Below are 95635 nucleotides of genomic sequence, written 5' to 3'. Positions count from 1 at the left end.
TCTATAGTCATTAGTTAGGCCGCTTGGCGTGCAACTTTTTCGGGATCGCGTTGTTCAAGTATCAACATGAAAAAATACATATCACTGATTATTCTCGCGTCATTCGCGATAGTATTAGCCGGCTGTTCCAAGCATTCACCGACGGCGTCAGCACCCCGAGCGATTGACCTCGTCCAAGCAGGTAAGGACATCCAGTTTTCCGGGGGTTACGTTTTGCATGTTGCAAAGCGCGAAGGCAACTCTCTTGAAGGTATCCATGTTCTCGTCACGCCATCAGATGGGCAAACGAAGGAGATCACCGCCGATACCGGCACCATTAAATCAGGTGTAGATATTAAATCAGGTGTTGTAGATGGGAACAATTTCGAAAATCAAATAACGATTACACTTCACAACGCAAAAATCCTGAGTGGCATCACAAACTCCACAAGCGCTTTGGTGGAAATTGTGTTGCACAATTGAATATGGGACCGCCTAACCATGCGCTGGGCGCAGAAAATGTAAACCCACCCGGCCTCCACCTCGCGCACGCGGCCCAAAACTCAACCCCTCGCGCCAGCAATCAATTAAAGGTGGAATGAGGCTTCGACCGAATTCAAACCTCGTCGGTGACATTACCCGGCCCATCGAGCCAATCTGCGGACGCAGTCCACGACCTAACCACCAACCACGATTCCCGGAGCGCCGATTTCTACATCGGCTTACGAACTGATCTTTCTTCGAAAACGTGGATTGGGCTTCCGAGTGATTTCTTGTTTTCAAGTTAACTGAATTGGTTTTCAAATTCCACAGGTGATTGGTAACCCAAGGCGCTGTGGAGCCGCTTTGAATTATAGAACGTTTCGAGGTAATCGAAGATCATGAGTTTGGCCTCGCCGTGTGTGTTCGGGGGCTTGTCAAAACATTCGGTTTTGAGCGTGGCCATGAAGGATTCGGCCAGTGCGTTGTCGTAGGGATTGGCCGCCCGGCTCATGCTGGGGGTGATTTGATAATCGGCCAGTAGCGCGCGGTAGGCGCTGCTGGCATATTGTACTCCGCGATCGGAATGGTGCAGGAGCCCGGGCTGTGGAAGTCGCTCTTTTTGCGCGCGGGCCAGGGCTTCTGTCACCAAAAAGGTTTCCAGGGAGCTGGCCATGGACCAACCGACGACCTTGCGCGAACAGGCATCCAGGACGACCGCCAGATAAGTCCAGCCTTCGGCAGTGGCGATGTAAGTGATATCCACCACCCAGACCCGATTGGGCCGGTCCGGCGTCGGGACTTTGGCCAGCCAGTTGGGCGCGATGGGAAGATCATGATCGCTCTGGGTGGTGCGCGGGACAAAACGTCGTTTCTGCCGTGCCCGCAGGTGGTTTTGACGCATGAGGCGGGCCACGCGGTTTTTGCTGCAAGGCTCGCCCTGTCGTTTCAAGGCAGCATGAATGCGCGGGCTGCCGTAGGTGCTTCTGCTTTCCTTGAAGATCGGCTGGATTCGTTTTAGGAGCTTTTGATCCTGTTGGCGACGCGCCCCCTCGGGCTTGTGCTGGTGCGCGTAAAACCCGCTGCTGGTGACTTCCAATGCGTGGGCCAGTTCCTCGACCTGATAATCGGCTTTGAGAGTATTCATGAGTTGGAAGCGCCGGGCAGGTTCCCATCCGAGACAATGGCCAAGGCTTTTTTTAGAATGTCCCTTTGCCGGCGGAGGTAATCAAGTTCCTGTTTAAGCCGGCGATTTTCCCTTTGTTCGGGAGTTTCGGCAGCCAGCGTTTTGGGTTCGGAGAAGCTGCCACCTTGATTGACGCGAGCCACCCACTGCCCCAATGACCAACTGGAACAGCCCAGATCACCCGCCACTTCCCTGATGCTGCGACCAGACCGCACCAGTGCCACCGCGTTCTGTTTGAACTCAGCGTCGTAGCGCCGAGAAGACTTACCTTTCATTTCCATACCTTCCTTTCTACACCCGAAAGCCCTCTCAACAAAATCGAAGAAACCTCAAACCCAGCAAACCCAGGACGCCTAGCCCATGAATTGGTTCTCCAATTCCTCGCGCCAGCATAGTAGGTAGGGCCGCGTCACTCCGTGCGCGCCGCACTGACATGGCCAGCGATACGGGTGCCTTCCATTAGGATTACCTGCGGACGCAGTCCAAGACTCAACCATCACCCGGAGTTCCCCGCAGCGCCGATTTCCCAATCGGCTTACCTTCCAAACAATCACCATCATTCCATTAGGTCCCCAATGCCCAACGTGCTGCTCCAAACCAGCCCAGGCCGGAGGTCCGACCGGAGGCCTGGGAAAATCCCCAAAAACAATCCCCGCTTCGGCCTGCGATCTTAAACAATTCAACCCACGTAACCCGAAGCGGAATTCACGTGCGCAATCCAACGCGCCCGGATTATTCCTGCCAATATTCACTCACCTCACCTGGTTCTTGAAATATCTATATTCCTCGCCACAAAATTTTGGCGGAGGTCGAAATATTCGATGCTGCATTCAAAAAGCAGTGCCGCGATCTCCGCCTCGAGGGAGTTTCTTCTACACCCCGTTGCATGAGCTAACACAGACAAAAGTGTCTCACCTCCTGCATAGGAGTCGGAAAGATAGCTTTTAAACTCACAACTTATTCGCTTTGAGTTTACTCCACGACGGTAATCGCCCGAAAATCTCCAAATAATCCGAGCACTCCAGCCGTACGACTCTCTCCTCGGGGAGAGAATAAAAGTGAGGGGGATGGAGATGTAAACCACCACTGCCCCTCGCGCCAAGCTCCCACGCAGCTAAATTATTTTTCCAGCACAAGAAAACCTCCGACAGGCAACCGAGCACCGCATGGGAAAAAGAGAGGCCGGACTCGCATCCGACCCTGAGACCAAAATTCACAGTGTCACCAACGATCGCTCTTACGACTTCACGCGTTTGAGCGTCGCCGGGTGTTCGGGCATTTCATTGCCGTCCATGAGGGCCTTGCAATTCATCGTGACGGTATCTGCATCGTCGAACCGGATTGACAGCGCGTGCATGTGCGATTCCTTCGCGGGGTTGATGCCGCACGTGGCGTCGAAATCGAAACTGATGGACTTCTCATCCGAGGACTTGAGCTTCATGGCCGGGCGATTGCCCATCATGCAGTAATGGGTCATGGCCAGCTTACCGTTCTGGTCGTAATACATCGTGACCATCTCTTGCGGCGTGCCGGGGAAAACCCGCTCTTCGAGCACCGTGCCGCCGGAGATGAGGCGGTATTCCGAAGTCATGTCGACGGGACCGCTGCCAATGTCCACCTTGCCCTTCCAGGTGCCGACCATTTTCTTCATCTGCTCGAATTCTTTCGACGTGGCATCAGGCTTCTTTTTCGTAGGTTCATCTGCTCGCACAATCGTCGCAGCAGCCACCAGTATCAACGCCGCCCAAACAGTCATAATTCTTGTTTTCATAGTGTTCCTTTTGATTTCTGTTGTTGTATCAAGTTTGAGTTATTTATTCGACTTTCATCGATACAACGAACGAGCCGGTGGGTTCAGGACATTGGTTAGATTATTTTTTATGACAAATAGGAACTATTTAAAGCTTTTGTAATTGGCTGGTGATTAGTGCATTACATTCTGAAAATTAATTTTGGCATTCGGTATGGGACAAACAAAAAACAGATGGCTCCATGGAGGGTATCACTGCTTCAATGCCTATGTGGTCCGCGCACCCATATTGAAGGGACCTCAAAGAAATTTCTGAACCCCATGGTCCGGGGCCGCTAATGCGTGCGAAAACCTCCCAGCCCAGGCTTGGGCGTCCGCTCTATACATTCATTGAGGAAGACTGCTGAATTGATCAGACCCAGATGACTGAATGCCTGCGGGAAATTGCCAAGCTGCTCGCCCGTCAGTCCAATCTCCTCGCCATACAGCCCAATGGGGTTTGCATAGGTGAACATTTTTTCGAAGGCCAGCCGGGCTTCATCCACTCGACGAGAGACTGCCAGCGCGTCTACGTACCAAAAGGTGCACATGGAAAAGGTGCCCTCACTCCCGCGCAGACCATCGGGTGAGGCGGCCGGATCGTAACGGTAAACCAGGCTGTCGGATACGATCACGCGTTCCATTGCCTCAAGGGTTGAAACCCACTTTGGATCCCGTGCCGAGATAAAATCAACCATTGGCATGCGCAGCAACGCTGCATCCAGGACTGAGCTTCCGTTGTATTGAGTGAATGCACGCATTTTTGGATTCCATCCCGATGCCATGATCTGCTCGTAAATCTTGTCGCGCTCCGCAGTCCAGCGGGCCACCGGAGCCGGGCGGCCATGTCGCTGCACTATCCGAATCATTCGATCGAACGCCACCCAACACATCAACCGGCCATAAACAAATGGCTGCCGTCCGCCACGCGTCTCCCAAATTCCTTCATCAGGTTGGTCCCAATGGTCGCACAGCCAGTTCATGAGTGAAATCACATCACGCATGGTCTGGTCGGTCATTACGAATCCTTTCTCGTCCATCTGGTAGACTGCCAGCATCGCCTCGCCATAAATGTCCAATTGAAGTTGTTCTCCCGCCGCATTCCCAATCCGCACTGGCTTGGATCCGCGATAACCCTCGAAATGATCCAATGTGAATTCCTCAAGATCGGAACTGCCGTCAATCCGGTACATGATCGGCAACTGCCCACCTCCCGACTCAATATGTTCGTGCAGACGATCCCGCAGCCAATATCCAAAGGCCTCCTCTTCCTCGATGAAACCCAGGCTGGACAAGGCGTGAACCGAGAACGAAGCGTCCCGAATCCACGTGAAGCGATAGTCCCAATTGCGCTCCCCGCCGATCTGCTCAGGCAGCCCCGCCGTCGGCGCGGCGACCAATGCGCCCGAAGGTGCGTAAGTCATCAACTTTATGGCCATGGCCGAACGGTTGACCATCTCACGCCAGCGACCGGTATAGTTCGAGCGCGCCAGCCATGTTCGCCAGTAATTGACAGTGCCATTTAAGAGCTCTGTGAGTTCATCCTGGGGAATGCGCCGGGGACCTCCCTCGGCCGCCGATTCCAGCACAACTCCCGAAATCTCGCCCTCTCGCAAGGTCACAGTGAGTCGAACTCCACCCTCCTGTCCGGTAAAGGTATCCACATCTTCAAGCACCTTATGGCCAGGTTTGCCAACCACATGCAAGGTAAGATCACCCAACTCGCTTTCAAAAACTGCGCCTGCATCGGTGAGCTTAACTTTGTGCTTGCCCCGCCCGTAGTCAAACGCTGGATTGCACTGAATCACGAAGCTCATTTGTCCCCGGACCGCGCGGATGATCCGGACAATGCGATGGCGTTCACTGGGCGAGCGCGGGTGGTCTATGATAGGCATCAAATCTATTACTGAGCCAACCCCCGCCTCAGACATGAACCGCGTCACCAGAACTGCGGTATCCGGGAAGTAACTTTGGTGCGTGATATGATCTTCGGTTGTGGGCGAAATCTTGAAACTCCCTCCATTAGACCGGCTGAGTAAAGACGCGAAGACACTGGGCGAGTCAAACCGCGGACAGCAAAACCAGTCGATCTCTCCCTGCGTGCTGACCAGCGCGGCAGTCTGTAGATCGCCGATGAGTCCGTGATCACTGATCGCTGGGTAGGTGCTCGATGCCTCTGCCGGTTTCACAACTCTCTCGTCCCCAACGAGTCCGGCTCCTCTACCGGTGGGACGACCCGCAGTTTTATGCCTGGCGATTGCCATAAATGCCTCCAGAAGTTCGCATTGTTTATTCCACTAAATATAGCGGAACACCATTGTTCCTCGAAGTCAAATGTGGGAGCTGCAATAGGTTAATAATAATTAATCAAAATCGCTCCCTCGTTCAGGAGGAAAAGAATCAAGAAACTCTTGAGCGTGTTTCGACCCGCGGCACAGGCGCGAATTCTGGACGTGGGAGGGATGCCAAAGTTCTAACAGGAAGCGCCCACCAACAGATCACGTTGCTCAATCCTTATGAGTTGGATCGCGTTTTCCTGGCCAAGCCACTACGGCTGGCTCACCCGATAAAATCGAGTCGGATAATTTCCCGCCTGCACATCATTGAATTGAAACACTCCATTCGAGCTCTGGCTCGCTTGTCCCAACAATGTCCAGCCGCCAAATGGCAGAGCAGGGTTGGTGCTCCCAAAAACCCGATACGTGTTCGCAGGATTTCCACTAAAGCTGAATCCATACTGACCGTTGCCCAGGAATTGGCCTCCAAACAACGTCGGCACCTGCAATTCCACCGCACCCAAATCGACCTTCAAACCGGAAACGCGCAGTCCACCCAATTGGTCCAAGAACGGAGCCAAGGCACTGTCACCTGCATCCAACGCCGGACTGCCCTGCAAGAGCTTCATGGTAGAAGTTCCTCCTCCATTGTTCGCAAGCGGACCGAGCAGGGGATTGGCGAGAATCACACCCGAGTTGGTAAAACTTCCGCCGCTGTTCGTGAACGATTGCACCAGGTTCGGTTCAGTTGCGATCACCACAGCCGCCCCCCGGTTGGTCGCCGCAGTCGTATAATTAGGTCTGGCGATGACTAAATCCACACCGCCGCTACTGCCGGCCAATATGCTATTCACCATCGTTATAGTTGCGGTTCGGTTTGTGGCACTGTCATAAACGAGATTATAAACGGCGCCGCCTGCCGCCTGCCCGGCCGTCCCCCCAGCACCCGGAACTCCGGCAATTACCACATTGCTTGCCAGTGTGCTGCTGGTCAGAGTGATGGTTCCGTTAAGATTGAAAATCGCCCCGCCCAATCCACTTCCGCTGCCACCGCCTATATACATAGTGCCGGGCGGCCCCACCGCTACGAGATTCCCTCCGTTTCCTCCAGCCACTCCATTCAGGGCCAGCGTGCAATTGGTCATGCTCAAAACTCCATTATGATTGAAAATGGCTCCGCCCATCCCGGCTCCTCCTCCGCTGCCGGCAGCTATGCTGAATCCCGAGTCTCCGCCGCCATAACCACCTGCGAACGGGCCATCTATGCCGCCGCCCCCGCCGCCCCCACCTCCGCCAAATCCTCCATGTCCACCGGCACCATCTACTCCGATTGCACCTCCGACACCACCTCCGCCGCCAAAACCTCCGCCGCCCCCGCCGCCGCCTGAATAGCTTCCTATGCCCCCTCCGCCTCCTCCACCACCAATTCCGCCCCCTCCGCCTCCTCCGCCTGAACCGTCTGTACCCATGGTGTCGCCAATCCCGGTGCCTCCAGTTCCACCAAGTCCAAAGTTTCCACCCACACCTGAATTAGTGGAGTTATTCAGACAGTTTCCGCTCCCATTTCCACCAGAACTTGACGAAATGCCGACTCCTCCTCCCAAGCCATTGCTCGGGCCACCCCCTTGGATGGCTATCGCATTGTCATTGGTGCCGAAACCTCCGCCGCCACCATGCACAGCTCCTTGGCTGCCAGCAGGGATTACGGCGCCTCCGAAACCTCCGCCCCTTTGCCCCCATCCGCCTCCATCCTGTCCCATGCCCCCGCCAGCATGTCCGCCATAACTCGTTTGACTTTCGGTTCCACCATTTCCGCCCTGCGCCACGTTCCTGCTCAAAGTGACTGCATCCAAAATTAAAGTTCCCTGGCTGAAAATGGCTCCGCCCATTCCAGCGCCACCTCCGCCGCCGTTGCCTCCCAAAGCCAGGCCATTCGTCAGAGTGAGATGTCGCAGCGTTAATTTCCCTGCGCCCGGCGAATTGTAACCGACCGTGGCCGGATTGCCTGGATCAGCCCCTACGTAAAAGAAGCGCAACCGGCTCGTGGTCGTGCGTTGAATGATGGAACCGTTCCCTTCAATTGTGATGTCGCTCGCAATCGGCGGCAGCGCATTGGGACCATACCAGTAATTGTCCGGCGTGTTAAATCCATATGTCGCATTCGTGCTGAGCACAATGGTATGCGCCCCGCCGCTGGAATTTGCCTGCGTGATCGCCGCCTGCAGAGACGGACCATCCGCAGCAAAAATCACCGGACCATCCGTCTGCGCCATGACCGCGCACGGACTGCAAACCAAACCGGAAACGCAAAGTAAGGACAAAAGAAACGGAGAATGCATACACATAAACAATCAATAGTACATAGAGTTGTTAACCTTCTTCCGCGAAAACACTTCACCCGAGCGTGATTAATGCAGCCTTGCTGCCTGCAGCAAATTCACGACGGTAAAACCATTGCAATCTAGCCGCCTACAAATGTAAATCAGATTCTCAGGCCTAAGTTTTTAACTGATGAAGCACCTCTCATGCCGCACCCGAACCTCCCGCAAGTGGGGAAAAAACATACCAGACCTTTCTCCAAATCCGTCCGATATTCCCCGATGAATTGGATGAACCATCAGCTCAGAAGTAAACGAAGGGATTTGTAAATGTCACTCCAGCGCTCCAACCTTGCCCAACTCTCGGAACCGGAAACCTTCCACTGGATGGTCGGCATCGAAGACACCTTCATTGTCGAACCCTGGCCCAAAACCAACCGCATCCTGGATGAATACGAACTCACCGGTCACTACGAACACTTTCGCGAAGACATCGGCCTGATGGCTCACCTCGGAGTAAAAATGGTGCGCTACGGTCTGCCCTGGTATCGCATCAATCCTTCGGCCAATCAATGGAATTGGGAGTGGGCGGATGGGCCTATGGAGTTTTTGCTGTACCATCACATCGACCCCGTCGTCGACCTCGTGCACTACGGTCTGCCGTCCTGGATCAAGGACGCTTACGAAAACCCTGATTATCCCAAATACGTTGCCGAATATGCCTTCCGCATTGCTGAACGTTACAAAGGCCTTGTTCATTGCTACACGCCATTGAATGAACCGCGTATCACCGCATGGTATTGTGGGAAATTGGGATGGTGGCCACCACATCGCAAAGGATGGAAGGGATTCGTAAACGTCATGATCGGGGCTTGTCGCGGCATGATCCACACAGTCGAAGCGCTTCAATCCGTCGATCCCGAAATCGTCCCGGTTCACGTCGATGCCACCGATCTCTACGAATCTGCTGATCCCTCGCTTCAAGACGAAGTGCACCATCGTCAGGAAATCGTGTTCCTCGCACTCGACCTCATCAGCGGAAAGATTGTCCCCGGCCATTCTCTCTACGAATGGCTGCTAAAGTTCGGTGCCAGGGAATCCGACCTTGAATGGTTTCAGGAACGCGCAATTGATCTGGCCGTCGTGGGCATCAATCTCTATCCCATGTTTTCGCGCAAAATTCTCCACCGCTCACCGCGCCACGGATTAAGGATTCGCATGCCCTACAGCACTGAAGGAATAGTCGAGCGTCTCAGCGAGCTCTATTGGGAACGCTATCATAGTCCGCTGTTCATCACCGAAACTGCCTCGGTTGGTTCCGTGAAGCGTCGTGAACAGTGGCTGCGAACTTCCGTGGAACAAGTCAAACGTGTTCGTTCCAAAGGCATCCCGCTGGCCGGCTATACCTGGTGGCCGCTCTTTGCGCTGGTTACGTGGGCCTATCGTCAGGGCACGCATCCTCCGGCTTATTACTTAAAACAAATGGGACTCTGGGATCTCCATCCCGACATCAATGACGACCTGTGCCGGGTCAAAACCCCCCTGGTGCAAATCTACCGCGATCTCGTTGCGGGCGGATGCGACGCTGTGGGGCAATTGCAACTCCTCGAACAGAAGGTGTGATCATGTTTCAAAGTTTTTTTCTTGCCGGTTTCGAATGTGCCACAGGTTACAATGTGCATCGCGAATGGTTTGATCAAATCGCCATCACTCAACACGACAAACATGTTGATGAAGATTATCGCCGATTGCAGGAGGCTGGACTCTTTGCAACGCGCGAAGGCATCCGCTGGCCATGTGTTGATGTTCGTGGTCGCTACAATTTCGATTCCATTTTACCCTTCCTCGAAGCGGGCTGGAAACATGGCATCGAAATCATTTGGGATCTTTTCCATTATGGCTATCCGAATGATATTGATATTTTTTCAGAAGCATTTCCACGCCGCTTCGCCGAGTATTGCCACGCTACGGCCGAATTCCTTCGCCATCACCAGGAAGGTCCCTTCTTTTTTACGCCGGTGAATGAACCCTCATTTTTTGCGTGGTCAGCTGGTGACGTGGCCCGTTTCGCACCTCATTGCACCGGGCGGGCAACGGATCTGAAAATCGCCCTCGCGCGCGCCGGCATCCAGGGCATCAACGCGATTCGCAGCGTCATTCCGCAGGCTCGTATTGTGAATGTCGATCCGATCTGCAACGTGGTTGCGCCCGCCGATCGACCCGATCTTGCGGCCCAGGTTGACCACTTCAACCACGAGGCGGTCTTTGAATCATTGGATATGTTGAGCGGTCGCATGCTGCCCGAACTCGGAGGCAGTCGCGAACACCTGGACATTGCCGGCATCAATTACTATTGGACGAACCAATGGGAATTCGGCAGGGACGAACATCCGCTCAGCGACAATGATGCGCGCCGCATTTCTCTCGGTGACCTCGTGCGTCGTGTCTTCAACCGCTACGGCGGCGACCTCATGATTACCGAAACCGCCCACGTCGACGGCATGCGCCCGGCCTGGTTGAGCTATGTTGCTGACGAAACGAAAGCCTTGCTCCTCGAAGGTGTTCCATTGCGCGGAGTCTGCCTCTATCCGATCCTGGCCATGCCGGAATGGCATCTGCCCGGACAATGGACTCATATGGGCTTGTGGGACTTGGATTACGGAGAACCACACCTCCCGCGAAAAATCTACACTCCGATGCTGAAGGCGTTGAAAAATGCTCAAAAATTACATCGAGATAAACTGCGATGCGAACTGAGAAAATCGCCTGACGTCTGGATATTTGACGCTTTGGTTGGAGTTCCGGCTCATTTCTAAAAACAAAAAGGGGAGCGTTTCCGCTCCCCTTTGAAATCTGTGTGAAGTTGATTACCTGCTGCGCAGCTTGCGGAGCAAGTTCAGGATTTCCAGATACAACCAGACCAGTGTCACCAGCAGGCTGAAGCCACCATACCATTCCATGTACTTCGGTGCGCCATACTCAATGCCTTCTTCAATGAAGCCGAAATCGAGCACAAGGTTCATCGCAGCCACGGCTACAATTACCACACTGATGCCAATGCCAATTGGCGAGGAATCATGCAGATAGGGCATCCGGATGTGGAAGAAGCTCAAAATAATGGTTGCCAGATAGAGCAGGGCAATGCCGGCAGTCGCGGAAATGACCATCAACTTGACCTTCTCCGTTGCGCGAATCAGACCTGTCTTATACGCCATCAACATTCCAACCAGCGTTCCAAAAGTCAGGAACATCGCCTGAAAGGCGATGCCAGGATATGCCTTCGCAGACATTGCTGAAATGGTGCCAAGGATCAACCCTTCGCATACAGCATAAATGGGTGCGGTGTAGGGCGAAACTTGCGGGCGGAAAATGGTAACCAACGCCAGAACCAGCCCACCAACCAAGCCAAGCAAGGCCCAAGGCATTGCCTCACCACCACTGCGGAACAGACTCCAGGTAAACGAGCCAGAAGCAATGGCAAGCAATATAAGAATACCCGCCTTGTTCACTGTTCCCTGCAACGTCATGGACTCGCCGTACACCCCTGACGATGATCTGAATGCTTTCAGAGTTGGATTCGTTGTTCTCATATAATTTATTTTCTATTCCGATAAATTCTCCGCTGGCTATAACCAGCCTGTTCGCCTGGAACTGTATAGTGTTTCCTGCCCCTTGTATAGACGCATGTAAACGTATTTTTCAGGTCATCCTGTCCGGCTAAATGTTAAAAAACGTGACAAACCGGTGAAACTTCTAACACTTACTTACCTTCTTCTTTTAGAAAATGGCGTGTGAACCTCAGTGCCTGGATTGGCACATGGAAGTTGTTCGTGACTCGATTATGTCCAGGAATTTTGAATGAATCAGCCGGCTCCGGCCCGAAGCACGTCACCGATTTAGTTTTTGAGACCGAGCTTCTTCAACTTGGGGGCGATTACCATCTGACAATATGGGTTTCGGTTCTTGTTCAACCGATAATAATCCTGATGGTAATCCTCTGCGGAATAAAACTCCTGCGCCTTGGTGATTTCCGTCACAATCGGCTTCGTAAATTCTTTACCCGCTTCGGCCTTGGATTTTTCCGCAACTTGCTTCTGCGCGTCCGTGTTGTAAAAAATCGCGGAACGATATTGGGTTCCGATGTCTCCGCCCTGACGATTCAATGAGGTCGGATCGTGAGCATTCCAGAACACTTGAAGGATCTTCTCCAGGCTCGTCTTCTTGGGATCGAAAACCACGCGCGATACTTCTGCATGGCCCGTTTTGCCAGTGCAGATTTGCTCGTAAGTGGGGTTTTTTGTCTCTCCGCCCATGTAACCCGAGGTTACGGAGATAACCCCTGGTATTTGTTGAAAAACAGCTTCGGTGCACCAGAAACAACCAGCGCCAAGCGTGATCGATTCAGCGCCTTCCGGGATTTTGGGAGTAGTGGCAGACATATTGGTTTTGGTTTGCGCAGACTTCGGTTCATCCGCAGCACAATTGATGACTAGAAAACTGAAGGCCGTTAAAAGTAAAATAAAGTATTTCATTTTCTCTGTTCCAAATGCGCACGCAGCTCATCTATTACTACCTCCTATATAGCCTCTTTGGAGCGTTGAGACAAGGCCTTCCAATCTTGGCCAACTCAGCCTTGAATGTTTTTGCAATTTTCACACGTATATTCCAAGCTGTCACCATGACGCAACCGCTCGCGCTTGTATTATACGAAAAATTGCTGCCCGGCACCCAATTGGTGAACCGCCTGCACGATTCCGGCTATCGCGTCGTCACTGTTCCAGGCGTCGAAGCCCTGGTCTCCTCCGCCGAGAAGGAAAGGCCCATGCTTGTCTTTGCCGATCTCGTTTCCTCCCGCGCGAAGGTTTCTGAGGCCATTGCCAAATTGAAGCAGAATCCAACCACCACCCACCTGCCGGTGGTTGCCTTTGTGGATGAAAAGGATGTGGCTTCGCAAAACGAGGCTCGTAGTGCCGGTGCGAACCTTGTGGTTAACGAAAGCGCCTTATTGCCTCATCTCCAACATTTCCTGGACCAGGCCTTGCACATAGACTAAGAAGCAAAGCCGATAAAGTCGGTCTATGAAGGCGGCAGTTCAACCTGAGAATTTACTTAAAACTTTAACTTATTTTATCTATGTCACTTCCCACAGTTAAACTTACCCAGGGCATCCACGTGATGCATTTGTTCTATCGAATTGACCGGGCGCGCTGGGCGCAATTGGGGGCGGAAGCATCCGCTCAAAGCAGAAATAAACTGGAGGCTCTCTGTGCTGCAAACGCAAACGCCAGTCATCCACGCCTGGTCTCCTATGCCAACGTCAGTGGCAAAGCGGATTTTGCTTTCATGATTTATGCCGCTGAACTGGGTCAGGTTGCGCAGATCCATCGCGACCTCGAAGCCTGCTTTGCTCCCGGAGTGTTGCAAACAGTTTACACTTATTTAAGCATCACTGAATTGACTGAATACATGCCCACCGAGGAGGACAGCCGTCAGATGCTCATCAATCAGGAGAAGCTCACACCTGATAGTGACGCCTTTAAAGCACGCATGGCCGAGTCTGCAAAGAAGCGTGCTGAGTACGAGCAGTATCGTCTCTATCCGGAAATGCCGGATTGGGAAGTCATGGGTTTTTATCCCATGAATAAGCGTCGCAGTGGTGGCGATAATTGGTACAGCCTGGACTTCGCAGCACGCAAACGCCTTATGGGTGGTCATGCTCGTGTCGGTCGAAAATACGCTGGTCGCATCTCTCAATTAATCACCGGCTCCACCGGCATTGATGATTGGGAATGGGGAGTGACGTTGATGGCGCACCAGGTGGATGCTTTGAAAGAAATCGTTTACGAAATGCGGTTCGACGAAGTATCCGCACGTTTCGGTGAGTTCGGAACATTCTACGTAAACATACGATTGAAGCCTGCCGACTTGTGGAATCATTTGCATCTCGTGTAGGACTTTTTTACCTGTGCAAAGGAAACTTTTCTGTTAAACTGGAAGTTTTGCAAACTAATACTTGACCTTCGCAAAATAAGTTTTAGTATCCACTCTAGTTCGAGTCGTATGTTAACGATCGGCAGCGAAATTTAGGGCACTAGCTAACGTTTAGCTTGTGTCCTTTTTTGTTTAAGGCGTTTACGATTCAACATCTCAGGAGAAATACTATGGCAAGTGGTAAAGTAAAATGGTTCGATAACAAGAAGGGCTTCGGCTTCATTGCACAAGATTCTGGACAGGATGTGTTTGTCCATCACACCTCCATTCTGGGAAGTGGCTTCAAAACCCTCAACGAAGGTGAAGAAGTTAACTTTGAAGTTGTAAGCAGCGACAAAGGTCCGAAGGCACAAAACGTTCAGCGCGTTCAAGTCTAGGAATCCTCAACAGCTAAAAAAGCCTCCCGCCGAAAGGTTGGAGGCTTTTTTGTTCGCGAAATTCTCATTTTTTGTTTAGTTTTCCTCATGGTCAGTCCGCTGTTCGATCAATCTGTTCAGAGTCTTTACGTGCACGTACCTTTTTGCGCGCATAAATGTTCCTATTGTGCTTTCTATTCCGAAGCCTCGAATGGCGAGATTATCAATCGATACGTATGCGCATTAATACGTGAGCTCGAAATGGTGGCTTCAGACCTCAAACCTCGCACCATCTTTTTCGGCGGCGGCACGCCTTCGCTGCTAAATCTCCGCCAATGGGAACAGATTCTCCAAACCATGCAACGCCTGGGTTTGACCGGTGCCGCCGAGTGGACCGTTGAATGCAATCCTGCGACCGTCTCCCTGGAAAAAGCCAAATTGCTGCGCAGTTTTGGCGTTAACCGTATCTCCATGGGGGTGCAGTCGCTCGACGAAAATCTGCTCGACCGACTCGGTCGCATTCATAGTCGTGAAATGGTTTTTAAATCCTTCGACACTCTTCGGGCTGCGGGCTTCGACAACGTGAACATCGATCTCATGTTTGCCATCCCCGGGCAGACAATGAAAATCTGGCGAGATACTCTGGCGGAAGCAACTGCTCTGGGAAGTGAACACCTGTCCAGCTACGAAGTAATTTACGAGGACGACACGCCGCTCTACGCACAGTTGAAAGCCGGTGAATTCGATGTGGACGAGGCACTTGCCTGCGCCATGTACGAGGAACTGGTGACCGTCGCCTCTGCCTCAGGTTTTCATCAGTACGAAATTGCCAACTTTGCAAAACATTCCGCTGCCACTCCCAGTGATATTCCAGACCATGCCTGTCAGCACAACGTGAATTATTGGCGCGGCGGTTGTTATTATGGCCTTGGTCCAAGCGCAACCGGGAACGTGCGCGGCATTCGTAACAAGAATTGGTCTAATACGCAGATGTACTGCGAACAATTGGAGCAGGGGAAACGAGCCATTGAATCGAAGGAAGAACTGGCGCCGCTCTCACGCGCCGGTGAAATTGCCGCCTTTGGACTGCGCATGAATGCCGGCTGGCCTTTTGAAAAATTCAAGCAAGTTACCGGTTGCGACCTCCGGCACGATTGGTCCCGCGAGATGGATCAGTTGGTGCAGCAGGGATGGGGCCGGCTTGATCAATATCGTTTCCAACTTACTTCCCGGGGGCTTCGATTTGCCGACTCTGCGGCGGAGCTCTTTCTGCGTTGATTCATCCGGAATTCAACAGCTTTCCTCAAATGGAAACTTGTCGTTTCGGTTTATAGATGCAAAGTTTTCAAAGGCATGAATTCCCAATTGCTTTCTGAAATAGCCAGTCGCCTGATGCGTTGTCCGGCGGCCCCACACCACGAAGATATGGTGCGTGCCGAGGTGGAAAAAATTTGCACTGAATACCGGCTCAATTTCGCGCGCGATGCTTATGGCAACCTGCTGGTGCGATTACAAACGAACAGAGCGGTGCGTCCCTTTGTATTGGCAGCGCATCTCGACCATCCTGGATTCGAAATCATACGCCCGCTTTCAGAAAACAAATGGCACGCTCGATTTCTCGGTGGAGTAGGGGATGAATACTTCAAGCGGGGAATTCCGTTGCGACTCATGCCTGGAGGCTTTCCTGCCAAACTGGGCAGAAAACTCGGCAAGGAAAAGGAATTTGAGATTCATTCTGAAAAATTCTTCGAGACGGCTCCGCAATATGCCGTTTGGGAACTGGAAGATTTTGCTGTCCGCAAACAGCACATTCACGGACGGGCTTGCGATGATTTGGTTGGAGTTGCTTCCATTCTTGCCACGCTTATTAATCTCAAAAAATCCCGCGCCCGCGTGAACGTCATCGGCGTCATTTCGCTCGCGGAAGAAATAGGCTTCCACGGCGCACTCGTAGTCGCCAATTCAAAGGTGTTGCCGAAAAATTCTCTGGTTGTCTCTCTGGAGACAAGTCGTGAACTGCCTCCCGCAAAAATGGGTAAAGGGGTCATCATCCGGGTTGGTGATCGCACCTCTCTCTTCGACTCCGCAGCCACGCGCTTCCTAATGGAAGTGGCTGGCGAATTCAAACAAAAGCAGGCCGATTTCCAGTTCCAGCGTGCCCTGATGTATGGTGGCACGTGTGAGGCTACTGCGTACCAGGAATATGGCTTCCAAACCACCGCTGTTTGTGTCGCGCTTGGCAACTATCACAATTGTGGCGTCAAAACGAAAATTGCCCCGGAGTTCGTCAGCTTGCACGATGCCTGGAGCATGGTGGAGTTGCTCAGCTCCGCAGCCCGGCAGATGCCCAACTACCCGCAACTGGTTGGACGTCTCCGCAAACGCCTGAACAACCTTTTACACGAAGCCAGGCAACGAGTGGTTCGCAGATCCCGCAAGCAGCCTCCAAAGCGGCCTCGCGGGATTGCCGAGGTGGAAAAGTACCCGCCTACTTCAAGTTAGCCAGGTACTCCACCAGGTTGCGCAGATCCTGTTTGGAAAGCATTTTATTCAGCCCTTCAGGCATGGCGGACACTTCCTGTTGGCGTGATTGGATTTCACCCTTCTGCACAGTAATGATGCCGTCTTCGGGCGAATTCAATACGAGTTCCTTTTCACTCTCGGTTTTCACCACGCCAGCCAACGTGCTGCCATTCTTCATCAGCAGCGTTATGTTTTCGAAGCCAGGTGCGATGAGCTTGTTCGGGAAGAGGATTGATTCCAATAATAACTCCCGTGTCTGCCGCTTGCCAATGCCGGCAAGATCCGGGCCCACGACTCCGCCTTTGCTTTGGACGGCATGACAACGCATGCACGCCACTCCAGCCCGCTCGGTAAAGATTTTTTTACCCTCCTCCAGATCTCCCCCCGCCAGCACGGCGCGGTAACCTTTAATCTCGTCGTTTGCGGGCAGGCTTTCCTCGTATTTGGTCAGAGCAACATGAACATTCGTGCTGGAACGCTTCGCCGCCGCCTCCAATAAATCCAGTTGCAGTTCAGGCCGTAACTTGCCGGAGCACAATTCATCCAAACCATGAATGATTATGTTATCCGCTGCTTCGCCCTTGATTTGCGCCAATGTTGCATAAGCCGTCTGGCACAACTTCACATCCTTTTCTGTGGCGATCAGCTTTTCCAGCAGCTCTGGAGCGTTGGGCAGGTTCAGTTTTGTCAGTACCTTAACCCCCTCACGGCGCACATTATTATTTGGGTCCGCCAATGCGGAAGCCACGGCTCTGTCCAGGCGATTGTCTTTGAGATCGGCCAAGGCTTGAAGAAGTTCAATTCGAGTGGCGGGCGAGAATTGGCCTTTATGATAAAGCTCCGAAAGAATGATGCTGGCTTCATCAAGCTTCAGATTCGCTGCACAATGCGCCACGGCAACAAGTACCTTTTCGTTCTTTGTCTGGAGCAGATTGAAGAGGTAGGGACGTACCGCATTTTGGGCCACCGATTTTTCGCGGGCTGGTAGCGGTCGCCAAAGTCCCATGACTCTATCCAGGGACTGCGGAGCGGCCCAATCTGACAGGGCTTCCAAAGCCGCAACTCGCATGGAATCAGGTGAGTCGTTTCGATCCGCAAAATCCGCCAAAATTTTGGCGTGCTCGGGCTGTCCGAGCCGGAAGTTCGCATTGATTGCCCGCAACAGCAGTTGTTCGCTGGGCAAGGTGTGTCTCCAATCGCTTGTTGCGTTAACGGATTTACCCACCTTGGTGTCCGCGTCATATTGCTGCTGGATCGAAGCATGGCTCCACAAATTGCTGTGTTTCGATCCCAGTATCGCGGCTAATTCCGGCATCCCCCCGTTGATTGGCACGTCGTTGATGGCACGCGCGGCTTCCACGACCAATCTCTTTTCAGAGTCCTGTAAAAACATGCTGATCTCAGGGTTCTCCAGGCGACGCATGCAGAGCAGTGCTACGCGTCTGACGGCCGCTGACTTGTCGTGGCCTGAGGCCAAAATAGCATCCACATCACCGATGCTTAACAAAGCCATCATCCCTGCGTGTGTCAGGTACGCATCATGGTCTTCGTTTCGTCTCAGAAAATCTTTGATCGCCCCAATTGCTTGCTTGTTCTTCATCTTGCCAAGACCGTTGGCGGCAAAAAATTGCACTCTCGGGCTGGCATCCTTCAAAAGCTTAACCAGGCCGGAATAAGCTCCGCTCAAGCAAAATTCTCCCAGCTGCTTCGCTGTCTGCGCGCGCACTTCGGCATCCGCATCACCCAGCAATGGCAGCAGCGGGTTTAGTTGAGTTTCGACCAACTGCCTGCCAAACTCTTCCCCATGAGATTCCTGCCTCAGCCTGCCAGCCACAATTTGGCCAATTCCCCAGAGGGCATGCAGTCGCGCGGGTTGGGCATTTGTTTTGTTCAATGCCACGTCGCGTAACGCGCTGCTTGCACTCAGTCCTTTATCCGCCAGTGCGTATTGGGCTTCCAAACGCACCCGCATATCGGCATGGCTTAACAGGTTTGTTAACTCCTTGATCGTGAGCTTTTCCGTACCCTGGCTCAGGAGCGTCCTCACTTCCTCGGCCGCAGCGTTATTTGTCTGGGCCGGGTTATTAATGCGATAAATCCGACCCTTGTTCGGCATCTGCCATCCTTCCACCCAATCAGAAATATAAACATGGCTGTCCGGTCCGAAATCAACATCCGTTGGCCATAAGTTCCAAATAAACTTTTCGTTCTCAATGGTCTCGTACGAAGCACCTCTTGGCTTCACCGCAAACGATCGGACACCACCCGGAAAATCACACACCAGGAAATGGTTTTTGTATTTGTCAGGCAATCCGGTTCCGGGATAATAAGCCAGTCCGGAAGGCCCTTGTGAAACATAACCACTCCAGGGCAGGGCATCATCGATGTTGCCCATCCACACTTTCTCCTTGTTCCAGGGACCAAATCCGCTCATGTGTTGGTAGGAGCACCGCCAACCATAGTCCGCTCCTTCGACTACATGAATCACCCGGGAACGATCTTCTCCCGCAGTATCGTTATCATCCGTGAAAAGATTTCCATATTGGTCGAAAGCCAGTTCCTGGGGATTCCTCAAACCGATGGCAAATACCTCCATGTCGGAGCCATCAGGATTACAGCGCAAAACAGTTCCGGTATCCGGGTAGTTCAGTAATTTCCCTTCCTTGGTTTTCACCACCAACCCACGATCGCCGCTGCTCATGTAAAGCTTTCCATCCGGCCCGAGACGCAGGCCATGCAGATCGTGGCCCGTTACTCCGATGTGTACTCCAAAGCCTGTGTGCAACTTCTCGCGCCCCTGTTCTTTCTCGGAATCCAGAGGAGCCTCCAGTCGCCATAGATCAGGAATACATGCAAGCCAGACTTGCCCCTTGCGCGCCAGAATTCCCGCCGCCACTCCCGACGGCACCTGGTTGAATCCCTCGGCGAAAACGCTGGAGCTGTCGGCTTTACCAGTTCCCGACTTGTCCTGTATCACACGCACAAGCTCGGAATCCCTGGTGAGAATGCTCTGATTGGTTGCGAACGTCTTCTGTAGGAAGTCACTGCGATCTTCCACCTTGCGGAAGGATAAATCATTCAACAACCAGGGCAGGTTCTGCGTGATGTCCAAAATGGAAATGCCGTAGCGATGTGTCTCGGCGACAAAAAATCTGCCATGCTCATCAATGCTGAAGCTGACTGGATTTTGAAGCATCGGCTCGGCCGCGAAGAGTTCGGTCTTTAACCCGGATGCAATCTGGAACTTCTTCATCCCCAGTTCAGCCTGACTGGGAGGATTATTGGTCGAATGCTGGGCAGGAAGTGTCACTGGAAACACCGCGCATGCGAGGAAAACGAGCCACCTTGTGGGTAAACTCAAAAGTTGATTTGGACAATACATTGTCGCTACTATAGGGATTGATCGCGCTAATTCAAGGATAGCCAGTCACCAGTAAACTGTTCGAGAGCGATACGCTTCTATGCCTGATGCAGGGGGAGGGTGACCATAACCGTAGTAATCGCCTTGGGTGCGGAGATCATTTCTATCCTGCCTCCATGCGCCGTAACAATCCATTGAGCTATACTGAGCCCAAGTCCGCATCCTTCCACCGCGCTATTATGCGCTGCATCACAGCGAAAAAAGCGGTCGAATACCCGCGGCAACATCTCCGGAAAAATGCCCGGGCCGGTGTTGGATATTTTCAACCGGGCTTCGCCCGCCTCGGCTCGTAGTTCGATGGCCACGCTGCCATTCTCCTGATTATATTTGATGGCGTTGTCTGTGAGGTTGAGTAACAACTGGCGGAGCCGATGTCGATCTCCCAATACCAGTGCCTCATCACAGCTTTTTAACTCAATTTGTACTTTTGTGGATTGCGCCAGAATTTGTGCGTCTTCGTAACAATCCTTCACGAGATCGCTTAAACGGACCTTCTCTCGTTTCAGGGTGATCAACCCGGCATCCGCCTTGGTAAGCAGAGATAACCCGTCTACAATTTTCGTAAGTCGCTGAATTTCATCCAACTGGCTGACAATACGCTCCTTGTTCCCTGCATCGGTTCCCTCCCGAAGTGCAGTTTCCAGTTCGCCATGCATCACCGTCAGCGGCGTTTTTAATTCGTGCGAGGCATGGAGGGTAAATTCGCGTATGCGATTGAACGACTGGTCCAATCTGGCCGTCATGGCATTGAATACTTCGGTCAGTTTGTCCAGTTCATCGCCGTTTCCGGATCGGGCGATTTTTTCATGCAGGTTGCTTTCGTGAACCTTGGAGGCTGCTTCCGTGAGTTTTACAACGGGATTCATTGCCTTTCGCATCAACCACCAACCACCAGCCAAGCCTACAACGGCCGCCGGGATTCCGCACCAAAGCGCGATGCTTACGACATCCTCCGGACCGTCTTCCTCAGCAGCTTCTCTGTTGGATCCTCCTCTGGATTCAGCGCGTTCTGCCGACAACTCACGATAAGCCAGGGCAGTGATCAGGAAAGTGGAGGCAAAAAGGATGCTGGCGTACCACAGCGTGAGCCGGTTGCGAATGGTCATGACTGCTCCTTCATGACATATCCAACGTTACGGACAGTGTGCAGCAACTTGGGTTCGAATCCTTCGTCAACTTTTTCTCGAAGTCGCTTGATATACACGTCCACCAGGTTTGTGCCCGGATCAAAGTCGTAATCCCAAACTTTTTCCAAAATAGCCATTCTTCCGCAAATGCGACCCGGCGTGCGCATGAGAAACTCAAGCAGTCGATATTCCCGGGTCGTTAGTTCAAAGCTGGTTCCCCCGCGTTGCGCCTGGCGCGTGATCGTATCCAGCGTCAGATCAGCAACCTGGAGTAGAACCGACTTTGGCTCATTCGACCGGCGCCCGATAGAGCGTACGCGAGCGATAAGCTCGGCCAGGGCAAATGGTTTGGGCAGGTAATCATCAGCGCCGGCATTCAATCCCTCGACCCTTTCGTTCACTTCACCACGAGCTGAGAGCAACAGCACCGGGGTCTGATTCTTTTGCTGACGCAACTGACGCAATACGCTTAGTCCATCACGACCCGGCAGCATGATGTCGAGGACGATGGCATCGAAGGGGGTGTTGGAAGCGAGTAAGAGGGCTTCTGTGCCGTCATGAGAGACATCAACGGCGAAACTCTCCGCCTGGAGCGCCTTGCGAATAAACGAGGCGGTCTTCTTCTCATCTTCAACAACCAGTATGCGCATCAGCGTAGTTGTAACATATTAATGGCCTTTGCCAACAACTGGTCTGAAGAGCTCGTCAAGATTCTCGACCGGATTCATCGTTACTTTTTAACGAAGCCGTGGCTCACCAGTTTCAAGGTGTCGTCCTGAACAATGCCAATGTCGGGCGCGTAAATCTTTTGCTCAACGGTATCTTTCTCCAAAGGCGATGTCTCCCTCACTTTTAGACAACCCTTGAAGTCGCCTGCCGGAGTCTTGACGGTTGTATCCATGCTCAGGTTTTCTCCGCGATCCATTGCTTTTCCAGGAGCATTTTCCTGATAATACTTGTCTCCAGACTTGGCGGTTCCGGGAATCATTATGCCATACTTCGCGCCATCAATTCCCGAAAGCCACGAGCCTTCGTGGTTGGCCAGTTTCCCATTCTTATACATGTCAACATCTTCGCCGAAGTAATAAAGAGTGTGTGTTTGATTGCCTAGGGCAAAGTAGTTACGGGCCACTTCCACGAGTTGGCCGTTTTCGGTTTCGCGTTCTTCGACGACTCGTGTTTCTACATTGTCCACCTTCTTGGTTTCCTCCAATACTGTAATGGTCAGATGAACCGACTTTTTATCTTCCTTTCCATCCAACACGAGTTGGTAGCCCGGCTCCAGAACCCAAAATGGATTCCGTCCGGTGGAAGAGAATGAAGTGTCTTCAGCTTTTAGATTTTCCTTCCACTCCGCTGCGTGAAGTGAAGGGTTTGCAATCGCACCCACGATCAGCAACGAAAACAAACTTAATGCCTTGGTTCCAGATTTCATATTAAAGGTTTGTTTGTATGTGGAACGGTGCCTGCCGTCGAACAACAGGCACCGGTTCGAAAATGTGGGAGATGATTTACTTCTTCTCTTCCTTCTTATCGTCATCATCATCCTTCTCGGCCTTCTTGCCTTTCTTTTCCTTGGCCTCTTCCTTGGCTTCTTTTGCTTCGTCCTTTGGTGTTTCCACGTCGACTGCGATAACGGCACCAGTCATGGCGTCCACATTCACTTCAGTGATGTTCTTGGTGCCTTCCTTGGAAATGTCAAAAGACCAGATCAGCTTGCCTTTTTCTTCCTCGAGTTCGCCTTCCTTGATGGTGCCGCCGGGGACCTTTTCCAAAGCTGTCTTTTCAGCCTGTTCCTTGGTGATCTTGGCCTTGGCGAGCAACTTGGCATCATCAGCGGCCAGGGCGCGGTTTAGTCCAGTGCCGAGGAGGGCGGTAATGATAAGTGTGGAGCAAATAATCTGTTTTGATTTCATAGTTTTAATTTTTTTGGTTTCAGGACCTTCATCATCTCACCAGAATCTCGTGAACCTTGCATGAATCACAAATGAAAAGATTGTCATTTAGCGGTATTTACCCAAGAATGTTCGACTCGGAAACCGAGTTAGCTTACTCTAGTCACTGATGAATCTATCGACCGTGCCCGTTAATTTTACTGACCCGATTAACGCCAGGATTCTGGCCGTGTCGGAAGACCGAATTCAAGGCTTTCAGCGGAATCCTTTGGGCGAAATCTCCCGGCTCTCCGGCGTCGAACTCCCCATTGTGATCGAACGGATTCAAGCCATGGTCGCCGCCGGCACGATTAGGCGCGTGCGTCAAACCTTGCTCGCCACCAATCTTGCGCAAGGCTCCCTTATTGCCTGGCAGGTTCCCCAAGGCAAATTGGACGCTGCTTTTGATTACATGTTCCAGCAGGATCCATTTTCGGGCCATGTCGTCACTCGTTCCACCGATGCCGCCACACCCGGATCGAATTACAAGCTCTGGACCACCCTGAAAGTTCCGCAGGGATATTCGATGACGAAACATTGCGAATTTTTGGCAAAGCAAACTGGCGCGGAACACTTTCGTCTGATGCCGGCCAAACGCCTGTTTGCGCTTGGGGTGGGGCATACCCGTCGTCGCGGCATGGAGCCGGGCAGCAAAAGCGAAGAATTGGCGGAGGTGACAGAAGTGCAGGTCGTCAATCTCAACGATGAGGAGTGGAAGATTTTGACCGCTTTGAAGCGGGAGTTCCGGCCTGAAGAGATTCGGGAAAACATTTGGGATGCGAGGGCTGAAGAAGCCGACGTCTCACTGGAAAAGTTCCACGCGATTGCCGAAGACCTGAACAAGAGGAAGATCATTGGCCGGTTCTCTACTTTCCTCGAACACGTGAAACCCTTGCAGGACGGGGAACGGGTGACTCGCTTTAATGCCTTGTTCCATTGGGCCGTTCCAGCTGGCAGGGAAATAGAAACCGGTCGCCAGGTGGGCCGACATCACATCATGACCCACGCTTATTGGCGGGAGGGCGGGCCGGAATTCCGCAATGTCAATATCATGGGCGTGGCTCATGGAACGGATAAGGATCTGGTGCTGGCGCACAAAGCGGCCATTGATAAGCATCTGAAAGAAGTGGGTATTCCTGTAAGCTACACAAACGTCTTCTGGGGTGGTCGGAGTGAGATTAAACCTTCGGAAATTTCTCCTTTTGCTTATTGTGATTGGTGTAAAAGTGTGGGACTTGATCCGGACAGTATGAAGACTTGAGGGTGCAGTTCAAAAGCACGTCCTTTTCGAGAGAGTCAACAACGTCATTTCAGCCCGGCTAACTCTTGCTTATAACCGGAGTCAGTTTCGAGTTGTGCTTTTTCGCTACTGTAAATCTGCGTTTTAATTTCAAGCAGGGTAATTCCACCAAATAGTATAAGGCCAGGGTTATGGCGAGGACTATGGGAATCGAAACATACTGCCATCCGGCTACGCTATGATCTTTGAGCAGAAGAAATACAGGGTAGTGGCATAAATACAACCCATAGGAGATTCTGCCTGCAAATACCAATGCCGGTATTTGCAATATCCACCGGAACAAACCTGTCGTGGAGGTGACAAGTTCCAGAATGAAGTGATTTAAAAACCGCTGAGGACGAAAACAGGTCGACGCCTATGAAACCGGTATAATCACCGGTTAATTCAGCAAGGAAGGCCAGCACAAGAAGGATGGCAACACCCCGAACACCATCGAAAGCCTTTATATACCCGAGATGAAAAGCTTCTGACGGGATATTCTTTTCTGCCGGATCACTTCCCTTCGCTCCCAAAAGGAAGTCTGAGTTCAAATAATTGACCAGAAGCTAGGAATAAAATGCCATCCGGTCAATCGTTACACTCTTGCGAACAAACGAATTTTACACTTGCCAGGTCGGCTTCTCTGGAAGGCTGGCATCAAACTCTTTTACAAGTTTGGCCTCGTAATCACCAGCATAAGTTCCTGCGAAGAAACGGTCCAAAGCTTCATCCTGAAAGCGTTTCCATGACTGCTCCTCGCGTCCTGGAGTAATCGGATAAAATAATGCGTGATTCGCTTTGGCAGCCTTGTAATCGCCGGGTGCATCACCAATCATCAGGATTTTGGTGGGCACGTATTTATCATCGGCAGCAAACTTCAGATGTTCCGTCTTCGTTCCCATTTCCTGGCCGGCAATAATTTTCACAAAGTTTCGAAGCCCGTGCTCAGCCCATTCCCGTTCGAGTGCTGGAGTCGGAGTTTGTGAGATTACCATGGAATCGGCCTTTTGGCTGATCTTCTCCAAACTTTCACGAACGCATGGAAAAGGGGGGACACCATGAACAATATCATCAATGCAGGCATTCACCGCATCGGACCATGCCTTGACCTGGGCCAGCCCGGTATTGCCATTTTTCACCTCGGCAGCCAGCGTGGCATTGCCCAATTTGGACTCGCGCGCAATCCATTCATCCAGCGCTTTCGTATCGGGAATCTTAACTCCACGGGCAATGACTTCCGGGCGCTCCCTTAAAAGATTCAAGGCACGGGAGAGGGCAGGGAAACGATTTGCCCCACGGGTTTTGGAATACAGATTTACAAACTCCCAGGTCTCGCGCGCATACTTGCTCACCGCCTGCAGGTTGAAATGTTTGATAAACATCGGCACGAAACATTCCTTATGCTTGATTTCCATCGAGTCGAAGATGCACCCATCAGAGTCAATGCCGATGAAAAATTCTTTGGTTGGTTTGAAATCTTTTAAAACCTGTGCCGGGTCGCTCATACTTTAAATTTTGGTTGATTCTGACGTGAACAGAAAAGCGGGCGGAAGAGGTTCAAATCCCTTCCACCCGCCACATGATTCAATTCTTACGCGTTGTAACTGCCGGAGGCAACATCTCCGCCATGACCTGTCCAATTGGTATGAAAGAATTCGCCACGGGGTTTGTCGATGCGCTCATAGGTGTGCGCGCCGAAGTAATCGCGTTGGGCTTGCAACAGGTTTGCCGGCAACCGGGCCGATCTGTAGGCATCGTAAAAGTTAAGCGCAGTTGAGAACGCCGGCGTCGGGATGCCCTTCTTGGCTGCGATGGCGACAACATTACGCCAGGAGCGTTGCGATTCCTTGATGGCGCCCTTGAAGAATTTGTCGAGCAGGAGGTTCGTAAGCTTTGGATTCGCGTCGTAAGCTTCCTTGATTTTGCCCAGGAACCGGCTGCGGATGATGCACCCACCGCGCCACATCAGGGCAATGCCGCCATAGTTGAGATTCCACTTGTACTCCTTCGCCGCTGCGCGCATCAACATGTAGCCTTGGGTGTACGAAATGATTTTTGAGGCATACAACGCGCGACGGATGTCCTCAATGAATTTTGCGCGGTCTGTGCTGATCTTGGGCCGCGGTCCCTTCAATTTCTTGGCGGCGGCCACTCGTTCCTCCTTCAATGCCGAAACACTGCGGGAATAAACCGCCTCAGCGATCAACGTGATGGGTATGCCCATATCCATCGAAGAAATCACGGTCCATTTGCCCGTTCCCTTCTGGCCGGCAGTATCCTGGATATTATCCACCAACGGCTGGCCATCAGTGTCTTTAAAGGCCAGGATTTTGGCGGTGATGTCGATCAGGTACGAGTCCAGTTCTCCTTTATTCCATTCGGCAAAAACCTGGCTCATTTCATCAGCGGTCATCCCGAGGCCATCCTTCATCAGCTGATAAGCCTCGCAAATTAATTCCATGTCACCGTATTCGATGCCATTATGCACCATTTTTACATAGTGACCTGCGCCATTTTCGCCAACCCAATCGCAGCATGGGACGCCGTCATCCACCTTGGCAGCGATGCTCTGGAAAATTTCCTTCACGTGTGGCCAGGCAGCCGGTGAACCGCCAGGCATAATGGAAGGACCATTGCGTGCCCCTTCTTCACCACCGGAAACACCGGTGCCAATATAAAGCAGACCTTTGGATTCGACATACTTGGTCCGGCGTATTGTATCCTGGAACAGGGAATTGCCGCCATCGATGATGATGTCGCCCGGTTCGAGATGAGGGATCAATTGTTCAATGAACTCATCAACCGGAGGGCCTGCCTTTACCATGAGCATCACGCGACGCGGACGCTTGAGTAGCGAAACCATCTCCGGGATGGAATGCGCGCCGATGACCTTGGTTCCCTTGGCTTCCTTGTTCAAGAACTCATCCACCTTGGAAACGGTGCGATTAAAAGCGACCACTGTATAACCGTGGTCATTCATGTTTAGGATGAGGTTTTGCCCCATCACTGCGAGCCCGATTAGTGCAATATCCGCTTGAGGTTCCATTTTGTGTTTTCCTTCGATAAATACGTTACTAACTAGTTACTCTGCGCCAGTGGTTTTTACAACCGCTGCCTAATTCTTACCTGAGTCGGTAAACCTGCCTAAGCTTGTGCTCCTAGCTGAAGACGTGGATCAGTTTCAAGCATGGCCTTCAAATTTGGCCAGTTGGCTTCATTCATTTCGTTAAAGGCGAGCAGGTAAACTGCCACCTCTTCATGAGGAAATTTGGATAACAATCCCTCAACTGCAGCCTTGAGCTTTTCATCGTCCATGGCAGGGGGGAGATCATCCACCACACCTTCCTTGTGCGGAATCCCGAGCGCATCCAGGTATTGCACGAGCATGGGATTTTGTTTTTTTACCAGCCAGGTCCGAATGAGATTTCCGGCAGCGGGTTCCATGGCGGGACGGGTCAGCGTGGAAAGCATGGTGGTGTGACGTTGAGCCCGGGGTTGACGCTCCAGGAAGACTGGGCGCACCTTGCGCGCTTCTGCTACAGCGCCCAGCATGGCCCGATACAGCGGCTTGTCGGTTTCATAAGCATAGGAGAGGATCTCCGCTGCGAGAGTGGGTGACATAAACCCAAGTAATTCGTGAGACGATAACATAGCAATTTTGTTAAATTCAGATTCTATTTCCCGACATAATCTCAAATTTTCGTTTCAGAGACGGTAGTAAGCGTAATTTTATGCTTTCTGGCAAGCTGTTCGCAAACTTCCGGTTCCAGGAGCAGTGTTCTTCCCGCCTCCAAAGCCAGCACAGAAACTCGTGCCGCTACGCAGGTTTCCAATGTCTGTGGGCCAATGCAAGGAATATCAAATCGCAGATCATGCTTCTCCTTGGCTACTTTGACTGCGATGGCACCGCCGTCCTTACCCGCCAGTTCACCGCCGCGCGCCAGACATTTATCCGTCCCTTCAAAGCCTTCCACCGCCAACACCGTTCCATTCTTCACCACCACAATCTGCCCAACTTCCAGACGTGAAATCTCCTTCGCAATCTTGTAGCCGAACGCAAGGTCTGCTTGTTGATCGGAAGACAACTTCGGACCGAGTCGAAACTCACCGGCCGGCATTAATGGCTCAAGCCAGGGAATCGCTTCAATCAACTCCACCCCATCCTTCTTCAACTCGTTTGCGATTGCACCAAATATCGTGTGCGCATTCTTCTCTTTCAATTTGAAGAGCAGCGTCATCGCCCGCAAGTCGGGTCGCAAGTCGAAAAGGTTTTTGGGTGAAATCTGCCCAACCATCACACATTGCGTAACACCCCGATCAGTAAAGGCAGAAATCATTTTTGAGAGCTGACCAACCCTAAGCCAGATCAACTCATCCACCAGTTCAGCTAGTTTTGGATCGGTCTCATTCTCAAATCCGACAGCAACCAGCTTCTTAATGCCCATGCTCCGGGCCTGGCGGGCAAAAATGAGCGGAAGCGACCTGTTCCCCGCAATTATTCCTAAAGTATGAGAGTGGACCATCCTTATCCTTCTCTGGAACGACGAGACTTTCTTATATTTGCAAAAACGCAGGCCGTATGGCTTCCTAAAGCCCCGGCCAAAAAAGCTTTCACCGAATATGTCGCGAAATGCATCACCACTGTCCAATTTAAGTACAAAAAGTGTATCTTGTAAACCCGTAGGTTGACTAAAGGAGGTAAAGAAAGTCCCGCGCCAAAGTTTCAAAATCGTGATGCTTCTGGCCTGTAATCTGCTCCTGTCTAAGGAGCTTCGCATGATTACAGGGCGGAGTAACGGCTTTTGTCAGGTTTTGCGGAAGCCAATGGTTGAGAAAACTCAATGAGAACTCATTATTTGCGATGAATACCGCTGCAGTATGGGCCGATGAGGCAACCGACAATAAAGGCCTGAAGGGTCTTTCTGACACTAAACGGGTTCTTATCCCGGCAGTGTTCCTATTGATGCTTGCCATGGCTGGCAGCGCCTACCTGTACGTGTCTGGCATCCAAAGCATGCACTCCATCTCCGCCCAGGGAGGAGACATCGAGGACATATCGCGTGTTACCACCCGTGCCAAAGTTTGGGCTCTTCAATTGGGGTTGACGACCGCAGTAACTGGCGGTGGACTGTTATTACTCACGGGGTTCGGCCTGCGTAGGATGGAACGCAAGGGAAAAAACCGCACGGAAAAACTCGGCCAGGAACTTCAAAAGCGTATTCAGAAACTTCAAGACCAATTGGCAGACGCGAGAATTTCTGAGGAAGAGACGTGTAAAGTCCGGGATGAGATGGAAAAGAAGTATTCAACTCTTTCTGAAACCCACGTTAATTTGCAGGAGGAACTCAACCGCCGCAAATTGGCCGAAAAAAGTCTTACCCAGCAAACGCAAAAACTCGAACGTTCCAAGGACGTGCTGGAACTTCATGTCCAGGCTCGTACTCAGGAATTGCAGAAACTGCAACGAAGAAACGAACTCATTCTGGACTCCGCTGGCGATGGCATTTGCGGGTTCGATCTTCAGGGAAAAGCGACCTTCGTCAACCCGGCCGCTGCGCGCATTTCTGGTTGGAAACTGGAAGAAATGATTGGCAAGACCGAGGAGGAAATATTTTTCTCCGCGAAATCCAAAATACCGGACGAACAACTCAACTGGGTCAAAGCTGAGAGTGGTGACCGGCTTCCAGAACAATGCTTTTTGCGAAAGGATGGTGTCAAATTTCCTGCTGAATACATCCGTACGCACATCAAGGAAAAGGACAAGGTGGTGGGCGCGGTGGTGATGTTTAAAGACATTACTGAGCGCAAACTCGCGGAAGACCGGCTTGCCCACAAGGCGGAGGAGTTGGCCAGTTCGAACGCCGAGCTGGAGCAGTTTGCCTTCGTGGCCTCACATGATCTACAGGAACCGCTCCGCAAGATTCAAGCTTTCGGTGACCGGCTGAAGGTCAAGTGTGATTTAGTCCAGCTGGGGGAAGGGCGCGATTATCTGGATCGCATGCAAAACGCAGCCGCCCGGATGCAAAGGCTGATTAACGACCTGCTGGCATTCTCAAGAGTGATCCGGTCCTCTGATCCGTTTGTTCCAGTCGATTTGATGGCAGTTGGAAGGGAAGTGTTGGGGGATCTGGAAACCAGCATCGAAAAGAGCAAGGCCCAGGTGACTCTAGGAACGCTCCCCACGATTGATGCTGATCCAACTCAAATGCGGCAGTTGCTGCAGAATGTAATCAGCAATGCTTTGAAATTTCACCAGCCGAACGCAGCTCCGATGGTAAAAGTTGAATGCAAGGTCGTTACTCGCGATGAGGTCAAGGATGATGTCGGCATGCCGAAGCCTCCACCAACGGCCAAGGCCGATGATAAATTCTGCATCTTAACCATCAAAGACAACGGTATCGGCTTTGAAGAACAGTATTTGGAGAAGATATTTGCGGTGTTTCAGCGTCTCCACGGACGCTGCGAATACGAGGGGACAGGAGTTGGGCTTGCTGTTTGCCGTCGCATTACCGACCGTCATGGTGGCTTGATTACAGCGCAAAGCAAACTTGGTGAAGGGGCCACCTTTGTCATAATCCTTCCAATGCACCAGCCGAAGCTCGAGGAGCAAAAGTGAGTGTGCAAGGCAAACTGCCTTTAATATTAATGGCGGAAGACGATTCTGATGATCGACTTCTGGCCAAAGATGCGGCCACGGAATGCGGTCTTGGCGTTGACGTACGCTTCGTTGAGGACGGCGCGGAATTAATGGACTATCTTAAACGCCGAGGGAAATATATCGACCCTGCGGCAGCTGCCCGCCCGGATCTGGTTATTATCGATTTGAACATGCCCCGGAAGGACGGACGCGAGGCGCTGAAGGAAATCAAATTGGATGCCGAACTCAAAAAGATTCCGGTGGTCATTTTCACCACCTCCCGCGCGGATACCGATATAAGCCTTGCCTATCAGCTTGGAGCCAATTCTTTCATTACCAAACCGGTGGCATTCGATGCGCTTGTGAACGTGATGAAAGCCATTAAAGCTTATTGGTTTGATGCCGTTATCCTGCCGATAAACAAATGAAATTAATGACTGAAGCTGAGGTGATCAGGGTGCTCGTGGTGGAAGATGACGAGGACGATTATATTATTACCAGGGGATTTTTTTCCGAAATTCATGGAAATTCCTATCGATTGGAATGGTTCAAATCCTACGAATTGGGCCTGCAGGCAATGATTTGCAATCAGCATGATATTTGCCTGGTTGATTACCGTTTGGGAGCGAAGAACGGCATTGAATTGCTTAAGGAGGCGCTCGAAAAAGGCTGCCATGCTCCCATCATCATGTTGACCGGACTTGGCGAGCATCAAATCGATCTCGAAGCGATGAGGGCTGGAGCCGCCGATTATCTCGTGAAAGCCAGTCTCCAGCCTGATTCGTTGGGCCGGTCTGTGCGCTACGCAATAGAGAGGAGTCGAGCTGCGGCGAAAGCCGATTTCGAACAGGCCAGCATCGCTGCCCTGGGTGCGGATGTCGGGTTGGCACTTACACAACGCGAGTCTCTCGGCACCATACTTTACCGCTGTGCCGCGGCAATGGCGCGCTACTTGAATGTTCATCTCGCACGCATCTGGACCCTGGAAGCCGATGGCGAGACCCTCCAACTGATGGCCAGTGCCGGGGCTATCAATGAAATTGGCACCCGGGAAAACCTGCTGCCCGGAATAAGTGGTGATCAGCAACTACTCGGGAATGGAAAACCCATCCTGGTACAAAGAGCACTGGGTGATTCCAGGGTTCCATGTCAGGATTGTGTGCAGGCAGAGAAAATTGCCGCCTATGCTGGTTATCCGTTGTTGTTGGAGAACCGGCGAATTGGTCTGATTTCCATTTTCTCGGTCGCGGCACTTCCGCCGTCAGTGATCCAGCAACTTGGCTCCATCGCAAATGGCATATCTCTTTGCATCGATCTAAAACGTTCCGAAGAGGCCCTTGACGCAAGTGAGTCCAAGTATCGGGCAGCGGTCGAGAACATCAAGGAAGTGGTGTTCCAGTTGGATGAGTTTGGTCATTGGACCTCGCTCAACCCGGCGTGGACTGATATTACCGGGTTCGAAGTCAAGGATACGCTTGGCAGCTTGTTTCTGGAATATCTCCATCACGATGATCGTCAGCGCAACAGTTTCATCTTCCTTCAACTGATTGAGCGAAAACTCGACTTCACGCGCCATGAAACACGAATTCTTACCAAGGATGGCAAGACACGGTGGGTCGACATTTATGCACAGCTTACCTTGAATGCGGATGGCAGCATTTTGGGAAGTTCTGGAGGTTTCACCGACATCACTGAACGTAAACAGGCGGAAACGCAAATTCAAAAGCTCGCCGCATTTCCAAAGGTTAATCCGAATCCAGTGCTGGAATTCGATGCGGAAGGCTTGCTCACCTACTTCAATGATGCGGCCCTGGCGTTGGCGAAGTCCGTCGGGTTTGCCCATCCCATGGCTATTTTGCCACCTTCAGCGTCGGATGTATCCAGGCAATGCCTGGTATCGAACCAAAACCGGTTGCGTGAAGACGTCACGATTTCAGGAAGAACTATTTCATGGTCTTTCTTTCCGATAGTTGCGAGCCAGGTGGTTCATTGCTATGGAGCGGACATTACCGATGTTTTGCATCTGGAAGCCCAATTTCGACATGCACAAAAGCTTGAGTCTGTCGGGCAACTGGCGGCTGGCGTCGCTCACGATTTCAATAACATCTTAACGGTGATCCAGGGCTATTCAGATAATCTGCTTGCACGTTGTGACGGGGATGCGGCATTGACCGGCCCGTTAAATCAGATTTCTGATTCCGCGCGTCGTGCATCGACATTGACGAGGCAATTGTTGATGTTTAGTCGCCGACAGGCAATGCAAACGGAAACTCTGGATTTGAATGCCTTGCTTCAGAACCTCTCAAACATGCTCACCCGGTTGCTGGGGGAGGACATTGCAGTCGAGAATCAGTACGCCCTGAACCTTCCTCCTATTGAGGCAGATCCCGGCATGATTGAGCAAGTGGTGATGAATCTGGCTGTTAATTCCCGCGACGCCATGCCCAAGGGCGGCAGATTGCTGATCACCACTTCCTTCCTGGAAGTGGGGGAAGCCCATCTCCACAAGCATCCGGATGCGCGGGTTGGAATGGCTGTTTGTCTTACCACGGAGGATACCGGCTGTGGAATGGACCCGGAAACCATGAATCGAATATTTGAACCATTCTTCTCAACCAAGGAGGTGGGGCGGGGAACGGGCCTGGGTTTGGCTACGGTATATGGAATTGTAAAACAGCATGCTGGGTGGGTTGAGGTAAAGAGCCAGGTGGGTACTGGAACGACATTCACTATTTTCTTCCCGGCTTCAATTTCTGTTCATCAGCCGGTCCGCAAAGCTCTTCGGGCGCCAAAAGCTCAAGCTGCGCAGGGGCAGAATGAAACCATCTTGTTGGTTGAGGATGAGCCAGTCCTTCGCGAATGGGTAAAAGATGTGCTGCAGACCAATTCGTATCAAGTGCTGGAGGCTGGGAGCGGGCGGGAGGCGCTAAAAGTCTGGGACGATCAGGGCGGAAAGATTGATTTGCTGCTTACAGATATGGTGATGCCCGATGGCATGACCGGTCGCGATCTCGCCAAACAACTCCGGGCTCGTGAGCCAAAGTTAAAGGTAATCTATACCAGCGGCTACAGTTCGGACATTGCGGCCAATGACCCTGAACTACGCGGAGTTCCATTTTTATCCAAACCTTTCCCGGCCCCCCAACTCACCGAACTCATCCGCAGTTGCCTCGATGCTTGATTTAACCGGCCTTGAGGAAGGCGGGGCTTTGGCAATTTAAACAACCTTTTTGTTTGACAGTGGCAGCCTCGCCTTAGCATTGTCCCATTCAGAGAATTCTTATGAAACTATTCATCTCTTTGCTTTCCACTCTCCTTTTGGTTTCCATTGTCTCCGCAGCCGATGCGGACACCCGTTGTTTCGAAATGCGGACGTATCATGCAGCGCCCGGCAAGCTGGATGATTTGAACGCCCGGTTCCGAAATCATACAATGAAGATTTTCGAGAAGCACGGAATGGCAAACATTGGATATTGGACCCCGGTGGAGAATACGAACAATCTACTTATCTACGTTCTGGCCTATCCAAGCCGTGAAGCGCGTGAAAAGGCGTGGAAGGAATTTGGAGCCGATCCCGAATGGCAATCGGTTGCCAAAGCCTCGGAAGCCAATGGCAAGCTGGTGCAAAAGGTGGAGTCCGTCTTTCTCTCTCCTACCGATTACTCTCCCCTCGTGAAGCCTTCGCAATCAAAGGAACCTCGTTTGTTCGAACTGCGCACCTATCATGCTTCCCCGGGAAAACTCGACGACCTCAATGCTCGCTTCCGCAATCACACGACTTCGCTTTTTTCAAAGCAGGGCATGGCCAACTTCGGCTACTGGACTCCCACAGAAAAGAAGGACGGAGCAGGGGAGACACTCACATATATTTTGGCTCATAAGGACAAGGAAGCAGCCTTGGAATCATGGAAAGGTTTCCGTGCCGATCCCGATTGGATCAAAGCTAAAACAGCCTCGGAAGTAAACGGGCCTCTCACCGTCAAAGACGGAGTGAAATCCGTCTACATGATCCCGACAGATTACTCTCCGACAAAATAGCAGTTCAGTTCGTAGCCTCTGGAGACGGAGTAAGTATTTCTTCAGGGGGCGGCAAGGCAGGCGTGATGCCGTTCGGTGCTTCATTATCGGACGGCATTGGTTCTTCAACGCGCTTCGACCTCCGATCTTTTCCGGGAATAATATTTCCAGCCTCATCCAATTCCGGAAACCATCGCGTGCGATCCGCCTCTTCTCCCAAGGCGGTTTTCCGGCACCGTTTCACCAACGCTTTGTAAAAAATATCGGCGGTTTTCGGATCTCGATCTTTCAGCCAGACTCCGGCGGACCAGAGCATTTTTGCAGTCTCGTCTGAATTATTCGGCATCAATTTGGCGCCATCCCAGGCAATAAAAGCAGCTTGGTAACGATAGTGAAAGCGAACATCCGGGTCGGTCTTATGCCGTTGGTAGCGGTTAAGTTCATCCTTGCTTGGAACTAAAACCTTTGCCAATTCGTTGGTGCGACGCGTTTCATCGTCAACACCCCTTTCGTTGCGGCCATTGTCGACGTGCCAGTCTGGGGCCAGCTCAGTCCCGATCAACTCCATCCCCTGGTGCCGCAGGATTTTTGCTGCCTCGAACAATTCTCTCCCGCGCTGATCCGGCGGCAGGCTCTCGTTGTATCCTGATGTCAGATGCGTCATCAATTGCTCGTAGGAAGTCTCGATCTTCTTCGGAAAATACGCCCGCGCCTCGGCACCCCGGCTGAGCCGCGTCAATCGCCTGGCCAATAAATAACGAATTCGTTCAGACTGAACCTGCGGGGTTATCTCCTCGTACCATGGCATTGTTTCTTCGGCTTCCTTTTTGCCATCAACTGTTTTCTGCTCCTCCTGCTCTTCCAATGGCCAGTGGCTATCCACATAACCTTTTAACTCATCCACGCTGAGCACCCGTTCTGCCACGTATGCGGCATCTTCCCAATAACCGGAACGGAGGAGTGCATCCAATGACTCCAAATACTCGCGCCTGGCCAGATGCAACACTCCCAACTCGGCGAGCACCTGGCTCGGAGCGGTTCGTTCCTCAGGCCAGTTTCCTGGATTATTCATGTAAAGACTATTTGGAAACGTGCCCTGAGGAGCTTCGTTCGTACCAGGTTGTTCAACAGGAAGTCTTTGGGCTACCAGCGAAAGAACGGCAGCAGCTTTTTGAATTTTTCCCGCTCGAAGGAGTAATTTGGCCTGAAGCCATTGCGCCGTGGTGCTGTTGCGTGACCGATCAATCCAGTGTTGGGCCAGCTCCATTTCGCCGTTTTGATACGCAGCCAAAGCCAGTTGCTCCGCTGCTTCCACATCACGCATCCCGGCGGCTTCCACTGCAGCCAGCCAGGCATTCACAGCGGGGACTGCATTCTCGAAACGTGGCGGTTTTGCTTGCGATATGAGAAAAGCGGTAATGACCTTGCGCGTTCGGGGATTTTTCGCGAGAGCTTCCAATGTGGCCGGATCTCCACTTAATGATTCCATGGCGGCAAACCGAAGCGACAACACCGCCGTCGAATCCCCGCCAGCATATTGTTCCAGGTAAAGTTGCAGCGCCCGTTCGAAATTCTTTTGATGCAGGTTGACCTGTGCCTCCCATCCGAGGCTCGCGGTGGCTAGTCCAAGACTATCCCTCAATCCCGCTTTGACCAGTTCGCGCACCTGTTTGTAATACTTGAGCTGGTCTTCCTCCGTTCCGGCCACCCTTCCCAGCATATAAGCCGTCCAGGTGGACCTGAACTGACGCTCCTCTTTTGGACGTTCCAACAACTTCTCCCAAATCAATCTGGCTTCATTTGTCCTTCCACCGTGAAACGCAATGCTCCCACGAAAATAATCTGCAAACTCTCCCGGCAGCCCGCCGGGGACTTTTATTTCCCCCAACTCTGGCTTCGGTTCCTTGGGTTTTTCATCTCCTCCCAGAGTCCATGGTGGGTCCTGCCACTTCTCGAGACTCTCTGTGTACTGCTGAATTTTCTCCCGTTCATCGCGATATTCTTCCAGTATGCTTTCTCTTTGTTTGGCAGGAACTTTTTCCTTCCTCAATGCCGCCTGCAAATCCATCAAATCCGTTTCCAGCGTTTGCTGCATGTAGCTGTTCGTTGCCGGGTTCGCCACAAACGCCGGCGCGGGCAATTTCATCCGCTCCCAATTCACGCGTAAAGTTCGCCACGGGCGCCGACAGCACGGCTTTATCTCCCTTGTCAAGGAGCGTGTTTGGAAAGGAGGGACCGCACGCCAACACCATGTCTGCTCCAAACCAGATCAGTGCACAAAAGATTGCTTTCCTAAGGTTTCCTGGCTTCAACTTGCACCTCCTCATTGTCGCTCAATCGCAACCATCCAATCGACCAGCGCCCACCCGGAACAAGATGTCCGGCAACGGCGGTTGAGCGCGCACGAAATTGCATGGCATTGGAATTAAGTTCTATTGCTTCAAAATCACGCAGGCCATCGCACGCCACAAGGCGCGCATGATGCCAGCGAATTTCAATGACAGGCCGTGAGGAAAGGTCGACCTCGCCATCGTTAACCAGGCTGATTTCCACCAACCCGGGCTCTGGCCGCTTCGCTTCCACCCGTGAACTTTCACGCGGTTGACGACCGGCCATGACTGCTTTCAAAGTAGGCCACGACCAATTGAGAACATCCAGCGAAATCGGCATGCGATACCAAAAAATTCCTTTCAGCGCATCAGGGTGGCTCTTTCCCAATTCTTCAACCAGTTTTGCCAACGCCCTCGGGTCGGACCAAATTTCTTTGACCCGGGCTTCAGCCGGCCAATTCTTCGCCGGTCCCTCGGCGGATAACCCCAGGAATTTGCCCTCAGTATTGAACGCCACCACATAGCCATAAGTAGGCAACGCCACCCTGAAGGGAACGCCGATCTCTCCCGCTTTCATAACCGATTTCCTGGCCAGCACTGGATCGCACAACTGAAAAGGCGAGTTAAAGGTTTTTGGACGCTCAAACGAATGCACCTGCAGGATGTATCCATCGGCGGCTTTGGCAAGCGACGAAAAGGAGCTCTGGCTTAACCAGCTTGGCAAAGCCGTAATAATTACGGGAACGGGTGTCACCTTCTTCCGAATTACCTCCACCCAGGTTCGGTAGCCTTGCAGCTTCGATTCGGCACAATCAAAATCAATCTGCAGTTCCTGCACCGAAACCTTATTCGCCTGCGCTTCGGCAATAATCGAATACGCAACTTCCTCCAGGTATTTTGTTGTTGGTGCATCCGCGGTGAATGGGCCGGAAAACGCCCCAATCCTTAATGCCAGTCCAACTTTGCATTTGGCTTCCCGCAATACCGCATAATCCAGCGGCACCCGCGTCAACTGCGGATTTCCCTTCCTCCAGGTTACCTCTGCATTCAGCACCACCATCCCGGTAAACTCCTGGGAATGTTGCTGAATGGCTTTCTGCACGGGGTCATTCCATGCGCGTTGCCAAACATATACCTCTTGTGACAATGGCTTGGAGCTTTCCATTGTGCCTCGAGCCATGGCCCCAAACGCCAGCAACACCAACATTGCAACTACATAAACTTGCCTGGTCACCAGCGCTCTTCGCAGCCCCAGATTCGCTGAAGTCAAAGCGGTCATGGCGGTAACCTACTTCATCTCAGGAAAGAGCCTTCTGGCGATCTGTAAGCTCCACGGGGCTCGGCTGAATTTCCAATGCCAATTCCTCCGCCGGATATGTCCAGATCTCCGCCAGGGTCGGATGATAATGCGGCATCGCGGCCAGTTCCTTCACCGTCATTCGCTTGTACATCGCCGCAATGATTTCATGGATCAACTCCCCGCCGACAGGCCCCACGCAACAGCCGCCAATGATTTCTCCCGTCTCCGGATTCGCCAGCAGCTTCACAAAACCATCCTTCGCTTCCATGATCATTGATTTCCCGTGATCTGCGAACGGATAACTCGCGGCACGATAGGGAATGTTTTGTCGCAACGCTTCTTTTTCTGTCAAAGCAACCATGGCGACCTGCGGTTCCGTGAACACCACGGAATTCACCAATCGATAATCCATCCGGCGTGGCTTGTCCGGAAAGGCAATGTTATGGCCCGCCGCTTCTCCCTGCATTACAGCAATGTGCACAATCTCATAAGGCCCCGTGCAATCTCCTGCGGCGTAAATATGCTTTGCAGATGTCTGCATCTCCTCATTCGCGATAATCCGGCGATCCTCCACTTCAACCCCGGCTTTGTCCAGGTTCAGCGACTTGGTATTTGGCACACGCCCGAGCGCATACAACACTTCCTCCGCTTCCACCCGCACCTCCTTCGCCTCATGCAAAAACGAAACCCCCTTCAATCCATTCGTTTGCCAGGCATCGGTCAACGTCGTGTTCGTATAAACCGTCATGCCTTCACGCTTAAAAACCTTCTCCAACACCTCGCTCGTGTCGGTATCGAACTCATGTAGAACATGCGGGCTCCGTTGAATCAAAGTCACCTTCACATCGAACCGCGCAAAAAACTGCGCGAACTCCACCGCCACCGAACCGCCACCCAAAATAATCAAACTCTTGGGCAGCTTCTTAAGCATCAGTGCCTCATCGCTGGTGAGGTAATCCAGTTTGGATAAAAAGGGCAGGGGAGATGGCGCCACCACCGACCCGGTGCTGATCACGAAATTTCTCGCTCTGAGTTTTTCTCCCGTGCTCAGAGTGATCGTATGTGCATCCACGAAGCTCGCCTGTGCCCGAATGAATGTGAAAGTATTCTCGCTTAATTGTTGCGCTCTGTAATCAGCGAATTCCTTGATCAACGCATCTTTCCGCGCCATCACCTTTGCAAAATCGAATGAAACCTTTCCGCTTTGAATCCCCCAGGCAGCCGGGTGCTCGGCCAAGTGCTTCACTTCCGCTGCATAAAGCAACGCCTTCGTCGGCATGCAACCCCGCAGAATGCAGAGCCCGCCCACTTCCTTCCCGCCTTCAACCACCGCCGTGCGCAAATCAGCATTGGCCGCCGTCCGTGCCGCCGCGTAACCGCCACTGCCACCACCCACCACGATCACATCATAATCAAACTCGTTCATCGCCTTTAGCATGAAACCGCTGGCACCCGTTTTCAACCGCATTCATAAATAAAAAGGATGTGCCGTTAACTGCCGTTAACTCAAGGTAGCTCCAGTTAACTCACGATGGCCCTCCGAGAGTATACCCACTTGGTTCTTTGTTCCAACCATCGCCCATTGACACCGAACCGCGTCCAAATCTGGCAGCTTGACAGTGTTGATAACCCGGAAACGTTGTAGCTCGGTCCGCATTCTGGCTTCTGAATTCTGGATTGTGACTTCTCTCCATAAATTTTTTAACCTTCCGATACCGACTAATACCTTCCGATACCTTCCGGTTTCCATATTCACCATTCGAAATTTGGCATTCACGATTTCCTTCACCGCCATCTACCGTCCGAACCCCAATAAAAGCATTAATCTCCACCCCGTCAGATCCCCTCCCAAGGCGGATTATGGACGACTGACCGCTGACAAAGGACCTCCCTTGAATTGAAAACGGATTCATTTTCACGAACTCATTTTGCAGGAGGGGTTGGACATACGCTGTCCATCCGCTGAAGTACGGATCAATTACTGTTTCCTTGTGCCCCAATGACTTGCGTTAGCCTTTTAAAAAGGCAGAAAATTCTTTGCCTTCGTCACGAATTCTTGCTCCCGCATCATAACTTGCCAGCTTCTTCGGCAGGCTAAAATTTACACTCTGAACCCACGTTTTATTGCTGCTCTTAACAATATTACAGACGCGCTGCACCTGCCTTGGGTGCACGTCATGCTGGACCAGTTGGATCATGCTTTTGTCTTTTGATACTGGCTCGGAATCCACCGTCGAACTCGCTCCCGCAAAACGCACCAAATCTTGTGACGCACGACCACCCGCCCCCATTTCCACTTTACATGGCTGCAAACCGGCTTCATGCTGTGAAGTAACAGCAAATGCTGGTACAAAATGGAGTGCCGAAACACAGAATCAATCCTTGCCACCAAGTTGCGGAAGGAAACCACCATCACGTTGAAATAGACCGCCAGACGCCTTCACATGAGCACCAGGCCATTATCAGCAACTGCCTTTACCCGTCTCAAAGAATATCAAAATGAATCTACGAATCTATGTTCGTAGAGGAATAGCTGGGCGACTCTCAGCATTTTATGAAGAACCTTATTCTTGTGTTCAGTTTTGTGGTTATCGCGTCTGCGTTTGTCACCGGCTGCGAGCAAAAGACGTCGAACTCATCCGCAGCAGGTGGCCAATTGACTGCGGCAGACCTGGCACAACTCATGGACTTTCACGCATGGAATGTTCCCATCCCTCAGTCGCAGCAGCCATTCAAGAGCATCCGACTGGTGATTATTAAACGCGATGGGACCATCGTCACAAAGTTGTTTGACACCGGGAGCGCCCTCGATTCTGAGCAGCCATGCACGTCCATTTTTTTGGGCTTTCGCGTCGAGAGAGGGACTTTTACCGGGCACTTGAATACCCGCGACTCCAAAGGCGGAGGCATAGGGTGGGGGCTCAATTTTACGGACGCATTCGCAGACTCCAGTCCAGGCTGGGGGACATCAGGAACCGCGATATGGAACGGCAACCATGCGGAACTCGGCCTGGCCACCAAAAGGGGTGAGATGGTCTACGACAACTTTCTTGCTATCGAGTTGGTGAAATGAATGATGGCCTTAAGTGAGACTAGATAATCCTTATTGATGGCGGGCATTCAACTTTCCTGTAATGTGGAGGGTGCCCACGAATGTCATTTCTGATGACAAGGGCTATCGCTCCTTTGAGACACTCTCCAATGCATATGGATCAACCCCATCCACACTATGAACCTCATAGGAACGCATCCTGCCAAAATCAAAAGTGCGTCTCATTGAAACCCGAACAATATCATTGGTTCGCCCGCGCAACTCCGTCGCCAGTTCCGAATCCCCCAACCCTCATCCCCGCCACGAGTCTCCATGGAAAGGGCGGAAGGCCAGATCTAAACCAGCCTGCGGGCAAACGCGCGGAACGCGTGCCGCCCCGGGTAATCATCCCTCAGCAACACCCACACTTTGCCGCCCCAGTTGGCGCGAGCAACGCGAGCATCTGCTGCCTGTCCTCCCTCCACTTCCGTCAAGGGTGAGACAAAACGCCAACGCGCCAAACTTTAAGTTCATTAAGGCTTCCACCCGGACACCTCGATCCACGTCAGCAACCGCCTTTACTTGCTTAAAAACATTGAAACAGTATAAGTAATTTGTAACCCTTTCGTACGGGGGAATCCAATCTCTAACCTCGAAAATATCCTATGTGTGTGCGATCAATGAATCGACGATCGAGAAAAGGAATGTTTAATGGAGGCCATCTTCCTCATCAAGGATCGCTAGGTTTGCTGTTATTGCTGGTCTTGGCATTGGCGTTTCAGGGCTGCAGCCGGATAGTGACTGGTGGTTTCGTTGACTCGCCGGATAAAAAGTTGCGTATATATGGGAGGTGCTTGGGACCGTTGGGTCGCCACTTTCCTTTTAACTCCTCAACAGTTAGGATTACGATAGTCGCAAATGATGGACGTGAAACCACATTGTTTAAAAAGGAATTTCGTGTTCGAGGAGAAGATGTCGGGTGGGATGCGACCTGGGACCAGAGCAATAACCTCAGTGTGGTTATTTATGATTACGGCAAGGGAGTTACATTTCACGGGCTGGCAAAGGACGAGCCACCGAGGAGGGTGTTCCGCAAGTTATTCTACCGCTTCGATTCCAAAACCGGCACATTTACAGAGCAGCCTGCCAAATGAACTGCGCGAATGCTCGCCATACTCGGCGCGCAATGCGAGCATCTCCTCCAATGGAGATTAATTCCAATCGCCCCTTTACGGCACATAAGGATCAGTTCCATTCACACTACGAATCTCATACGAACGCATCCTGCCAAAATCAAAAGTGCGTGTCATGGAAACCTGAACCGTATCATTGGTTCGCCCACGCAACTTCGTCGCTAGTTCCGAAGAACCCGTCAGGAACCTGTCTCCACGACTTGTGACCAGTTCCACGGTAATTTCTTCTCCTTGTCCAACCAGACGATATTTCATCTGCTCATCGTAATGGCGGACCACATTTGTGTTGGTATACCAGATGAGGCAAATCGCGGTCGTAATCCCCAGAAAACTCCAACCAGCCCTTCGGCGATGCAGGAACAGGAAAACTGCCGTTGCCACATACGCTCCCGGCACAACAATCACGAACAGCCCCATTGCGACAGGTGATGCAAAATGGCTGGTCAGAACCACGGTTAACCAAATCGTGAAAGTGCTTGCCACAAAACCCCAACCCGCCTGCCGACATTTGCGAAACAAACAGACCGCCAGTGCAATATAACCTGCCATCAAACCAATGAAGACCAGTAAAAGTGTAAAGCCAAACATTGTATCCTCATAGTTGAACCTATTTCTGAACTGACGAAGAATCCGTCAGTTTTGTTCAAAGCCACTAAGTCACCTTCTTCCTTCGACAGGATCGCCCCCAGTTTCATTGCCTCCCGCGACCTCCCCGTAGCCGCCGAGGAAAGGAGGCGGACAACCATCTAATCCAATATTAACTTTTTGCCGTCGAACTCGTTTGCCGGAATACCCTTAACTTTCCGCTGTTTCTTAACTAAAAAGTCTTGCTCGTTTCTTGCATCCGCCGCTCTCCTCCTGCTATGGGTCCCTTCTATAATCTTGAATCTGCTTAAATCCCTTTGCTAACAACGTCGCCGAAACAAGGTTCAGATTTGACTTTGTGTTTGCATAAAAAGTGGTGAATTCGTCGTGGTCAGCATAAATCACAAACGGTTTTGGGCTGGGAATAAAGATGAAATCAATCCAGCTTCCAAAGGCAACGGCCAGCAATTGTTCAACCTCCTGCTTGCTTTCAGCGGTGATGGATAAGTCGCGAGTAAGCGTAGCCGTTTCCTTGTGCTGAGTCAGCAGGACTACCAGACTTTTGGCATCGAATACCACTTGGTCTATAGTCACCACTCCTTGTTGAACCGGTTCAAGGGTGGAAACAATCGTTTCTACAAATAGAGGTAAATCTTGCACGGGAGTTTGAAAGGTCTGCTGAAATCTCCAGGGAGTGCGCCTAAACTTTTTGACCGCGCCTGGGGTGCTACTGGTTTTCATTCGTCTCGCGCATCAGCATCAGTCGTTCCGGGATTTCCACTTCGCCATCCCGTCCCATGACAAAACCTGCATGTTATTTTTACAGCCTCACCTTTGCAGATGATGCAATTAGAATCAACGCATTGAATCCGCCAGCGATTACCTTCAAGTTGTAAATGGTAGCGGTGTTTCTGGTGAAGCACTCGACTGTGGAGCTTTCTGATCAATTCAGTAATCGCTATTGCTCCTGTGTCAGAACTGGAAACACTCGCAATCTTTTCTGACTCCCATGCTTCCAATGTTCCCTTGCGGCTGTCGAAGTAGCATTCGCCGGTGAAAAACTTTTCCCGAAAGGGCGCGCGGCTCGCCAACTCTCGTTTCTCAGCTTCAATATGTTCGCGCAAATAATCGCGCATGAATTCTTCAGGTGTTGGCATTGGCATCCTTTCAAAGAGTCTGTTTGTGGCGAGAATTTCTGTCAAGCCCATCTCCTGCGCTTAAAATTCAGTGCCTTCATCGCAACGCTTGCACTCCTGAAACGCCTTCCTCTTAGTGTCTATTCGTGTGAATTCGTGGTTGAACCTGATTGTTTCCACCTGGTTGCTCTTTGACTTAAGTCGTTTGACGGGTAAAATTTACATTTAGAGGCTCGGGTCTTAATGGATTATGAAATTCAAAATTGTCATCGCAGGCGGAGGCTTTGCGGGAGTGTATTGTGCCAAATCGATTGTCCGTCGTCTCGGGCACGGTAGCATCGATCAGGTGGCATTGATCGCTGAACAGAATGTGATGGTGTTTCAGCCGATGCTTGCAGAGGTGGCCGGAGCCGCGCTTTCCCCGCTCGATGTGGTGAATCCTCTGCGGCAGTTCTGCCAGGGGGTGAATGTTCTGCGCGGCAAGATCATCCGGGTCGATTTGGAAAGGCGGGAACTGGAGCTGGACGCTGGAAGGTTTACCAAAAACCTCATGGTGGAGTTCGAGCACCTCGTGTTGGCCATTGGCAGTGTTGTCGATTTAAGCCGCGTGCCCGGCATGCCGGAGCATGCTCATGTGCTGAAAAATTTCGGCGATGCCTTGAAGTTGCGTGCCGCCATGATTAATCGTCTCGAACAGGCAAACCTGGAACCTGACAATGACGTCATCCGCAGATTATTGACCTTCGTCGTCGTTGGCGGCGGCTATTCCGGTGTGGAGACAGCAGGGCAGATGCTGGACCTCGTGGAGGACGTAAAGCGGTTCTACCACAACCTTCGCAATGCCAGCGTGCGGGTGATCCTGGTGCATAGCGGCCCACGATTAATGCCGGAGGTGAGCGAGTCACTGGCCGTCTATGCAGAAAAAAAATTACGCGAGCGGGGGATGGAAATCATTCTCAACTCGCGTGTTGTTTCGATGACCGCCAACAAGGCCTTTTTGCAGGACGGCAACTCCATCGAAACGAATCTGGTCTTGTCAACCGTCGGCAATTCACCGAATCCCGTGATCACGGACATCTGCAAGCAATATGGCCTCGAGTCGGTAAAGGGACGCATTCGGACGGAACCATCAATGCAGGTAAAGGGCCGCGATTGGCTCTGGGCCGCCGGCGATTGTGCCGCTGTGCCGAGCAACGGTGAACCATCCTCGCCGCCCACCGCCCAATTTGCTCAACGACAGGGAAAACTGTTGGGAGAAAATGTTGCTGCGGTTTTAAGCGGGCGGAAGCCTCAGCCATTTCATCATAAGAACCTGGGCCAACTGGCATCCATCGGCCATCGTACCGCGGTCGCGGAGATACTGGGCATGCATTTTTCCGGATTTATCGCCTGGTTTATCTGGCGCACGACTTATCTCTTCAAGCTGCCCGGCATTGAGCGGAAGTTTCGGGTAATGGTGGATTGGACGGTCGACTTGTTTTGGCCGCGTGACATAAGTCTCGCGGCTCCGACACCAACAAAATTGCTGCAGGAAATGCATCTTGAAAAAGGTGACGTTGTCTTTCACGCCGGAGAGCCTGCCTTCTCATTCTATATTTTGAAGGAAGGTCAAATCGACGTCTTTGACGGCGATCGACTGCTGGGCTCAATCCCGGAAGGGCAGACTTTCGGCCAACATGCCTTGGAAGCCGGCAGGTCATGGTATTTTAGCGCGATCGCCGCAAAAACGAGCACACTGGTTGCCGTAAGCCGGGAAGCTTTTGAAACCTTCTATAAATCGAGCCAGAATTTTCGCGATTGGGTGAAACGTTCCGAGGACGAAGGACCCATCGCCAGGGAAGTTCGCCGCAAGGCTGCGAGCCAGGAGTTGAAGGAACCTGTTACAAAAACGTGATCGAAGGTGGTTCACTTCTTATTTTTCAAGGAGAGCCGATATGAGGGCGAACCATTGTTTATTTTATCTTTGGCTGACACTTTTCTGCCTGGGCCTCTGCACTGACCGAGGAAATGATTTATCAACAACCCGTTTGCCACGAGTTTCATCTGCTCAAACCAAAGGTCCTGCTGATGATCGGTCAGGCGGATCGGACCACGCTGGGCAGGAATCGCGTGACTCCCGAAGTCCTTAAAACGCTCGGGCAATATCCTGAATTGGGCAGGAAAACTGCTAAAATCATTCCGAACTTTAGATTGGTGGAAATTCCGAATTGTGGACATATTCCACACTTCGAAGCTCCACAAGTGTTTAACAGCGAATTGCTTAAGTTCCTTTCCGAGTAAGTCGATTTTTGTGAACTCTCTTCGACTGTGTTAATTATACAAGTTCGTCATACAAACGTGACTTGATCGGAGAGCCGGAATTTGCATTATAACAATGGTATTTTGAAATATTTACCAACTTAATGCCGTCTGAATCTGAAATTGATCATCTGAAACGAAAGGATTGAAAATGCAAAAGAGATCTACTGGCACCGCCAGTAATGAAAGAAAAACGATCGTGGCCAGCGCGGCAAGCGCCGCTCCAGTCGTGACCAGGAAAGCCGTTGCCCAACCCAGTGCTGAAGACATCGCACGTCGCGCGTATGAGATTTACGTTGCCCGTGGTCAGACTGCGGGACGCGACCAGGAAGATTGGTTGCAAGCCGAGAGAGAACTGACGGGCGCCACCACTCGTAATAACTAATCTCTTCTCTTTTAAAAGCAAAGGGAGCGGCTTTCCAGGCCGCTCCCTTTTTTATCCCCAAAGAATCTTAACCTTTAGTAACCAGCACTTGTTCCAATAATTCGTTCAAGCGCTTGAGCATGGTGCGGGGATCTTCCAGCAACCCGGCGGCCACTCGCGCGTTGTCGAGAACTTGTTCCACCACTTTGCCGGCCAGTGCCGTATCGGTGTGACGCATCTTTTCCAACCGGTTCATGATTGGGTGTGATGGATTGATTTCCAAATCTTGTTTGAAAGGAGTTTGCTCCTCATTGTCCTTCTTCATCGATTTCATGATACGGCGCATGCTGGAGGTCATGAACTTGTCACTGTCCATGATGACGGCGGGACTCTCCACCAGTCGTTTGGAGGCGCGAACCTCTCCCACGCGATCGGCGAGTGTCTCCTTGATCCATTTCGCGAGGTTTTGCGCTTCTTCATCAGAGAGCGCACCTTCCTTTTTGGCTTCTGTCAAATCCAGTTCAGCCTTTTCTGCCGAGCCCAGGTTCTTGCCTTCAAATTCGTGCAAGTGTTCCATGACGAATTCATCCCACGGATCGTAGAGAAAGAGCACTTCGAGTTTGCGTTCCTTGAATACCTCGAAATAAGGGCTGCTCTCCGCGGCTTCGCGGCTGGGAACGATCAGGTAATAGATTTCCTTCTGCTCTGAACCCATGCGTTTCACGTAATCTGCCAGCGAGGTCTGCTTGCCTTTCTCCAGCATGCTGGATTCATAGCGCAACAGTTTTCCGAGCGCCTGCTTATGGGTAAAGTCGGTTACAATTCCTTCCTTGAGGAATCGATTGAACTGTCCATAAAACTTCTCATAAGTGGCGGTGTCTTTCTCACTTTGCTCTTCGAGGAACTTCAAAAAACGACTGGTTAACACCTGGTTCAGCTTTTTCATCAGCGAAGTGTCCTGCATCGTCTCACGCGAGATGTTCAGCGGGAGATCTTCGCTGTCAACCACACCTTTGAGGAAGCGCAACCATTCCGGAAACAAGCCTTTTGCCTTCGCCTGAATCAAAACCTTGCGACAATAAAGATTGACCTCTGATTCTGTGCGGGCCATCCCCATCGATTCGAAATTGCGCGCGGGCACGAACAGCAAAGCCTGGATGGACAGGGGAGCATCGGCAGTGAAATGCAGGCGGTATAGGGGATTGTCGTGATCGTGGCCTACATATTGATAAAATTCATTGTACTCCTCCTCTTTGATTTCATTTTTGCTGCGTGCCCATATGGCTTGAATGGTATTGAGACGCTTTCCATTCAGCTCAATCGGGAACTGCACGAAACCTGAGTAGCGTTTGATGATTTGCTCAATCGTATCCGCTTTCGCGAAATCCTTGGCATCCTCCTTGAGATGCAGGGTTATTTTGGTTCCTCGAGGCAAATCTCCCGCTGGCTCGATTTCGTAACCACCAGTGCCCTCGCTGATCCAGCGCCAGCCTTGTTCATCCGGAATGGCAGAGCGGCTTAGCACCGTGACTTTATTGGCCGCCATGAAGGCGGAGTAAAATCCAACACCGAACTGGCCAATCAGTTTGGCATCCGGTTTTTTGTCTTCCGCCAATTGTTTCAGGAATGCCTTCGTTCCTGAATGGGCTATCGTGCCGAGGTTCTCCACCAACTCCCCGTGCGTCATGCCAACACCAGTGTCGGTAAAGGTAATGGCATCGTCCTGGGTGGTTATCGATATTGCCGGGGCAATCTCAGGTTGATATACCGGCTGCCCGGAAGACTGCGTAAAGCGAAGCTTTTCGCACGCATCCGCGGCATTCGAAATAAGCTCGCGGACAAAGATTTCCTTATCGGTGTAAAGTGAATGAATGACAATATCCAGCAATTGCTGAATTTCTGCCTGAAAATGATGTTTCTCAGTAGTGCTCATATGCAAGGAGTAGTAAATACAGGAGTTACATTACGTCAATGCCTTCCTGAAATTTGTTTCAACATCGCGAATTGGGAAAGAGCGCCACTTCATTTTATAAAACGACAATACCTCACCATGGCGCGCCTTTTATAAAAGATAAAGGTGCTTCGACCTGGAACAAGATTGGATCAATGGCAGGCATTATGTTCAAAACGATTTACCCGCCAATAAGGTCTTCACCTCATTGTATCAATAAACGCGCCGTATAGCATTAAGCCCACTGAATCAATTGGCTTTTGGATAATGAAGCGGGAGTAGAAGGCATCATTGATGGAAGTGTTTTTCACCTGGAATAATGGATGAATCTGGTGCTGGGTTTCCAATTATACCGGCTAACCTGGCGCACAACTTATTGCGATTGAATGTTGCAACCTTTCGGAGTGCTTATCCACGACGATTTTCACCAATCAAACTAACATATGGTCACTGACAATTTGAGTTATCCCCTCACGCCAATGCAGCAGGGCATGATGTTCCATAGCCTTTATGCGCCACAGTCCGGGGTAAACATCCAACAGATTATTGGAAGCCTGCGTCATGATCTGGATGCCGAGCACTTCAGGCAGGCCTGGAACAAAGTGGTGCAGCGGCATGACCAGCTCCGTGTAAGGTTTCAGTGGGAAGGATTAAAGGAGCCGCTGCAAGTGGTGGTGCCAAAAGTGAAGCTGCCATTTGAGATGCAGGATTGGAGCGAACTGTCCCAGGCGGCTTGCGAAGAGAAACTGGAACAATTTCTCAAAACGGATCGGCGACGCGGCTTTGCCATGGCCGAAGCTCCATTGATGCGGGTGACGTTGTTCAAGGAATGCGGGCAACGCTTTCGGTTTGTGTGGACCTTCCATCACGCCATGGTGGACGGACGATCCTTTGCAACCGTCCTAAACGAAGTGTTTGCATGTTACGAGTCGCAATTCAACGGAGTTGAGCCAAAGTTGGAAACACTGCGGCCCTTCAGCGAATTCACACTTTGGCTCAAGCAGCAGGATTTCAGCAGAAGTGAGCTCTTTTGGCGGAAGCAGTTAAAAGGGTTCAGCACACCAACTCCCTTGGTGGTGGACAAACAACCTGCCAACAATGAAAGTGGTGAAGTTGAATATGGAGAAGAGGGTATCAACTTCACTGGGGAGGGAACCACGGCCTTGCGGGCCCTCGCAGAAAAGCATCGTTTAGGACTCAGTACTCTGCTCCAGGCAGCCTGGGCATTGACTCTGAACCGCTATAGTGGCGAGGAGGACGTGGTTTTCGGCGTCACGCGTTCCGGTCGCCGCACCAGTGTGGAAGGCGCAGACTCGATGCTGGGCATTTTCATCAACACGCTGCCGGTGCGGACACAGATTACGCCCGATCAAAAGGTGAGCGATTGGCTCGGGGAACTGCGCGCCCAACAGCAGGCATTACGGGATCATGAGCATACGCCTTTGCTCGAAGTTCAGAAGTGGAGTGAAGTAGCTGCCGGAACACAATTGTTCGACACCATCATCGTTTTTGACCGTGCGACGCTGAACTCCACGCTCCAGGCCCAGGGTGGAGAATGGAAAAAGCGCCACTTCAGAGTCATTGATCAAACCAACTTTCCCCTGACACTGTTCGGCTTTGCGGAAAGCGAATTAATCCTGAAGTTCGAACACGACAAGCGACGATTTGACGCCCCGACCGTTCGGCGGATGCTGGGGCATGTAAAAACCCTGCTTGAAGCCCTCGTTACCCGGGTGGATGGGAAGATTTCCGATCTGCCAATGCTTACTTCCGGCGAGGAATATCAACTCTTGCACGAGTGGAATGAGACTGGGGTTCAGCATGACCGCAGCAAGTGTATCCATGAACTCTTTGAAGCACAGGCTGCAAAGACCCCCGAGGCGATTGCTGTGGCTTTTCAGGAGGAAGAGTTGACCTACCGCGAACTGGACGAAAGAGCAAACGAACTGGCCTGCCACCTGCAAAACTTGGGCGTGGGACCCGACGTGCTCGTTGGGATTTGTGCAGACCGTTCGGCAGAGATGGTGATTGGCTTGCTGGGAATCCTGAAGGCTGGTGGCGCCTATGTGCCCGTGGATCCGGCCTATCCGCGAGACCGAATTGCGCACATGATCAACGACTCTCAGATGCCGGTGTTGGTGACTCAGACGCATCTGGTTGCCACACTCCCTGAGCATGACGCTCGAGTGGTATGTGTGGATGGAACGGACTGGCGGACTGGAAAAGAGACACCAACAACAAAGACCAAAACAGGTCCGGATAATCTGTCCTATGTAATCTATACCTCTGGTTCCACCGGCAAGCCAAAGGGCGTGATGCTGATGCATCGGAACGTGGTGAATTTCTTCACAGGTATGGATAAGATTCTAGGCACAAAGCCTGGAACCTGGCTTGCGGTCACCAGCATTTCTTTCGATATTTCTGTACTCGAACTCTTCTGGACATTAACGCGAGGCTTCAAGGTCGTCATTCAAGGAGCAGAGGACAAGTCCATGCCCATCTCGGAGCCATTGGATGAAAGTATCAGCAAAAAGATGGATCTTAGTCTCTTTTATTTTTCCGGTGATGAAAGTCAGACGCCCGGTGACAAGTACCGGTTGGTTTTGGAAGGCGCAAAATTTGCCGATCAAAATGGATTTGCCGCTGTGTGGACTCCCGAACGCCACTTTCATCAATTTGGTGGTTTATTTCCAAATCCCTCGGTTACCAGCGCTGCGATAGCTGCCGTGACCAAGCGGGTGCAAATACGTGCAGGCAGCGTGGTCCTTCCTTTGCATGATCCCATTCGAGTCGCCGAGGAATGGGCGATGGTAGACAATATTTCCAATGGCCGGGTAGGCCTTTCATTTGCTTCCGGCTGGCACTCCAACGATTTCGTGTTTGCGCCGGAAAATTATCCTGATCGCAAGAGCCTCATGTTTCAACACATTGAAACCGTTAAAAAACTATGGCGTGGAGAACAAATCACCCGCCGAGGCGGTGACGGTAAAGATGTTACCCTGCGAATTCTTCCAAAACCGGTGCGACAGAATGTGCCTCTGTGGATCACCGCATCCGCCAGCCCAGACACCTTCCGCCTCGCCGGAGAAATGGGCGCCAATGTGTTGACGAATTTGCTTGGGCAGACGGTTGAGGAAGTTGCGGAGAAAATTGCGATTTATCGCAAGGCATGGCGTGAGCACGGCCATGGCCCGGGAGAAGGTCATGTCTCGTTGATGCTGCACACCTTTGTGGAGCGGGACATGCAAACTGTGCGTGAGAAAGTGCGTGGACCATTTACAGAGTATCTGAAGACTTCAGTAGATCTGGTGAAGAAGGCTTCTTCCGCATGGTCGTTCGCAGCATTTCAGAAGCCCGGCGCCAGGGCCGATGGAAGCCATAACATTGACTTTAATACGCTCAACGGTGAGGACATGCAGGCCTTGCTGGATCACGCCTTTGAAAGATATTTCGAAACGAGCGGCTTGTTTGGAACACCTGACACTTGTTTAAAGATGGTAAATCAACTCAAGCGCATCGGCGTGGATGAAATCGCCTGTTTGATCGACTTTGGAGTTGATGTTGACTCAGTGCTCGCCAGCCTGCCGTACTTGAGCGAGTTAAATGAAAAAAGCCGACCAGCCATCCCGGCTGAACGCGGCAGGTATACGATTGCCAACCAGATAAAACGACATCAAGTCACCCATTTTCAATGCACTCCATCACTGGCGCGCATGCTGGTGTCGGACAAGGAAGGTGCTGCCGGACTTCATGCGTTGCAGGAGTTTTTGGTGGGAGGAGAGGCGTTGCCCATAACCCTGGCAAAACAACTGACGGAGGTGATCAGCGGTCGGATTCACAACATGTATGGGCCTACGGAGACGGCGATTTGGTCCACAACGCAAATAATTCAGAAAAACAATGCACATGATGTAACCATCGGACGCCCCATCGCCAATACGCAGATTTATATTTTAAACAAACATGGCCGGCCCGTGGCAGCGGGATTGCCCGGCGAATTGCTTATCGGAGGCGAAGGAGTAGCGCGTGGTTATCTGAACAGGCCGGAGCTTACGGCGGAGCGATTTGTCGTAGATCCATTCGAAAAGGCGACAAATGCGAAACTTTATCGCACGGGAGATTTGGCCCGCTATCGGGCGGATGGAACCATCGAGTTTATGGGGCGAATCGATCACCAGGTAAAGCTGCGCGGTCATCGAATTGAACTGGGAGAGATCGAGACGGCCTTGGTTGCTCATCCCTTGGTGAGGGAAAGCGTCGTTGTCGCCCTGGAAGAAAAGACTGGAGACAAGCGACTGGTGGGATACGTGGTCCCAAGAGGAAATTCCAATGGTCAAAATGTCGGTAGCGAACGGATCAATCAATGGCAGGCGATTTGGGACGGCACTTACGGCGAAAATCAGCAGAGTAAGGACTTCGCCCTCAACCTCGCCGGGTGGACCAGCAGCTATACCGGACAACCGATTCCTGAACCGGAGATGAGAGAATGGGTGGAATGCTCTGTGGAGCGAATTCTGGGGATGAGGCCCAGGAAGGCATTGGAAATCGGCTGCGGAACCGGACTTTTATTGTTTCGAATCGCGCCGCATTGTCAGGAATACTGCGGGGTGGATTTCTCGGAAAAGGCACTGGACTACGTGCGGCAGCAATTAACCCGGCACGATCTGGCCCAAGTCTCCCTGAAGCAGAAGCGAGCCGATGATTTGGCTGAATTACCCACCCAGTCGTTCGATACCGTCATCATTAACTCCGTGGTGCAGTATTTCCCGAGTGCTGAGTATCTCACGCAAGTTCTGGAAGGCCTGACGAGCAAGGTGTCATCCGGAGGCCAAATATTTGTAGGTGACGTCAGAAGTCTCTCCTTGTTGGAAGCCTTCCATGCCTCCGTGGAGATGCACCAGTCGTCGGTTGCAGTTACGCGCGCGCAGTTCAAGCAGAAGGTGCAAAGTCGAATCGGCAAGGAAGAAGAGTTGGTCGTTGATCCCGGATTCTTTGAGGCATTGAAGCAACGGTGCCCAAGAATTGGCCGGGTTGAGATACTCCTCAAGCCTGGCCGGCACCACAATGAAGTCACACGCTTCCGCTACGACGTGGTTTTGCATGTCGGCGAACAACCAACCACGTCGACGGAAATCCAGTGGATCGACTGGGCTGCTCATCCAGTAACTCCCACGGAAATTACACAACTGCTGGCCACACCACAGTTGGAGGCCGTCGGAATTGCCCAGGTCCCGAACGCGCGATTATACAATGAAGCGCGGCTGCTTCAATGGTTGAACGGTCAGGAAGGTCCTGAAACGATTGGAGAATTTAGAGAAAGTTTGCCTGGCGGCGTGAAAGGAGCAATTGATCCGGATAGCTTGGTGGCCTTGGGGCGGGAGGTTGGGTTTGCCGTGGATATTACGTGGTCCCCCGCTGAGATGTTTGGAACCTATGATGTCTTGTTCCGGTGCAGAAGTATCGTGGTTGCTCCCTTTATTCCCAGGGAAACCAGGAACACAGTGAAGAGTCTGCAGGAATACGTAAATCGTCCCGCTCAAGGACGTCCCGACACGAAATTCGCCTTGCAGTTAAAGAGCTATTTGAAGCAGAGACTTCCGGAGATCATGGTGCCGTCCGCATTCGTGATTCTGGAGAAGCTGCCCTTAACACCCAATGGCAAAATCGATCGCCGTTCCTTGCCGTCCCCTGATACCATACGTCCTGATTCGAGCGCGCAATTCGTTGCGCCAAGGAACGCGGTGGAATCAGCCCTGGTGACGATCTGGTGCGAGGTGTTGGCTCTTGAAAAGGTGGGGGTTGAGGACAACTTTTTTGAACTGGGAGGTCATTCGCTGCTGGCCACACAACTCATCTCACGATTACGCGAAAGCTTCAGGATGGAAATTCCGCTCAGATGCCTGTTTGAAGCACGAACCATCGGCAAGTTGGCCGTGAGCATGGTGGCTTACGAAAAGAAACCGGGTGTTCTCGAAAAGACCGCACAAGTCCTCAACAAACTTGCGAGCATGTCTCCAGAAGAGATGCAGGAAGCGCTAAGCAGGAAAAAAACTGTCTTACACGCATGAGGAAAAAAGAGGCAGCAGATCTGGTGAATTCCTTCGGAGAAGGGAACAGGTCGGGTTGGCTTTAAGGACGTCGACCAGGAAAGCACATTTGATCCTGTGAACCTGCTACTTCAGAGGTAGGGAAGGGGCTTTAATGCGTCTGTGCAGGAGAATGGAAGACTGAGCTACCCAGAAGGCAGACGATTTCCACTCCTCGGTTTGTGCCCGGCAAATTGCCTCAGTTACTATCTGGTGATCGTGCAAATTGTCCAAAATTTAGCACGGACAGAATATATTGTCCTGCCCGGCACATCATGAGAATCGGCTCGACCAGGAATTAATCTGACTAGGTAGTTATGATTTAATCAGCAGCGGAGCGGGCTGGATTGCAAGTGCGGCCATTTCACTCAGTCCGGCGCAACTAATTACCTCGAGTCACTTTGACTCGATCATAAGTGATTAAAAGCATCAGATACATGATTGTCATCCCCCCTTTTGTTTTTCTAAAAACAGGATGGTTTGGCCATTCCGTCAAGAGATTGGCAAGTAATGTGCTCTCTGGCTTTCAGGCGCACGCACGCCATCTATGACAGTGCCAGTCGAAATCCTATTTATTGAAGACTATGAACCTGATGTTCAGTTTTTATTCCTATTGCTGAAGCGGCATAGGATTTCAAACAAGGTGCATGTTATTAATAACGGTGCCGAAGCACTCGATTTTATTTTTTGTCGTGACAAGCATGCAAATCGGGCATCGGAGCCATTGCCGGCGGCCATTTTTCTGGATATACGAATTCCCAAGGTGGATGGCTTTGAAATTTTGCAACAGGTCAAAGAAAATCCCCAAACAACTCATATACCGGTAATTATGATGTCTGGTTCCACCTTCCCTGAGCAGTCAGAACGGTGCAAGATTCTAGGAGCAAGCGCCTGCATTCAGAAGCCGGTAAAATTTGAAGATTTGTGCAGCATTTTCAACCAGGCAGGATTTAGCTGGCTGCTTATTGAACATGAATTGGTGAGCTAGGATCAGAACTTTGTGCCTCTGCTTTCTGGCGAACGATCCTGCCAGACGTAACGAGGTCGCCCGTTGAGGGATGCGACTGCAAATGATCTTCCGTGGACAAGCGATTTTGTGAACCCGCTCTGGCTTCGCATTTGTGAAGTTACTTTTCATGCAACCGATCACGAGGAGGTTTTCCGGGCAGTGGTCCTGAGGATACGGGTATCTAATCCGATCTCCAGGCCGCGAATTGGTCATTGAAACTTAAACCTAATTCCCTTCATAGGCTTCCGGTAACGAAAAATGGAAGTGGTTTACTGCAAATTGAGTGCTCGTTTGATTTGGGCGGTTCATCTTGTGTTTCCAAGCCAGCACGGATTATAAACAGATGATCCTTTTCTAACTGAATCCTTTGGCGTATGTGGTATTAAGAACATTGAGCGGCGAAGAGCGGCTCAAGGAAAATGAAAAAATCAACGATGGTAACGCTGGTGCTTTCCGGCGCTTTAATCAGTGGGTGCAACAACCAGAGTAATCAAACCTCGGGAGGCGATTGGGATTATGCGGATCAATCGGTCACCAATAACACCTATGTGGCGGGGCGTGGTTATTACCATGCGCCCTATCATGCCTGGTACGAGTATCCTTATAACTATTATCGTCCGGGCTATGGTTACTACTATGGCGGCTTGTGGAATCCAGCGCGCAACGAAAGTACAGTTGTTTATAGCAAACCTGGATACTCAGGTTCATCCGGCTCAAGTTCTCATTTTAGCTCCTCCAGCTCTCACTCTTCATCGAGCATAAGCCGGGGTGGCTTTGGTCATAGTGGTAGTTCTTCATCTTGATTATGAAACGGAACGTGATAGCACCGCGCCCGGATTGGGAGGCGAAAGTCGAGGAAGTGGGGCTTACCTACCACACACCGGAAGGCCAGAAGTACTGGGACGAATCGGCATATTATGAACTGACTTCAGCCGAGGTGGACACGTTGGAAAAAGCTGCCAACGATCTGCATGTGATGTGCATTGCGGCCGCGCAGCATGTGATTGACGAAGGCCTGTTCGGACTGTTGGGTATTCCAGAAGAGGCCGTGCCCTATATCAAGAACTCCTGGGAAAGGGATGATTTTAGCATTTACGGCAGATTTGACCAGGCGTATGACGGAAAAAATCCGCCAAAGATGCTGGAATATAACGCCGATACGCCGACTGCCCTGGTGGAGGCAGCAGTCGCACAATGGTATTGGTTGCAGGATTTCGCCCCGAACTGCGATCAGTTCAACAGCATTCATGAAAAGCTCGTGGCTGCCTGGGGACAATTCAAAATCAAAGCGCCGGGAAAGATCTACTTCGGAGGAATCAAGAACCACCTCGAAGATGCGCAGACGGTTCTTTATCTACAGGACACGTGTCATCAGGCTGGTCTTGAAGTGGATCAGATTTTTATCGAAGACCTTGGCTATGACAAAAGGAAACTGGAATTTGTAGATTTACAAAATCGGAAGGTTTCAAATTACTTCAAGTTGTATCCATGGGAATGGATGTGGCATGAGGAGTTTTCCTATTGCCTGAAACAGGAGCTCTGCAACTTTATTGAGCCGATGTGGAAGATGTTGCTTTCGAACAAAGGCTTGCTGCCCATTTTATGGAAACTCTACCCCGGGCATCCGAATCTGCTTCCCGCATATTTTACTGAAAAGGAATTGCTCACCGGGCACGCTCCCGCGGTTGCAGAAGGTTATGTTAGGAAACCAAAATTGAGCCGGGAAGGCGCAAATGTGAGCATCATTAAGGGCAAATCAACAGTGCAGGAAACGCAAGGGGAATACGGGGAGGAGGGATATGTGTATCAGGCGCTGGCACCACTCGCGGATTTCGACGGCAATCATCCGATAATGGGAACGTGGGTGGTAAACCATGAAGCCTGCGGTCTGGGAATCCGCGAAGACACCTCTTTAATCACGGGGAACTGCAGCCGTTTCGTTCCACATCTTTTTTAACCAAAAAACTTAGAACCAAACTCCAAATGAAAAGAAAACTTCCATCTGTCTTGCTTCCGGTCCTTTCCCTGCTTGCATGGGCGAACAATGTGTCAGCCGAAGGCACGGATACCACTCCCAAATCACTGAGTCATGCCATTTTGAATTCAATTATCTTCGCTACGATCGGCATAGTGGTGGTATTTGTCGGCTTTAAGGTTTTCGATTGGGCAGTAACGAAGATCGATATCGAGAAGGAGTTGTTAAACAACAACGTTGCGGTTGCGATTGTCACGGCGGCAGTAATCATCGGAATCAGCATCATTGTTGCAACCTCGATCATGTAATACTGTCAGAGCACAGCCTTTACGAGCTCAGGAACTTCAAACTTTTTTCCTTTCACGAATTGTTGCGCGAGCACATTGATCCACTCGCGCGATGTCTCAAATTCCTTGATTTCGATGTAGGTCTTTTCCCCCATCGTCGTCAGCTCATAACGGTTAATTTTGACGCGCAGTGGCTGGATTTCTCCCTTGAGATCCAGTTCCACGGAGGCAGTTTTGTTCGTAGAGTCGATTTGCAATTGTGTCATGGTGCCTAATTCCTTGTAACGCTGATTAAAATATTCCCGTGCTCCCCATCCTACGGCTGAATCCGGTATCAGGGGCCGGATTGACTTCAGGATGGAGGTAAGAAAACTCATGTCGCTGATTATTAGTGTAACATACGACACCCTATCTCACACAAGTCTGGAAGCGCATAACTAAAGGCGCTTCCTGCACGACGCTGAACCTCATTTAACTTAGGGTCTTCGCCCCATTTACCCGCCCTCAATCGAAAACTAACATTGGTAGCGCACGGAGCGTTGTTCCTGGCGCGATTACAGGGCGTACGACTAAAGACTAAAGGAAAAGTGGATGCCGCAGATTTTTCATCGGCGCAGCAACACTCTCGCAAGGGCAAGTATCCTGGGGTTTGCAATATTTCTCATCCTCGGGGGCTGGGGACTTCATGCGGTGTGGTGGTCGCCATATATGACCAAAGTCAATATTCCCATCGAGCAGCCGGTGCCATTCAGTCATGAACATCATTACGGCGGATTGGGAATTGATTGCAGGTACTGTCATACCTCCGTCGAAAAATCCGCTTTTGCAGGCATCCCCGCAACCGAAATATGCATGACGTGCCACTCACAGCTTTACACGGATGCTCCGCTGCTGGCGCCGGTTCGCCAAAGCCTCGCAAAAGATATACCCATGCAATGGAACCGGGTTCATGATCTGCCTGATTTCGTTTTCTTCAATCATGGCATTCATGTGAACAAAGGGATTGGTTGCTCAACCTGTCATGGACCGGTGAATAAAATGCCGCTGACCTGGAAGGCGAACACTCTTTATATGAAATGGTGTCTTGAGTGTCACCGTGACCCAGCCAATTACATCCGTCCACGGGAGGAAGTTTTCAACATGCAATGGCAGCGTCAGCCTGACCAACGAAAGCAAGGGCAGAAACTGGTTCAAGAATACCACGTCAACGTGAAGCAACTTACTGACTGCAGCATGTGCCATCGATGAAACCATTCTCTCAACTTCCGAAGGCACACGATTTATCCCGAATCCGGGAGAGCTTGGCAGGCACGCGCGGGCGGGAATATTGGCGCAGCCTTGAAGAGGTGGCGCAAACGCCGGAGTTCGAGGCGCTTTTGCACCGCGAATTTCCTGCGCTTGCTTCTGAGTTAACCGACGAAGTAAGTCGAAGATCCTTCCTTAAGTTCATGGGAGCCTCGTTGGCGTTATCCGGCCTTACCGCATGCACCCGGCAATCGGTTCAGAAAATTGTTCCTTACGTAAAGCAGCCTGAGGAAATGGTGCCCGGGCAGCCGTTGTATTTTGCGACCGCCATGCAATGGAATGGCTTTGCAACTGGATTGCTGATTGAAAGTCATGAAGGCCATCCCACCAAGGTGGAGGGCAACCCGGATCATCCTTCCAGTCTGGGGGCTACAAATGTTTTTCATCAGGCTTCACTGCTGGATCTTTATGATCCAGATCGTTCACAATCAGTAACCAATGCTGGCGAAATCAGTTCCTGGGGCTTGTTTCTCAATGCCCTAAACGCAGCACTGGAGCAGCAGGGCAAGGTTGGTGGAGGTGGACTTCGCATTCTGACTGAAACCGTTACCTCCCCGACCCTGGCTGCTCAATTGGCAGATCTGCTTAAAAAATATCCCGACGCCAAATGGCATCAATATCAGGCGATATCCAGGGATCATGCTCAGGAAGGTGCGCGAGCCGCGTTCGGTGAAATAGTTGAAACCCACTACAAGTTCGATCAAGCCAGGGTAATCCTCTCGTTGGATTCCGATTTCCTTTTTGCCCATCCGGCAGGCCTGCGTAATGCCCGCCATTTTGCAAAGGGCCGACGGATTGGAGGGCAAAAAAAAGAAGCAATGAATCGCCTCTACGTGATGGAAAGCACGCCCAGCATTACCGGATCAATGGCGGATCATCGACTGCCACTCGAAGCCGGCCGTATTGAAGCGCTCACCCGTGCTCTGGCCCATCAACTTGGGATTTCATCCGGTTCTGAACCGGGAGCGGGCAGCAACGAAACGAACGGTAAATGGATTGCAGCAGTCGCTCGTGATCTTCAAGCGAACGCTGGAGCTTGCATCGTCATCGCTGGAGAGCAACAACCCCCCGGAGTTCATGCTCTGGTTCACAGCATCAATGAGAAGCTTGGAAACGCCGGCAAGACCATTGTTTATACCGCTTCCGCTGAGGCAAAGCCGGTGAATCAACTCAATTCATTGAAGGAACTGGTGCAGGACATGGATGCAGGCAAAGTTGACTTGCTGGTAATCCTTGGAGGCAACCCGGTTTTCAACGCACCGCCAGACTTCCAGTTTGCCGATCGCCTGTTAAAGGTCAAATTGCGGATCCAACTCAGTTCCCACTTCGATGAAACTTCGCAGTATTGTCATTGGCACATTCCCGAATCGCATTATTTGGAGGCATGGAGTGACACACGGGCTTTTGATGGGACGACTTCGATTGTTCAACCTCTGATCGAGCCATTGTACACCAGCAAATCGGCGCATGAACTACTTGGGGTCATGATTCAGCAACCCGACCGAAATGGATATGATATCGTGCGGGATTATTGGAAGTCTCAGAAGAAATGGCCGGACTTTGAAAAAGGATGGCGACGTGCCTTGCATGATGGAGTGATCGCTGGGACGGAACTGAAGTCAAAAGAGGTGAAGTTAAAGGGCGGGAGTGACCTGCCACCTGTGGCGGAAATGCAACAGAGTGCTTCTACCAAACTTGAACTCTCATTTGCGCCAGACCCAACCATCTGGGACGGTCGCTTCGCCAATAATGGCTGGCTCCAGGAATGTCCCAAACCTTTCACCAAACTGGCATGGGACAATGCTGCACTCGTGAGTCCTTCCCTGGCAGAGCGTGAGCATCTGGCAAACGGAAATGTAGTGCAGCTAAAGTTTCGCGGACGCACCTTGCACGTTGCAGTGTGGATCGTGCCCGGGCAGGCGGAAAACACCGTCACCTTGACGCTGGGGTATGGCCGGCGACGTGTGGGGAAGGTGGGAAGCGGAACCGGTTTTGACGCCTATGCACTTCGCACCTCCGATGCATTGTGGTTCGGTAATGGACTTGAACTGATAAAAACCTCCGATCATTACCACCTGGTCACCACGCAGCATAGTCACAATATTCACGGGCGTGACATCATTCGGGAGGCGAACGTCAAAGAATTTCAAGAGCACCCCGCATCGGTGCAGGACCAAGGCGAACTCCCATCCCGTGATCACACTCTTTATAATCCCAACGAATTTCAGGATGGTGATTATGCGTGGGGGATGGCCATCGATTTAAACACGTGTATTGGTTGCAACGCCTGTATCACCGCCTGTCAGTCGGAGAATAATATCGCCGTTGTCGGCAAGGACCAAATCGGGCGGGGCAGGGACATGCTCTGGTTGAGGGTTGATCAATATTTCAGCGGCGGCCTCGACAACCCAGAGGTCAATAATCAACCCGTTCCCTGCATGCATTGCGAAAACGCCCCCTGTGAACTGGTTTGTCCCGTCGCAGCCACATTGCACGATCATGATGGACTAAATTTGCAGGTTTATAATCGCTGCGTCGGAACACGCTACTGCTCCAACAACTGCCCATACAAAGTTCGGAGATTCAATTTTCTCGAGTATTCCAACTACCACACCCCGGTTCTCAAAGCGATGCGCAATCCGAATGTCACAGTACGTTGGCGGGGCGTGATGGAAAAGTGCACCTATTGCATCCAAAGGATCAGCTCGGCGCGGATCAGCGCGAAGGAAAAGAATCGGAGGATTGGCGCGAACGAGATTATGACGGCCTGCCAGCAAGTCTGCCCGGTCGAGGCAATTGTGTTCGGCGACACCAAAAATCCTGACAGCAGCGTTTCAAAACTCAAAGCCAGTTTGCTTAACTATTCCATGCTGGGAGAACTCAACGCCAGACCTCGGACGACTTATTTGGCGAAGCTAAGAAATCCAAACCCGGAATTGGAAAACGTAGGAACCCATCAGGAAAAGGATAAATCACATGCCTGATGGCACGCAAAAAATCTCCGATGCCGCCAAAAATGACAAGGATTACCCCGTCACTCCTTTAGGCTATCCCGCGCGCATTCTCGGCCCGGGTGAGACTTACGATTCGGTGACAGATACCATTGCGGATGTGGTTCTCGAACATCCTCGCCCGAAGTTCTGGTGGGTGAGCTTCGGGGTGGCGTTTTCGCTGCTGATGCTTTTGCTCTACGCCATCTCGTATCTGCTCTATAAAGGCGTTGGCATATGGGGAATCAACATTCCCGTGGCCTGGGGCTTCGCCATAGTGAATTTTGTCTGGTGGATTGGAATCGGCCATGCCGGCACTTTTATTTCCGCCATCCTGCTGCTGCTGCTTCAAAAATGGCGTACTTCCATTAATCGTTTCACAGAAGCAATGACGTTGTTTGCAGTGGCCTGCGCCGGGATGTTTCCGTTGCTCCATTTGGGAAGACCATGGCTGTTCTATTGGCTGCTCCCGTATCCTGATACCATGGGTTTGTGGCCGCAATTTCGCAGTCCGCTCGTCTGGGACGTCTTTGCGGTCAGCACCTATTTCACGGTTTCACTTATCTTTTGGTATGTCGGACTCATTCCAGATGTCGCCACGTTACGGGATCGCGCAACCACGCGTGGCAAACAGGTTTTTTACGGGATGCTGGCTTTGGGCTGGCGTGGTTCAGCGGTCCATTGGCAACGGCATCAATCTGCCTATCTTCTTCTTGCCGGGTTGGGCCACTCCGTTGGTCCTGTCGGTGCACAGCGTTGTCAGCTTTGACTTTTCCGTGGCCATCGTGCCGGGTTGGCATTCCACGATCTTCCCACCGTACTTTGTGGCCGGCGCCATTTATTCCGGCTTTGCCATGGTGCTGAACATTGTCATTCCCATCCGCAAAATTTACGGACTGCAAAGCCTGGTGACCAAGCGGCACCTGAACAACATGGCCAATGTGATGCTGGCAACCGGTTGGATGGTGGCCTACGGCTATCTGATGGAGGCATTCATGTCTTGGTACAGTGGCGATACGTTTGAGCAATACATGATGAAGAACCGGGCATTTGGTCCGTATGGCTGGATTTTCTGGGTCCTGATGGCTTTCAACGTGGTCATCCCGCAGGCGCTGTGGTCGAGGCGCGTTCGAACCACGCCCCTTTTACTTTTTATCGTCGCGCTCTTCATTAATGTAGGCATGTGGGTGGAGCGGTTTGTGATTGTGATCACCAGCCTGGCACGAGATTTCACCCCTTCCATGTGGCGGATGTATTATCCCACTGTTTGGGACTGGGCCACCTTGATCGGGAGCGTCGGGTTATTCCTTACTTTGCTGTTCTTATTCATCCGGTTCCTGCCAATGATTTCCATTTCAGAAGTGCGCGAGCTGATTGCCGAACATGAGGAGGTGGAGCCATGAAAGATGAGGCCGCCATCCATGGGTTAATGGCAGAATTTCGTACCCACAAGGATTTGCTGGGAGCGACGCAACGCTGCCATGCCGAAGGTTACCGCAAGATGGACGCCTATTCACCATTTCCCGTGGAAGGACTTGCCCAAGCTCTGGGGCGGCGGAAGACCGCTGTCCCGTTTACGGTCCTGATTTGTGGCATCACGGGTGGTCTCGGTGGTTATTTCATGCAATGGTACGCGATGGCGGTGGACTATCCTTTCAACATCGGCGGGCGGCCGCTGCATAGCTGGCCTGCATTTATCCCGATTACCTTCGAACTCACCGTCCTCTGCGCAGCGCTGGGCGCAATCATTGGCATGTTGGCCATGAACCGACTGCCTCAACCCTACCACCCGGTTTTCAATGTTCCTGAATTCAGACGCGCCTCATTAGATCGATTCTTTTTATGCATTGAATCCTCAGATCCTGAGTTTGACCCGGTTGCGACCAAAAGGTTTTTGGAGAGCCTCAGGCCAGTGCGAGTTTCGGAGGTGGCTCCTTGAATTCTCCATTCGCCATGGCGCTGGTTGGCATTGCCTTCCTTGGGCTTCTCTGCGGCTGCCGTCATGAGATGTACGATCAGCCCAAATCCGATCCGTTGGAAAAAAGTGATTTTTTTAAGAATGGTGCCGCGTCGCGTCCACTTGTTTCCGGAACTGTTGCCCGAGGTCATTTGGAGGCCGATCAAGCTTTCTACCGTGGCATGATTGGCACTAATCTGGTGACCGAGTTTCCCATGCCCATAACGAAGCAGGTGTTGGAGAGGGGCAGGGAACGCTACGAGATTTATTGTTCTGTTTGCCATGCGCGTACGGGCGATGGAAATGGCATGATTCCGCAACGCGGTTTCCCTGTGCCTCCGTCGTATCATATCGATCGTTTGCGTGACGCTCCCGTTGGACATTTTTACGACGTGATCACGCGGGGGTATGGAGTGATGTATTCTTATGCTTCACGCGTGGAACCAGCCGATCGTTGGGCCATTGCCGCCTATATCAGGGCACTGCAGCTCAGCCATAACTCCAGACTGGAGAATGTCCCTCCTGCTGACCGTGCAAAACTGGAAGGCCAAAATCAATGAACAAAGAACTCCTTTCACGGCTGGATAGATTCCGATTAATCGCTCTTGTTGTTGGATTGATTGGATTGGTTCTGTGTGCCGTGGGCGCGTTTGTGAACACGCAACAGTTTTTTATCTCCTTTTTGTATGGTTCTCTATCGTGGCTGGGCCTGGCGCTCGGCTGTTTTGGAGTGGCGATGATTCATCACCTGACCGGCGGACGTTGGGGGCAGGTTACCAGACGCTTTCTCGAGGCAGGCTTCATGACGCTGCCGGTCATGGCGTTTCTCTTCGCCCCAATCTGTTTTGGTCTGAAGTTCCTTTATCCGTGGGCCCAACCCACCACGGTGGCGGACGACATCATCTTGCAGCATCGCCAGGCCTACATGAATCCGGCCATGTTCGTCGTGCGGGCTGTCATTGCTTTCATTATCTGGATGGTTATTACCCAACTTCTCCGCAAATGGTCTTTGCAACAGGATACGACCAGGGATGTGGAGCCAACCCGCCGCCTGCGAAGTCTGAGTGGCCCAGGCATTGTGCTTTATCCACTTACAGCCACTTTTGTTTATGTCGACTGGATCATGTCGTTGGAGCCGCATTGGTATTCCACGATGTTTGTAGTGATTATCTGTATCGGCCAAATCCTGGCTGCCTATGCCCTTTGCATCATCCTCCTTAGTTGGTTCGGACAATTCAAACCGCTATCAGAGGTAGTCACCGCCACGCATTTTCATCATTTGGGCAACCTGCTGCTCACTTTCGTGATGTTTTGGACGTACGTCTCCTTTGGCCAGCTATTGATCATTTGGTCCGGAAATCTTCCGGACGAAACGGTCTGGTATTTGCACCGTATTGCGGGTGGGTGGAAAGGGATCGTCTGGTTCCTATTTCTATTCCACTTTTTTCTGCCATTCTTCATCCTGCTGTTTCGCAACTCGAAGCGGAATCCACAGGCACTCATGATGCTCGCCACCATCGTCTTTGTGGCGCATTTCGTCAGTGTGTACTGGTTTATTGCTCCCTCGTTTTACCCAACCGGATTTCATGTCAGTTGGCTCGATTTTGCCGCCCTCTTTGGAGTGGGCGGTCTCTGGGTTGCAACTTTCATTTCACTCCTCATGGGACCGTCGTTGATTCCTTTAAATGATCCGCGAGTGGAACACCAAATTATTGAAGCTCATGCAAAATAGCGCACATCCTCAATCTGCTCCCAATCCAGCCGGGAAAGGCACGGAGTCATCTGATGTCGGTTTGAAGTTCGTCATGATTTTCATGGGAATACTGCTCGCCAGCGCAATTGTGATTCATTTGATCCTTGGCTTGCAGTTTCGGCACTACCTCCACACTCACGGTCAGGCGGATCAGGAAGCTCAGGAAAGGCAGGTGCTTCCCGCCGTTGCCCAGTCGCGGCAACTCTGGCCGGAACCGCATCTGCAAATTTCCCCGACAACCGATCTGGAACATTTTAGAGATCGGGAAAATATCGAACTACAGAGCTATGGTTGGGTCGATAAAAAAGCCGGAATCGTACGCATCCCCATCGACCGGGCGATGGATCTCTTGCTGCAAAAAGGTCTGCCGGTGCGAACGAGTACAAATGCCGCCCAGACTGGTGGTTCCAATTTGCAGCTCATTCAAGATCGCCGGGGAGAATACGTTCCTCCGCAAGGAGGGAATCAGTGAAACTCCTCTTCCATTGCCCACACGGAGTGAAACTCGCCTGCACGTGGGGATTATGTTTTTTACTTTTCGTTTGTACGGCTTCGTCTGCAAAGGCGGAAGTGGTTACCGATGAAACTTTGAAGAAGATCACCTTCGACCAGAAGCTCAATCAGCAGATAGCCCTTGAATTGCAATTTCGAGACGAACAGGGACGCATTGTTAAACTTGGAGATTACTTTGGAAAACGGCCGGTTATTCTCGTTCTGGGCTATTACGGTTGTCCGATGCTTTGCACCCTTGTTCTCAATGGGATGGTGGAGGGTTTGCAGGATTTGAAAGGAAGTGTTGGAGAACAATTTGAAGTGGTTAATGTGAGCATTGACCCGCACGAGACTCCCGCCCTGGCCAGCGCCAAAAAGAAAACCTACCTGAAGCGCTATGGTCGGGCTGGTGCGGCGGGTGGATGGCATTTTCTTACCGGCGACGAAGCTTCCATACGGCAGTTGGCGGACGAGGTTGGCTATCGGTATGCATATGACGAAAAGAGCAGGCAGTATGCACACCCAAGCGGGTTGGTCATTCTGACTCCTAAGGCAAAGGTTTCGCATTACTTACTGGGAGTTAATTTTCCCGGAGAAGAAATGAATTCTGCCTTGAAGGCCGCGGCGGCGGATAAGGTGGGCTCGCCGGTGCAGCAATTGTTGATGCTTTGTTTTCATTACACACCGATCACTGGAAAGTATGGAGTGCTCGTGATGACCGTGGTCAGAATCTGTGCCTTTATCACTTTGTTGCTGTTGAGCAGATTGATCTTCGTCACAATAAGGAAAGATGGCGCTAAAGCCGGGCGGGACCTGGAGGTGCCAATAAAGACGGGCTGAGGTATGAACTTTCCCTTATTTCCCCATCAAGCATCCAGCATCGCCACCAAAGTGGACACTCTCTTTATTGCCCTGGTGCTGCTCAGCCTGGTCCTGCTGGCGATCATTTTTGGTCCCATGTTTTATTTTCTGTTCAAATACCGCAGAGGAAACAAGGCCGATCGCCGGCCTTTGAACTTTGCCACGTGGAAAATTGAAGTGACCTGGACTCTCGTACCATTGTTCCTGGTGCTCGGCATCTACAGTTGGGCTGCGACCGTATATTTTGACCTGGAGCGCCCACCGGCGAACGCGCTTGAAATCAATGTGATTGGCAAGCAGTGGATGTGGAAGCTGCAGCATGCTGAAGGGAATCGCGAGATTAATGAACTTCACGTGCCGCTGGGGAAGGTCGTCAAACTGACCATGGCCTCTCAGGATGTGATTCATAGTTTCTTCATCCCAGCCTTCCGGATCAAACAAGACGTGGTTCCCGGGAGATATGTAACCGAATGGTTCCGCCCAACCAGGCTGGGTACCTACCATTTGTTCTGCGCCGAATATTGCGGAACCAGCCATTCCGGTATGACTGGCAGTATTATTGTAATGAGGCCTGATGAATATCAGCAGTGGTTGGCAAATGGAAGGCCGCAGGAAAATCTGGCTCAAACGGGGGAACGATTATTTCGCGAGCTCGGTTGCAGCGGATGTCACATGGGCAGCGGGCAGGTGAGGGCGCCGCGATTGGAAGGGGTTTTTGGCAAACCAGTTCCGTTGCAAGGCGGCCAGTGGGCATTTGCCGATGAGAAATATATTCGCGACTCGATCCTGCTGCCGCAGTCACAAATTGCTGCTGGTTATGAGCCAGTGATGCCGACCTATCAAGGGCACATCTCAGAGGAGGAACTGTTGCAACTGATTGCCTATGTAAAGAGTCTCGCGAATAAACAGCCATTGGAGGAAACGAAATGAGTGTGATTCCCGAAAGTGAATCCGCCGCACCCGTGATGTTGGAAGAGAATTATTTGGAAGCTGGACATACCATCAAGTCGTGGCTTCTAACCACGGACCACAAACGAATCGGACTGCTTTATCTCTTCTCGATCATTGTCTTTTTCATTATTGCTGCGGTGGCCGCGGGTATCATGCGGTTGGAGTTGCTTACCCCGAAGGGCGATCTCGTTTTATCGAATACCTACAACAAGCTGTTCACCCTCCACGGTGTGGTCATGGTCTGGTTCTTCCTGATACCGTCCATTCCCAACGTCCTTGGAAATTTTCTAATTCCAATGATGATTGGCGCGCGCGACGTTGCGTTTCCCAAACTGAATTTGTTGAGTTGGTATTTGTTCATAGCTGGCGGGTTAATGGCGCTTCATGCCATTATTTATGGTGGCGTCGATACGGGGTGGACCTTTTATACCCCATACAGCAGCAGATATGCAAACACCCACGTTTTTGAAATGGCTGCAGGGATTTTTCTCTCAGGCTTTGCGTCAATTATCACCGGACTCAATTTCATCATCACAGTCCATAAGCTGCGTGCTCCCGGCATGACCTGGTTTCGCCTGCCACTTTTCATATGGTCGCATTATGCGACGAGCTTGATCCTTGTGCTCGCCACGCCAGTGTTGGCAATTACGTTAGCTCTTATGGCGTTGGAACGCATCTGGGGGTTGGGAATCTTTGATCCCAAACTCGGGGGTGATCCGGTACTGTTCCAGCATCTTTTCTGGTTCTATTCACATCCGGCGGTTTACATCATGGTGCTTCCCAGCATGGCTGTCATTAGTGAACTGGTACCCTGTTTTTCCAGGAACAGGATTTTTGGCTATAGTTTCATTGCTTTTGCCAGCCTGGCGATTGCCGTGATCGGGTTTTTAGTTTGGGGACATCATATGTTTGTCAGTGGTCAATCGGTTTACGCGGGAATGATATTTTCCTTGCTCAGCTTCCTCGTGGCAGTCCCATCAGCGATCAAGGTTTTCAATTGGACCGCCACACTGTATCGCGGCTCGATTTCCTTCGAAACTCCCATGCTCTATGCGCTGGGCTTTATCGGATTGTTTTCTGTTGGCGGATTGACCGGGGTGATGCTCGCCGCCATCGCAGTGGATGTCCATGTCACTGACACATATTTTATCATTGCTCATTTTCATTACATTATGGTGGGCGGAACCGTGCTTGGATTCATGGGGGGAATGCACTTCTGGTGGCCGAAGATTACAGGGCGGATGTATCCGGAGAAGCTTGGCCAACTAGCCGCGCTCATTACCTTCATCGGTTTCAACCTGACCTTTTTTCCACAATTCGTCGTTGGTTACCTGGGCATGCCTCGACGGTATCATGCGTATGCGCCGGAGTTTCAGATTTATAACGTGCTTTCCACCGCTGGTGCCACCATCCTGGGAGTGGGTTATCTATTGCCGGTAATTTACTTCACGTGGTCACTATTCAAAGGAAAGCGAGCTCCAGCAAATCCATGGAACGCAACCGGGCTCGAATGGCAGACTACCTCGCCGCCCCCTGTGCATAACTTCGACGAAACTCCACTTGTCACCAAGGGCCCTTACGACTACTCCGCCGAAGAGGAGGAAAAGAAATTGGAGGTGCAACGTGGCTGAGACAAATTCCATGGTGGCGGAACAATTTGACAGTGCCGAACAGCAACATGAAGCCGCTTTGCTCGGTATTTGGACGTTCCTGGCTACTGAAATACTATTTTTCGGAGGATTGTTTTTGGGCTACATCGTTTACCGGCACACGTATCACGAAAGCTGGGTCGTGGCGAGCCAACAGACAAATTTGCTCTATGGAACCATCAATACTGCGATACTTCTCACCAGTAGTTTTACGATGGCTTTGGGGGTTCGAGCTGCTCAGCAAGGAAGGAATCAGATTTTATTCCGGTATCTTCTGGTCACCATTTTCTTTGCCATTGCATTCATGGGAGTCAAGGCGGCGGAATACACCGAGGATATTCGCGAACACCTGGTGCCCGGGCCATCGTTCTCGCTGAAAGGAGCGGCTCAAGGGGAATTGTTCTTTGTTTTTTATTGGGCGATGACTGGCCTGCATGCGATCCATGTCCTCGTTGGCATTGGGGTTCTTTCAGTGATGGCGTTCCTGGCATTCCAACGGCGCTTTGACAAGGATTACTACACGCCCGTGGAACTATCCGGACTGTACTGGCACTTTGTGGATATCGTTTGGATATTCCTGTACCCACTTATTTACCTCATCAACCGACACTAATGAGCAGCAAAATCATTTCAGTAAAGACCTATCTTCTGGTGTGGATTAGCCTGATCCTGCTGCTCCTGATTACCTGGGGAGTATCCAGGATAAACCTTGGTCCTTTCAGCATTGTCATCGCCATGGCGATTGCAGTGTTAAAGATGCTGTTGGTTCTCCTTTTCTTCATGCACGTCCGCTATGGGAGCAGGATCATTTGGATCTTTGCGGGAGCTGGTTTTCTATGGCTAATGATCATGATCACGCTTACGCTGACTGATTATATAACGAGAGGGCAGGTGCGACCCACCAATAAATCGCTGTCTGAGTTTCGAAAACAAATGAACAGTCCGGACTACCTTGATAAAGAGACACACCGGGACAAATGATTACTTTGAGGTTGGATTTAGGCGACAGAAGTAAGTGCGATTTTTATCCAGGGGACTTCTTCCCGGTGCGGCTTTGGTGAAGTATTCAGTGGCATCGCCGATGCCATCTGTTCCAGGTTGGGAGCTTCGGTAGTGCATGCCGATTTTCTGGCCGTTCTCTTCCACCCAGCCGACAAAAAGGACGCTGTGGCCGGACTTCGTTCTCCACAATTGAACAAAATCGCCCAGCTGTGCTTCCTCAAACGAAATGGCTTTCCCAATGCCGAGGTTCTTCATGGCCAATTGACACTGCCTTTCGGCGCTGGTTGCGGTGGCACCGTACCATTCCTTTTGAAATTTCCGAATCTCGTGGCTTGTTTTATCCTTGAGCAAACCTCGTTCCGCCGCTACGCGCATGACCACCGTGAAGGTAAAGCCACAGCAGTAGGTTTTGTCACCGCAGGCCAGAATTTTCTCGCCTTTGAAATTGATTTCTTCGGCCGTTCCGGTTCCTTTCCATGCTGTATTGTATCCGCCGCCATCCTTGAAGCTCCTGGCAATGCGAATGATATCTGTGTTTAAGGCTGCCGCGTCTGCGGCTTGGCCAGGTAGGTTGGATAGTGAAAACGTCAACCAGCAGATTAGGCTGAGGTAGCGCATATTTTGGAGTAAGACTCGGGAGAATTAGGCAGCGCCAAAGCCTCAACTGTCAAGTCTTTCGCCTGCCTCGTTTCGAAGCTGACTTTTGAGTTGAAGCCGTTGTTTCTTGTTTGGGCGCACTGGTCTGGTGCCTGCGTTGAGAAACCCGCGCACTCGTTCCTTTGCCTGCTTGTTGCCTGGCTTTGCGATGCTCCGCCCATCTTAGCCTTTGTGCGGCCGCGATGCTTTCCCTTGCTGCCGGGCTGAGTTGCCTCCGGCCTGCTCGAACCGGAGTTCGTGCAGTGCCAGTTCCGCTCAGAAGCTTCTCCAGTTGATCTTCGAGCACATCAATTTGCTCCCTGATAGCCACGGCTTGCTTCAGTTGTTCAACTGATAGATCTGACAGCATTCTTGTTCCCATGAATTACCCGTAAGTTACAAGACCTCGTGAGTCAAGGCGAAGCCGGACAACCCATTGAAGAGACCTCAGCGTGGCAGAAAGGCACGCGACGGTCGTTATTTACTTTGGCTTTTTCGGGAGGCTCTGAGTAATAGCTCATGCTCTTCTTTATTCAGGCTTTTGATTCTCTTTTGGGAGATCTTATCAAGGATCTTGTTAACTCGCTCCGTTTCCTGCGCGGGGGATGATGGAACCTGGAGTTTCTTTGGTACTGATACTGAACCAAAATGCATGAAGGTTTTTAATGGGAGGAAAAGAGGATTCTTGATCAGGTAAGCCAGCATGCCAAGGGAGAGCAGCATCACGGCAGCATAAAGCTTTGGGCTCCATTGGACGATCTCCGGTTTAAAAGCCGTAGCTGTGGCCAGGCTGATAATCGCGCCCCCCAAATGGGCATCATGACCAACGTTATCTTTTCCTTTGATGGTGCCATGGAATTCACTCGTGAGGAAGATGACCACGTAGAGCCACCCAGGTATCGAGATGGGTATGAACATCATCGAGACACCTATGCCCGGAAATAAAAAAATTGCGGCAAACACGATCCCACATACGCCACCGGAAGCTCCGTAAGCCCGATACTCATGATTGCGGTGCAGCCACAGTGCCAGCAGGTCGCCGCCAATAATGCCTGCAAAATAAATGCTCAGAAACATTAGCGGGCCGTGAATGGACTCAATAAGCCTGCCGAAGGCATACAAACCAAACATGTTGAAGAAGAGATGCCGCCAGTTTGCGTGCAGGAAGGCTGAGGTCACCAGGCGATGATACTGTTTTTCCGCCAGAATGTATCTCGGACAGAAAATGAGCTTTTCTTCGAGCGACGAATTCCTGAAGGCGTAAATAGTGGTCCAAACGGTTATGCCAATTATTGAATATGTAAAAATGGAATCGTGCATGCTCATTGGCAGGGGGGACTGTCAGATTCAATTTTCCTCCAGGTAACTACGAAGCGCTCCCAACTTGCTCCCCAAATTCGTGCCCGGGCAAAGTAGTGTCGCATAGTTCTGACGTCCTTTGATCTGCCGGGGCGAAGCCTGCCAGCAATTTGCCGACCAAGCAACCAAACCCTTCATGGCCGCTAATTGCTCATGGAAGGAGAAGGTAGGGAGACGATTGGTGCGGGAAATAAAGATCGGATTCGCATTGGCGAAGCTTATTTAGCTGCTGGACGACTTTATGGGATTAAAAAGCTTGTTTGCGGGATGTTAACAGAATTGTTTATTCATGAGTAAATGGAATTTGACTTGATAAATAAATCTAATATATAAAATTACGGTCGGCGAATTCGTGAAATATTTCACAAAGTTTCTTGCGAATTAGTCCGCCGCCGTTTTAACTTCGCTGTAATGTCGAAGGTGAAGCCCTCGGCGGTTCAGGCAAAGTGGCTGCGGCAAGCCTGAAAAATGCAAAAAAAATAATTGACGCCAGGCGCTCGATCGCAAGAATCGGTAGCCCTTTTGGTCCGGCGAAACCTGTGCTCGCCGGGACCGGGCTGAACGAACTCTTAAGTTGCTAAACAAGAATTGCAAAGATGTCAGATGTCTTTCCTAAGTGGACAAACCGGCTGCCGGTGATGATCATCATCGGCGTTTTGCTGGTGGGCACTGCCGTGACTGCCGGCGTATGGTACTACTGCTCCAACGCGTATGCCAACGTGGGCTACATGCCGGTGCAACCTGTGGCGTTCTCCCACGCCATCCATGCGGACCAACTTGGTGTTGATTGCCGCTACTGCCATAACGCCGTGGAAAAATCCTGGTATTCCAATATCCCGGCCAGTTCTGTTTGCATGAACTGCCATAACCAGGTGCTCAAGGATGATCCCAAACTGGCTCTGGTGCGTGAAAGCTATGCCACTGGCAAGCCGATCCCGTGGGTCCAAATCCACAAAGTCCCTGACTACGTTTATTTCAATCACTCGGTTCACGTGAATCGAGGTGTGAGCTGTGTGGAATGTCATGGTCAGATCAACAAAATGGATGAGGTTCATCAGGCCAAACCATTGAACATGTCCTTCTGTCTGGATTGCCATCGCAATCCTGCCGCCCACCTCCGCCCGCCTGAAAAAATTACTGATCTCGATTGGAAATGGAGCAACGATCCAAAGCAAGCTGCTGAAATGCAGAAGGCCAATGGACAGAAGTTCGTCCATGATTGGAAAGTTGAATCTCTGCAAAACTGCTCCACCTGTCACCGATGAAAACAGTTCCTCCTCCTTGTCCAACACCGGAAACCGGACCAAAGTATTGGCGCAGTTTAGACCAACTGGCCGAAACGCCTGAGTTCAAAGAATGGGCGCAACGCGAGTTCCCTGCTGGTGCCAGCGAGTTGACTGATCCTGTCACACGGCGATCCTTCGTGAAAATCATGTCTGCCTCGTTTCTCCTGGCAGGTGGTTTTGGTTTGGCTGGTTGCCGTCGTCCGGTTGAGAACATTTATCCTTTCTCCAAAATGCCGGAAGGCTATGTGCACGGTGTGGCGAAGTTTTATGCCACGTCGATGCCTACACGCGGCACAGCAGTGCCTTTGCTGGCGAAGTCGAACGATGGGCGGCCGACGAAATTGGAGGGAAATCCGCAGCATCCTATCAGCAATGGAGGTACGGATCGCTACGTTCAGGCTTCCATTCTAAACCTTTACGATGCCGATCGTGCGCAACGTTTTGCTGAGAATGGAAACAATGCGACGAGCGCGAAGGCTTTTGATACTCTCAAAGAGATTGCTGATTGGGCGCAGAAGAACAGTGGGCAGGGGCTGAGCTTCCTCGCTGAGCGGAGCAGTTCGCCCTCACGCGACCGTCTTCAGGGGATCATTGCCCAAAAGTTTCCAAAGGCTAAATGGCATGTCTATGAACCTGTCGATTTCGATATCCATCGTCAGGCCGCCAGCGTCGCTACTGGCAAGTCGGTCAATCCTTTCTTCAAGATTGAAGCTGCCAAGGTAATCCTTTCCCTGGATGCTGATTTTATTGGTGGAGAAGAAAACGCTTTCGTCAGCATTAATCAGTTCGCGAAAAATCGTAAGACGGAAACCTCGAAGGATGATATGAACCGGTTATACGCTGTCGAAGGTCTGATGACCTTGACAGGCGTAAATGCGGATCACCGTCTTCGTGTTCCCGGCAGTGCGGTTATTAATGTTGCAGCCTCGGTTGCACAGGAAATCCTGCGTCAGGCGGGTGGCAATGTAGATGCAGCGATCGGTCAATTGGCGGATGAGAAGAAACTTCAGGTCATCGCCGAGCAGAACAAGCCGACGTTAAGCGACACACCCACTACGGAAGAACTCGATTTTCAAAAGCGTTGGAGTCCCGATTGGATTAGCAAGTGGGCGAAAGGTTGCGCTGCAGACCTTCTTAAGAATAAAGGCGCAGGCCTTGTTTTGGCGGGACATCGCCAGCCACTGGCCGTTCACCTGATTGCTTACGCCATCAATTCGGCTCTCGGTAATCTAAACAAAACGATCGTTTTCCAGGATATTCAGGAACCTCAGTCTGGTTCCATCGTTGATTTGGCCAAGGATTTGAATGCCGGCCAGGTGGAAACATTGGTGGTGCTCGGTGGCAATCCTGTTTATAACGCGCCTGCTGAACTGGATTGGGCAAAAGCTCAGAGCAAAGCTAAAACCGTTGTTCGTCTTGCTTATTATGAAGACGAATCTTTCCCGACCAACGGCTGGGCGTTGCCGATGGCTCATTACCTTGAATCGTGGGGTGATGCACGCACGGCAGATGGCACAATTGTTTCCGTTCAGCCGCTGATTTCTCCCTTGTTCGACGGATTGACGGAAATCGAAGTGCTCGCTCGTATTGCTGGTGAACAAACCGTTTCATCCTACGACATCGTTCGTGACACCTTCCGCGGTATTGCTGGTGGAGACGAGGAGCAGTGGAAGAAATTTGTTCATGATGGTTTCCTCGACAAGAGCGCTGCGAAGACGGTTGAAGTGCAGCTTGATAGTGGTGCAGTTTCGAAGGGACTGGCTTCAGTTGTAAGCTCTGCAGTCCCTGACAAGGATAAGTTTGAAGTCGTTTTTCATCGTGATTATCGGGTGGACGACGGACGTTTAAACAATAACGGGTGGATGCAGGAACTGCCTGATCCCGTGACGAAAATAACTTGGGAGAATACCATTCTCCTCAGCCCTGCCACTGCAAGGTCGCTGAACATTTCGGTTGAGAACCGCGAGAACAATCGTTTGATGGTTCCGATGGTAAAAATTCAGCTCGATGGTCGTGAGATTGAAGGGCCAGTTTGGGTTCAGCCTGGACAGGCAAACAATGTCATCGGCCTCGCACTGGGTTATGGACGCACCAAGTCTGGTCGCGTCGGCACCGGGACCGGATACAATGCCTACGCTCTGCGCACCACGCAGTCTGGGGATATTGCTGTCGGCGCCAAGCTGACTCTTACTGGTCAGCGGCATCACCTCGCCATAACCCAGGATCACGGGACGATGGAAGGCCGCCCGATCATTCGGGAAGGCACTTTGGCGGAATATCGCGAGAATGGAAATTTCGCCAGTGAAATGGACATGGAAATTCCTTCGCCGCTTAAGAGTTTCGTGGAGAGCAGGGAAGCCGAGGGGGAAAAGAAGCCGGGAGCTCGTTCATCCGCTGACAATCGTGAGGATCTTTCACTTTATCCAAATCCGCTGAAAGAGGCTGAAAAGAAAGCTCATCATCAATGGGGTATGTCGATCGATCTGAGTTCCTGCGTGGGATGTTCGACCTGTATGGTCGCGTGCCAGAGCGAGAACAATGTTCCGATCGTCGGGAAGATGCAGGTCGCCAACAATCGCGAAATGCATTGGCTCCGCATCGACCGCTATTTCACCGGTCCCAAGGATGAGCCGCAAGTTGTGAACCAGCCAATGCTTTGTCAGCACTGCGAAGCGGCTCCCTGTGAAAACGTTTGCCCTGTGAATGCAACCGTGCATGACCAGGAAGGCTTGAACGTGATGGTTTACAATCGCTGCGTCGGTACGCGCTATTGTTCCAACAACTGTCCGTATAAGGTTCGTCGCTTTAATTTCTTCGATTACAATCGCCGCACACTTGAGCAATTGAAGGGGCCTGTTTATTCGACCCCGATATTGAGCTCGACCGATGGAGAATGGGACTTGATGCGTTGGTGGAAGAATCCCGATGGCGGTAATCTTCCCCAGGAGCAGTGGGAACTGTTGAAGCTGGTGAAGAATCCAGATGTCACCGTGCGTATGCGTGGTGTTATGGAGAAATGCACCTTCTGCGTGCAACGCATTGAAGGCGCGAAGATTGCTCAGAAGGTCAAGGCGGGTGCTTCTGGCGATGTGAAAGTGCCGCGTGACACCATTAAAACGGCGTGTCAACAGGCTTGTCCGGCAGATGCGATTGTGTTCGGTGACATTTCTGATCCGGAGAGCAGGGTTTCGAAACTAAAACGGCAGGATCGTGATTACACCGTGCTGGATTTCCTGAACACCAGGCCACGCCTGACCTATCTCGCGCGTCTCCGTAATCCGAATCCCGAGATGCCGGATGCATACAAACTGCCGCTGAGTACGCAGGAATTTAAAGACAAACATCATGATGGAGAAGTTGGTCCTGAAGGTCAGCACAAAGCAACTCCTGGTGAGAAGAAAGGAGAGGCATAATGGCTGACATGTTGTCGAATATTGAAGTTAAGGCCCCACCTGCCGAATTGAGGCGTATCCCATTGGTGGGAAATCGCCGGTCGATCGGCTGGATTTCCGATGCCATCGCCGGGGTGGGTGAGGGGAAGATTCCCTGGTGGTGGTGGGCTTCGATGGTGCCCAGCGTGATCTTGATGGTCACCTGTTTCAGCATGATCGCCTATTTGATCTCGGTGGGCGTGGGTGTCTGGGGCCCGGGTCATCCAGTCATGTGGGGATGGGCAATCATCAACTTCGTCTGGTGGATCGGTATCGGTCACGCCGGAACACTCATCTCTGCAATTTTGTTTCTTTTGCGCCAACGCTGGCGTACTTCGATCAATCGCGCGGCTGAAGCGATGACCATTTTCGCCGTTATGTGCGCGGGTATTTTTCCGCTCATCCATATTGGTCGTGTGTGGCTCGGTTGGTGGTTGTTTCCAATTCCGAATCAAAACGGAATCTGGCCTCAATTCCGTTCACCTTTGATGTGGGACGTGTTCGCCGTGTCAACCTACTTCACTGTTTCATTGCTGTTCTGGTACATGGGATTGATCCCTGACCTGGCAGTGTACCGCGATCGAGCACAGACAAAGATTCGCAAGTTTTTCTATGGTTTGTTCTCCCTGGGCTGGACTGGTTCCAACCGGCACTGGAGTAACTATGAAAAGGCTTATTTGATTCTTGCCGGTCTCTCGACACCGCTCGTGCTTTCCGTGCACTCAATCGTGTCATTGGACTTCTCAGTTTCACAGTTGCCCGGCTGGCATACCACCATCTTTCCGCCCTACTTCGTGGCTGGCGCCGTGTTCTCCGGCTTTGGTATGGTGCTGACCTTGTTGGTGCCATTGCGCCGTTTGCTCCACTTGCAGGACATTATCACTGTTCGTCACGTCGAATTGATGTGCAAAGTGACTTTGGCAACGGGTTCGATTGTTGGTTATGCTTACGGCATGGAGTTCTTCATTGCCTGGTATAGCGGTAACGAGTATGAGCGCTACGCCTTCATCAACCGTGCCTTCGGTCATTATGCCTGGGCTTATTGGACGATGATCATTTGCAACGTTGTGGTACCTCAGTTCTTCTGGTTCAGGAAGATTCGGCAAAATATGTTGATCGTGTTTATCCTGTCCATTTTCGTGAACATTGGCATGTGGTTTGAGCGGTTCGTCATCGTTGTCATCTCGCTTCATCGCGATTTCCTGCCTTCGAACTGGTCCTGGTTCAAGCCCACGTGGGTTGACATTCTAACCTACCTGGGAACTTTCGGTCTGTTCTTTACCTTGTTCCTTTTATTCCTGCGTTTCCTGCCGATCATTGCGATCTCGGAAGTTAAGGGGATCACACCTCAGGCTGATCCTCATCATCCGCTCGGCGGAGCCAAAGACGGAGGACATCACTAATGGCTGAGAATCCTAAAGTTTACGGCATCATTGCCGAATTTGAAACCCCGGCTGCAATCATGCATGCAGCGGAGAAGGTCCGGGATACGGGCTTCCGCAAGTGGGATGTGTTCACTCCGTTCCCCATCCATGGCATGGATCACGCGATGGGTATCAAAAATTCAAAGGTCGGATGGTTCTCCTTCTTTGGAGGTGTGACAGGTTACACCACAGGCATGCTCATGATCTGGTGGATGAACGCTGTTGATTATCCGATTATCGTGGGTGGCAAACCGATGTTCAGCCCTTTCAGCGCTTTTCCCCCTTCATACGAACTCACGATTCTTTTAGGTGCGTTTGGAGCATTGGGAGGCATGATGTTCCTGAATCGCCTGCCACGGTTATATCATCCGTTGCTCAAAAATCGACGTTTCGCGTTAGTCACGCATGACCGTTACTTTCTTGTGATTGAAACCAGCGATCCTAAATACTCTGAAACCGAAACCCGCAAGCTGCTTGAATCTTTCGACAGCAAGCACATCGAATTGGTGGAGGAATAAATGCGTTACTTCCTGCTAATTCTTGTTTTATGTTCGGTTGCGGTGTTTGCCATTGCTGGCAAGCGCGGCGCCACCTCCCGCAAGCCGCCGATCGAAATCTTTCCAGACATGGATCGTCAGCCAAAACTGCGTCCACAAACTCCGAATAATTTTTTCGCGAATGGAAGAAGCTCGCAGGTTGGAGTCCCGGGAACCATCGCCCAAGGTGATGTTTACGAGACAACTCCCTTCACGACCGGCCATGTGGCGGGCAAAACGAACTACGTGGATGTTCTGCCCGTGAAAGTCACATTGCAGTTGCTCGAACGCGGTCAGCAACGTTTTAACATTAACTGTTCTCCATGCCATGGCGCGCAGGGTGATGGCAATGGAATCACCAAGAAAATCGGAGCCATGGCGATCGTGGCAAATCTGCATGATAAACGAATCGTGGAACTTCAGGACGGAGAGATTTTCAACACGATTACCTATGGTAAGAATTTGATGGGGCCATATGGGGCCAATGTCACCGTGGAAGATCGTTGGGCCATTGTTGCCTATCTGCGGTCCCTCCAGTTAAGCAAATTGGGAACACTGGACGATGTGCCGGAACCATTGCGTGCTTCATTGAAAAAGTAGATTATGAGTTCGCCTACAACTTCTGATAAAACACCAGCAGCACTCGACTTTTCCAAATGGCGGGTTCTGCCGGTGATCTTGATTGTGATTGGTGGGGTGCTCTCGCTGATCGGCGCGTTCACGGACATCAAGCAGTTTGTGTTTTCCTGGTTGCTCGCCTTCATGTTCTTTTTGAGCATTGGGCTTGCAGGTTTGTGTCTCACAATGCTGCACCATCTGTTCGATGCCGCCTGGTCGGTGCCGCTCCGTCGCATCTATGAACAGCTTGCCTGCCTGCTTCCATGGATGGCGTTGTTATTTATTCCCATTGCCTTGAACGTGGCTTTGGCACACGACAAGACGAATATCTACGAATGGGTGAGGTTGCTTAAGGAACATGCGCCGGATCAATCGACCAGGGCCAAGTTTCCGCTGTTTACCATTTCCAGCTTCTATCTCGTGGCAGTCTTTTGTTTCGTGGTTTGGTATTTCCTCTCGCATGGGCTGCGCGGGGCGTCTTTGAGGCAGGACAAAACCGGGGCTGTGAGTGAAACCCGGACAATGCGCAGGTATTCGGCATTTGGGATCTTCCTGTTCGCGATAACACTGACTCTCGCGGTCATCATGTGGATGAAGTCGTTGTTCCATGAGTGGTTCTCCACGATGTATCCGGTTTATTATTTTGCTGGTAGCATGTGGATGACGTTGGCCACCGTTTATGTCATCGCGGCTCTGTTGCAACGCCAGGGGCCGCTACGGGGCTTCGTTCATCAGAAGACTTATTACTTCCTGGGTTCGGTGTTCTTCGCGTTCACCGTGTTTTATGCCTATGTGACCTTCGCACAATATTCATTCAATGGAATGCGAACGTGCCTGAGGAAATCTTTTGGTTTAAGATCCGCGAAAGAGGCTCCTGGTGGTACATCGGTCAGTTAATGATATTTGGTCATTTTTTCGTCCCGTTTCTGACTTTGCTGCGCATCGATGTAAAACTCAAGTTAACGGTCATGATTCCCCTGTTCATCTGGGCGTGGATGATGCATTTCGCCGATATGTCATTCAACATCATGCCGGCTCTGCATCCCAATAATTTCCACCTAAGCTGGATGGACTTGAGTTCCATGGCATTTATCGGAGGATTCCTTGGATTAATTTTCGTGAAGAATCTTTACAAATATCCAATCGTTCCGCAGCAGGATCCCCGTTTTGCTGAATCCCAGGACATCATGGTTCCTGCGGACGAGTATGTCGAAGCAGCCACAGCCCGGGGCATTAATCATAAGAGTGGAGGTCACAAGTGAGTGAATTACGTCGAGTAAAATCTGGTTCCGCGCTCATTGCGTATTCCATTGCAGTCATTGGAGCTTTCTTAATTGTGGGTGGACTTGTCTGGGTGATGATCAGTTATACCCGGCCTGAGCCACTCGGAGCAGAGCGGGCGACTGAGCGTAAGAAGGCCCTGACGGAACTTCGTTCGGCGAATGTGGATGCCCTTTCAACCTATGGTTGGCAGGATCAAGCCAGAGGTGTGGTGCGTTTGCCAATGATGGACAAGGAATCCGGTGGGCCGGGTCGTTCCATGGAACTGGCCTTGAAACTTTGGCAGAATCCGGCAGCGGCCCGTTCGAATTTGATTGCCCGTGTGGAAAAGGCGACGGCACCTGCACCCAAAGCACCGGAAAAACCCAGCCAGTTTGAATAATCAGCCTCAGTTTTGATGAGCGCAACTCCTTCCACAAAGCAACCGATTTCCACCTCCAATGGTGATGCCCTCACGGCAGTGCCCGGCGTGGAAATTGATGCCTCCTGCCGCCCGCCCGTGATGCTGCTCTTCGTGAGCGCTGCAGTCTGGTTATTATTGTCTTCCGTCTTCGGAATCATTGCCTCAATGACTTTCCATAAGGCGAGCATGTTGGGAGATACTGCAGCGATGACTTACGGTCGCATGCATCCTGCAGCATTGAATGCCTTGGTTTATGGTTTTGCGATTCAGGCTGGATTGGGAGTGGGTCTGTGGATGTTGAGCCATTTGGGACGCACTCGGCTGGCGATGACTCCAGTGATTGTGCTGGGCGCAATTCTATGGAATATCGGAATGACTTTAGGTATTGGGGCGATTTTTTATGGTGACAGCGCCGGTTTTGAGTGGCTGGAATTTCCACGATATTCCTCAGCCCTGTTGTTTGTTGGTTACTTGTCGATGGGACTTGGGGCCATTGTAACATTCCATCTTCGGCGTGAACGTAGTCTCTATATTTCACAGTGGCTGCTGGCAGCCGCGATTTTGTGGTTTCCTTGGATTTACTCCACCGCACAGCTTTTGTTGCTGGTTCATCCTGTTCGCGGAGTGATGCAGGCAGTAATTGATTGGTGGTACATCAATAATCTGACCACCATCTGGCTTGGCTTCACCGGATTGGCAGCCGTTTTTTATTTCATCCCAAAGATAACCGGACGTGCACTTTATAGTCACTACCTGGGCGTGTTTATCTTCTGGATATTGGCTATTTTTGGGTCATGGGGTGGCATTCCAAATGCAAGTCCCTTGCCGAGATGGATTCCAGCATTGAGCGGCGCAGCGGTGATGATTTCGCTCGTGGCCGTTGCCGGGGTAGCCGTAAACGTGTGGAAAAGCATTTCAGGAAGCGCACAAAAGCCTGCGGGAGGCAATCTTATCAAGTTTATAGTTTTCGGAGGTTTTGCTTACGTGGTGGCGTCACTGGCTGGAGCCATCCTTTGTGTGTCGAAGGGAAGCGAGATTCTCAATTTTACCTGGTTTCTTCCAGCGCAGTCTCAATTGATGATTTACGGTTTTTTTGCCATGACAATGTTTGGTGCCGTTTATTTTATCTCAGGGAAGCTGCTTCAAGTTGAAGTTTGTGCTGGAAAGATCAAAGCTCATTTCTGGCTGGCTGCCTTGGGAGTGATTGTTTATGCAGTTGCCTTGGCAGCGGGTGGCGTGCAGCAAGGCAGCGGGTTAAGCGATGCTCACGCTACAAGTTCTTTCCTCGAGATAGCAAAAGGGACGATTCCTTTTATTCGAGCGAGCACAATGGGGGATATGCTCATGGCCATCGCTAACCTTCTTTTCCTTGTGAATCTTATCGGCATTTTAGTTCGGGTTGGGCGGACTGGTTATACTGCGGCAATGGTCGCGAACACCAAGACAGCGGGGGTAAGATCATGAATTTAGGTCCGCTCTTATTTCTGGGGACATTTTTCGCATTGGCCACTTCGTGGTTTGGGTTTGTTCTCATGCCGCAGTTACAGATTGGACGGCAGCAACAGGTGGAAGCTGCGAACACCGGTCAGCCATATCCGCCGCGTCCTGCCGGTCAAGCAGTCCAGGGTGAGTCTATTTACCGCGCCAATGGATGCTTTTATTGCCACAGCCAGCAGGTGCGCCCAATTGGATTTGGCGCCGATGAGCGTTTTGGCTGGGATGGTCGCCAGAGCAAAGTGCAAAGCGTGGCGCAGGATTATCTTTTTGCACAGCCCGTGATGCTTGGTTCTCAGCGAATCGGACCCGATTTAACGAACATTGGTTTGCGGAATCCGGATGCAGCCTGGCAACTGAGACATCTTTACAATCCACAGTTGGTGTCGCCGGGTTCAACCATGCCACCGTACCGTTTCCTGTTTGAGAAACGCAAGCTGAAGTTTGGCGAGAAGCGGTCGGTTGACGCGCTACAATTGGATAATATTCCCGCTGATTATGAAATTGTTCCAACCGCAGAGGCAAAAGTGCTGGTTTCCTACCTCCAAAGCCTGCATTCCGAAGGAATCCTGTTTGAAGCGCCGCCATTGACCAATCGTCCGCCCGCAGAAGCTGGAACCAATGCTCCTTCGGGCACGAACGCTGCGCCTGTAGCCACGAACAGTGCGTCAACCAATCTTCCCGCAAAATGAGTCCTGAACCTAAGAAACCTTTGTCCAGAACAGTGGAAGAGGCAGAGCCGAAAGCGGAACGATCTCCGGCCCCGGTGGCTTTGTTCGTTTTGCTGGCCGTGTTGTTGTATTGCGCAATGATTTATCTCAACAATCATGCTGGTGGATTTAATCCCAAAGTTTATCCACCTTTTGCCTCATTCAAGGAAGTTGATGATGCACAACCTGTCTCTGCCGGTGGTGATGCGATTAAAAAAGGTGAAAAGGTTTTCAACCTAAGCTGTTCCCCCTGCCATCAGGCTAATGGTCTTGGCGTTGCAGGCCAGTTTCCTCCATTGGCGGGATCAGAATGGGTGCTGGCACCGAAGACTGACCGTATCATCCGGATTGTGCTAAATGGTTTTCAAGGGCCGGTCGAAGTGAAAGGCGCTCAATTTAACAACGTGATGGTTCCCTGGCGGGATAGCTTGAAAGATGAAGATATTGCCAATGTGATCACTTACGTCAGACAAGCTTGGGGAAATAAAGCGGGCCCAGTCAAACCGGAAGAAGTGAAAGCGATCAGAGAAGCAACCGCGCAGAAGGGCGATGCTTATACCAGCCCTGAGCTCCAACCCATCCCGGACAGATAGGATTAAGTTCCATAACGATTTATCAGCCCGGACGCATGTCCGGGCTTTTTGTTATACCAATCTGTTTTTACACATATGCCATACTCGCTCACTGGTCAGTGGCGTCTGATCTCTCCTTAAATAATAGCTGCCTGAGCGCGCATTTATTCACGTTGGCGGATTTGTTCCATGGCCCATTGGGCGTGTTCGGCGATAATGGGATCGGTGTCTTGAGCGGCGTGTTCGAGGACAGGGAGGGCGGAATCGTCGCCGATGTTGCCCAAGGCGACACAGACGTTGCGGAGGATGCCGCGACGTTTGGTGCGGAGCATGGGAGTGCCGGCAAAGCGTTGTTTGAAGGCGGTGTCATCCAATGAAAGGAGTTCAATCAGATCGGGCGTGGCCAGATCAGGTCGGGCATGGGGTTTCATCATGCTGCCTTCCTGGGCGAAGCGATTCCATGGGCACGCGGCGAGGCAATCGTCACAGCCATAAATGCGATTGCCGATGAGAGGACGAAGCTCTACGGGGATGGAGCCTTTGAGTTCGATGGTTAAATAGGAAATGCAACGGCGGGCATCGAGTTGGAATGGGGCAGTAATGGCATTGGTTGGGCAGGCGGTCAGGCACCGCGTGCAGGAACCGCAGCGATTATGTTCCGGGGTGTCAGGAGCCAGTTCGAGTGTGGTGATGATTTCTGAAAGGAAAATCCAGTTACCGAGCCGGCGGCTGATGATGTTGGTGTGCTTGCCAACGAAACCGAGGCCGGAGCGTTGGGCGATATCGCGTTCCAAAAGAGGGCCTGTGTCCACATACCAGAGTGAGCGGGTGCCTTCGCCAGCGAGTTGGTTCAGGAAGTCGGTGAGCGCCTTGAGGCGGCCGGCCAAAACGTCGTGGTAGTCGGCGAAGCGAGCATAGCGGGCGATCAAACCGGTTGAACGTGGCGGATTGAGGACTGAGCATGGCGAGTAGGAGACAGCGAGAGTGATGATGCTTTTAGCATTCGCGAGCACCTGTTGGGGGTCTATGCGTTTGTGGGCGTTGCGCTCGAGCCAGCTCATTCCGCCGTGTTTTCCGGCTGCAAGCCAGCGTTGAAACAGTTCGGCAGTTGCGGGGGGGGCGGCAGAGGTCATCCGACAATCGTCAAATTCAAGTTCCTTCGCCCGCTTTTGGATATCCGTCTTCACCGATATAACGTTTTCGCAAGCTGGAATTGATGCAAGACCTGTTGGGCAACTTCCTTAAGGCAGCGGACTTCGGTGTTCAAGAGCACGTCCGCCTCTTTATAAAATGGTTCGCGAGCGGCGAGAAGTTGCCGAATTTTGCCGAGAGGATCGGCCTCGCGGAGCAGGGGGCGATGAGTTTGACTTCGCACCCGATCCCAGATTTTTTCCGGGGAAGCCCAGAGGCAAACCACGAAGGAATACTCCTTTAGTGAAGCGACATTGGCAGTATTTGCACCCAGACCGCCTCCGGTCGAGATCACTGTTTTATTACGCGATGCGAGTTCTAGAACCAGGTCTCGTTCATATTCCCTGAAGGCGGGTTCGCCTTCCTCTGAGAAGATGGCACTGATTGATTTGCCGCGGCGCGATTCGATAAGTTCATCCGTATCGAGAAAGCTGAAACGTAGTTGATCGGCAACGATGTGACCTACAGAAGACTTTCCGGTGCCCATGAAACCTATCAGGGCGATATTATGGAACTGCCGTGTGCCGCTCATTACACTGACTTAACTTATTGAGAGAGATTGCGCACGCAGTTTTTTTGCCGGTGTGAATCAGATTCCCCTTTTGGATTACCTAGTCTGGATGAGTCGAGTTAGCAGGACAAATCCCCAGCCTCGGGTGCTTGGGGTAATTCCCCATGGTCTGGCACAAAACGCGAACGAATTTAAAATGTGCGGGACAAATCAGAAGACCCCTTGGAATAAAAATTTTAATTAATGACAGTGACCCGCGAAGAGGAAAGGATTTATGAAAGCAGTAGTTTTCCACGGGATTGGGGATATTCGTCTGGACAATGTTCCGGAACCCAGGATTGAACAACCGCAGGATGCGATTGTGCGGCTGACGGCGAGCGCCATCTGTGGCACGGATTTGCATATGGTCCGGGGCACGCTCTCACCAATGAAGCCGGGAACAATTCTCGGGCATGAAGGAGTGGGAGTGGTGGAGGAGGTGGGGCCCAAAGTGCGCAATTTCAAAAAGGGAGATCGGGTGGTCATTGGTTCAACCATTGCCTGTGGGAGTTGCTCGTTCTGTCGGCATGGTTATTACTCGCAATGTGACAACGCCAATCCGAACGGGCCAAGCGCCGGCACTGCCTTCTATGGAGGGCCGGAGGAAACCGGTTCTTTTAATGGATTACAGGCGGAGTTTGCACGTGTGCCTTTTGCGAATACAAATCTGGTGAAGTTGCCCGAGATGATGACAGATGATCAGGCCATCATGATATCAGACATTTTCCCAACGGGGTATTTCGGGGCTGACCTGGCCCAGATAAAGGATGGGGACATTGTCGCGGTGTTTGGTTGTGGACCGGTGGGCCAATTTGCCATTGCGAGCGCTCTTTTATTTAATGCTGGTCGTGTGATCGCAGTTGATACTTTTCCCGATCGATTGGAGATGGCGCGCGAGCAAGGGGCTGAAGTAATTGATTTTAATGCAGAAGATCCTGTGGAAGCCATCAAGGAACTGACTGACGGGAAGGGGGCGGACCGTGTCATTGACGCCGTGGGGGTGGACGCCGAACCGCCAAGGCGTGGTCCGGCGGCAGAAAAGGCGGCCAAGTACCGGGAGCTGTTCGAGGAGGAAATCGAAAAGATTGCGCCCTCGGCCAAACCTCAAGGGGAGTTGTGGAAACCGGGACAGGCACCATCGCAGGCGATACAGTGGTCGGTTGAATGCGTTCGGAAGGCAGGGACGATTTCCGTTATCGGCGTTTATCCGCAAACGATGATCTGGTTTCCGTTCGGCCAGGCGATGAACAGAAATCTTACAGTGCAGGCGGGCAACTGCAATCATCGGCGCTATATTCCCAAGTTGGTTCGCATGGTCCAAAGCGAAGAAATTGATCCCGAGAACATCCTTACGAAGCGCGAGCCGCTTATGTCTGCCATTGATGCCTTCAAAGCCTTCGATCAGCGGAAGCCCGGATGGATCAAAGTGGAGTTGCAGCCTGAGGAAGGTGAAGCGATAAGGCCACGCTTTAAAGTGCCCGAGGCGCAAGCCCGGAAAAAGGGTTAGTTAAACAGGCTGGAAACCATAACCGCGTGTCAGCTGGGCGGAAATTTAATTGGAAAGGTTACGCTGGCTCGATCCTTTTAATCATGCCAGCTAGATGACGTAATCCAGCGGGTTGGCGTGACTGCCCTGGAGTTGCTTCACACGATCACAGAGTTCAGCAACGGTCACTCCATCAAGAATTTTCACGATGGCATCGCGCACTTCCTTCATGATGCTGCGAATCCCGCATTTGGATTCATCCGGGCAGGAGCACTTTTCGTAGAATTTTTCACTCACACAACTTACGGGAGCCAAAGGACCTTCGATATATCGAATCACAGTGGCCAATGTAATTTGATCGGGAGCTTTGCCCAAACGGTAGCCACCGGAGACGCCGCGTTTACTGTCCACGATACCAGCGGTTTTTAGATCGTTAAGGATTTGCTCCAGAAAACGTTTTGGAATGTTCTGCTGATCTGAAATCGTCTGAATACGCACGACCGATTGGTCGTAATTCAAGCCCAAGACTATTAGCGCCCGTAGCGCATATTCCCCTCGCAAAGACAATTTCATACAAGGAATTTACAATCTCCAGCCAAATACTCAAGATTGCAGAATCGAGAAAAAGGGTCAGGTCAGCCCGAGCTAAGGTTCTTGGAATTAAGTAGACAGGAAAATAGCCTTTTGCTGGCACTTGAAAACATTTGGGAAAACAAAATAAAATATACAAAAGTCTATTGACATAGTGTAGATTAGGCCTATGCTCGATTTGAAATCAGAAGCTGCAATGAAAACAAACAATACAAACAAGGTTGACGACCTCAGCGAGAAAGAGCGTTGGCTGGAACTGGTTCAGAAGCAGGTCGATTCATTGCGATTTGGTGTCGTGCAAATCGTGGTGCACGATTCCAGGGTGGTTCAGATTGAAAAGACCGAAAAACTGCGCATCGAGCAAAAGGAGAATTAGGGATGACTATGAAAACAGAAGTGACCATACCTGCATTGAACGAGCGGCATACAGCCATCCCTCAGCGACGCCCGGCGGACCGTCTCCTGGCACAATTGGACCAGATCGCTGAGGGTTCCACGAACGTGGTTAAAAAATCGTTCGGCGAATTTGAGAGTCAGGGTAAAAGCTACTCGCTTCCGCGCTATGTGTTCATGGGGCCGAAGGGCGGGGGAGATACGATACGGCTTGGCATTTTTGCCACGATTCATGGAGACGAACCTGAAGGGGCTTTGGCAATTACTCGCTTCCTGAGCGTGCTGGAGAAGAATCCCGAATTGGCGAAGGGTTATTGCCTGTTCATTTATCCTATTTGCAATCCCACGGGTTTCGAGGACAACACCCGCTTTTCACGTAACGGAAAAGATTTGAATCGCGAATTCTGGACGGATTCCCCCGAACCCGAGGTGCGGTGGCTCGAGACGGAAGTGTGGACGCATGCTTTTGATGGCATTGTGACCTTGCACTCGGATGATACGAGCGATGGAATGTACGGTTATGCGAGCGGGGCGGTCTTATCCGAAAACCTTCTGGAGCCTGCTTTGCGCGAAGCGGAGCAATTCCTGCCCCGCAACAGCCAGCCCGAGATTGATGGTTTTCCCGCTCAAAATGGAATTATCACGCAGTGCTTCAACGGCGTCCTTAAGGCACCGCATAATTTGCAACGGCCACCGTTCGAAATCACTTTGGAAACACCGCAAAAAGCTCCCTTGCACCGCCAGGTTGAGGCCTTGTCAATCGCGCTGCAAACGATCCTTGTGGAGTACCGCTATTTGATGGCGATTGCTGCAAACATCTAAATTCAAGAAAGCCTATGGCACGCATTTTTAATGATATTACTGAAACCATTGGCAATACGCCGCTGGTTCGATTGAATCGCACGGCCAAATTGCATGGAGCAGTTGCGAATATTTTGCTTAAGCTGGAATTTTTCAATCCACTATCCAGCGTGAAAGACCGGATCGGCGTGGCGATGATTGATGATGCCCTGCGTTCCGGTCGGATCAACGAGGATACAATTCTCATCGAGCCGACGAGCGGGAACACGGGCATTGCACTTGCATTTGCCGCCGCGGCGCGAGGTTTGAAGATTATTTTGACCATGCCGGAGACGATGACCTTGGAGCGGCGCAAGTTGTTGAAAATCCTGGGCGCGCGTCTGGTTCTCACAGAAGGCGCGAAAGGGATGAAGGGCGCGATTGCCAAGGCCGAAGAACTGAATGCGAAAATTCCCAACAGCGTCATCCTGCAACAATTTTCAAATCCATCCAATCCGGAGATTCATCGCCGGACCACGGCCCAAGAGATATGGCGGGATACTGATGGATTGGTGGACATAGTTGTTGCCGGGGTGGGAACGGGCGGCACCATCAGCGGGGTGGCTGAGGTAATCAAGCAACGTAAGCCGAGTTTCCGGGCGATAGCGGTCGAGCCGGCAGGTTCACCTGTGCTTTCTGGTGGCAAACCCGGGCCGCACAAATTGCAGGGGCTGGGGGCAGGGTTTGTGCCGGACAACCTGAACTTAAGTGTTGTGGACGAAATTATTCAGGTCACAGAGGAGGATTCGGCTCCAATTTCCAAGGAAATCAACCGACAGGAAGGTATTCCGATCGGGATTTCGAGTGGTGCGGTGGTTTGGGCATCTTTGCAGGTCGCGAAACGACCAGAAAATAAAGACAAGACGATCGTAGCCATTTTGCCTTCCAGTTCGGAACGATATCTATCGTCCTGGCTTTTCGCTGATGTCGGCGTGGAGAGCGACTCCTTGAGCGATCTTTATTCTGAAGCAGCATAAACAATCGTGTAATATGAATTAGATTAAGATAGTTTTTTGCGCGCTTAACCTAAATGGCCAACAAACGATTTAACCCTCTGCCCGGTTTTGGGCTGACGATGGGGTATACGCTCGTGTACCTCAGCCTGCTGGTTATTATTCCGATCGCCGGATTGTTCCTCAAAGCTGCGCACTTATCCTTGCATGATTTCTGGAGGATCGTGACCGACCCGCTCGCAATAGCCGCTTACAAACTCACGTTCGGCGCCTCCTTTATTGCCGCGCTTTTAAATGCCGTGTTTGGAACGTTGCTGGCATGGATTCTTTCGCGATACGATTTTCCGGGAAAGCGGTTTGTCGATGCCCTGATTGATTTTCCTTTTGCCCTGCCGACTGCCGTTGCGGGATTAACTTTATGCAATTTGTTCGCGGCGAATGGATGGCTCGGCCGCTTCCTTGTTCCGCTGGGCATCAAAGCAGTTTATACCCCGCTGGCAGTCGTCATAGCCTTAACCTTTGTTGGCCTGCCCTTTGTTGTGAGAACATTGCAGCCGGTATTGGAGAACCTGGAACAGGAAGTGGAAGAGGCCGCGGCAACATTGGGAGCCAGCCGATTGCGAACTTTCGTCAGTGTCCTGGCGCCTACAATATTTCCCACCGTTGTGACCGGATTCGCTCTCGCTTTTGCACGTGCCATGGGGGAATACGGTTCCATTGTATTCGTCTCTGCAAATATTCCTGGCAAGACTCAAATTGCTCCGCAGTTAATTGTAATAAGATTGGATCAGCACGATTATAGCGGAGCGACCGCAATCGCTGCGGTGTTGCTCGTGATTTCATTTCTTATACTCGCGTTGATTAATTGGGTGGAGGCATGGGCAGGAAGGTTTAACAAGGCTGCAAACTGATATGGCTGGAGCTTTAAAATCAAATTTAGGGGCCAATCGCAGCGCTTCACGACGCGGAACAGAAGAATCTCCCTTTGTGAAATGGCTGCTGGTCGGCATTGGGCTGGCATTTGCTTTCCTATTTCTTCTGGTGCCTCTGGTAAACGTGTTTTATCAAGCGTTTGAAAAAGGTTGGAGTTTATACGTTGCCGCACTCAAAGACGAGTACACGTGGTCAGCCATCAGGCTGACTCTCATAATCGCTGCCATCACTGTGCCTCTGAATGTTGTTTTCGGGTTGGCGGCTTCCTGGGCGATTGCGAAGTTTGAATTCAAGGGCAAATCTTTTTTAATTACATTGATCGACCTTCCATTTGCGATTTCGCCGGTGGTTGCCGGTCTGATTTTTGTTTTGATGTTCGGTCTGCAGGGATATTTTGGATCGTGGCTGGACGAACACGACATCAAAATCATCTTCGCTGTGCCGGGAATGATTCTAGCCACGTTATTTATTACATTCCCGTTCGTCGCGCGTGAGTTGATTCCTATAATGCAGGCATCAGGCGCGGAGCAGGAGCAGGCCGCGTTAACTCTGGGTGCGAGTGGTTGGCAGACATTTTGGCACGTCACATTGCCTTCAGTTAAATGGGGACTGCTTTATGGCGTTATTTTGTGCAACGCGCGGGCCATGGGAGAATATGGTGCGGTTTCGGTTGTCTCGGGTCGTATCATGGGGCAGAGCGAAACGATGCCATTGCGAGTGGATACCCTCTTTGAAGGTGGGGATCTAGCCGCGGCCTTCGCGGTCGCAAGCCTCCTGGCACTGCTGGCGCTGGTCACTTTAGGCATTAAAACGTTCGTTGAATGGAAAACAAACAGAAGCTATGAATTAGCTCAACGTGCGGGTGCCGATTTGAACTCCGAGATGTAAGGTTTGGATGAGTATTGAACTAAAAAATGTCAGCAAAGAATTCGGTGAAGTTGCGGCTGTCAAAAATGTAAACTTTTCTGTCCGCGAGGGCGAGTTAATGGCATTGTTGGGACCAAGTGGAGGCGGCAAAACCACTGTGCTGCGCATGATTGCCGGTTTGGAAGTTCCGACAGGCGGAGACATTCTTATCCGTGGCGAACGTGTGAACAACATCTCGGTTCAGAAACGGAACATAGGATTTGTTTTCCAAAACTATGCCTTGTTTAAGAACATGACCGTGTTCAAGAACATCGCATTTGGCCTGAAGATCAAGAAGTGGAAAAAAACTGATATCGAAGCCCGAGTTGCTGAATTGCTGACCTTATTAGGACTCGCAGGGCTGGAAAAGCGTTACCCACACCAATTGTCGGGCGGTCAACGGCAGCGCGTGGCTATTGCGCGGGCATTGGCGCCCAAGCCGAGTGTCCTGCTGTTGGATGAGCCCTTCGGCGCGGTGGATGCCAAAATTCGACAGGAACTGCGCGAGTGGTTGGTGCATTTGCACAAGGATCTAAATGTTACGACGTTATTTGTGACACACGATCAAGAGGAGGCCATGGAGGTCTCGGATCGCATTGTGATTTTCTCTCGCGGCCATCTTGAGCAGATTGGCGCGCCACGGGAGGTTTATGATCATCCCGTGAATGAATTTGTGGCGCGATTCATCGGGGTGATGAATGTGATGGAGCTGCAAGTACGCGATGGAATCGGCAGGATCAACGAAATGGAATTCCCCGCAGACGGCCAGCCAGACGGCCAGCGCATCCGCATTGGCTTTCGCCCTTACGCTGTCCAGGTATCAACGGACCTCACCCAGTTCAAATATCAGGCGGTGCTACGGCGTACCTTCTTCCTGGGAATCATGTTGCGGTTGGAGTTGGAATTACCGTCCGGCTTGATGCTGCGTTCCCGCATGACCAAGGAGGAGTATGCTCAGTTGGGCCTGGAAGATGGCCGGGCGGTTTCGGTGCAGATTCGAAATTACCGTGTGTTGGCGCGCGAGAATGCCGAATTGCCTCCGGAGATGCAGGCGAAATACGAGCCCCAGCCTACAATCGCGGAAAACATTTAGCCATACGACAAGGAAGTCAGAGTGGTTGCCGCTTTCCCATTTACATTTCATGTGGATTGCTTGATGCTTTTTTTGTTCCTGAACGTATGAAAATTAAGCCATTGGCTGGAGGCTTGCTCCTTCTGACGCTGTTCGTGCATGGTCTGGCGAACAATGCCTACGCAGCACAATCTGAAAGCATCCGGTATGTTGCTGCTGAAAAGGAAAGATGGGCCTCCAAAGCGGTGATTGTCGATGATGTACCGCTGGCGCATACAGCTCAATTTTTGCCCTTCAGTGAGAAGGGGGAAATCGTGGGTAAGGGGAATGTGGCGCAGCAAACGAAGCAGTCCATCGAGAATCTCAAACGCGCGCTGGTTCTGGCCGGCACCGATTGGACGCATGTGGTTAAGATCAACGTGTATGTTTCGCGTGATGAAAATGTGGAGAGCGTTGCGAAGGTTCTCGCGCAGACCTTTTCGGGCAAGGCCAAACCTTCAGTAACTTTCGTCACAGGAAACTTAACCACTCCTGACGCCCTTGTGGCGATGGATGCAGTTGCGGTGGTGAAAACTGAAAAGCCGCAGAGTTCCTCTCAGCGGATGGCCATGCAACAGGGTTTTAAAGATAAGACTGCTGCGGTTGCGATTCTACCTTCTGGAGGGAAGTTCTACATTTCTGGCCAGGCAAAGAATGGGGACATCACGGAAGCGACACGCGGGACCCTGGCAAGTTTGGAGGAAACTTTGAAATTTCTAGGCCTTTCCAAAACGCACGTGGTTCAACTGAAGGCTTTCATGCAGCCGATCTCTGATAAGGAAATCGTGGAAGCGGAAGTCGCGAAATTTTTTGAAGGTGAGTTGGCGCCGCCGGTTGTCTATGTCGAGTGGAGCAGTCCAACCAATACTCCCATCGAGATCGAGATGATCGCTTCCGAAGGGAAGTCGGAGGAGTCAAGGGGTGATTCTGTTGTATTCAGCACACCGCCAAAACTTACCACTTCCAAGGTATTCAGCCGCGTCGCTCACGTGCGGAACGGCAAGAGCATTTACTTGTCCGGCTTGTATGGGAAGCAATCCACCAGCGGTGCAGAGCAGGTCCGTGAAATATTTGATGAACTTAAGACGATCGCCAACGAAACCGGGAGTGACC

86 protein-coding genes and 1 pseudogene (1 of these 87 running past the window's edge) are annotated in these 95635 nt (G+C 51.4%); 54 read left to right on the top strand and 33 right to left on the bottom strand.

Annotated elements, in window-relative coordinates; genetic code table 11:
• Positions 1-66 precede the first annotated feature (66 nt).
• The gene (locus tag CFLAV_RS07975; RefSeq protein WP_007414159.1) at positions 67-462 is read left to right on the top strand and encodes a hypothetical protein; all 396 of its coding nucleotides are present in this window, start codon (positions 67-69) and stop codon (positions 460-462) included.
• A 301-nt stretch (positions 463-763) separates the two neighbouring features.
• Here the strand turns inward: CFLAV_RS07975 and CFLAV_RS07970 are convergent, their stop codons facing one another.
• The 5 genes from CFLAV_RS07970 to CFLAV_RS36865 form a co-directional block, all read right to left on the bottom strand.
• A complete protein-coding gene (locus CFLAV_RS07970; RefSeq protein WP_007414158.1) occupies positions 764-1606 on the bottom strand; it encodes an IS3 family transposase in 843 nt (280 codons plus the stop codon).
• Positions 1603-1920 carry a transposase gene (locus tag CFLAV_RS07965; protein WP_007414157.1) on the bottom strand — a complete coding sequence of 106 codons (318 nt, stop codon included), beginning with the start codon at positions 1918-1920 and terminating at the stop codon, positions 1603-1605. The genes CFLAV_RS07970 and CFLAV_RS07965 overlap by 4 nt, the downstream gene beginning before the upstream one ends.
• A 962-nt stretch (positions 1921-2882) precedes the next feature.
• Positions 2883-3416 (bottom strand): hypothetical protein, encoded by a 534-nt coding sequence (locus CFLAV_RS07960; RefSeq protein WP_007414156.1) that lies wholly within the window; start codon positions 3414-3416, stop codon positions 2883-2885.
• A gap of 314 nt (positions 3417-3730) precedes the next feature.
• Positions 3731-5698 (bottom strand): glycoside hydrolase family 15 protein, encoded by a 1968-nt coding sequence (locus tag CFLAV_RS07955; protein ID WP_007414155.1) that lies wholly within the window; start codon positions 5696-5698, stop codon positions 3731-3733.
• 284 nt (positions 5699-5982) lie between these two features.
• Positions 5983-8049, bottom strand: coding sequence for a choice-of-anchor Q domain-containing protein (locus tag CFLAV_RS36865; RefSeq protein ID WP_192812794.1), 2067 nt, complete (start codon positions 8047-8049; stop codon positions 5983-5985).
• A gap of 309 nt (positions 8050-8358) precedes the next feature.
• Between CFLAV_RS36865 and CFLAV_RS07945 the strand changes: the two genes are divergently transcribed.
• Positions 8359-9651 carry a family 1 glycosylhydrolase gene (locus tag CFLAV_RS07945; protein WP_007414153.1) on the top strand — a complete coding sequence of 431 codons (1293 nt, stop codon included), beginning with the start codon at positions 8359-8361 and terminating at the stop codon, positions 9649-9651.
• A gap of 2 nt (positions 9652-9653) precedes the next feature.
• Complete coding sequence (locus CFLAV_RS07940; protein ID WP_007414152.1) at positions 9654-10844, top strand: glycoside hydrolase family protein; 1191 nt, start codon at positions 9654-9656, stop codon at positions 10842-10844.
• A gap of 51 nt (positions 10845-10895) precedes the next feature.
• Here CFLAV_RS07940 and CFLAV_RS07935 read toward each other — a convergent pair whose 3' ends face one another.
• Both CFLAV_RS07935 and msrA read right to left on the bottom strand, forming a co-directional pair.
• Positions 10896-11618 (bottom strand): Bax inhibitor-1/YccA family protein, encoded by a 723-nt coding sequence (locus tag CFLAV_RS07935; RefSeq protein WP_007414151.1) that lies wholly within the window; start codon positions 11616-11618, stop codon positions 10896-10898.
• Between the two features lie 306 nt (positions 11619-11924).
• On the bottom strand, positions 11925-12560 hold the full coding sequence (msrA, locus tag CFLAV_RS07930) for a peptide-methionine (S)-S-oxide reductase MsrA (protein WP_007414150.1): 636 nt from the start codon (positions 12558-12560) through the stop codon (positions 11925-11927).
• 146 nt (positions 12561-12706) lie between these two features.
• On the opposite strand from msrA, the gene CFLAV_RS07925 reads away from it, so the two are divergent.
• From CFLAV_RS07925 to CFLAV_RS07905, 5 genes are all read left to right on the top strand, one after another.
• Positions 12707-13081 carry a response regulator gene (locus CFLAV_RS07925; protein ID WP_150107320.1) on the top strand — a complete coding sequence of 125 codons (375 nt, stop codon included), beginning with the start codon at positions 12707-12709 and terminating at the stop codon, positions 13079-13081.
• Positions 13082-13161: 80 nt separating this feature from the next.
• Entirely contained in the window at positions 13162-13980 is an 819-nt protein-coding gene (gene hemQ, locus CFLAV_RS07920; protein ID WP_007414148.1) for a hydrogen peroxide-dependent heme synthase, read from the top strand.
• A gap of 209 nt (positions 13981-14189) precedes the next feature.
• Entirely contained in the window at positions 14190-14396 is a 207-nt protein-coding gene (locus CFLAV_RS07915) for a cold-shock protein (RefSeq protein ID WP_007414147.1), read from the top strand.
• A gap of 87 nt (positions 14397-14483) precedes the next feature.
• Positions 14484-15653 (top strand): radical SAM family heme chaperone HemW, encoded by a 1170-nt coding sequence (gene hemW, locus CFLAV_RS07910; protein WP_007414146.1) that lies wholly within the window; start codon positions 14484-14486, stop codon positions 15651-15653.
• A gap of 75 nt (positions 15654-15728) precedes the next feature.
• On the top strand, positions 15729-16877 hold the full coding sequence (locus CFLAV_RS07905; protein WP_007414145.1) for a peptidase M42: 1149 nt from the start codon (positions 15729-15731) through the stop codon (positions 16875-16877).
• Here CFLAV_RS07905 and CFLAV_RS07900 read toward each other — a convergent pair.
• The 5 genes from CFLAV_RS07900 to CFLAV_RS32025 all read right to left on the bottom strand — a co-directional run bounded on the left by CFLAV_RS07900 (position 16864) and on the right by CFLAV_RS32025 (position 23362).
• A complete protein-coding gene (locus tag CFLAV_RS07900) occupies positions 16864-20259 on the bottom strand; it encodes a PVC-type heme-binding CxxCH protein (RefSeq protein ID WP_160164521.1) in 3396 nt (1131 codons plus the stop codon). The genes CFLAV_RS07905 and CFLAV_RS07900 overlap by 14 nt on opposite strands.
• Positions 20260-20357: 98 nt before the next feature.
• Positions 20358-21425, bottom strand: coding sequence for a HAMP domain-containing sensor histidine kinase (locus CFLAV_RS07895; protein WP_007414143.1), 1068 nt, complete (start codon positions 21423-21425; stop codon positions 20358-20360).
• Positions 21422-22096, bottom strand: a complete 675-nt coding sequence (locus tag CFLAV_RS07890; RefSeq protein ID WP_007414142.1) for a response regulator — start codon at positions 22094-22096, stop codon at positions 21422-21424. Before CFLAV_RS07890 ends, CFLAV_RS07895 begins: the two co-directional genes overlap by 4 nt.
• 80 nt (positions 22097-22176) lie before the next feature.
• Positions 22177-22881 carry a hypothetical protein gene (locus tag CFLAV_RS07885; protein WP_040547459.1) on the bottom strand — a complete coding sequence of 235 codons (705 nt, stop codon included), beginning with the start codon at positions 22879-22881 and terminating at the stop codon, positions 22177-22179.
• Between the two features lie 76 nt (positions 22882-22957).
• Entirely contained in the window at positions 22958-23362 is a 405-nt protein-coding gene (locus tag CFLAV_RS32025; protein ID WP_007414140.1) for a PepSY domain-containing protein, read from the bottom strand.
• Positions 23363-23510: 148 nt separating this feature from the next.
• On the opposite strand from CFLAV_RS32025, the gene CFLAV_RS07875 reads away from it, so the two are divergent.
• A complete protein-coding gene (locus tag CFLAV_RS07875) occupies positions 23511-24641 on the top strand; it encodes a hypothetical protein (RefSeq protein WP_007414139.1) in 1131 nt (376 codons plus the stop codon).
• A 215-nt stretch (positions 24642-24856) separates the two neighbouring features.
• Here CFLAV_RS07875 and CFLAV_RS34815 read toward each other — a convergent pair whose 3' ends face one another.
• The 5 genes from CFLAV_RS34815 to CFLAV_RS07855 form a co-directional block, all read right to left on the bottom strand.
• Entirely contained in the window at positions 24857-25210 is a 354-nt protein-coding gene (locus tag CFLAV_RS34815) for a hypothetical protein (RefSeq protein ID WP_150107319.1), read from the bottom strand.
• A 69-nt stretch (positions 25211-25279) separates the two neighbouring features.
• Positions 25280-26164: an HAD family hydrolase gene (locus CFLAV_RS07870; protein ID WP_007414137.1), complete on the bottom strand. Its 885-nt coding sequence runs from the start codon at positions 26162-26164 to the stop codon at positions 25280-25282.
• Between the two features lie 86 nt (positions 26165-26250).
• Complete coding sequence (gnd, locus tag CFLAV_RS07865; RefSeq protein ID WP_007414136.1) at positions 26251-27705, bottom strand: decarboxylating NADP(+)-dependent phosphogluconate dehydrogenase; 1455 nt, start codon at positions 27703-27705, stop codon at positions 26251-26253.
• 98 nt (positions 27706-27803) lie between these two features.
• Entirely contained in the window at positions 27804-28280 is a 477-nt protein-coding gene (locus CFLAV_RS07860; protein WP_007414135.1) for a hypothetical protein, read from the bottom strand.
• A 71-nt stretch (positions 28281-28351) separates the two neighbouring features.
• The gene (locus CFLAV_RS07855; RefSeq protein WP_040547457.1) at positions 28352-29182 is read right to left on the bottom strand and encodes an LpxI family protein; all 831 of its coding nucleotides are present in this window, start codon (positions 29180-29182) and stop codon (positions 28352-28354) included.
• Positions 29183-29520: 338 nt separating this feature from the next.
• Here CFLAV_RS07855 and CFLAV_RS07850 point away from each other — a divergent pair, with 338 nt between their 5' ends.
• From CFLAV_RS07850 to CFLAV_RS07835, 4 genes are all read left to right on the top strand, one after another.
• A complete protein-coding gene (locus tag CFLAV_RS07850; protein ID WP_007414133.1) occupies positions 29521-31275 on the top strand; it encodes a sensor histidine kinase in 1755 nt (584 codons plus the stop codon).
• 29 nt (positions 31276-31304) lie between these two features.
• Positions 31305-31724, top strand: coding sequence for a response regulator (locus tag CFLAV_RS07845; protein WP_040547538.1), 420 nt, complete (start codon positions 31305-31307; stop codon positions 31722-31724).
• Positions 31721-34477: a response regulator gene (locus tag CFLAV_RS32020; RefSeq protein WP_007414131.1), complete on the top strand. Its 2757-nt coding sequence runs from the start codon at positions 31721-31723 to the stop codon at positions 34475-34477. Before CFLAV_RS07845 ends, CFLAV_RS32020 begins: the two co-directional genes overlap by 4 nt.
• A 101-nt stretch (positions 34478-34578) precedes the next feature.
• A complete protein-coding gene (locus tag CFLAV_RS07835; protein WP_007414130.1) occupies positions 34579-35334 on the top strand; it encodes an NIPSNAP family protein in 756 nt (251 codons plus the stop codon).
• Positions 35335-35338: 4 nt separating this feature from the next.
• On the opposite strand, the gene CFLAV_RS07830 is transcribed toward CFLAV_RS07835, so the two are convergent.
• From CFLAV_RS07830 to CFLAV_RS07810, 4 genes are all read right to left on the bottom strand, one after another.
• The gene (locus CFLAV_RS07830) at positions 35339-37459 is read right to left on the bottom strand and encodes a hypothetical protein (protein ID WP_007414129.1); all 2121 of its coding nucleotides are present in this window, start codon (positions 37457-37459) and stop codon (positions 35339-35341) included.
• Between the two features lie 146 nt (positions 37460-37605).
• Positions 37606-38922 (bottom strand): DUF3142 domain-containing protein, encoded by a 1317-nt coding sequence (locus CFLAV_RS07825; protein ID WP_007414128.1) that lies wholly within the window; start codon positions 38920-38922, stop codon positions 37606-37608.
• 19 nt (positions 38923-38941) lie between these two features.
• Positions 38942-40411: a dihydrolipoyl dehydrogenase family protein gene (locus tag CFLAV_RS07820; RefSeq protein WP_007414127.1), complete on the bottom strand. Its 1470-nt coding sequence runs from the start codon at positions 40409-40411 to the stop codon at positions 38942-38944.
• Positions 40412-40952: 541 nt separating this feature from the next.
• The gene (locus CFLAV_RS07810) at positions 40953-41141 is read right to left on the bottom strand and encodes a hypothetical protein (protein ID WP_150107318.1); all 189 of its coding nucleotides are present in this window, start codon (positions 41139-41141) and stop codon (positions 40953-40955) included.
• A 356-nt stretch (positions 41142-41497) separates the two neighbouring features.
• Here CFLAV_RS07810 and CFLAV_RS07805 point away from each other — a divergent pair, with 356 nt between their 5' ends.
• Complete coding sequence (locus CFLAV_RS07805) at positions 41498-42016, top strand: hypothetical protein (RefSeq protein ID WP_007414124.1); 519 nt, start codon at positions 41498-41500, stop codon at positions 42014-42016.
• A gap of 314 nt (positions 42017-42330) precedes the next feature.
• Here the strand turns inward: CFLAV_RS07805 and CFLAV_RS35455 are convergent, their stop codons facing one another.
• The gene (locus tag CFLAV_RS35455; protein WP_160164520.1) at positions 42331-42495 is read right to left on the bottom strand and encodes a hypothetical protein; all 165 of its coding nucleotides are present in this window, start codon (positions 42493-42495) and stop codon (positions 42331-42333) included.
• 417 nt (positions 42496-42912) lie between these two features.
• Here CFLAV_RS35455 and CFLAV_RS34810 point away from each other — a divergent pair, with 417 nt between their 5' ends.
• Positions 42913-43128, top strand: a complete 216-nt coding sequence (locus CFLAV_RS34810; protein WP_150107317.1) for a hypothetical protein — start codon at positions 42913-42915, stop codon at positions 43126-43128.
• A 75-nt stretch (positions 43129-43203) separates the two neighbouring features.
• Here CFLAV_RS34810 and CFLAV_RS07795 read toward each other — a convergent pair whose 3' ends face one another.
• From CFLAV_RS07795 to CFLAV_RS07785, 3 genes are all read right to left on the bottom strand, one after another.
• On the bottom strand, positions 43204-43755 hold the full coding sequence (locus CFLAV_RS07795; protein ID WP_007414122.1) for a hypothetical protein: 552 nt from the start codon (positions 43753-43755) through the stop codon (positions 43204-43206).
• A gap of 273 nt (positions 43756-44028) precedes the next feature.
• Positions 44029-44493, bottom strand: a complete 465-nt coding sequence (locus CFLAV_RS07790; protein WP_007414121.1) for a hypothetical protein — start codon at positions 44491-44493, stop codon at positions 44029-44031.
• Complete coding sequence (locus CFLAV_RS07785; protein WP_040547454.1) at positions 44490-44909, bottom strand: hypothetical protein; 420 nt, start codon at positions 44907-44909, stop codon at positions 44490-44492. The genes CFLAV_RS07790 and CFLAV_RS07785 overlap by 4 nt, the downstream gene beginning before the upstream one ends.
• Positions 44910-45138: 229 nt before the next feature.
• Here CFLAV_RS07785 and CFLAV_RS07780 point away from each other — a divergent pair, with 229 nt between their 5' ends.
• From CFLAV_RS07780 to CFLAV_RS07770, 3 genes are all read left to right on the top strand, one after another.
• The gene (locus CFLAV_RS07780) at positions 45139-46782 is read left to right on the top strand and encodes an FAD-dependent oxidoreductase (RefSeq protein WP_007414119.1); all 1644 of its coding nucleotides are present in this window, start codon (positions 45139-45141) and stop codon (positions 46780-46782) included.
• A 113-nt stretch (positions 46783-46895) separates the two neighbouring features.
• Positions 46896-47168, top strand: coding sequence for an alpha/beta fold hydrolase (locus CFLAV_RS07775; RefSeq protein ID WP_007414118.1), 273 nt, complete (start codon positions 46896-46898; stop codon positions 47166-47168).
• A gap of 169 nt (positions 47169-47337) precedes the next feature.
• Positions 47338-47571: a DUF2934 domain-containing protein gene (locus CFLAV_RS07770; RefSeq protein WP_007414117.1), complete on the top strand. Its 234-nt coding sequence runs from the start codon at positions 47338-47340 to the stop codon at positions 47569-47571.
• A 67-nt stretch (positions 47572-47638) separates the two neighbouring features.
• On the opposite strand, the gene htpG is transcribed toward CFLAV_RS07770, so the two are convergent.
• Positions 47639-49483 carry a molecular chaperone HtpG gene (gene htpG / locus CFLAV_RS07765; RefSeq protein WP_007414116.1) on the bottom strand — a complete coding sequence of 615 codons (1845 nt, stop codon included), beginning with the start codon at positions 49481-49483 and terminating at the stop codon, positions 47639-47641.
• A 461-nt stretch (positions 49484-49944) separates the two neighbouring features.
• Here htpG and CFLAV_RS07760 point away from each other — a divergent pair, with 461 nt between their 5' ends.
• The 5 genes from CFLAV_RS07760 to CFLAV_RS07740 all read left to right on the top strand — a co-directional run bounded on the left by CFLAV_RS07760 (position 49945) and on the right by CFLAV_RS07740 (position 58879).
• Positions 49945-55569 (top strand): MupA/Atu3671 family FMN-dependent luciferase-like monooxygenase, encoded by a 5625-nt coding sequence (locus tag CFLAV_RS07760; protein WP_007414115.1) that lies wholly within the window; start codon positions 49945-49947, stop codon positions 55567-55569.
• A 565-nt stretch (positions 55570-56134) separates the two neighbouring features.
• Positions 56135-56575, top strand: coding sequence for a response regulator (locus CFLAV_RS07755; protein ID WP_007414114.1), 441 nt, complete (start codon positions 56135-56137; stop codon positions 56573-56575).
• A 440-nt stretch (positions 56576-57015) separates the two neighbouring features.
• Complete coding sequence (locus tag CFLAV_RS07750; protein ID WP_007414112.1) at positions 57016-57399, top strand: hypothetical protein; 384 nt, start codon at positions 57016-57018, stop codon at positions 57397-57399.
• A 2-nt stretch (positions 57400-57401) separates the two neighbouring features.
• Positions 57402-58553 (top strand): glutathionylspermidine synthase family protein, encoded by a 1152-nt coding sequence (locus CFLAV_RS07745; RefSeq protein ID WP_007414111.1) that lies wholly within the window; start codon positions 57402-57404, stop codon positions 58551-58553.
• 26 nt (positions 58554-58579) lie between these two features.
• A complete protein-coding gene (locus tag CFLAV_RS07740) occupies positions 58580-58879 on the top strand; it encodes a DUF350 domain-containing protein (RefSeq protein ID WP_007414110.1) in 300 nt (99 codons plus the stop codon).
• A gap of 5 nt (positions 58880-58884) precedes the next feature.
• Here the strand turns inward: CFLAV_RS07740 and CFLAV_RS07735 are convergent, their stop codons facing one another.
• Positions 58885-59235 (bottom strand): hypothetical protein, encoded by a 351-nt coding sequence (locus tag CFLAV_RS07735; protein WP_007414109.1) that lies wholly within the window; start codon positions 59233-59235, stop codon positions 58885-58887.
• 214 nt (positions 59236-59449) lie between these two features.
• Here CFLAV_RS07735 and CFLAV_RS07730 point away from each other — a divergent pair, with 214 nt between their 5' ends.
• The 12 genes and pseudogenes from CFLAV_RS07730 (at position 59450) to CFLAV_RS07675 (ending at position 71797) form a co-directional block, all read left to right on the top strand.
• Positions 59450-60106: a cytochrome c3 family protein gene (locus CFLAV_RS07730; RefSeq protein WP_007414108.1), complete on the top strand. Its 657-nt coding sequence runs from the start codon at positions 59450-59452 to the stop codon at positions 60104-60106.
• Positions 60103-63147, top strand: coding sequence for a TAT-variant-translocated molybdopterin oxidoreductase (locus CFLAV_RS07725; RefSeq protein ID WP_007414107.1), 3045 nt, complete (start codon positions 60103-60105; stop codon positions 63145-63147). Before CFLAV_RS07730 ends, CFLAV_RS07725 begins: the two co-directional genes overlap by 4 nt.
• Positions 63140-64556: pseudogene (gene nrfD, locus CFLAV_RS37570) on the top strand (NrfD/PsrC family molybdoenzyme membrane anchor subunit). The gene CFLAV_RS07725 and the pseudogene nrfD (CFLAV_RS37570) overlap by 8 nt, the downstream one beginning before the upstream one ends.
• Entirely contained in the window at positions 64553-65092 is a 540-nt protein-coding gene (locus tag CFLAV_RS07715; RefSeq protein ID WP_007414104.1) for a DUF3341 domain-containing protein, read from the top strand. The pseudogene nrfD (CFLAV_RS37570) and the gene CFLAV_RS07715 overlap by 4 nt, the downstream one beginning before the upstream one ends.
• Positions 65089-65670 carry a c-type cytochrome gene (locus tag CFLAV_RS07710; protein WP_040547451.1) on the top strand — a complete coding sequence of 194 codons (582 nt, stop codon included), beginning with the start codon at positions 65089-65091 and terminating at the stop codon, positions 65668-65670. Before CFLAV_RS07715 ends, CFLAV_RS07710 begins: the two co-directional genes overlap by 4 nt.
• The gene (locus CFLAV_RS07705; protein WP_007414102.1) at positions 65667-66842 is read left to right on the top strand and encodes a hypothetical protein; all 1176 of its coding nucleotides are present in this window, start codon (positions 65667-65669) and stop codon (positions 66840-66842) included. The genes CFLAV_RS07710 and CFLAV_RS07705 overlap by 4 nt, the downstream gene beginning before the upstream one ends.
• The gene (locus CFLAV_RS07700) at positions 66832-67335 is read left to right on the top strand and encodes a hypothetical protein (RefSeq protein WP_040547448.1); all 504 of its coding nucleotides are present in this window, start codon (positions 66832-66834) and stop codon (positions 67333-67335) included. Before CFLAV_RS07705 ends, CFLAV_RS07700 begins: the two co-directional genes overlap by 11 nt.
• A complete protein-coding gene (locus CFLAV_RS07695) occupies positions 67332-68195 on the top strand; it encodes an SCO family protein (protein ID WP_007414100.1) in 864 nt (287 codons plus the stop codon). Before CFLAV_RS07700 ends, CFLAV_RS07695 begins: the two co-directional genes overlap by 4 nt.
• A 3-nt stretch (positions 68196-68198) precedes the next feature.
• Positions 68199-69146 (top strand): cytochrome c oxidase subunit II, encoded by a 948-nt coding sequence (gene coxB, locus CFLAV_RS07690; protein WP_007414099.1) that lies wholly within the window; start codon positions 68199-68201, stop codon positions 69144-69146.
• Positions 69143-70798 carry a cytochrome c oxidase subunit I gene (gene ctaD, locus CFLAV_RS07685; protein ID WP_007414098.1) on the top strand — a complete coding sequence of 552 codons (1656 nt, stop codon included), beginning with the start codon at positions 69143-69145 and terminating at the stop codon, positions 70796-70798. The genes coxB and ctaD overlap by 4 nt, the downstream gene beginning before the upstream one ends.
• Positions 70791-71429 (top strand): cytochrome c oxidase subunit 3 family protein, encoded by a 639-nt coding sequence (locus tag CFLAV_RS07680; RefSeq protein WP_202796864.1) that lies wholly within the window; start codon positions 70791-70793, stop codon positions 71427-71429. The genes ctaD and CFLAV_RS07680 overlap by 8 nt, the downstream gene beginning before the upstream one ends.
• Entirely contained in the window at positions 71429-71797 is a 369-nt protein-coding gene (locus tag CFLAV_RS07675) for a cytochrome C oxidase subunit IV family protein (protein ID WP_007414096.1), read from the top strand. The genes CFLAV_RS07680 and CFLAV_RS07675 overlap by 1 nt, the downstream gene beginning before the upstream one ends.
• Here CFLAV_RS07675 and CFLAV_RS07670 read toward each other — a convergent pair whose 3' ends face one another.
• From CFLAV_RS07670 to CFLAV_RS07660, 3 genes are all read right to left on the bottom strand, one after another.
• Complete coding sequence (locus CFLAV_RS07670) at positions 71798-72436, bottom strand: hypothetical protein (RefSeq protein ID WP_007414095.1); 639 nt, start codon at positions 72434-72436, stop codon at positions 71798-71800. It lies immediately after the preceding gene.
• Positions 72437-72485: 49 nt separating this feature from the next.
• Entirely contained in the window at positions 72486-72836 is a 351-nt protein-coding gene (locus CFLAV_RS07665; RefSeq protein ID WP_160164519.1) for a hypothetical protein, read from the bottom strand.
• A gap of 95 nt (positions 72837-72931) precedes the next feature.
• Positions 72932-73774 carry a rhomboid family protein gene (locus CFLAV_RS07660; RefSeq protein ID WP_272941469.1) on the bottom strand — a complete coding sequence of 281 codons (843 nt, stop codon included), beginning with the start codon at positions 73772-73774 and terminating at the stop codon, positions 72932-72934.
• 635 nt (positions 73775-74409) lie between these two features.
• Between CFLAV_RS07660 and CFLAV_RS07655 the strand changes: the two genes are divergently transcribed.
• From CFLAV_RS07655 to CFLAV_RS33985, 11 genes are all read left to right on the top strand, one after another.
• Positions 74410-75078, top strand: a complete 669-nt coding sequence (locus CFLAV_RS07655) for a cytochrome c3 family protein (RefSeq protein WP_007414092.1) — start codon at positions 74410-74412, stop codon at positions 75076-75078.
• Complete coding sequence (locus CFLAV_RS07650) at positions 75075-78512, top strand: TAT-variant-translocated molybdopterin oxidoreductase (protein ID WP_007414091.1); 3438 nt, start codon at positions 75075-75077, stop codon at positions 78510-78512. Before CFLAV_RS07655 ends, CFLAV_RS07650 begins: the two co-directional genes overlap by 4 nt.
• A complete protein-coding gene (nrfD, locus tag CFLAV_RS07645; protein ID WP_007414090.1) occupies positions 78512-79933 on the top strand; it encodes an NrfD/PsrC family molybdoenzyme membrane anchor subunit in 1422 nt (473 codons plus the stop codon). The genes CFLAV_RS07650 and nrfD (CFLAV_RS07645) overlap by 1 nt, the downstream gene beginning before the upstream one ends.
• Positions 79933-80472 carry a DUF3341 domain-containing protein gene (locus tag CFLAV_RS07640; RefSeq protein WP_007414089.1) on the top strand — a complete coding sequence of 180 codons (540 nt, stop codon included), beginning with the start codon at positions 79933-79935 and terminating at the stop codon, positions 80470-80472. Before nrfD (CFLAV_RS07645) ends, CFLAV_RS07640 begins: the two co-directional genes overlap by 1 nt.
• Positions 80473-81090 (top strand): c-type cytochrome, encoded by a 618-nt coding sequence (locus tag CFLAV_RS07635; protein ID WP_007414088.1) that lies wholly within the window; start codon positions 80473-80475, stop codon positions 81088-81090.
• A 3-nt stretch (positions 81091-81093) separates the two neighbouring features.
• Positions 81094-82005: a hypothetical protein gene (locus tag CFLAV_RS07630; protein ID WP_007414087.1), complete on the top strand. Its 912-nt coding sequence runs from the start codon at positions 81094-81096 to the stop codon at positions 82003-82005.
• 71 nt (positions 82006-82076) lie between these two features.
• A complete protein-coding gene (locus CFLAV_RS07625; protein ID WP_150107316.1) occupies positions 82077-82370 on the top strand; it encodes a hypothetical protein in 294 nt (97 codons plus the stop codon).
• Entirely contained in the window at positions 82367-82771 is a 405-nt protein-coding gene (locus tag CFLAV_RS07620; protein WP_007414085.1) for a preprotein translocase subunit SecE, read from the top strand. Before CFLAV_RS07625 ends, CFLAV_RS07620 begins: the two co-directional genes overlap by 4 nt.
• Before the next feature lie 15 nt (positions 82772-82786).
• Positions 82787-84256 carry a cbb3-type cytochrome c oxidase subunit I gene (locus tag CFLAV_RS07615; RefSeq protein ID WP_007414084.1) on the top strand — a complete coding sequence of 490 codons (1470 nt, stop codon included), beginning with the start codon at positions 82787-82789 and terminating at the stop codon, positions 84254-84256.
• Entirely contained in the window at positions 84253-84978 is a 726-nt protein-coding gene (locus CFLAV_RS07610; RefSeq protein ID WP_007414083.1) for a cbb3-type cytochrome c oxidase subunit II, read from the top strand. The genes CFLAV_RS07615 and CFLAV_RS07610 overlap by 4 nt, the downstream gene beginning before the upstream one ends.
• Positions 84979-85094: 116 nt before the next feature.
• Positions 85095-85589: a c-type cytochrome gene (locus CFLAV_RS33985; RefSeq protein ID WP_160164517.1), complete on the top strand. Its 495-nt coding sequence runs from the start codon at positions 85095-85097 to the stop codon at positions 85587-85589.
• Positions 85590-85732: 143 nt separating this feature from the next.
• Here CFLAV_RS33985 and queG read toward each other — a convergent pair whose 3' ends face one another.
• Both queG and CFLAV_RS07595 read right to left on the bottom strand, forming a co-directional pair.
• Positions 85733-86755: a tRNA epoxyqueuosine(34) reductase QueG gene (gene queG / locus CFLAV_RS07600; protein ID WP_237712376.1), complete on the bottom strand. Its 1023-nt coding sequence runs from the start codon at positions 86753-86755 to the stop codon at positions 85733-85735.
• Positions 86752-87291: a shikimate kinase gene (locus CFLAV_RS07595; RefSeq protein WP_007414080.1), complete on the bottom strand. Its 540-nt coding sequence runs from the start codon at positions 87289-87291 to the stop codon at positions 86752-86754. Before CFLAV_RS07595 ends, queG begins: the two co-directional genes overlap by 4 nt.
• 253 nt (positions 87292-87544) lie before the next feature.
• Between CFLAV_RS07595 and CFLAV_RS07590 the strand changes: the two genes are divergently transcribed.
• Positions 87545-88816, top strand: coding sequence for a zinc-dependent alcohol dehydrogenase (locus CFLAV_RS07590; protein WP_007414079.1), 1272 nt, complete (start codon positions 87545-87547; stop codon positions 88814-88816).
• A gap of 90 nt (positions 88817-88906) precedes the next feature.
• Here CFLAV_RS07590 and CFLAV_RS07585 read toward each other — a convergent pair whose 3' ends face one another.
• Entirely contained in the window at positions 88907-89368 is a 462-nt protein-coding gene (locus CFLAV_RS07585; RefSeq protein WP_007414078.1) for an RrF2 family transcriptional regulator, read from the bottom strand.
• A 214-nt stretch (positions 89369-89582) separates the two neighbouring features.
• Here CFLAV_RS07585 and CFLAV_RS07580 point away from each other — a divergent pair, with 214 nt between their 5' ends.
• The 7 genes from CFLAV_RS07580 to CFLAV_RS32015 all read left to right on the top strand — a co-directional run.
• Positions 89583-89762: a YezD family protein gene (locus CFLAV_RS07580; protein ID WP_040547442.1), complete on the top strand. Its 180-nt coding sequence runs from the start codon at positions 89583-89585 to the stop codon at positions 89760-89762.
• A gap of 8 nt (positions 89763-89770) precedes the next feature.
• A complete protein-coding gene (locus CFLAV_RS07575; protein ID WP_160164516.1) occupies positions 89771-90601 on the top strand; it encodes a M14 family metallopeptidase in 831 nt (276 codons plus the stop codon).
• Positions 90602-90615: 14 nt separating this feature from the next.
• Entirely contained in the window at positions 90616-91596 is a 981-nt protein-coding gene (gene cysK, locus CFLAV_RS07570; RefSeq protein ID WP_007414075.1) for a cysteine synthase A, read from the top strand.
• 53 nt (positions 91597-91649) lie between these two features.
• Positions 91650-92483 carry a sulfate ABC transporter permease subunit CysT gene (gene cysT / locus CFLAV_RS07565; RefSeq protein WP_007414074.1) on the top strand — a complete coding sequence of 278 codons (834 nt, stop codon included), beginning with the start codon at positions 91650-91652 and terminating at the stop codon, positions 92481-92483.
• Between the two features lies 1 nt (position 92484).
• Positions 92485-93393, top strand: coding sequence for a sulfate ABC transporter permease subunit CysW (cysW, locus tag CFLAV_RS07560; RefSeq protein WP_007414073.1), 909 nt, complete (start codon positions 92485-92487; stop codon positions 93391-93393).
• Between the two features lie 7 nt (positions 93394-93400).
• A complete protein-coding gene (locus tag CFLAV_RS07555) occupies positions 93401-94504 on the top strand; it encodes a sulfate/molybdate ABC transporter ATP-binding protein (RefSeq protein WP_007414072.1) in 1104 nt (367 codons plus the stop codon).
• A gap of 86 nt (positions 94505-94590) precedes the next feature.
• Positions 94591-95635, top strand: the 5' portion of a protein-coding gene (locus CFLAV_RS32015; protein WP_007414071.1) for a RidA family protein. It continues 182 nt past the right edge of the window; the window shows 1045 of its 1227 coding nt (coding positions 1-1045); its start codon is at positions 94591-94593; its stop codon lies off the right edge, out of view.

The sequence above is a fragment of the Pedosphaera parvula Ellin514 genome (genome assembly GCF_000172555.1).
In the GTDB taxonomy this organism is placed as follows: Bacteria; Verrucomicrobiota; Verrucomicrobiia; order Limisphaerales; family Pedosphaeraceae; genus Pedosphaera.
The sequence above is the reverse complement of the archived record's forward strand: the minus strand, read 5'-3'. Positions and strand labels throughout refer to the sequence as shown.

Bases quoted from the DNA above. Each gene is read 5' to 3' on its own strand.
- CFLAV_RS07975 (WP_007414159.1), top strand. From the start codon at position 67: ATGAAAAAATACATATCACTGATTATTCTCGCGTCATTCGCGATAGTA.
- CFLAV_RS07970 (WP_007414158.1), bottom strand. From the start codon at position 1,606: ATGAATACTCTCAAAGCCGATTATCAGGTCGAGGAACTGGCCCACGCA.
- CFLAV_RS07965 (WP_007414157.1), bottom strand. From the start codon at position 1,920: ATGAAAGGTAAGTCTTCTCGGCGCTACGACGCTGAGTTCAAACAGAAC.
- CFLAV_RS07960 (WP_007414156.1), bottom strand. From the start codon at position 3,416: ATGAAAACAAGAATTATGACTGTTTGGGCGGCGTTGATACTGGTGGCT.
- CFLAV_RS07955 (WP_007414155.1), bottom strand. From the start codon at position 5,698: ATGGCAATCGCCAGGCATAAAACTGCGGGTCGTCCCACCGGTAGAGGA.
- CFLAV_RS36865 (WP_192812794.1), bottom strand. From the start codon at position 8,049: ATGCATTCTCCGTTTCTTTTGTCCTTACTTTGCGTTTCCGGTTTGGTT.
- CFLAV_RS07945 (WP_007414153.1), top strand. From the start codon at position 8,359: ATGTCACTCCAGCGCTCCAACCTTGCCCAACTCTCGGAACCGGAAACC.
- CFLAV_RS07940 (WP_007414152.1), top strand. From the start codon at position 9,654: ATGTTTCAAAGTTTTTTTCTTGCCGGTTTCGAATGTGCCACAGGTTAC.
- CFLAV_RS07935 (WP_007414151.1), bottom strand. From the start codon at position 11,618: ATGAGAACAACGAATCCAACTCTGAAAGCATTCAGATCATCGTCAGGG.
- msrA (WP_007414150.1), bottom strand. From the start codon at position 12,560: ATGAAATACTTTATTTTACTTTTAACGGCCTTCAGTTTTCTAGTCATC.
- CFLAV_RS07925 (WP_150107320.1), top strand. From the start codon at position 12,707: ATGACGCAACCGCTCGCGCTTGTATTATACGAAAAATTGCTGCCCGGC.
- hemQ (WP_007414148.1), top strand. From the start codon at position 13,162: ATGTCACTTCCCACAGTTAAACTTACCCAGGGCATCCACGTGATGCAT.
- CFLAV_RS07915 (WP_007414147.1), top strand. From the start codon at position 14,190: ATGGCAAGTGGTAAAGTAAAATGGTTCGATAACAAGAAGGGCTTCGGC.
- hemW (WP_007414146.1), top strand. From the start codon at position 14,484: ATGGTCAGTCCGCTGTTCGATCAATCTGTTCAGAGTCTTTACGTGCAC.
- CFLAV_RS07905 (WP_007414145.1), top strand. From the start codon at position 15,729: ATGAATTCCCAATTGCTTTCTGAAATAGCCAGTCGCCTGATGCGTTGT.
- CFLAV_RS07895 (WP_007414143.1), bottom strand. From the start codon at position 21,425: ATGACCATTCGCAACCGGCTCACGCTGTGGTACGCCAGCATCCTTTTT.
- CFLAV_RS07890 (WP_007414142.1), bottom strand. From the start codon at position 22,096: ATGCGCATACTGGTTGTTGAAGATGAGAAGAAGACCGCCTCGTTTATT.
- CFLAV_RS07885 (WP_040547459.1), bottom strand. From the start codon at position 22,881: ATGAAATCTGGAACCAAGGCATTAAGTTTGTTTTCGTTGCTGATCGTG.
- CFLAV_RS32025 (WP_007414140.1), bottom strand. From the start codon at position 23,362: ATGAAATCAAAACAGATTATTTGCTCCACACTTATCATTACCGCCCTC.
- CFLAV_RS07875 (WP_007414139.1), top strand. From the start codon at position 23,511: ATGAATCTATCGACCGTGCCCGTTAATTTTACTGACCCGATTAACGCC.
- CFLAV_RS07870 (WP_007414137.1), bottom strand. From the start codon at position 26,164: ATGAGCGACCCGGCACAGGTTTTAAAAGATTTCAAACCAACCAAAGAA.
- gnd (WP_007414136.1), bottom strand. From the start codon at position 27,705: ATGGAACCTCAAGCGGATATTGCACTAATCGGGCTCGCAGTGATGGGG.
- CFLAV_RS07860 (WP_007414135.1), bottom strand. From the start codon at position 28,280: ATGTCACCCACTCTCGCAGCGGAGATCCTCTCCTATGCTTATGAAACC.
- CFLAV_RS07855 (WP_040547457.1), bottom strand. From the start codon at position 29,182: ATGGTCCACTCTCATACTTTAGGAATAATTGCGGGGAACAGGTCGCTT.
- CFLAV_RS07850 (WP_007414133.1), top strand. From the start codon at position 29,521: ATGAATACCGCTGCAGTATGGGCCGATGAGGCAACCGACAATAAAGGC.
- CFLAV_RS07845 (WP_040547538.1), top strand. From the start codon at position 31,305: ATGGCGGAAGACGATTCTGATGATCGACTTCTGGCCAAAGATGCGGCC.
- CFLAV_RS32020 (WP_007414131.1), top strand. From the start codon at position 31,721: ATGAAATTAATGACTGAAGCTGAGGTGATCAGGGTGCTCGTGGTGGAA.
- CFLAV_RS07835 (WP_007414130.1), top strand. From the start codon at position 34,579: ATGAAACTATTCATCTCTTTGCTTTCCACTCTCCTTTTGGTTTCCATT.
- CFLAV_RS07830 (WP_007414129.1), bottom strand. From the start codon at position 37,459: ATGAAATTGCCCGCGCCGGCGTTTGTGGCGAACCCGGCAACGAACAGC.
- CFLAV_RS07825 (WP_007414128.1), bottom strand. From the start codon at position 38,922: ATGACCGCTTTGACTTCAGCGAATCTGGGGCTGCGAAGAGCGCTGGTG.
- CFLAV_RS07820 (WP_007414127.1), bottom strand. From the start codon at position 40,411: ATGCGGTTGAAAACGGGTGCCAGCGGTTTCATGCTAAAGGCGATGAAC.
- CFLAV_RS07810 (WP_150107318.1), bottom strand. From the start codon at position 41,141: ATGATCCAACTGGTCCAGCATGACGTGCACCCAAGGCAGGTGCAGCGC.
- CFLAV_RS07805 (WP_007414124.1), top strand. From the start codon at position 41,498: ATGAAGAACCTTATTCTTGTGTTCAGTTTTGTGGTTATCGCGTCTGCG.
- CFLAV_RS07795 (WP_007414122.1), bottom strand. From the start codon at position 43,755: ATGTTTGGCTTTACACTTTTACTGGTCTTCATTGGTTTGATGGCAGGT.
- CFLAV_RS07790 (WP_007414121.1), bottom strand. From the start codon at position 44,493: ATGAAAACCAGTAGCACCCCAGGCGCGGTCAAAAAGTTTAGGCGCACT.
- CFLAV_RS07785 (WP_040547454.1), bottom strand. From the start codon at position 44,909: ATGCCAACACCTGAAGAATTCATGCGCGATTATTTGCGCGAACATATT.
- CFLAV_RS07780 (WP_007414119.1), top strand. From the start codon at position 45,139: ATGAAATTCAAAATTGTCATCGCAGGCGGAGGCTTTGCGGGAGTGTAT.
- CFLAV_RS07775 (WP_007414118.1), top strand. From the start codon at position 46,896: ATGATTTATCAACAACCCGTTTGCCACGAGTTTCATCTGCTCAAACCA.
- CFLAV_RS07770 (WP_007414117.1), top strand. From the start codon at position 47,338: ATGCAAAAGAGATCTACTGGCACCGCCAGTAATGAAAGAAAAACGATC.
- htpG (WP_007414116.1), bottom strand. From the start codon at position 49,483: ATGAGCACTACTGAGAAACATCATTTTCAGGCAGAAATTCAGCAATTG.
- CFLAV_RS07760 (WP_007414115.1), top strand. From the start codon at position 49,945: ATGGTCACTGACAATTTGAGTTATCCCCTCACGCCAATGCAGCAGGGC.
- CFLAV_RS07755 (WP_007414114.1), top strand. From the start codon at position 56,135: ATGACAGTGCCAGTCGAAATCCTATTTATTGAAGACTATGAACCTGAT.
- CFLAV_RS07750 (WP_007414112.1), top strand. From the start codon at position 57,016: ATGAAAAAATCAACGATGGTAACGCTGGTGCTTTCCGGCGCTTTAATC.
- CFLAV_RS07745 (WP_007414111.1), top strand. From the start codon at position 57,402: ATGAAACGGAACGTGATAGCACCGCGCCCGGATTGGGAGGCGAAAGTC.
- CFLAV_RS07740 (WP_007414110.1), top strand. From the start codon at position 58,580: ATGAAAAGAAAACTTCCATCTGTCTTGCTTCCGGTCCTTTCCCTGCTT.
- CFLAV_RS07735 (WP_007414109.1), bottom strand. From the start codon at position 59,235: ATGAGTTTTCTTACCTCCATCCTGAAGTCAATCCGGCCCCTGATACCG.
- CFLAV_RS07730 (WP_007414108.1), top strand. From the start codon at position 59,450: ATGCCGCAGATTTTTCATCGGCGCAGCAACACTCTCGCAAGGGCAAGT.
- CFLAV_RS07725 (WP_007414107.1), top strand. From the start codon at position 60,103: ATGAAACCATTCTCTCAACTTCCGAAGGCACACGATTTATCCCGAATC.
- CFLAV_RS07715 (WP_007414104.1), top strand. From the start codon at position 64,553: ATGAAAGATGAGGCCGCCATCCATGGGTTAATGGCAGAATTTCGTACC.
- CFLAV_RS07705 (WP_007414102.1), top strand. From the start codon at position 65,667: ATGAACAAAGAACTCCTTTCACGGCTGGATAGATTCCGATTAATCGCT.
- CFLAV_RS07700 (WP_040547448.1), top strand. From the start codon at position 66,832: ATGCAAAATAGCGCACATCCTCAATCTGCTCCCAATCCAGCCGGGAAA.
- coxB (WP_007414099.1), top strand. From the start codon at position 68,199: ATGAACTTTCCCTTATTTCCCCATCAAGCATCCAGCATCGCCACCAAA.
- ctaD (WP_007414098.1), top strand. From the start codon at position 69,143: ATGAGTGTGATTCCCGAAAGTGAATCCGCCGCACCCGTGATGTTGGAA.
- CFLAV_RS07675 (WP_007414096.1), top strand. From the start codon at position 71,429: ATGAGCAGCAAAATCATTTCAGTAAAGACCTATCTTCTGGTGTGGATT.
- CFLAV_RS07670 (WP_007414095.1), bottom strand. From the start codon at position 72,436: ATGCGCTACCTCAGCCTAATCTGCTGGTTGACGTTTTCACTATCCAAC.
- CFLAV_RS07665 (WP_160164519.1), bottom strand. From the start codon at position 72,836: ATGGGAACAAGAATGCTGTCAGATCTATCAGTTGAACAACTGAAGCAA.
- CFLAV_RS07660 (WP_272941469.1), bottom strand. From the start codon at position 73,774: ATGCACGATTCCATTTTTACATATTCAATAATTGGCATAACCGTTTGG.
- CFLAV_RS07655 (WP_007414092.1), top strand. From the start codon at position 74,410: ATGTCAGATGTCTTTCCTAAGTGGACAAACCGGCTGCCGGTGATGATC.
- CFLAV_RS07650 (WP_007414091.1), top strand. From the start codon at position 75,075: ATGAAAACAGTTCCTCCTCCTTGTCCAACACCGGAAACCGGACCAAAG.
- nrfD (WP_007414090.1), top strand. From the start codon at position 78,512: ATGGCTGACATGTTGTCGAATATTGAAGTTAAGGCCCCACCTGCCGAA.
- CFLAV_RS07640 (WP_007414089.1), top strand. From the start codon at position 79,933: ATGGCTGAGAATCCTAAAGTTTACGGCATCATTGCCGAATTTGAAACC.
- CFLAV_RS07635 (WP_007414088.1), top strand. From the start codon at position 80,473: ATGCGTTACTTCCTGCTAATTCTTGTTTTATGTTCGGTTGCGGTGTTT.
- CFLAV_RS07630 (WP_007414087.1), top strand. From the start codon at position 81,094: ATGAGTTCGCCTACAACTTCTGATAAAACACCAGCAGCACTCGACTTT.
- CFLAV_RS07625 (WP_150107316.1), top strand. From the start codon at position 82,077: ATGATTCCCCTGTTCATCTGGGCGTGGATGATGCATTTCGCCGATATG.
- CFLAV_RS07615 (WP_007414084.1), top strand. From the start codon at position 82,787: ATGAGCGCAACTCCTTCCACAAAGCAACCGATTTCCACCTCCAATGGT.
- CFLAV_RS07610 (WP_007414083.1), top strand. From the start codon at position 84,253: ATGAATTTAGGTCCGCTCTTATTTCTGGGGACATTTTTCGCATTGGCC.
- CFLAV_RS33985 (WP_160164517.1), top strand. From the start codon at position 85,095: ATGATTTATCTCAACAATCATGCTGGTGGATTTAATCCCAAAGTTTAT.
- CFLAV_RS07595 (WP_007414080.1), bottom strand. From the start codon at position 87,291: ATGAGCGGCACACGGCAGTTCCATAATATCGCCCTGATAGGTTTCATG.
- CFLAV_RS07590 (WP_007414079.1), top strand. From the start codon at position 87,545: ATGAAAGCAGTAGTTTTCCACGGGATTGGGGATATTCGTCTGGACAAT.
- CFLAV_RS07585 (WP_007414078.1), bottom strand. From the start codon at position 89,368: ATGAAATTGTCTTTGCGAGGGGAATATGCGCTACGGGCGCTAATAGTC.
- CFLAV_RS07580 (WP_040547442.1), top strand. From the start codon at position 89,583: ATGAAAACAAACAATACAAACAAGGTTGACGACCTCAGCGAGAAAGAG.
- CFLAV_RS07575 (WP_160164516.1), top strand. From the start codon at position 89,771: ATGAAAACAGAAGTGACCATACCTGCATTGAACGAGCGGCATACAGCC.
- cysK (WP_007414075.1), top strand. From the start codon at position 90,616: ATGGCACGCATTTTTAATGATATTACTGAAACCATTGGCAATACGCCG.
- cysT (WP_007414074.1), top strand. From the start codon at position 91,650: ATGGCCAACAAACGATTTAACCCTCTGCCCGGTTTTGGGCTGACGATG.
- cysW (WP_007414073.1), top strand. From the start codon at position 92,485: ATGGCTGGAGCTTTAAAATCAAATTTAGGGGCCAATCGCAGCGCTTCA.
- CFLAV_RS07555 (WP_007414072.1), top strand. From the start codon at position 93,401: ATGAGTATTGAACTAAAAAATGTCAGCAAAGAATTCGGTGAAGTTGCG.